The sequence below is a fragment of the Spirillospora sp. NPDC127506 genome, assembly GCF_040302145.1.
Classification (GTDB): domain Bacteria; phylum Actinomycetota; class Actinomycetes; order Streptosporangiales; family Streptosporangiaceae; genus Spirillospora.
Window position 1 is genome coordinate 1 of record NZ_JBEORG010000022.1, and the last position, 112,695, is coordinate 112,695.

The following is a 112,695-nucleotide window of genomic DNA, read 5'->3' on the forward strand; positions in this document are numbered from 1 at the left end:
CACTGGGGTTCCGCAACCTGACCAACTACATCGCCAGATCACTACTCGAGACCGGCGGCTTCAAACCGCAACTACACCCTCGATCGTGAAGAGCCGGTTATGGACCGGGCTGGCGAGCAGGATGTGGTGCGCAGGTCTGCGTGACGTGCGGCGATCTGTGCGTCGCGCAGGTCGATCCCCGACGCAACCCGAGCGCCCGCCCACGCTGGGTGAGGTAGTTGCGCGTCGGGGGCGGCGTCTAGAGTCTGCGTCGTGAGTGAGACTGGAGCCGATGTCGACGAGCGCGTTGCCGAGGCGTGGGGGCGGGTCGAGGCGGGCCTTGGCCGCATCCTGCCGGATTCCCTGCGGCAGCTCAACGCGCAGGCCACGGCACAGGAAATCAATGCAGTGGAGGCTGCCTTGGCGATCCCGCTGCCCCGGGATTTCCGCGCTAGTCTCCGCATTCACAACGGAACCGACCCCGGCTCGAGTTTGCCACTCCCTGCGCCCAGCCCGGTACCACTGACTTATCTCTGCGACACCAACGCGATCATCGAGATGACCCGGATGTGGCGCGACAACCATCATCCGGAGCCGGAGTGGGACGATCCTCAGGTCTGGGCATACCTGGTCGAAAGAAAGATGCTCTGGCTGAACGGGCCGGTACGGCCGATCATCGGTTCGCCCGACGCAGTGGTCGTGGGCGACATGAACGGTGATGTGCAGTGGCTGCTCGACTTTGATCCGGCCCCGGGAGGAACGCCCGGACAAGTGGTTCGGGTTGACGTCGAATGCGCCTCATGGGACGTATTGGCTCCGTCTTGGACACAGCTGCTCGTTCGCTACGCCGAAGATCTGGAACTGTACGCGGCTGATCCTGATAGCTCGAAGCTGAAGATCGATCACCTCGGACCGGCCTGCGAATGGGGCAGCACACCGGCGGACTCATGGGGAATGCGTCCCGCATGGCTCCAGGACGTCCAACCTCGAAGTCCGTACGCGACGTGATTGCCCTCGTGCAACCGTCCTCACGCACCCGACGCCGCCCGCCGGTGTGTCCGACGAGCAGTCGGCGCGGGGTTGCATGGCCTCGGCGGCTGCCATGCGTTGTCGGCTCTAATGGGATTACGTCCTGACGGAGTACCACGTCGCTGCGGCGCGGAGGAAACGGAGAACCCTTTCCGCCGGCACCTCGCACGGGCGGAGGACGGGCCCGTCGGACGTGATCCAGACGTTAGCGCCGAGCTGCTCGCCGTCGCCGAGGCGCTCCGCGTTGAGGGAGATCACTTTGCCTTCCGCGCGAGTGACGCGGGTGACGCCCCACGACTCGCCGTCCACTTCCGCGCGAGTCCATCCCTCCGGGATGGCCCCGATCAGCGCACCGAGCTCCTGGTCCATTTGCCTCCCTCTCGCCGGGCCGGTAGTTCGCGGACTATTCGTCGGGGACGATGTGAATCGCCGCCTCTTCCGCGGAGGCGCCCGCGGCGTCGATGCCGACGTCATCGGCTTGAAAGTCCGACGACGGGTCACCGGCATCCTGGGGAGCCCAGACGAGCCGTCCCGCCCTCAAGTCGCCGACCTGGTCGTCGATCGGCTCGCCGTCGGTATCGGATGTGTCGCCGATCCCGTCGCCGGCCTCGTCGGCTGTGAGGTCGGGAACCTCACGGGCAAGTCTCTGGCCGAGTGGTTCCTTCGTACCGGCCTCGTAGGCGGTGAGCCCCCAAGCCCGGCTTCCGATCGGGTGGTCCGGGGGCGAGTAACCCGGACCCTCGACGTCTTCGCCGAGCTCATCGGCATCGAGACTTTCCTCTGCCGGGAGCAGGTTTTCGTCGTCGTCCATGACGCTCCTCTGTTGCCGCCGCGGCGGCGTCTGATGCAGCCGATCGAATGCCCGGGGCCGACCGCCTCGGCATGGGCCGACCCGCGGACCGCGGGTCCGCGGGTCGGTGGTGTCAGGCCGTCGACCGCTTCGGGAGCTTCCACCCGGGACGGGGGAAGTGGCAGGTGTAGCCGTTGGGGTACTTCTGCAGGTAGTCCTGGTGCTCGGGCTCGGCCTCCCAGAAGTCGCCCGCCGGGGTGACCTCGGTGACGACCTTGCCGGGCCACAGGCCCGAGGCGTCCACGTCGGCGATCGTCTCCTCGGCGACGCGCTTCTGCTCGTCGCCGATGTAGAAGATCGCTGAGCGGTAGCTGGTGCCGATGTCGTTGCCCTGGCGGTTCTTCGTCGTCGGGTCGTGGATCTGGAAGAAGAACTCCAGCAGCGCCCGGAAGTCGGTCTTGTCGGTGTCGTAGACGACCTCGATGGACTCCGCGTGGGTGCCGTGGTTGCGGTAGGTGGCGTTGGGGACGTCGCCGCCGCTGTACCCGACGCGCGTGGACACGACGCCGGGCTGGCGGCGGAACAGCTCCTCCATCCCCCAGAAGCAGCCGCCGGCGAGGATTGCCTTCTCGGTGGTCATGTCGTCTCCTTACTCGTGAACAGGGTCCGGTACCCGCCATACCCTGCTTCCGCCAGGTCGTCGAGGTGGATGAACCGCAACGACGCGGAGTTGATGCAGTAGCGCAGGCCGCCCTTGTCTGCGGGGCCGTCAGGGAAGACGTGGCCCAGGTGGCTGTCGGCGTGCAGCGACCGGGCCTCCACCCGGATCATCCCGTGGCTGGAGTCGTCGCGCTCGACGACGTTGGTCTTGTCGATCGGCTTGGTGAAGCTCGGCCAACCGGTCCGGCTGTCGAACTTGTCGACCGACGCGAACAGCGGCTCGCCGGAGACGACGTCGACGTAGATGCCGGGCTCGTGGTTGTCCCAGTAGGCGTTGGCGAACGGGCGCTCGGTGCCGTCCTGCTGGGTCACGCGGTACTGCTCCGGATCGAGCTGCGAGACGGCTTCCGGGTTCTTGTGGTACTGGGTCTGCCGTGGCACGGCTCTCCCTTCCCGACCTTGCGGTGTGGAGCTTGGGAACCAGGCGAAGCGCACCTGGACGCACATGTACAGACGCTCCACAGTCCCGCCATATTCCCGTACGACTGGACTTTACAGTCCATTGATCGTATCTGGGGCGTGTCCGACCGGGGCGCCCGGACGTCTCCTGACGCCGCGAGGCGCGACCTCACTGGGAGAGCACGGGAGGTCAAGCAAACAGCCGCCCCCGTCGAGTGCCCACAGGTGGCGGGCGTGGCCGAGCTGTCATGGACGTTCGAGTCCAGATCAACTAGGAGATCGGGCCGGTCGCTGATCAAGGCTTCCGGGCCGGCCGGTGCCCGGTCTCCGCACCCCGGCAAGCCGGTCGCTCGCGTGCCACTACGGGCGGGTCCGCTACTCCGGCCGCGACGTGAATCCGGGGGTGGCGCCCTCGGCCAGCTTGAGCCGGGTCCAGACGTTCATGTTGATGACGATCCCGATGATCTCGAGGATCTCCTCCGGCGAGAAGTGCTCGGCGAGCGCGTCGTGCCGGGCACCGAAACCGTCGGCGACGGTCGCGTCCGCGACGCGGGTGAGCGCCTCGGTGTAGGCGAGGGCGGCGCGGGCCGCGTCATCGTGGAAGTCCGTCTCCCACCAGGCGGTCAGAGTGTCGATCACCGGCCGGGGGACGCCGGCGTCGCGTGCCGCCTCGTAGTGAAGGTTGAGGCAGTAGGTGCAGTTGTTGATCTGGGATACCCGCAAGCGCAGGAGCTGGGCGAGCCGGCGCTCGATGCGCAAGTGGGCCTTGTAGCCGAAGGTGTCGGCGCCGTGGCGGGCGAGTTCGGCCAAATCCTCGTTGGCGGAGCTGTCGACCCGCCGGTTGGTGGTGGTCACGTCGCTCATCTCGGTACTCCTTCCGGCATCGGTGAGCTCCCAGCGAAGGTACCCAGACACGTTGTTGGACTCTGTAGTCCGGATCAAGGTGCGGTACAGGCTGAGGTAAACCGGAGTTATTCGGCGGCCCGCGCCAATATCCGGAGGCCAGCCTGCCGCGTCCGCCATCGGAGCCGTACGGCATCACGGTGTGCCCATCGACCGCATTCGTGCGGCGAGTTCAGGTCCGTTCAGATCAAGCTCGCGTACGTGGCAAGCAAAGTGGACTTGACCGACCAGTTCTTCTGTGGCCAGGTTCGGGCGCCTGGTGAGGGCGATCGTGATGACGGACGAGGCCGCGGGAACGGCCGGGATGCGCGCTGGGCAATGACACTCGGGGCTGTCGGCGGTCCAGCGGGTGTCGGCCTCACCGACTGGACCCGCGACGGCACCTTGGCTGAGGCGATCGCGGTCGGGGCACCGTCCCACCGCCGAATGATCCGATCTAGATGACCGAGGGGCATCGTCAACGCCGAAGGAAGCCGCACCTAGGCCGGTAGCCTTGCCTGCGTGACCGGGCCAGAGAGTGCCGAAAAGGGGCGGAGGCTGACCCGCCGCGGCGCGGCGACAAGGCGGCGCATCGTCGCCGCCGCAGCCGAGCTCATGTACATGAAAGGGGTCAGCGCGACCACTCTGGACGAGGTCCGCGCCGCGAGCGGCACGAGCAAATCTCAGCTCTACAACCATTTCGCCGACAAGGAAGAACTGGTCCGCGCCGTAGTCCTGCTCCGCGCGCAAGAGATTATGGAGCGCGAGCACGCGGCGCTGCAGCGCCTCAGGTCGTTCAATGGCCTGGTCCGGTGGAGGGACGCACTCGTCCAGCGCAATTCGCTGCAGAAAGGCGCATACGGCTGCATCCTCGGTTCTCTCGCCGCGGAGGTCTCCGACCAGGACGAAGTCGCCCGCTCAACGCTGGCGGAGACTTTCGACCAGTGGGAAAAGCTCATCGAGACCGGGCTGCGTCGCATGCAGGACGCCGGGACACTCGCCTCCGAAGCCGACCCCCGGAAGCTCGCGGTCGGGCTGATGGCGGCGCTGCAAGGGGGCTACCTGCTGGCCCAGACCGCCCACGACGTCACGCCCATGGAGATCGCGCTCGACATGGCGCTCGACCATGTCCGGATGTTTCTTTCGACTTGATGCGTCTGCACCTGGGTCGCCAGACCGACCGCCCTACGCCGTAAGCCCTGAACTCGACGACGCCGCCCTGTCACCTCGCCACATGCCTCAGGCGGGCGGACGCGAGCTCCGGAATGGTGGATGGTGTCGGATCGGGGCGGGGGTGCGTTCGTACCAGGAGTGAGACGCCGACCGCGCTGCTGATCACGGCGCACTGCCATGCGTCGACCAGACCCGACTACCGACTTGGACAGGACGATGACCGATTCGACGGCGACCAGCGGAACCAGGCCCTTCCGATTCGGGGTCGTCGCCCCGATCACGGCGGACCTGCGGACGTGGCGAGACCAGGTGCACCGTATCGCCGACAGCGGCTACTCCACGCTGCTGATGCCCGACGTTCCACGATGGCAGCCGGCGCCGGCCCCTACGCTGGCCGTCGCGGCCAGCCTCACCGACCTGCGGGTCGGCTCCTGGGTGTATGCCTCACCGCTGCGTCCGGCGTGGAGCACCGCGTGGGAGGCGCACTCGCTGTCGGTGCTCACCGAGGGTCGCTTCGAGCTGGGCATCGGCACCGGCAGGCCCGGTATCGAGGACGAACTCCGCGAGCGGGGACTGCCCGTCCCACCACCGGCCGAGCGGTTGGCCCAGGTGCGCGACACCGTGGCGGAGCTGCGGGAACTCGACGGTCCCGACGTGCACACGCCGGTCGTGGTGGCCGTGCGCGGGCCGAAGGCCCGGGCTCTGGCCGCAGAAGTCGCGGACACGGTCGCGTTCGCGCTGATGCCGGGAGACGATCGGGCCGCGATCACCCGCGTGGTGCGCGGCTTCCGCGCCCTCGCCGCCCGGGACGTCGAACTGGCGCAGCACGTGGCGGTGGTCGGCGACGCCGTCGCGCCGTTCATGGCGTCGCCCGACACCGACCCTGCGGCGCTTCGCGCGGTGGACTCGCTGGCAGTGCTGCCGGACGACCCCGCGGCGGCCGCCGAGGAGGTCCAGCGCCGACGGGACGAACTCGGGATCTCCTACTTCGTCTTCGGCGCCGGCGCCGCCGAAACGCTCGCACCCGTCGTGGCCGGGCTCGCCGGACGCTAGGCGGGTCGACTGACACCGGCAAGTGGACAACCATCACGGAACAGCCTGATGAAATCACTCCCCCGACGACCGCAGGTAGGCCATCAGGGCCTTCCCGCGCGGCGACAGGCGGTAGCCGGTCTCCAGGCTTTCGGTGAGGCCCAGGGCCTTAAGGCGGCGGACGTCGGACTTGAACGGGAGCTTGTCCCGGTCAAGGCGTTCGGCCAGGTCCATGGCGCGCAGGCCGGGGTGTTCCTCGATGAGCCGGAGGACCTCGCGGGTCCAGGGGGCGCGGCGGCTGCGGGCGTCGACGGCGTCCAGCTCGGCCTTGAGGCCGGCCAGTTCCCGGTCGGTCAGGTCGGCGTCCGCGGCCAGTTCCGAGCGGGGGTCGGGGCCGCCCAGGTGGAGCATGACGCGGTGGTAGCCGCCCTCCTTGCGGCTCTTGGACAGGGCGGTGAGCAGCGCCTCGCGGTCCTGGAACCCCGAGCGCAGCGCGTCCTCCTCGGTGATCTCCTCGGGGGTGACGGGCGTGACCGAGTCGATCACGACGATCCCCGCCCAGGTGCGCTGGGTGCTGCCCGCGCGCACCCGGGGTTGTGCCCACACCCGGAACACCCGGTCGATCCGCCCGCCCGCGATCCCCTCAAGGACCTCCCGCCTGAACAGCATCGTTCCTCCCGCTGGTACGCCCGCCTCATGGAGATGCCCGGTTTCGGCATGCCGCCACCCACCGGTGCCCAGCCTCGGGTATCCGCGCAGCATTACCGGCTCACACCCCATGGAGGGCGGGTCCCGCAGCGCCTACGCTGACACCATGACGGACGACGCGGACCGTCCCGCCCGGGTCGAGGACGTGCACGAACTCGCGCTCGCCATGCCGCATGTCACCATCTACCCCGGCACCGAGGACAAGCCCGTCTACCAGGTCGGCGGGAAGTCGTTCGTCTTCTTCCGGAACCCGCGGCCGGACGCCGTCGATCCCGTGAGCGGCGAACGGTACCAGGACGTGATCGTTTTCTGGGTTCCGTCCGAAGAGGACAAGCAGGCCCTCGTGCAGGACCAGTCGTCGCCGTTCTTCACCACCCCGCATTTCAACGGCCACCGGTCCGTGCTGCTGCGGGGAAGCCGCGTCGGCGAGCTCAGCCGCGGCGAACTGGCGGAAGTCGTCCAGGACGCGTGGCTCTCGCGCGCGTCGAAACGCCGTGCGGCGGAATGGCTCAAGGCCCATCCGCCGGCGTGACCGCCGTCACCGGCGGTGCCGAGCCGGGACGCGACGTCCCGGTACGGGCACCGGCGCCGGGGCAGAATGCCAGGCATGACTCAGACTGTGGATCTCGCCGGGGGCACCGCACTGCCGTTGATCGGCTTCGGGACGTGGCAGCTGCGGCCCAAGGCGGCGTACGAGTCGGTGCGTGCGGCGCTGGAGATCGGTTACCGGCATGTCGACACGGCGACGCTGTACAAGAACGAGGCGGACGTCGGCCGGGCGGTGAAGGACAGCGGCCTCGACCGGGAGCAGGTCTTCATCACCACCAAGCTGCGCCCGCAGGACGCGCGCCACGCCCGCCGCACCCTGGAGTCGAGCCTCCGGCTGCTGGACACCGACTACGTGGACCTCTGGCTGATCCACTGGCCGACCGGCCGGGACGAGTTCATCTCGACATGGCAGGAGTTGCTGGCCGCCAAGGATGCCGGTCTGGCCCGCAATGTCGGGGTCAGCAACTACAGCCCGGCACAGATCGACATGCTGACCGACGCCACCGGGCGGCAGCCGTCCGTCAACCAGATCCCGTGGAGCCCGGCCCAGCACGACCCGGCCTTGCTGGACGAGCACCGCCGCCGCGGGATCGTCGTCGAGGGCTACAGCGGGCTGAAGAACACCGATCTGCGCGATCCGGTCATCACCGAGATCGCTCAGCGGTACGGGGCCACGCCCGCCCAGGTCGTCCTCCGCTGGCATCTGGAGCACGGCATCGTGATCCTGCCCAGGTCTTCGCGCCGCGAGCACATCGCCGCCAACTTCGACCTGGACGGCATCGCCCTCACCAAGGAGGAGGTCGCCGCGATCGACTCGCTCGCATGATCCGGCGGCCGGCCGGAGCCGAGTAGGCCCCGCCTTCTCCGCACGGCATCACTTCTGCGCCGCTTCGTCGTGCTCGGGGTCGAGGAGGGCCCAGATCTCGGCGAGGGCGCGGAGGTGGTCGTCGGTCAGGCGGCTGAAGAACAGTTCGCGCAGATCTTCGTGATGCCGGCGCCGTGCCCGGCGCGTCAGCGCCCGTCCCTCGCTCGTCAGGGTCGCGTCGAAACCGCGGCCGTCGACGGCCGACCGGCGCCGTTCGATCAGCCCCCGGCTCTGCAGGCGGTCGGCGAGGCGCGTGAACCCGCCGCTGGACATCAGGCGGCGCTGGGCGAGCTCCGTCATGCGCATGCCGCCCGGCCCCGCCTCGTAGAGCAGGGACAGGACGCTGTACTCGGCCATGCTCACGTTCAACGTCGCGAGGCCCGCCTCCAGCGCGCGCCAGAGCCGGTCGTGAGTCAGCAGGAACCCCCGCCAGGCCTCCTGCTCAAGGTCTCGCAGACCCTCGGTCGCCATAGGCCGCACCGTATCCGGATGCCATCGCCCCGACCAACCGGAAATATTTGCCTGCGCAGACAAGTTGTTGCGGAGGCGCCGGGGCACGACCGCTCCGGACCGGCCGCACCGCCGAGGCCGGCGGCGGGCCGGCGACAGAGAGGACCGGACATGGCATTCGAGATCGGCATCATGACGTTCGGCGAGATCACGGAGGACCCCGTCACCGGCGCCGTGCCGTCCCCGCGGCAGCGCGCCCGCGAGACCATCGAGCAGGCGGAGGTCGCCGACCAGGCCGGGCTGGACGTGTTCGGCGTCGGCGAGCACCACCGCGGCGACTTCGTCGGGTCCGCCCCGTCCATCCTGCTGGCGGCCGCGGCGGAGCGGACGGAGAACATCCGGCTGACGAGCTCGGTCACCGTGCTCGGCTCGGAGGACCCGGTCCGCGTCTGGGAGCAGTTCGCGACGATCGACCTGCTGTCGGCCGGGCGCGCCGAGATCATCGCGGGGCGCGGCTCCTACACCGAGTCCTTCCCGCTCTTCGGCTACGACCTCCGCGACTACGGGGACCTCTTCCGCGAGAAGCTCGACCTCCTGCTCAAGATCCGCGAGCAGAACCCGCTCACCTGGCAGGGGCGGTTCCGCCCCGCGCTGGTCGACGCCGACATCGCGCCCCGCGCCGACGGCGAGACCATCCCGATCTGGGTGGGCGTCGGCGGGTCGCCGGCGTCCGCGATCAGCACCGGACGGCTCGGCCTGCCCATGGCGCTCGCGCTGCTGCTGGGGCCGCTGACCTTCCACGAGCAGACCGTCGACCTCTACCGGCGGTCGGCCGCGGAGGCGGGGCACGACCCGGACGCGCTCCCGATCAGCATCAACGTGCACGGGTACGTCGGGCGCACCAGCCGGCAGGCGAGGGACGTCATGTACCCCTACTTCGCGAAGGGCATGGCGGAGAACAACCACCAGCGGGGCAAGGGGCTCCTCATTCCCCGGGCCGCCTTCGACGCGCAGGCGTCGCCGAGGGCCGGCCTGCTGGTCGGGAGCCCGCAGGAGATCATCGACAAGCTGCTCACCTACCACGAGCTGTACGGCGTGACCCGCGCCATCATCCAGATGGGCTTCGGCGGGATGCCGCAGAAGGAGCACCTGGAGGCGATCGAGCGGCTCGGCACCGAAGTGGCGCCGGTCGTGCGCCGCGAAATCGCTTCGCGCGAAAGGAGCGCGGCATGACCACGGCAGCGGCGATCGAAAGGGACGCGCACATGGACGCGCACATGGACGGGGCGGTGCTACGGGTCGTCGTCGTCAACGGCAGCCCGAGCCGCCCGTCCAAGACAATGGGGCTCGTGGACGTCGTCCTCGACACGCTGGAAAAGATGCTCCCGATCGAGACGTCCCGGATCGACGTGTACGGCCTCGGGCCGGGATTCACCGGGGCGACCGAGCGCGACGGCGTCCCGCCCGAGATCGAAGCCGCGCTCCGGCTCGCCGAGGAGGCCGATTTCCTGATCGCGGCGGCACCGGTGTTCCGCGGCTCCTACCCCGGCATGTTCAAGCACTTCTTCGACCTCATCGACCAGTACGCGCTCGCCAACAAGCCCGTCCTGCTCGCCGCGACGGGCGGCGGCGACCACCACGCGCTCGTCCTGGAGCACGCCATGCGCCCGCTCTTCGGCTTCTTCCAGGCCCTGACCGTCCCGGTCGCGGTCTTCGCCTCCGCGGGCGACTTCGACGGGACGACGCTGCTCAACCCGCGTGTCTACGGCCGCATCCAGACGGGCCTGACGGACGTGGCGGACCTCCTCCGGAGCCGCGCGACCGGCGTACGCACAACCCCCGGCGGCGGGTGACGGCGGGAAGTAGCCTTGGCCGGTGTTCTCGGCTCAAGGTCCTTCCCTGCGCGAACTGGCGATCCAGGCGTTGTCGTCGGTCGAGCGCGGCTACGACCTGCTCGCGCCGAAGTTCGACCACACGCCGTTCCGCACGCCCGACGGCGTTCTCGACGCGACCGCCGAGGCGTTGCGTCCGCTCGGGCCGTTCGGTGACGGGCTGGACGTGTGCTGCGGCACCGGCGCCGGCATGCAGGTGCTCGCCTCCGCCTGCCGGGGACGGATCACCGGCGTCGACTTCAGCGCCGGCATGCTGGCCCGGGCGCGCACCGCGCACCCGGAGGCCGAATTGGTGCGGGCGGACGTCCGGGCCCTTCCTTTCGCCGGGGCTTTCGACCTCGCGGTCACGTTCGGCGCGCTCGGGCACCTGCTGCCCTCCGAACGGCCCGCGCTCTTCTCCGGCGTGCACCGCGCGCTGCGGCCCGGCGGCGTCTTCGCGTTCCCGATCGGCGCGCCTCCGCCCATCGGCTCGTTCTGGTACTGGGCCCTGCTCGGATTCGACGTGACCATGCGCATCCGGAACGCCGTGTGGCGTCCGCCGTTCGTCATGTACTACCGCACCTGCCCGCTGAGCGCGGTGCGCGACGACCTGGCGGCGGCCGGATTCACCGTGACGACGCGCCCTCTGGCAGCCCTCGGCCGACGTGAGGACGGCAGCCCGCGCTACCGGCTCGTCCTCGCCCGCAAATCCAAACGCAGGCTCTGGTTAGGGTTCGAGGATGGTCAGTTTCCGGGTTGACGACGTAACTCCGGCCGAGGAGAAATTGCCTGTGCTGGCGGTCGGGGATTTGTTCCCGGACGCGCTGGTGTTCGGCGGAGATCCGGCAATGCCCGTACTGGAGAACGACGGAGTGCAGCCGCTCCTCAGCGCCGTGGGGCGGGCGTTCGCCGGGCACCGGCCGCTGGTGCTGTCGCCCGATGCGGTTTGGCTGACCATCATGCAGGGGCTGGCCCAGCACGTGCGGTTGAACTCCGAGGAACTGCGGCCGCGGCTGGTCGGCCACGCCGGGAAGAAACGGCTTTCCGTCGTCGTCGACGGGGCCATGCCCGCGGACGCCGATTCCTGGCAGGTCCTCGCGGAGGAGTTCGAGAAACTGCTCCTGGACGAGATCGGCCCTGCCGCGCCGTTCGAGTGCGACTTCTCCACCAGTACCCAGGTCGAGCGGATGGCCGGGCGGGTCGCGCTCCTGGACGTCTACTCGCCGTACTTCGCACTGTGGGTGACGTTCGTCTGCGGCATCCCGTCCATCACGCTGACCGGCACGGTCGAGGACTGGCGGAAGATCCGGGAGCGGGTGGACGCGGTCGCCGCGTTCGGGCTGGAGGCGTGGTGCCGGTCGCTGGCGCCCATCGCCGACCAGTTCGTCCGGGCCGCGCAGGGCGATGTCGACGTCGAGTTCTGGCGGCGCATCTACAGCCCGATCGACGCCTACGGCGGTGAGGTGATCACCGGGTGGGCGGCGCGCTTCTACCCGTACCTGGAGTCCGACGGCGAGGTCGGCATGCCGAACCCGCTGCTGGAGCTGCCGATCGACGAGCCGCGGGACGCGATGACCGAGCGCGGCTTCTACCACGGTCCGGGCATCCGCAGCGACGCCGTGCCGGCCGCCCTGTCGCGGGTGGTCGTCAACGTCAACGACCGGGCCGGCGGCGAGAACCGGGCCGTGGCCCTGCACGCGGGCCTGGTGGGCGTGGCGCAGGACGGCGGCGGCGCGCTGCGGCCGGCCGCCGGCTGGTACCTGGCCCCGGCGGCGGTCGAGATCGACGACGTCGCCGACCGGATCGTCCGCGAGCACGACGCCGCCCCGGCCGAGGACTGGCGGTCGTTCCGCATGCCGGCCGACCTCGTGGCGCTCTACCGGCGCATCGGGCGGGCGACGCTGTTCGGCGGCGCGTGGCGGCTGCGTCCCGCGGACGGCCACCGGTACGTCTGGCGCGGGGAGGACCGCCGCTCGCTCGCGACGGTCATCGATCTCGCCGACGGCAGGAGCATCGCCGCCGCCGTGGACGAGGCCACGGGCACGACCCACTGGATCGCCTGCCGCGTCGAGGCGGACCCGTCGTCCTCGAAGCTCCGGCTGGTGGACGACCCGGCCGACGTCCCGGTGTACGGCACGTCGCTCGCCCTGCTGCTGGACGCCGCCCTCGACTCCGGCGGCGACATCTCGCACCTGGAGACCGGCCGCCTCGACCAGCTGGACGCCCGAGGGCGATGACGGGTCGGTCGGTGACCGGCTGACCGGGCACGGCTATACAGTCAGGTGCGTGCAAGAGGTCGAAGTCGATTTCGGAGCCGGGCCAAGGCGAATCGTGAAGTCGACTCGCGTGCTCGACCTCACTCCAGGCGACGGCGGGCTCACCCCCTCCGAGGGGCCGATCGACTGGTCTCAGTTGGACAAGCTTCCGGAATGTCTCACCGTTCAGTGGTCCGGCCCCGAGCGCGGCATCATCGACGCGCTCGCCGCGCGTCCTGATATCCGATTCCTGTACTGGAGCGATGCCTCCGGCGACATCGACCTCACTGCGACCCACGTCGGGACGGTCCGGCTGGACGGCGCCCGGCTGCGCAGCATCCGCCTTCCAGAGTCGGTGACCTCGCTGCTCCTGCAGAAACCGCCGGCGACGCTGCGGGTCGACGCGCCCGATTCGGGCCGCGGGCTCGACCTGCGGTTCTTTCCGTACGGGCCGGACGTTGTCATACCGGACGGTCTGCGAGGCGTGTCCAAGCTGTGGCTCTGGGTCGGAGGGGCCGTCTCCGCCAGGACCCTGGCAGAGCTGACCGGCCTGGAAGAGCTGACGATCACGTTCGGTGATCCACCCGGTGTCGCCACCGACCTCGACGTACTGCGCACATTCGAGCGCCTCCGCTCGCTGCAGCTCGATGACGCCTACGGCCTCGCCCCGGAAGAGCTGCCGGACCAGCCGTCGCTGCGGCACATCGAACTCCAGGGAACCAGCCGGACGATCGCCGTCGCCGTCGAGGCGCGGTTCGGGGGCCGCGGAGTCGACGTGACGATCATCGGCGCCAAGTCGGAGGCGTGGCTGTCGGCCCACATGGACAACCCGTTCCGGGACTGGGTGAAGGACTCCGAAGCATTCGCTACGGCGGCATGCGAAGCCTTCGACCGCGCACGGCGAGCGATCGGGCCATCCGAAGATCGGGACGCCGCCGAACGGGCCCTGCATCGCTTCGTCGCCGACCTGAACGCGATCCAGTCCGAGTACGGCATGATCGAGACGGATTATCGCGAGCAGGCCTGGGATGCATACCGTGGCCTGGCCGAACGGGCCCACGTTCCCGTCCGGCAGGCCGGCCGGTGGTTCGACGAGGCCCGCCGTTTCTGACCTCTGCCGTGGCCGGTGAGGCCGGGCCGGATACGGGTTTCAGGCGCACGCTTCGAGGATCGCGGTGGTCACCGCGTCCGGTTCGGAGACGGCCAGGGCGTGGGAGGCGCCGGGGATCTCCTGGGTGCCACGGGACGAGGCACGGCCGGCCATGAAGTGCATCAGGGCGGCCGGGATGTTGCGGTCCTCGGAGCCGAACACGAACCAGGACGGGATGGTGCGCCACGCCGGCTCGTCCACGGAGAGTCCTCCGGTCAGCGCGCGTTCCGTCACCGGGCGCTGGGTGGCGGCCATCAGGGCGGCCTCGTCCGCGTCCAGGTCGGCGCAGAACTGGGCGTGGAACTTGTCCGAAGCGATCCGGAGCTCGTTGCCGCCATCTGTGAGCGGGTAGCCGTCCAGTGCCGCACCGAGCGTGCTGCCCTCGAACTTCTCCGACAGCATGAACGCGGTCTCGTCCGTGTCGGGTGCGAAGCCCGCGACGTAGACGAGGGCCTGGACGGCCGGGAGCCCGGCGGCCGCCTCGGTGATGACCATGCCCCCGTAGGAGTGCGCGGCCAGGACGACGGGACGGTTCAGGCCCGCGACCACGTCGCGGACGTAGGTGCCGTCGCCGGGGACGCTGCGCAGCGGGTTGCCGGCCGCGACGGCGTCGTATCCGCGATCGTTCAGGCGCTCGATGACGCCGTTCCAGCTCGCCGATTCCGCGAAGGCTCCGTGTACGAGGACGATGGTGGGACGGTCGGTGCTCATGGGTTCGCCTTTCCGAGGGCGGTCTTGAGGACGTCGATGGCCTGGGCGGTGGCGGCCCGCGCGGCATGGGTGTCGCGGACGGTGTTGAGCATCATGAAGTCGTGCAGGATGCCGTTGTAGCGGACGCTGGTGGTCGGGACGCCGGCCTCGGTGAGCCGGCGGGCGTACGCCTCGCCCTCGTCGCGCAGCACGTCGTTCTCGTCCACGATGATGAAGGCGGGCGGGAGTCCGCGCAGGTCGTCCAGTGTGGCGCGCAGCGGTGAGGCGGTGACCTCGGTCCGCTGGACGGGGTCCGGGGCGTAGGCGTCCCAGAACCACGCCATCGCATTGGCGGTCAGGTACGGGCCGCCGGCGAACTCGCGGTAGCTGCCGGTGTCCCGCCCGGCATCGGTCACCGGGTAGTACATCGACTGGTGGACGAACCGGACGTCGCCGCGCCGCTTGGCCATGATCGCCAGCGCGGCGGTCATGTCGCCGCCGACCGAGTCGCCCGCGACGGCCAGCCGGGACGCGTCCAGGCCCTCGTCCGCCCCGGACCGGGTGATCCACTGCGCGGCGGCGTACGCCTGCTCGATCGCGACCGGGTAGCGGGCCTCGGGCGAACGGTCGTACTCCACGAACACGACCGCCGCGTTCGCCCCGGCCGCCAGTTCGCGGACGAGCCGGTCGTGGGTGCCCGCGTTGCCCAGCACCCAGCCGCCGCCGTGCACGTACAGCACCACCGGCAGCGGGCCGGACGTCCCGGTGGGTTTGACGACGCGCACCCGGACGTCCCCCACGTCCGCCGGCACGGTGATCCACTTTTCGTCCACCTCGGGCAGCGGCACCGGTGCGGCCTGCAGGTCGTCCAGGACCTTGCGGGCCTCGTCCACGGGCAGCTCGTAGATGAACGGCGGCTTGGACGTCGCGTCGGCGAAGTCCCTCGCAGCCGGTTCCAGAATGTGGTTGCTCATGCCGACAACTGTCGTCGGGCGAAAGCCCCTGGGGACCAGGGTGGGGCACGGGCCTTGTCCCTAGCGGACGGGGCCTGGGATCAGGCCCGGCCCGTGGCGGAGGTGCGCTGGAGTTGCCTCCGCGAGGTGATCCCGAGCTTGCCGAACGTCTTGCGCAGGTGCCATTCGACGGTGCGCGGGCTGATGAAGAGCCGTGCCCCGATCTCGGGGTTGGTCAGCCCTTCCCGGACGAGCCGGACGATCTGGGCTTCCTGCGGGGTCAGCTCACCGGCGGTCTCGACGGCACGTTTGCGGACGTGCTCACCGGTGGCCCGCAGTTCGGTCGCGGCCCGTCCAGCGAAGGCCTCCATGCCCATCGCGGTGAACGACTCGTAGGCGGCGCGCAACTGCTCGCGGGCGGACCGCTGGCGGCGCCGCCGCCGCAGCCACTCCCCGTACAGCAGGTGGGCCCGGCCGAGTTCACCGGGGACGCCGGCGCGCCCGAGCCGGTCGATCGCCTCCCGGTAGTGATCCTCGGCGGTGGCGCCGTCGCTCATGAGCGCCCGGCACCGGGCGTGGACGCCCAGTGCCCAGTCCGTACCGGCCGGGACGGTCGCCTCGCCGAGGTGCCGGAGGGCGACGGCGGCGTCCCCGGGCCTCCCGGCGCGCGTCGCCGCCTCGACGTACTCGACCAGCGCCCACGGCCCGGTGCCGATGGCCGCCGGGCGGTCCTCACCGGCCTCCGGGACGGCGGCGAGCGCGTCCCGGTAGCGGCCGAGGCCGTTGCACAGCACGGCCTTCGCCCACGCGCCGACGGTGAGCGCGTTGCCCTCGCCCCGGCGCCGCGCCTCCGCCGCGACGGTCTTCATCAGCCCGGCGAACTCGGCGCCGCGGCCCTGCCACGCGGCGACGAGCAGGCCGCCGTAGGGCGGGACGGGGATCCCGATCGCCTCCGACACCGTCGCGACCTCCTCGACCAGCGAGGCGGCGGCGGCCAGCTCGCCGGCGAACACGGCCACGGCGACGTGCTGGGTGAGGGCGAAGGGCAGCGCGGCGGTCTGGCCGGACTCCCGGGCCAGCCGGACGTGCCTGGCCGCGAGCACCGACCAGGTCTCGTGGTCCCACAGCGTCGAGGCGGTCACGCCGGCCAGCCAGAGCCAGCGCAGGCCGTCCTCCTCCGGCAGGTCCGGGCGGCGGAAGACGCGCAGCGCGGGCTCCAGCATCGGCATCCCCGCGGCGAGGCCCTCGCTGATCCGCAGCGCCATGCCGTCGAGGAGGAGGTCGGCCGGCCGCGGGGCGCCCGGAGGCGGCGGCGCGGACCGGGCGGCCGCGGCCGTCTCCGCTTGACCTACGCCGTCGGCCAGCGGGCCCGCGAACAGCGCCGCGCTGATCGCTTCGAGGTAGGTGTCCCGGGCCGTCGGCACGTCGTGCGGTTCGAGCCGGCCGGCCGCCCTGAGCAGCAGGCGGGGCGCGTCGCGGCCCCGGTCGACGGCGAAGGCGATCTCGGCGCGCAGCAGGTCGACCTCGCCGCGCAGCCGCCGGTCGAGCGGCCTGACCTCGGCGACCGACAGCAGCCGCAGGGCGGCGTCGGGCGTGCCCGCCTGGTGCGCCGCCCACGCGGCGGACAGGGCTCGCTCCTGCCGCCGGACGGGATCGGGCGTCAGCTCCACCGCCCGCGTCAGGAACGCCGCCGCCGCGGCGAGCCCGCCGCGCGCCCGCGCCCGCCCGGCCGAGCGTTCGAGTTCGGCCGCGACGTCCTCGTCCGCGGCCGGCGCGCCCTGCGCCGCGTGCCAGGCGCGGCGGTCGGGGTCGGCGCGCTCATCGGTCACCTCCGCCAGGACGCGGTGGACGCCGCGGCGGTCCTCCGGTGACGCGGCCCAGTACACGGCGGAGCGGACCAGCGGGTGGCGGAACCGCACCCGGTCGCCGATCTCGACCAGCCCGGCGGCGATCGCGGGGGTCGCGGCCTGGATGCCGATCCCGAGCCGGTCGGCCGCCCGCCACAGCAGCACCGGCTCGCCGCCCGGTTCCGCGGCCGCGGCCAGCAGCAGCCGCCGCGCGGCCGGCGGCAGCCCCGCGACGCGCCGCTCGTAGATCTCCTGGATGCGGCCCGCGAGGGCGCCCGCGCCCGGCACCCCGAACCCGCCCGCGAGCTCGGCGCGCGTCGCCTCCTTCGGCAGCTCCAGCAGCGCGAGGGGGTTGCCGCGCGCCTCCGCGACGACCCGTTCGAGGACCCGCTCGTCCCACGGGCCGGGGACGACGGAGCGCAGCAGCGCCCGCGCCTCGTCGTCGTCCAGGCCGGCGACCGCCAGCTCCGGCAGCCCGGTCAGCTCGTCCGGCTCGTCCGGCTCCCGGACCGCGAAGACGATCGCGACCGACTCGGCCTCCAGCCGGCGGGCGGCGAACGCCAGCGCCTGCACCGAGGCGCGGTCGAGCCAGTGCGCGTCGTCCACCACGCAGGCCAGCGGCTGCTCGCGGGCGGCGTCGGCGAGCAGCCCGAGGACGGCGAGACCGACGAGGAACCGGTCGGGGGCGCGCCCGGCGCTCAGCCCCAGCGCGGCGCGCAGCGCCTCGCACTGCGGGTCGGGGAGGCGCTGGAACCGGTCCGACATCGGCGCGCACAGCTGGTGGAGGCCCGCGAAGGCCAGCTCCATCTCCGACTGCACCCCGGTGATGCGGACGACCCGGAACCCCGGCGCCCGGTCGACCAGGTACTCCAGCAGCGCCGTCTTCCCCACGCCCGCCTCGCCGCGGAGCGCCAGGGCCCGGCTCTCCCCGCTCCGGACGGCCTCCAGCAGCTCGTCCATCTCGGCGCACTCGCCGCGCCGGCCACGCAACACGGTCACCACCGCCACTCGATCAGCCGGCCCCCGGGCACCGCCGGACCGGCGCCCGCGTCGCGGCCCATGACGGCCGTGTACCGCCCCCTCACCGAATCACTCAGCCGGACCGCCTGCAATACCCGCCCATGACGACTTTGTGGGGATACGGCGACCTTTCCGTCCGCGATCCCGTGGCACAGGCATCCGGACTACGGCACCGTGCCCTCGCCGCTGAGGCGCCCACCCTCCCGGGCAGTCGGATCGGCACTTAGCCCTGTCGGCGCCGTCCGGGCGGGGCGGGGGCGGGCAGGCCATGCCGGACGGGCGGGTGCCCGAGCCCGGCGGGTGGAACCGCATCTCGCTGACGGTGGACGACATCGAGGCCGAGGTCGCGCGGCTCACCGAGGCCGGGGCCGTGTTCCGGAACACGATCGTCGACGGGGTCGGCGGCAGGCAGGTGCTGGTGGACGACCCGTCCGGCAACCCCGTGGAGTTGTTCCAGTACAAGTAAGGCACGACATACCTGGTCGGCGTACGGGCACTAGTGGTTGGTGACATCCACCCCACGGCCGTGGACACGGGTGACCAGTGCCCTCACGGACCGGTTCGGCGGGAGGCGGCGTCCCCGCATCGTGCTGCTGCTGGCGTGCGTGCTCGCCCTCAACACCGCCGACACGGGGGTCGTCGGGGCGATCGTCCAGGAGCTGCGCCACTCGCTGGACATCGGGAACACGCAGGTCGGGGTGCTCACCGCGGCGCCGGCGGCGATCGGCGCGGTGGCGACGGTGCCGGTGGGGCATCTGACGGACCGGGTGGCGCGGGTGCCGCTGCTGGCGGGCAGCATCGTGCTGTGGAGCCTCGCCATGATCGTCGGGGGGATGGCCGGCTCGTACGAGTGGCTGCTGGTGTCGCGGGTGGCGCTGGGGGCGGTGACGGCGACGGCGGGGCCCACGGTCGCGTCGCTGATCGGCGACCTGTTCCCGCCCGAGGAGCGTGCCGCGACGTGGGGGCGGATCCTGGCCGGCGAGCTGGTCGGGGTCGGGTTCGGGCTGATCGCGGGCGGCAACATCGCCGCGTTCCTGAGCTGGCGGTTCGCGTTCTGGTTCGTGGCGGTGCTCGGGTTCGTGCTGGCCGTGCTGCTGTGGCGGATGCTGCCGGAGCCGGCGCGGGGCGCGCAGGCCGCCGCCGGGCGGGGGGAGGAGCCCGCGCAGCGGCAGGTGGACAGGTCGGGCGTGGAGGCGGATCCGCGGAACGTCCTGGACACCGATCCGGAGCGGATGCCGCTGCTGGAGGCCGCCCGGTACGTGCTCCGCATCCGCACCAACGTGATCATCATCGTGGCGTCGGCGATCGGCTACTTCTTCTTCGCGGGCCTGCGCACCTTCGCGATGGTGTTCGTCATGGAGCGCTACTCGATCAGCCGCGCCGAGCTGTCGGCGTTCATCCCGGTCATCGGGCTGGCCGCGCTCGCGGGGGTGCTCACCGGCGGGCGGCTCGCCGACCGGCTGGTGGCGAAGGGCGTGGTCACCGCGCGGGTCGGCGTGCCGGGGGCCGCGTTCGCGGTGTCCGCGCTGCTGTTCGTCCCCGGCCTGCTGACGGGCGAGGCGGTCATCGCGCTGCCGCTGTTCACGCTCGCCGCGGCAGCGCTCGCCGCCGCGAACCCGCCGCTGGACGCGGTGCGGCTGGACGTCGTCCACTTCCGGCTGTGGGGGCGCGCGGAGGCCATCCGGACGATCGTGCGCATGGGTGCGGAGGCGGTGGCGCCCGTCCTGTTCGGCTGGCTGTCGGGCGCGCTGGACGGCGGCCGGGAGTCCGCGACCGGCCTGGACCGGGCGTTCCTGCTGGCGCTGCTGCCGCTGCTGCTCAACGGGCTGCTGCTGGTCCGGGCCCGGCACGGCTACCCGAAGGACGTCGCGTCGGCGCTGGAGTCCGAGCGCCGCTTCGCCGACGGGCGGCGGTGACTCTTATGCGGTTCTCATGATTTGCGGGTAAACAGAGCCGCATGAGCGTGTCACGTCGTGCATTCCTGGTCTCCGGTCTGGTCGGAGGGGCGGCCCTCCTCAGCGGAGCCCGGTCCGTCCCCCCGCCCCCCGCCGAACCGGAGGCGCCCGGCGGCTACGCCACCATGCCGGGCGTGCGGCCGCCTGCCCTGCAGGCGCGGCGGCTCGGCCCGACGGAGGACGGCCTGCTGTTCCTCGCCCCGTTCCGCGGGACGGGCTCCGCCGACGCGCTCATCGTCGACGACACCGGCGAGCCGGTCTGGATCCACCCGTCGGAGCAGCTGATCACCGACCTGCGGGTGCAGACGTTCGAGGGCGAGCCCGTCCTCACCTACTGGGAGGGCGAGCGCAGGGCGGGCGGGCACGGGGCGGGCACCGGCGTGCTCCTCGGCCGCGACTACCGGCGCGTCGCCGAGGTCCGGACCGGGAACGGGGTGCGCGGCGACTTCCACGAGTTCACGCTGACCGACCGCGGGACGGCCCTGATCATCGCCTACCCGCAGGTCACCGCGGACCTGCGGCCGATCGGCGGCCCGCGCGCGGGGCACGTCCTCGACAACCGGGTCCAGGAGATCGACGTGCGGACGGGCAAGGTGCTGCTCGACTGGAGCGCCCTCGACCACATCGACATCACCGAGACCCGCGCGGCCCTCACGAAGGACGCCGACGGCACGAAGGGCAAGGCGTTCGACCCCGTCCACGTCAACTCGGTGCAGGACGACGGGGACAGGCTGCTGCTGTCCGCCCGCAACACCTGCGCCCTCTACTCGCTCGACCGGCGGACGGGCGCGATCCGCTGGCGGCTCGGCGGCCGGCGCGGCGACTTCGCGCTCGGCGGCGACGCCGCGTTCGCCTGGCAGCACGACGCCCGCAGGCGGCCGGACGGGACGATCACGCTGTTCGACAACCACATCGCCGAGGCGGGCGACGGGCCGTCCCGGGGGCTCGTCCTGCGGGTCGACGAGGAGCGCCGCACCGCGGACCTCGTCCGCGAGTTCGCCGACGGCCGGACCTACGGGCAGTACATGGGCAACATGCAGATGCTGCCGGGCGGGAACGTGCTCGTCGGATGGGGTTCGACGCCGGCGATGACGGAGTTCGCCGCGGACGGGAGGGCCGTCCTGGAGATCACGGGGATCGGCGACGGCTCCTACCGCGCCTACCGCGCCGCCTGGTCCGGGCGGCCCGCCGCGCCGCCCGAGGTGGCGGTGACGCCGCTGCCGGGCGACCGGATGCGGGTCCAGGTGAGCTGGAACGGCGCGACCGGCGTCGCCCGGTGGCGTTTCATCACCGGCTCCGCGCGCCGCCCGGTGGTCGCGAAGACCGTGCGGCGCACGGGCTTCGAGACGGCGGTGATCCTCGCCCGCTCCCCGGACGTCACCGCCGAGGCACTGGCCGCGGACGGCGCCGTCCTCGGCCGTGCGCGGTCGCGGGGCGTGTGATCAGTCGTCCTTCGGCGGATTGTTCAGGATGCGGTAGCGGTCGAGGATGCGTTCCAGCTCGCGGCGCTCGCGCTTGGTGGGGCGGCCCGCGCCGCGCTCGCGGCGGCCGACCGGGATGAGCGCCTCGCGCGGCGGCGGGGGCGGGCTCTTGTCGATCAGGCATTCCTGCGCGGCGGGCGCGCCGACCCGCTTGCGGACGATCTTCTGCACGACGACGACGCGTTCGCGCCCGTCATGGCGGAGCCGCACCGTGTCGCCCGGCTTCACCGCGGTGGACGGCTTGGCGCGCTCGTCGTTCACGCGGACATGGCCCGCCCGGCACGCGGTCGTCGCCATCGAACGGGTCTTCAGCAGCCGCACGGACCAGATCCACAGGTCGACCCGCACGGACCCCTCGTCGCCCATGCGTCCATGATGTCACCCGGACACCGGCGCCCGGTTCGCACTGATCCAGGCGTCGGCGCGCTCCCACTGCCGGTAGAGCCAGTCGACGCGGGCGTCCCGCCCGTCCGGGACGTCCTCGGCGGGGATCCGCCACCACTGGGCCTGGACGGGGCTCGTGAGCGGGATCCGCCGCCAGATGTCCCCGGCCGTGGCCATGTGGTCGAGGCCGCAGTGCGCGACGAACACCACGTCGGCGGACGGCGCGGCGTCGAGCGCGGCGAGCACGCCGCCGGGGCGCGGCGGCATCAGGTTGCGCATCGCGGCGGCGCGGGCCGCCTCGGCGTCGCGCCGCAGCCGCGTCAGCCGCCGGATGGCGCGGCGGCGGCGCTCCGGGGAGAAGTTGCCGCCCTCCGGGAAGATCAGCAGCGCGTCGCGGGGGCCGAGGCCGGCGGCGAGCCGGCCGATGTCGTCGGCCGCGCCGCCGCCGGGCGCGACGAACGCGTTCGGCAGCCGGTTCGCGGCGATGTCGATGCAGGGGTCGAGCTGGAGCTGCGCCTTCATCACGACGCGGGGCCGCCGCCGGTAGCCGGTCAGCAGGTGGTGGACGAGGATGAGCGCGTCGCCGGGCCCGGCGTGCCGGCTGAGGACGATCAGCGGCCGGTCGCCGGGCGCCGCCTCCCCGCCCCCGGTGACCTCCACGCGCAGCCCGAGCCGCCGCTGCGCGGAACCGTACAGGCCGGCGACGTAGCGGCGGATCACGTCGTAGTGCCGGTCGTCGCGGGCGCGGCGGAGAATCCACAGCCGGCCGCACTCCAGCACCGCGGCGGACTCGAGCGTCCCCCAGGTGAGCGCGAACCACAGCAGCCGGCGGGCGCGCCGGCGGTCGCGTCCGATCGCGGACGTCACCGCGAACGCGACCGGGAACACCACGACGACCAGCAGTGTGAGGGCGAACAGCAGCGGCGTGAACAACAGGCGGCGGACGACGGGGGGAGGCAGCATTTCACGCTCGCTCTTTGAGGTACTCCAAGGATGCCCTGTGGGCGCGTTCTATGTGAGCCTGGATTCCGGACATGTTCCTGTAGCGCATCTGGGCGAGGTCGACGCCGGCCTTCTGCGGCTTCGCGCCCGCCGGCAGGACGTGGACGGTGAGGCCGTCCGGGAGGGCCGCCATCTCCTCGAAGAACCGGTGCCGGCGCGCGATCTCGAACGCGACCATGCCGACCTCCCAGGGGCGGCGCGGCGGCGGCAGGTCGCGCTCGATGCGGCCGACGTGCAGGACGTAGACGGTGGTCGCGCCGAGCATCACCGCGCGCCCGACCGGGATGCTGTGCACGAGCCCGCCGTCGAAGTAGTGCCGGTCCCCGACCCGCACGGGCGGCAGCAGCCCCGGCACGGCGGACGAGGCCAGCACCGCCGGCACCAGCGGCCCGGACGTGAACCAGTGCGCCATCGCAGTCTCGATGCCGGCGGCGACGCACTGGAACGGGACGGCCATCTCCTCGAACGTCCGGACGGGGAGCAGCTCGTCCAGCAGGCGGCGCAGCGGCTCGTTCGAGTGCAGGTGGGTGCCGGACCGGGCGAGCGTCCACAGCCGCGCCCACATCCGCGCGCCGAACACCTCGCGGGTGGCGTCGTCCGACCACAGGCTGGTCAGGCGCTCGACGGCGGTGTCCGGGTCCGCCGCGACGAACGCGCCGTTCAGCGCCCCGATGGACGTGCCGACGACGAGGTCGGGCCGGACACCGGTCTCCGCGAGCGCCCGCAGCATGCCGACCTCGTGCGCGCCGAGCACGCCCCCGCCGCCGAGCACGAACGCGGTCCTCGGCTCCCGGTCCACACCGTCCACGGGGGCAGCCTCTCCCGAACAGACCGCCATAAACGGGGCGGCATGAACACGGCGGCAAGGAGAGGGCCGGCCGCCCCAAGGGGTGGGAGGCGGCCGGCCCGCGGCGGGAACGCCGATCAGTGGTGGTGGCGGCCCTTCGTGCTGAGGCCGTAGCCGTACGGGAACAGCGGCTTGTAGCCGCGGTCGCCGATGTTGATCGGCTCCTGGCCCTCGCTGCGCGGCCACGTCACCGGAAGGCGGCCGGTGAAGGGGCGCTTGCCGAACAGGACGTCCGCGACGCCCGCGCCCTCGCTGCCCGGCAGCCAGGACATGACGAACGCGTCCATCTCCGGCAGCTGGTCGGTGACGATCTGCGGGCGCCCCGCGACGTCGAGGACGACGCAGGTCCGGATCGCACCGCACACCTTGTCGATGTTGGCCTTGTCCTCGTCCGACAGGTTCAGCGTGTGCCCGTTGCCCACGTCGCCGACGCCCTCCGCGTACGGGGTCTCGCCGACGACGACGATGCCGACGTCACTGCCGGACATCGGCGCCGACGCGTCCGCGCTGTAGGTGACGTGGGACGAGTTCTGCTTGATGCCGTCCAGGATCGTCGTGCCCGGGATGATGTCGCCGGACGACCCCTGCCACGTGACCGTCCAGCCGCCCGCCTGGTTGCCGATGTCGTCGGCGTTGACGCCCGCCACGTAGATCCGCTCGTTCTTGCGCAGCGGCAGCGCGTTCCGCGAGTTCTTCAGCAGCACCTGCGACTTCGCGACGGCCTCCCGCGCCACCGCGCGGTGCTGCGGCGAGCCGATCGTCTTGGCGAGGCTGCGGTCGGTGTAGGGGTGCTCGAACAGGCCGAGCTCGAACTTCGCCGTCAGGATGCGGCGGACGGCGTCGTCGATGCGCGACATCTTCACGCGCCCCGCCTTCACCTCGGCGATCAGCGTCTGCACGAACTGCGGAGCGCTGTAGGGCTCCATGAACATGTCCATGCCGGCGTTGACCGACGTGCGCACCTGCGTGGCGTAGTCGCCGGGGATCTGCTGGATGGCGGCCCAGTCGCTGATGAGGAACCCGTCGAACCCGATCTTCTTCTTGAGGACGTCGGTGAGCAGCTCCTTGTGCGCGCTCATCTTGACCGGGTTGCCGACGCCGTCCTCCTTCCAGTCGACGCTGGAGAACGACGGCATGATGCTGCCGACGCCGTACTTGCGCACCGCGGTGACGTAGGGCGGCAGGTCGATCTTCTCGAACGTCCTGCGGTCGGTGACGGTGACGCCCTGGTCGATCGTGTACGTGCCGCTGGTGGACGAGCCGAACACCGTGTCGCCGTCGCCGGCGAAGTGCTTCGCCGTCGCGAGGACGTGCCGGTTCGTCGCCATGTCCCGCTTGTGCCGGCCCTGGAAGCCCTCGATGCCGACGGCCATCTCGCTCACGAGCCGCGGGTCCTCGCCGTAGCTCTCGTACGTCCGGCCCCAGCGCACGTCGCGGCTGACGCAGACGCACGGCGCGAACACCCACTGCGGGCCGGTCGCCTTCGTCTCGATCGCGGTGATCTCCTCTTCCCGCTTGACGAGGCCGGGGTCGCGGGTCGCGCCCATCCCGATGTTGTGCGGGAAGATCGTCGCGCCGACGAGGTTGTTGTGGCCGTGCACCGAGTCGATCCCGTAGAGCAGCGGGATCTTCAGCCGGGTGGCGAGCGCCTTGGACTGGTAGGCGTCCACCATGTCCGCCCAGCCGCCGGGGGTGTTGTCGGCGGGCACCGAACCGCCGCCCGAGAGCACCGAGCCCAGGGCCAGCGTGGTGATCTGGTCCCGGTCGCCGTCGACGGCGCCGCGCTCGGCCTGGGTCATCTGGCCGACCTTCTCCTCCAGCGTCATCCTGCCGAGCAGGTCGCCGACCCGCTTGGCGACGGGGAGCCGGGCGTTGAGATAGGCCGGCGGCCCGCCGGCCACCGCGGGCTGCACCGCGATGGCGGACGGGACGGCGGCGATGGTCGCGAGCGCGACCAGTGATCGCCCGATCCGGGTGGCGATGACACGTCTTTGGGGGTGTCGCAAAGTCGTCCCTCCTGGGTCGCTCCGAGGACGCCCGCGCGGCCCGGGTCCGGACCGCGCGCGGCCGGGCGCGGAGGTCGTGGCTCGCCCGGACGGCCACGACCTCCGCGCTCGGCGGCGTCGTCACCCAGGAACCTCCCCCGGCCCCGCACCGGGTGTCAACGAGCCCGCCCGACCCGCACCGGAGGCTTGTGAAAAGTGGGAAAGAGGGCTTGACGGGTACTAAATTCACACGTTGAATCATGCATCGAATAAAGCCGGTGAGACGGGTGGGGCCAGTGTCGCCGCCGCCCTCCCGGTGCTGCCTGCCCGGCGCCCGCGGCGCCGCCCCGCCCGCCGCCGTGGCCACGTCCGGCCACGCGAGCGCCCGGGCGGCCGGCGGGTGAAACGGCCGTCCCGGGCGCTCGCCATCCGGTGTGGCGTGTTCTCAGGACCGAAGTCGTCGTCCCTGCGGCGGGACGGGGGCTCACGTGGACGGGCGGCCGGGCTCGCCGCGGCCGTCCCCCCGCACGTCGCCGTCGCGCGTCACCTCGATGCGCTCCTTGCGCAGCTCGCCGCGCACCGTCTGCTCGTCCTGCACCTGCTCGGTGCGCACGTGGATCCGCTCGACGGGGACGGTCTCCTTGGCGATGACCGGGCGCTCCTCGTAGAGGATGATCTCGTGCTCGTCCTCGGAGATGTGGACCTTCGGGTCCGGCTCGCCGCCGGTGATCGGCTCGCGGTCGATCCTGATCTCCTCGTGCGAGACGGGGATCGTGCGCTCCACCATCTCCGTGTCGACGTACTTGTGCACCCGGACGCGGCCGGCCTCGTGCCGCTCGGTGCCGATCCGCATCTGCTCCTCGGAGCGGGTGATCTCGGTCATCGGGGCCTCGGCGCCCTCGCGCGCCGACTGCGGCGGCATCGTCGGCCCGCCGCGCGCCGCCCGGTCCGGGCGGACGGCCATACCGGGGGCGCTGCCCGCGGCCCCGGCGGTCCCCGCGGTGCCGGCGGTCCCCGCGGCGGCCGGGCCGGTCCCGGTGCCGCCGGCCGTGCCCGCGGCCTCGCCCTCAGCGGTCCTGCCCTCGCCGGTCCTGTCCTCGCCGGCCTTGCCCTCGCCGCGCTCCCCGGCCGTCCGGGCCGCGTCCCGTTTCGCGTCCTGCTCCCCGCCCCGCTTCTCGGTCTGCTCGTCGCCCTGGCGGCGGCCGCCCGGAGGGCGCACGCCGTAGTGGCGGTACAGCCCGACGATCTGGGCGTGCGACAGGTGCTCGTCCGCGTCGACGTTCGGAGCGCCCTTGATGGTCTCCTTGTCGTACGGGACCTGCAGCACGTCCTGGTTCTTCCGCGAACCGGACAGCGGGACGAAGCTCTCCCGCATCCCGAACCATCCGGTGTGCACGGTCACCCATTCCGGCTCACCGGAGTCGTCGTTGAGGTAGACCTGCTTGATCGTGCCGACCTTGGTGCCGTGGGTGTCGGTCACGCTCATGCCCATGAGCTCCCGCACCTGTGTCTGCGTCTGCACGTTGAACACCTCTGCTTCCGTGAACGCTGCCGGACGGGGGGCGGGGAGAGATGGGTCCTGTGCCCGCCTCGCGGCGCGGCAACGGTGTTCTGATTGATCCCGAGTTGCCGGATTACCCGCTGTTTTTCCGTATCGAGACGCAATAAACGCGTTTGCTCGATTATGGGGGATGATTTACCCGATACTTACGGCGTTCTCCGGGCGCCTCGCCAGCCATTTCACGACAAATGCTCACCGGCACGTTCACCCGCGCATTTCCGGGAAGCGGAGATGGTGATCATTTTAGAAAGCGCCGGTTTCCCTTTCCCGGGCCCGCGAAAGACTGCCAAAGGACGTTCCCGCACATCGGAGAAACTGCAATGGGCGACTTTCCACGGGCGGCCGTGCGAGCGGGGGCCGCGGCGGCCGCCGCGGCGCTCGCGGGCGCCGCGTTCACCGGCACGGCGGCGGCCTCGGTACGGCGCGCGCCCGCGTGGTGCGGGCCCGGCGGGACGCTCTCCGCCCGCGCGATGCCGCAGCGGGTGAAGATCGCCGACTGCGACCTGCGCGGCCGGACGGTGCGCGGCGCGAACGGGCTCGCGGCGGTCGTCCCGTCCGACGGGACCTCGGTGGTCGCGCACGCGCTGCGCACCGACGGCGGCGCCGAGCTGAGCATCCGGGTGGACGAGCGGGCCGGCGTGGTCACGATCGACGGGCGCGGCGGGCGGGTGCCGCAGGGCCGGCCGCGCGGCTTCCGGGCGCCGGCCGCGGCCTGCGCGGACGGCGCGTACCGCGCCGAGCCGAGCAGATGGCCGAAGGGGACCGCCGTCCGATGGCGCTACTATGCGGGGAACGCCGGGCTGCCCCAGGCCCCCGTCACCGCGGGAATCGCCAACATGGCCGGCGCCCGCACCGACTGCGCCGACGGCGGCCGCTTCACCCCGCCGCCGGACATCGCCGAAGAGTACGCCGGGCGGGCGAGCCGGCCCCCGAACGTGACCGGCGCCGCCGGCTGCGGGATCAGGGACGGCGTCAACACGTTCGGCTGGCACGCGATGCCGGACGCCGACACCGACGTCCTCGCCGCGACCTGCACCTGGTTCGACGGCCCGGCGACGGTCGAGACGGACATGGCGCTGCAGGCGCAGGGCAGGCGATGGTGGACGGGCGGGTCGTGCCCGGCCGGCGGCTACTCCGCCGAAGGCGTCGCGACGCACGAGGCGGGCCACGTCCTCGGCCTGGGGCACGTCGAGGGCATCGAGCACGAGAACCTCACGATGGCGCCGACCATCGCGTCCTGCGACAGCGGCCCCGCCACCCTCGGCAAGGGCGACTACGACGGGCTGGTCGCCCTCTACGGCGGACGCTGAAACGGCGCGGAGCCGCACCGCGCCGTTCCAGCGTCCCGGGGTCAGCGCCTCGGCTGGAGCTTGCCGACGACGACGAGGCGGCGCCGGTCGGAGCCCTTCGGGGTGCAGGTGACGAGCGTGATGTACCGGCCGTCCGGCGCGCTGCGGCGCTTGAACGGCACCGGCTCCAGGGCCCGCCGGTCGCGCGGCTTGATGACGCGCTTGGTCCGCACCTTGTACACGTAGGTCCTGCGGCCCCAGCGCAGGACGATCCGGTCGCCGCGGCGCATCAGGTCCAGCTTGTTGAACGGGTGCAGCCACGTCGTCCGGTGGCCGAGCAGCACCGTGTTGCCGTCCCGGGTCGGCACGCCCGTGCCGGGGTAGTGGCCGACGGCCCGCCGCAGGACCGCCTGGCCGACCCCCTCCCGGACGTCCGCCTTCAGGTGCATCCGCTTGATCCGGATCTGCCCGATCAGCGCGCCGTGCTCCGCGCGCGCCGGAGCCGCCGCCCCGGCCGCCGGGGCCGCCGCCGGCACCGCGGGCGCGGCCGTCGCCCGCGGCACGCCGAGCACGGGCACGGCGCAGAACGCGGCGGCGGCCGCCGCGAGGGCCTTTCGGTCGAGCATGCTGGTCTCCCCCTGGAGTTCGCACGGCGTGGGAAGGCGTGGGAAGGGGCGGCACGTCTACCGCCCCCTCTCCTCGGTCTCGCCGGCCGCGGATCGTCACCCGGGCCGGCGCGCGATCAGCTCAGGACCGGCGAGCCGATCCGGACGGGCGCCCCGCCGCTGTTCGGCAGCTGCGGGCCGAGCCGGCCGGTCTGCGCGTCCACCCCGGGCACCTTGACGGCCTGCTGCACCCTCTTCAGCAGGTCCCCGACGATGGGCAGCCCGTCGGCGCTGCGGTAGTTCACGCCCGTGCCCGCCACGCGGCGGCCGTCGGCCCGCAGGGTCGAGGGCAGCTTCTTGTGCTTGGCGGCCGGGCGGTGCTTGGACGGCTTGTACGGCTTCTTGTGCTTGACCGGCGGGGTCCGCAGCGTGGGCGGCATCTCGTGGTCCTCGCCGTCCCCGACGGACGCACCGCCCTTGCACTGCGCCTGCGCGAGGCCGAGCACCGCGACGGCGTTGCCGCACACCTCGACCGGGACGCTGATCGGGATGTACAGCTGGTTGCCGTTGGCGATGCCGAAGTTGCCCGACGACCGCATGTGCACCTTGCGGTCGGCGGAGGACCGCTTCACCGACGCGCCGCCCTTGCACTGCGCCTGCGCGAGGCCGAGCGCCCCGACGGCGTTGCCGCACACGTCGATCGGGACGCTGATCGGCGCGTACACCTGGTTGCCGTTGGCGATGCCGAAGTTGCCGGACGTCTGCATGTCGACGCCCTTGCCGTCGTCCCAGCCGCCGCCGTCCCAGGCGCCGGCCGTCCGGTAGCCCGGGTCGGCCGCGTAGCCGCCGTGCGAGCGGTGCGACGAGACGCTCGCGCCGCCCTCGCACTGCGCCCCGGCGAGCCCGGCGACGGCGATCGCGTTGCCGCAGACGTCGATCGGGATGCTGATCGGCGCGTAGACCTGGTTGCCGTTCAGCAGCCCGAAGTTGCCGGACGATTCCATGGTCACCTTGCCGTCGTGGCCGCCGCCGAAGGCGGCCGCGCCGGCGGTCCCGGGGCCGAAGGCGGCTCCGATGGCGAGGGCGCCCGCCGCCACCAGGGCGGCGCGGGACGTGCTCTTCACCCACGTACGCATGATGTTGCTCCTGTCTGTTGCATCGGTGGTGATCACTGCGCGGCACCGTCGGGTGGGCGCAGCACTGGCAGCGGCCGGACTTCGGCCGTTGCGCGCGGAGAGGTTCAGCGGGGGCGGCGGCGTGCCTCGGGCACGCGGCCGCGGGAGAGACCGGCCGCTCGAAGGGGCCGGACGGGGACGGTCGGTCCGGGACTAGTCCGGGACGACGGACGGGCCGCCGGGCGCGGCCACGTCGGTCAGCGCGGTGCGCTGGAAGGTGCCCGCGTCCACGGCGGGCGGGGCCGCGGCGGCACGGCCGCCCGGCAGGTCGCCGACCGGCGGGAACGGGTGCCCGCCCGCCGAACCGCCGTGCGGGCCGTCCTGCACGGGCGGCAGCACGGGGGCGTGCGCGGGAGCGCGGTGGTCTCCGGCGCAGCGCGCGCAGCCCGCGGGCTTCCGCTCCGCGGCCGCCTTGGCGGCAGCGGCCGAGGGGCGGGGCGCGGGGACCGCGTCGTCGCGGTCGTGCGCGGCGGAGGCCTTCCCGTCCGGCGCCTCCGCCGGCTCAGCGGCGGCCGGGCGCCCTTCGGACGGCGCCTCGGTCACCCGCTGGACGAGGCCGCGCAGGATAGGCCGCTCGGACCGGACGTCCGGAACCCGGACGTGCGGGACCCGGACGTGCGGGACCCCGGCGGCGTCCGCGAGCTCGCGCACACGGCTGACGGCCCGGTCCTTGTCGCCGAACAGGTCGTGCTGCCGCGACCGGACGTACCGCATCGGGTCGCCGCCGATCTCGCGCACGTCGTCGGCCATCGTGCGCCGGGCGGGCCGGGACGTGAGGTGCCGCAGCGTGGCCGGGCCCCGGTCGCCGGCCTGCACCGCCTGCGGCGGGCGCTCCGCGGCGAACGCGGAGTCGGCCAGCGCGGACAGCGCGACCCACCCCGCGAAGGCGAAGCCGGCGACGGCGAGGAGCCGCAGGAGAACGGGGACGAGGGCACGCCGCGGCCGACCCTGGGGGCGGTTCGCCCCGCGCCGGATCGGTGCGCACTCCACTGCCGGTTCTCCTTGTCGCCGAATTCGTGGTCCGCTAGAACGTAACACCTGAAGGGCCGCCCGCAAGGAGCATCGATTTCTTCACCGGCGTGTCCCCCGATCGTTTACCGCGCCATTAATACGCCTTTTACCGCGCCCGGCTTTCCATTCCGCGGACGTCCGCTTTGCCGTCCTTGAACCATGTGCCGGTACTCGCGGGCGTTCCGGGGAGAAGCATGGCGACCGGTATCGGATGCGCTACAGTCGGTAAGCGGGCGGTCACCGGATCGCCCCATCGAGGAGCTGCCATGCCCGACCCCTCGTCCGCGATCGCCCGCCTCCACCCGCTGCGCCGCCACCGCGCCCCCCGCCGCGAGGCCCACCGCTTCCTCACCCGAGCCGACCTCATGCTGATCGCGCTCTCCAACGTCCCCGCTGCTCAGCGCACCAAGACCCGCCGCGGCCTCTCCGGCGTGTGGACGCTCTACTCGCGCTGGCACTGGTTCCGGGAGACGGCGCGGACCGAACGGGTCCGCCGGCGCGCCCTGCCGCCGGGGTACTAGCGCCGCCCGGGCGTGCTCCGTGCCGTGAGCCGCCCGTCCAGTGGACGATCCTCAACCCCGGAACCGGCGAATTCTCCCGCCATACCGCATTCAGCGGAGGGCACGCCGTCCCAGCGCGACCAGAACCGCCGTGAAATGGGTCCGGGGTGAAATGCACCCGCCTCCAGGAGGGGGCGGTCTCCTGAAGGCGAGTGCGGTGCGGCCTACCGGTGGGACGCGTCCGTTTCCAGGACGCCGGCCAGGTGCGCCGCGGTCGGCCGCGGCCGCGGGATGCGGCGGATGATGTGGTGGGCGATGCGGCCCGCGGCGAAGTCCGCGCCGTGGACGAAGCGCATCACCGGGCCGAAGGTCGGGGCCGCGGCCAGGCCGGCGAAGTAGAGGCCGGGCGTGGACGCCTCGAAGTCGCGGCTGAGGACCGGGGCGCCGAACCGGGTGGCGATGCGGCCGCGCAGGTCCGGGGCGAGCAGGCCGAGCCGGGTCACGTCCGGGACGTACCCGGTGGCCGCGATGACGTGCTCGAACTCGGTGACGAGGCGGCGGCCGCCGCGGTCCACGGTGGTGAGCGCGAGGCCGTCCTCCTGCTCCACGGCCTTCGCCAGCCGGCGGCCCGTCGACACGCGGACCCGCTCGTCCAGCCGGTCGCGCAGCCACCAGGAGCCGGCCGGCGGGAGCGTCTCGCGGACGATCCGGCGGCGGGTCCCCTCCGGCAGGTACCGGACGAGCCCCGGGCGCTCCGCCCACAGCCAGGTGCGGTAGCCGGTGCCGAGGCCGGAGCGGGGGCCGCCGAGCAGCCGGTCGCGCAGGGAGCGGCGCTCCGCGGGGACGGTGTTCCAGTCGATCTCCGGCCGCCGGGCGATGACGTGCGGCCGCGCGCCCGCGTCGGCCAGCAGGACCGCCGTCTCCAGCGCGGACTGCCCGGCGCCGATCACGCCGACCTCCTTGCCCGCGAAGAGGGCGAGGTCGCGGTGGGCGCTGCTGTGCGAGACGAGCCAGGACGGCATGCCGGCCAGCTCGTCCGGGATGTGGGCGAACGGGCCGGCGCCGACCGCGACGACCACGGTCCGCGCCGCGATCGTCTCGCCGGTGGACAGCGTGACCGCGTAGCCGGCGGGGCGGCCCCGCTCGATGTTGACGACCTGCGCGTCCCGGTCGTCCGGGCGCTGCGGGACGGCCTCGGCGGCGAACCAGCGGCCGTACCCGACGAACGTGTCCAGCGGGATCGGCTGCCCGATGCGCCAGCCGGGGTGCAGGTCGGTGAACCTCATCCCCGGCTGCGGCGAGCCCAGGCTGGACGCGAACGGCTCGGACTTGAGGAACATGCCCTCGGGCATGCCGGTCTCCCAGAACCGCATCGGCTCGCCGATGGTGCGGACGTCGAGCCCGACGTTCTGCAGGTGGGCCGCGGTCGACAGGCCGTAGGGCCCGGCGCCGGCGATCACGACGTCGCTGGCCGAGTCGCTCATGTCTCATTCCCCCGTGTGATTGTGGTGTTTACCTGGTGCGCAGCCGCTCGACGGCGCGGAGCGCGCTCCGCCGGCCCATCGCGAGGAAGGGCGGCAGGTCGTCCCCGGCGAACCAGGCGAACTCGTCGGCCTCGCGGAGCGGCCGGAGGGTGTCGCGCAGCGGGCGGAGGGTCCCGCCGCGCAGCAGCCGCCGCCCGGCCGCCTGCTGGACGTAGTGGTTCTCCACCAGCAGGCGGCGGCCGGGCGCCGGGCTCGCGTCCGGGACGCGGCGGCCGGACTGGTGGAGGTGCAGGACGCGGGCGAGGTCGAGCCCGTTCCGGTCGGTGAACAGCCGGAACTGCGCCCCGATCCGCGGGTTGAAGTCGAGCAGGTGGTAGCCGCCGTCCCGGTCGAGGCGGAAGTCGAGGTCGACGAGGCCGCGGCAGCCGAGCAGCCGGACGATCCGGACGGCGAGCCGGTGGAGCTCGTCGTTGCCGACCCACTCCCCGGCGACGGTGTGCCCGGCCTGCGGCGGGTGCGCGAGGTGCTTGCGGCCGGTCCCGCCGAACAGGCAGTCGAGGTTCTCGTCGAAGTAGCCCTGGAAGAACCAGTCGCCGCGGCCCGCCGGGATGCGGCGCTGCAGGATCAGCGGGCCGGCGTCGCCGTCCGGGTCGCGGTGGCGGGTGGCGGCGAACAGCCGGTGCAGTTCGCCGAGGGTGCGGACGACCGTGGTGCTGCGCATCCCGGTGCCGAGCCGCCAGGGCCGCGCCCACTTGGCGATCACCGGCAGGCCGAGGTCCCGCGCGGCCTCGTCGACGTCGGCGGCGGACTCGGGGGTCCGGCTCTCCGGGGAGGTGATGCCGTGCTCCTCGCACGCGTCCCGCAGCCGGCGCTTGTCGGCGACGCCGCGCGGGACGTCCGGCTCCTGGTGCGGGAAGACGAAGCGGGGCCGCAGCGAGTCCGCGTGCTCGGCGACGAAGATCGCGCCGGCGTCGTCCATCGGGACGAGCAGCGTCTCGCGGCCGATGCGCTCGGCGATCGCGCGCAGGTGGCTCAGCAGTTCGGACGGGTAGGCGGTGGGCGGCGCCCACGGATGGCGGCGGTGCAGGTAGCGGGACCGGGCCGCGGGGTTGGCGGGGCCCTCCATGATGGCGTGGACGGGCACGCCGGCGCGGCCGAGGCTGCGGATCGCCGCGAGCGTCCCGTGGTGGAAGTGGTTGCGGTCGGTGCGCAGCAGCAGGACGGGGAGGCCGGCATCCAGGCGCGTCCGGGGCGGGGTGCGGGTGTCGAAGAACATGTGTTCAGGCGTATTCCCAAGGATTGCGGCGCACGACGACCTTCCTCACGTAAATTCTGGGCCTGTTCCGTCCGGACGCCTTTTTCGCGATGGGCGCCCAAGGGCATACGATACGCATGCGAGCTGCGGATATCCATTCAGCGGGACGGCCATTCGGCGGACGGCGGAAAAGGCCCATTCCGTTCTGTCCGCTCCCTCCGCTTCTGGCCGCGTTCGCCATGGTCGTGATGCTCGTCGCGTCGACGATGGCGGCCTGGCCGCGGCCCCAGGCGGCGCACAGGGGGCCGTCATATGTGCCGTTGGGGGCGTTCCTGGGGTCGGGGGCGGAGGGGGTCGCCCGGGTCGCCCGGTTCCAGCGCTGGCTCGGCTCGACGGTGACGGTCGGGCGCACCTACCTGCCGGGCGACGGCTGGCGCGAGATCGAGGGGCCGTGGGGGATGCTCACGCCGTGGGCGCGCTGGAAGGCCGCCGATCCGCGCAGGCTGCTGGTGGTGAACGTGCCGATGATGGCGCCGAACGAGGCGTGGATCCCGGTGCCGGTGCTGCGCTCGCTGCTGCGCGGCGGCGCGTCGGGCGCGTTCGACGTCCACTACCGGATCCTGTCCCGGCGCCTGGTCCGGCTCGGCGCCGGCGACGCGGTGATCGTGCTCGGCTGGGAGATGAACGGGGAGTCCTACGGCGGCCGGTGCGCGCCGGACCCCGCCGCGTGGAAGGCGTACTGGCGGCGCATCGTCGCGACCATGCGCGCGGTGCGCGGCGCGCGTTTCCGTTTTGATTTCGCGCCGACCCGGGGCAGCGACGCGATCCCGTGGACGGAGTGCTATCCGGGTGACGACGCCGTCGACATCATCGGGTCCGACACTTACGACCAACCGCCGGGCAAGACTTTTGACGATTACGTGAACCAGCCGTACGGGCTGCGCGCGCAGGCCGCGTTCGCCGCCGCGCACGGCAAGCCGATCTCGTTCCCGGAATGGGGTTTGTTCCGCAATTCCGACAACCCCGAATATGTCAAGGGAATGCACGACTGGATCATGTCGCACGATGTGGTGTACCAGTCGATCACCGACTACTGCCCGCACGGCGTGTGGTCGTGCGGCGCGCACCCCAGGTCGTCCGCCGCCTACCGGGAGCTGTTCGGCGGCGTGACGGCCCCGCCGCCGACGCCGCCGAACGCGCCGTTCGAGCCGGGCGCCCCGGCGACCGCGGCCACGCCGTCCCGGGCTCCGGCGAGGCCCGCGTGGACGAGCCCGCCCGCCACCGCCCGCGGGTCGGCCGGGTCCTCGGCGGGCGCGCCGCCGCGCCCGGCCGCGTCGCGGGTGACGGCGGCGAGCAGGTCCAGCGTCCCGGACAGGTCGTAGGCGGCGGAGGCGGCGGCGGCCGCGCGCCCCTCCCGCTCGGCGGTCTCCGGGCACCGCAGCCGGGCGGTGATCTCCGCGGCGAGCGCGGCGGGGTCCTCCACGGGCACGAGCGCGCCGGTCCCCGGCCCGACGAGCTCCCTGATGCCGGGGATGTCCGTCCCGACGATGGGGCGCCCCACGGCGAGGGCCTCCAGCGCGGTCAGCGGCAGCCCCTCCCACCGGGACGGCAGGACGACGACGTTCGCGGCGGCCAGCCAGTCGCGGGTGTCCGCGACCGCCGGGACGAACCGGGCCCCGGCCGTCCGCAGGCGCCGCAGCCGCTCCAGGTCCTCGCCGTCCCCGACGAGCGCGAGCAGCGCCGGCGGGCACTCCGCGGTGACCGCCGGCCAGGCCGCGAGCAGGACGTCCTGCGCTTTCTGCCTGGTCAGCCGCCCGACGCAGACGGCGAGCGGCACCGAGCCGGCGAGCCCGAGCCGGGTGCGGGCGGCGAGCCGGTCCGCGCCGCCCGCCGGGGCGAACCTGCTCAGGTCGACCCCGTTGCGGACGAGCCGGTACGCGCCGCGCACGCCCGCGTCCACGCCCTGGCTCCGCTCGCCCGCGCCGACGCAGACGAGCGCGTCGCTCCAGCGGGCCGCGAGCCGCTCCCAGCGGCGGCTGAGCGCGGCCTGCCGCCCGGTGGCGGCGAGCCACGACCAGCCGTGCGGCTGGAACAGCGTGGGCGTCCCGCGCGGGCGCAGCAGCAGCCGCCCGGCAAGGCCCGCCTTGGCCGAGTGCAGGTGGACGACGTCGGGCGCGAACGTCCGGACGAGGCGCCGCAGCCGCAGCGACTCCCGCAGCACGCCGGGCCCGGGGGTGCGCGCGGCGCCCCAGTTGAGCCACGGCACGCCGGCCGCCATGCACCGCTCCGGCAGGTCGCCGCCCGGCGGGCACGCCACCGCGACGGCCCAGCCGCGCCTGCGCTGGTCCATCGCCGCCTGCCCGACGTAGACCGCGACGCCGCCCGCGTTGGGCTGGCTGACGTGCAGCACCCGGAGCGGCTCAGCCATGCCCGTCCCGCCCGCGGCGCCGGTCCGACAGCCGCCCGCGCGCCCGGGCGAGCCCGGCGAACGCGGCGGCCGAACCGGACCGCCCGAGGATGATCCGTTCGTTGCGGACGGGCGTCGGCCGCCACTTCAGCTTGTACGGCTCGTCGCCGCGCAGCAGGCTGACGCCCTGCCGGTGCCGGTCCCGGGCGAGGGCTAGGTCCTGGCGCAGCATCATCAGCGAGACGTCCACGCAGGCCCGCAGGTCCGGGATCGCGCCGTACAGGTAGGCGCCGACGTACCGGTGGCCGATGAGGACGAGGTCGCTGGCGACGAGCCGGTCGTCCCACCTGTACTGCAGGACGGCGGCGCGGCCGTCCCGCACCATCCCGCTCGCGGCCTCGGCCAGGTGCCGGCGGAACCGCTCGCGGGTGTGCTCGGGGTTGATGGGGCGGCCCTTCCACTGCAGGGCGTGCAGGTCCAGAAGCGCGTGGACCGCCTCCGCCGCGCGCTCCGGCGGGACGCTCTCCGCCGTGATGCCGCGCACGTCGACCTTGCGGAGCTTCGCCCGCATCTTCCCGGCGGTGCGGCGCGGCAGCCGGTCGAGGACGTCGTCGATGCCGGCGGCCGGGAGCTCCAGGCACACCGACGACGGCGTCCGCCACGTCCCGCGCGGCCACTCCCGGGCGACCTGGTGCGCCACGGACCCGGGGCGCACCTCGCGCAGGTCGATCGCGCACCAGCCGCGCTCGTCCAGCAGCGCCCGCGCGAGGTGCCGGACGGCGCCGTCCGCGTACACCGGGTCGAGGAGGAAGTCGGTGAAGTCGCTCTGCTCCCCGGCCAGCGGGAGCAGCACCGGGAACCCGTACCGGACGCCCGCCATCAGCGGCGCCGCCGCGACGAGCCGCCCCCGGCGGCGGACGAGCACGAGCCGCAGCCGCCCGCGCGTGCCGTACCAGCCCCACCATGCCTTGATCCACTCGTAGGTCTGGAACGGGGTCGCGGCCGGGCTGCGGTCGTACAGGTCGCGCAGCTCGCCGGCGAGGCCGACGAGGGCCTGCTCGTCCCGGTGCACCTCCACCGACCATTCGACGGCCGGGGTCGCGAGCCGGACGGGCGCGACGGCGGTCACGGCGCCACCTCGATCCGGTCGGCGGCGGCCGGGGCGGGGACGGCGGCGCGCCGCCGCGCGTCGCGCCGGGCTCCGCGCCGCCCGCTCATGATCGCGGCGCTGAGCCCGGCGAGCAGCACGCCCGCGGCGGTCCCCGCGGCGATGTCCAGCGCCGGGTTCGGCGACGACGGGACGGCGGGCGGCTCGGCGAGCGTCATCAGCGCGACCCGCACCCCGGTGTCCGCGCGGTGCTGCGCCCCGTACCGGACGAGCGCGTCGGCGGCGGCGTTGGCGAACGCGGCGGCGTCGCGGGCCGTCCGGGCGCTGCCGGCCAGCCGGATCAGCGGCGTGTCCGGCGACGTGGACGCCTGGACGTGCCGGCGGGTGTCGCCCGCCGCGTGCGCCGGCAGCGGTATCGAGGAGTGCTGCAGTGTCTCCGGCAGCGGCGCGAGCCGCCCGTACGCCTGCGCGAAACTGACCGCCGCCGGCCCGGACTGGCCGTCGGCGGAGTCCACGACGAGGACGAACGCGGTCGCGGTGTAGGTGGTGGGCGCGAACAGGGCGTATCCGAGCCCGCCGAGGAACCCGGCGAGCACGAACGCGGCGGCCCAGCCGAACCGCCGCAGGTACGCGGCGGCCGGCGCCCGCAGGCGCCCGGCGGCGCCGAGACCCCTGGCCTTCGCTCTCGCTTCACGTTGCGGCATCGTGTGCCCTTTCTCGTATCGGAACGGCCCCGCGGTCGGGCGGCCCGGGCGTGTACAGCCGGGCGAGCGCGGCGGCCTGCTCGGCGATGGCGTAGCGGGCGACGACGGGCGGCACGCGCGTCCGGTCGCGCGGCGCGCGCAGCGCGCCGGCGAGCTCCGCGCTCCAGACCGCGGCGTCGGTGGGGAGGCGGCGCGCGCCGGGGGCCTCGCCGGGCGGGACGTCGTCGAGGGCGGGGCAGGCCGTGTAGCGGACGGGCAGCCCGGCGGCGAGGGCCTCCACGACGCCGAGCCCGAACGTCTCCTGGACGGACGGCGCGGCGAGCACGTCCATCGCGGCGAGCGCGCCCGCGACGTCCGACGTCCCCCCGGTGAAGATGACCGGGACGCGGAGCCGGTGCGCCAGCCGCTCCAGCGCGCCGCGCATCGGCCCGGCCCCGACGAGCAGCAGCCGGACGCCGTCCAGCCGCGCGACCGCCTCGATCAGCAGGTCGAACCGCTTGGTCGGGACGAGCCGCCCGACGGCGCCGACGACCGGCTCGTCCGGGCCGATGCCGAGGCGGCGGCGGGTCGCGGCGCGGCGGGCCGCGTCGAACGCGAACGCGGCGGCGTCGACGCCGTTCGGGATCACGACGATCCGGCCGGGTCTCACCCCCCAGCCGCGCAGCCGGGCCGCGACGGTCGGCGACACCGCGACGGTCGCGGACCCGAGCCGCTCGGTCGCCCGGTACAGCGCCCGGACGCCGCGGGTGGTCGCCCGCCCCTCGATGTGGCCGTCGCCGAGCGAGTGCTCGGTCGCGATGACGCGCGCCGCGCCGGCGAGGCGCGCGGCGATCCGCCCGTAGACGCACGCCCGGTACAGGTGGGTGTGGACGACGTCGAACCGCCCGCGCCGGATCAGCCGGGCGAGCCGGGGCAGCGCCGCGAGGTCGCGGTTGCCGCGCATCCCGATCTCGTGGACGGGCACGCCGGTCCGGCGGATCTCGGCGCCCAGCGTCCCGGTGCGGGTGAGCGTCGCGACCTCGCAGGCGACCGGCAGGTGGCGCAGCAGCAGCGCGAGCTGGCGTTCGGCGCCGCCGTGCTCCAGCCCGGTGATGACGTGCAGGACCCGGGTCACACGCGGCTCCTGCGGCGCAGCTCGTGCCGGACGAGCTTGGCCCGCAGCCGCAGCGGCCCGTCCCGGTCGCCGATGTAGGTGCGGGGCAGCGCGTGCCGGGACGGCTCCGCGGGGCGGATGTCGCAGGCGTGGTCGTACCCGGCGGCGCGCGCCGCCTCGACCTCGCGGGCGCCGGCGTGCCCGTAGGGGTAGGCGAAGCCGGTGACCGGCGCCTGGACGACGTCCTCCAGCGCGGCGCGGCTCTCCTCCAGCTCCTCGCGCAGCTCGGTGTCGTCGGTGCCGGGGAGGGAGACGTGGTGGCGGCCGTGCGAGGCGACCTCCATGCCGGCGTCGGCCACCGTCCGGATCTGGTCCGCCGTCATGAGGGGCTTGCGGGGGCCGCCGTCGTCCCACGCGTTGTAGGCGCCGATCCGCCCGGTGACCACGTACACGGTCGCGCCGAACCCGTACCGCAGCAGCGCCGGGACGGCCCTGGTCGCGAAGTCGGCGTACCCGTCGTCGAACGTCAGCCCGACGAGGCCGCGCGCCCGGCCGGCGGCGTGCGCGTCCAGCAGCTCGGCCATGGCGACGCCGCGCAGGCCGCGCGCCCGCAGCCAGGCGAGCTGGCGCTCGAACCGCGCCGGCGACACCGTCACCAGGTGCGGGTCCTCATCGAAGTGGTCGACCGAGTGGTACATCAGCACCAGCGGGACCGGCCGGATCTCCTCCGCCGGCCGGTCCGGTTCGGTCGTTCTCGCCGGTCGCGTCGTTCCCGCCGGCTCGGTCGGCTGGGTCACTGGTCTCCCCCGATTCGGTCCGGCCGCGCACGCTGCGGCGCGACCGCAAGGCGATCCATGGAGCAAGGAGGTCGGGTCCCGCCAGGGCGGCGAGGACCGCGAAGGCCGCGGCGGTCACGAGCCCGCCGGCGGCGAGCCGGGCGAGCACCGGCGCCCCGGCGGCGGCGTGCGCGAAGAGCATCCCCGCCGCGCAGGCGCCGGCGGCGGCGAGCGCCAGCCGGGACACGTCGGCGGCGACGCGGCGCGGCGGGACGGGCGCGATGCCGCGCCGCAGCCCGGCGAGCAGCAGCACGGCGGCGACCGTGATCCCGGCGGCGTTGGCGGCGGCGAGCGCGATCGTCCCGGCGGACGCGGCGAACGCGCCGCCGATCGCGGCGGTGACCGCCAGGCCGAGCGCGAGCACCCGGGCGGGGCGCCACGTCGGCCGCCGCTGCGCGAAGAACGCGCGGGCGGCGAGGCCGACCGCCGACTGCCCCCACAGCCCGAGCGCGTAGACGCGCATGATCGACGCGGTGCGCCCGGTGTCCCGGGCGGTGAACTCGCCGTGCTCGAACAGCACCTTGATGACGGCCGGCGCGAACGCGATGAGGAACGCGCTCGCGGCCAGCACCAGCGCGCTCGCGACGACGAGGTCCTGCCGGATGCGGCGGGCGACCTGCCAGGTGTCGCCGTCCGCCGAGGCCCGCGCGAGCCTCGGGAACGTCACCGTCACGATCAGCAGCGACAGCACCATCGGCACCTGCGCGACCTTCTGCGCGTAGTTCAGGTGCGAGATGGAACCCGGCGCCAGCTCCGACCCGAGGAACCGCTCGACGAACACCTGGGCCTGCCGCGTCACGGTGTAGACGACGACGGGCGCGACGGCCGCGGCCCCGATCCGCCATTCGACCCCGCCGCCCTTCGGCGCCGCCCCGCGCGGGAGGGACGCGGCCGGGCCCTGCCGGATGCAGCGGGCGAAGGCCGGGGCCTGGACGGCGACCATCAGCAGGCCGCCGCAGGCGACGCCGAGCGCGGCGCTGGTGATGCCCATGACGGGCGCGAGGCCCCCGATCAGCGCGAGGATGCCGGCGTTGTAGGCGAGGTAGATCGCGGCGGGCGGGCCGAAGCGGTGGTGGGCGCGCAGGGTCGCGCTCATGAAGCCCGCGACGCCGAACGACACGACGGTGACCGCCGTCAGCCGGACGCACCGGACGGCCGGGCCGCGGTCGGCGAGCCCCGGCGCCAGGACGTCCACCACGATGGGCGCGGCGGCAACGAGCGTGAGCGCGACCAGCGACAGGCCGAGCACCATGCGGGGCAGCGCCGAGGCGGCGAGCGGGCGCAGGCCGTCGCCGCGCGCGAGCAGCCGGGTGACGACGGGGACCATGAGCAGCGCCATCGCGTCCTCGATGAGCAGCGGGGACACCGTCTCCGGGATCGTCCAGGCGACGAGGAACGCGTCGGTGCTCTCGCCGGCGCCGAACAGGTGCGCCATCACGAGGTCGCGGGCGAACCCGAGCCCGGTGCCCGCCGCGATGAGCACCCCCGACAGCGCGGCGGCGCGCCCGACGGAGCCCGTGCCGCCGGTCATTCGCGCACCGTCCCGAACGCGCACGCGGCGATCGCGCCGAGGACGACGGCGACGAGCGCGCAGGTCGGCCCGCCGAGGTCCGCGTACAGGAAGTTCACCAGCAGGAACGCGGTGAGGCCGGCGCCCGCGAGCCAGCACGGGTCGCGGAACCGGCGGCGCGTCCACAGCCCGGCGAGCAGCACCGCGAGCAGCGCGCCGAACCCGGCGACGCCCACCACGCCCTGCTCGCACAGGAACAGCAGGTACTCGTTGTGCGGCGAGAGCAGCGGCTGCCGCGCGTACCCGTTGACCGGGTCGGCGGTCTCGCTGCCGGACGACAGCTCGATCGTGGCGTAGGTGTCGCGGTAGGCGGGGAAGTTCTTCACGCCGACGCCGGTGAGGGGATGGTCCTCCCAGATCCGCACGGCGGCGGCCCACAGGTTGTACCGGTCGTCCACCGACCGGTCGGGATGGCTGATCGAGGCCGCCATCGACTTGGACCGCTCGACGACGGCCTGCCCGCCGCCGCCCGTGCCCGCGGCCGCGACCACCAGCAGCGCGCCGCAGCACACCAGGACCTTCACGGCCGTCCACCGGTCGAACAGCACCAGGATGAGGACGGCGGCGGCGCCGAGCGCGAGCCACGTCCCGCGGCTGAGCGCGAGCGCGAGCGCCGCGGCCAGCACGACGAGCCCGCCCAGCGCGGCGGCCACGGCGGCGGGGCCGCGGCGCGGCGCGGCCAGCGCGAACGCGGTCAGGATGAGGAACGCGAACCCGGCGACGATCGACATCGCCATCACGTCGAGGGCGCCGAACGTGCCGACGGCGCGGATGCTCCGCCCGTCCAGCGACGCGCCGTTGCCGGTGACCGACTGCCAGATCCCGTACCCGGCCTCCGCCAGCCCGAGCCCGAGCAGCGACGCGAACACGACGGCGAGGTCGCGGCGGTCCCGGACGAGCAGCACGACCGCCAGCGGCACCAGCACGAAGACCTGCAGGTCGCGGACGAACCCGGCCAGGCTGGTCCCGATGTCCGGGGAGTGCACGGTGCTGACGCCGAGCGCCGCCACCAGCGGCGCGAACGCCCAGAACGCCGTGCGCGGCATCTCGGCCCGCCCGGTGACCAGCAGGAACGCGGCGGCCGCCACGAGCACGCAGCCGGCGACGTCCCCGGCGGTGACCTGCACGCCGGGCCCGAACGCCTGCGAGCCGGGCGGGACCCCGACGCTCGCCACCGCCGCCGCGATCAGCAGGCTCGGGCGCCGCGGGATCCTCGCGGCGGCGGCCGGCGCGGCGAGGACGGTCATCCGGCGTCCTTGCAGAGCATCGCCCGTGCCGTCAGCAGCAGGATCCGCAGGTCGCCGCCGAACGTCCAGTGGTCGATGTAGTGGTTGTCGAGCCGGGCCCGCAGCTCGATCGACGTGTCGCCCCGGAACCCGTGGATCTGCGCCCAGCCCGTCATCCCGACCGGGACGCGGTGGCGCAGCATGTAGCCGGGGCAGGTGCGGGCGAACTGCTCCACGAAGTGGGGGCGCTCCGGGCGCGGCCCGACGAGGCTCATGTCGCCGCGCACCACGTTCCACAGCTGCGGGAGCTCGTCCAGCGACGTATTGCGCAGGAACCTGCCGACCCGTCCCATCCGCGCGTCGTCCTTGACGGTCCAGCGGGTGTCGGACTCCCGCTCGTCCGCCGGCTTCAGCGTCCGGAACTTCAGCAGCACGAACTCCTCGCCGCCGAGCCCGATCCGCCGCTGCCGGAACAGCACGCCGGGGCCGCCCTCGATCCGCACGGCGAGCGCGCAGGCGGCGAGCAGCGGCGCGAACGCGACCAGCAGCAGGGACGCCACGACGAGGTCGAGCGCCCGTTTCGCGCGGCGGGCGGCGGGGTCGCGGAGCCCCCAGTCGACCCGCGCGCACGGCAGCCCGGCGAGGTACTCGCGCCGCGCCGGCGGCACCGGCACCACGTCCGACGGCGGCTGGACCAGCAGCGTCTCGCACGGCAGCCCGAACGACATGCGCAGCACGGCGCCGAGCTGCTCGGGGTGGACGTCCTCGGCGACGACGACGAGCGTGTCGACCGAATGCTCCTCCACCAGCGCCGGCAGGTCGGCCGTCTCGCCGAGCACCGGCGCCGGCGCGGGACGCCCCGCCGCCACCTGCCCGACCGCCGACAGGCCGAACTCGCCCCGGTTCCGCAGGATGTCGACCATGTGCGCGGCCATCCCGCCCGTCCCGACGACGAGCGCGTTGCGCGGCCGGGTCCTCCGGCACCGGTACGTCCGGACGGCGGCGTTCATGAACACGCGGAACCCCAGCGACATCGACGCCGGGACCGCCACCGCCCACACCAGCGCCGCCGCCGGGTGCGGCAGCAGCACCGCGACGATCGCGGCGACCACGAGCATCCGCAGAAGCAGGGGCGGGGCGTCGGCCAGCAGCGACGGGTTGCGGCGCGTCCGGTAGAGCCCGCCCGACGCGTTGGCCAGGACGACGCCCAGCGCCGCGAGGGCCGCGATCACCCCGCTCCGCGACATGGAGACGCCGACGGCCATCGCCCACCCGTCCACCACCGCGAGGCACGCCGGGCACAGCCCGGCCAGGGTGCGCGCGCCGCGCCCGGCCGGGGCGAGGACGCCGGCGGGAGCGAGATCCGCGGGGCCGCCCCCCGAGTCGAGGGAGGGACTCAGCCCCTGGGCTCTCATCGCGCGCGTCCCTTCACAGACAAGAACTCACCTAGCAGGGCCGTCGCGGGCCGGCCACGGTCCAGCATCGCAACTGGTCAGCACGCGGATCGCCGCTTTTAACCGCGCCCAGCACAGTCTTGAAGAGAAGATCGACCGAGGGCCCGGAGCGTCAGCGGACCACGAAAGATCCGCCGAATCGGCCCCGGCGCGCGAACCTTCGGGGGACCATGGACGTCTTAAGTGATCGGACGCCGCCACCCTGCCGCCCCGCCTCCGGCCGGCTCGGGAATAAGGGCCGTTCCGTAAGCGATCTCTTTGCCGTCCCGCGGTACGCGGGTCCGGCCGGCTGTTGAAGGAGAACGGTGCGAGGAAAGGCGTTGGTGCTGACGCTCGTCCTGGGGCTGGCGGCCGCCTGCGGCGGCGGCGACGGGGAATCCGGCGGAGCGACCGCGAAGGGCGGCGACGACGGCACGCCGCAGGTGACGATCACCCCGGCGAACGGCAACGGCAGGGCCCGCCCCGACCGGGGCGTGACGGTCACCGCCTCCGGCGGCACCCTCGGGGCCGTCTCCGTGAAGCTGAAGGGCGCCGACGTCCCCGGCGAGTTCTCCGCCGACAAGACCAAGTGGCACTCCAAGTGGACGCTGCAGCCCGGCGGCCGCTACCAGGTCTCGGCCACGGCCACGTCCCCGAAGGGCAAGTCCACCACCGCGACGAGCGCGTTCCGCACCAGCAGCGCCACCGCCGCCACCCGCGTCAACAACGTCGTGCCCAGCCAGAACGAGACCGTCGGCACCGGCATGCCGGTCTTCGTCCAGTTCAACAAGGCCGTCCCGGAGAAGGCCAAGCCGCTCATCGAGCGCGCCACCGAGATCTCCTCGACCACCCCCACCGAGGGCGCCTGGCGCTGGCTGAGCGCGGGCGAGTCCTTCAACGGCCTCCCCTCGATGGTGTTCCGCCCGAAGCGCCCGTGGAAGCCGCACCAGCGCGTCACGGTCAAGATCCACTACGCGGGTCTGCGGATCGGCGACGACGTCTTCGGCGACCGCGACGTCGTCCGCACCTTCAAGGTCGGCGACTCCCACGTCGTCAGCATCAACGCCAAGACGCACCGGCTCGTCGTCAAGAAGAACGGCCGCACCGTCCGCACCTGGGGCGTCAGCCTCGGCTCCGGCGGCGACGTCCAGCGCGACGGCGTCGACCACCTGCTCACCACCAGCGGCGTCCACCTCACCATGGACCACGTCCGCCTGGAGCGCATGCGCCCGCCGGGCAAGAAGAAGGGCGACCCGGGCTGGTACGACGAGAAGGTCCCGTGGGCGACCCGCATCTCCAACAGCGGCGAGTACATCCACCAGAACATGGACGACCCGTCCTGCCTCGGCAACCGCAACTGCAGCCACGGCTGCGTCCGCTCCCCCGCCGCCGACGCCCAGTGGTTCTTCCACTGGTCCTACCGCGGCGACATCGTCACCATCACCGGCACCAAGCGCTCCCTCCAGTGGACGAACGGCTGGGGCTACTGGCAGCTGCCTTTCGCCAAGTGGACCAAGGGCAGCGCCCTGGGCAAGCCCATAACCACCGCCAAGTCCTGACAAGGCCGGCCCGCGTCACCGGGTCCCAGTGCGTACGCACCATCATTTCTGCGCTCTCGTGGATGGCGAGAGCGTTGGGGTGGGCTTGGTTGCGGACGTGCTTGTTTCATGGGGTTAGCGGGCCTCGACTACACTTTTGTCATTCGTTGTCGGAATCTTTTGCGTCTTGGGGTGGGACATGGCCGCGTCGCAGGGCATCGCCGAGGAGTTGCGCGGTGTCGGGCTGCGGGTGACGGCCGCCCGCGTCGCTCTGCTGGAGACCGTCCGGACCGGGGACCACCTCGATGTCGAGGCCATCGCCGGCGGGGTGCGGGAGCGGGTGGGGCACATCTCGCTCCAGGCCGTCTACGAGGCGCTGCACGCGCTGACGGCGGCGGGGCTCGTGCGCCGCATCCAGCCGGGCGACAGCCCGGCGCGGTTCGAGGGGCGCGTCGGCGACAACCACCATCATCTGGTCTGCCGCAACTGCGGGGCCATGAGGGACGTCGACTGCGTGGTGGGGCACGCGCCCTGCCTGGAGCCGGTCGACGAGGCCGGATACCTCGTCGACGAGGCCGAGGTGACGTTCTGGGGGCTCTGCCCGGACTGCCGTGCGTGACGGCGTCTGCCGTGCGTGACGGCGTCCAGGCCGGCCAGGGAGGAGGGCCGGCCTGGACGTGACGGTCACGCGAGGTCGAAGCGGTCCAGGTTCATCACCTTGTTCCACGCGGCGACGAAGTCCTGAACGAACTTCTCCTTCGCGTCGTCTGCCCCGTAGACCTCGGAGATCGCGCGGAGCTCGGAGTTCGCGCCGAACACGAGGTCGACGCGGCTGCCGGTCCACTTGACGTCGCCGGAGGCGTCCCGGCCCTCGAAGGTCTCGGAGTCCTCCGACGTCGGCTCCCACGTGATGCCCATGTCGAGCATGTTCACGAAGAAGTCGTTCGTCAGGGCGCCGGGACGGTCGGTGAGGACGCCCAGCTTGCTCCCCTTGTAGTTCGCGCCGAGGACCCGCAGGCCGCCGACCAGCACCGTCATCTCGGGCGCGGTGAGGTTCAGCAGCTGCGCCCGGTCGACCAGGAGGAACTCGGCCGGCAGCGGGTTGCCCTTGCCGACGTAGTTGCGGAACCCGTCGTGCGTGGGCTCCATCGCCGCGAACGACTCCACGTCGGTCTGCTCCTGCGAGGCGTCGGTGCGGCCCGGGGTGAACGGCACCTCGATGTCGTGGCCCGCGTCCCTGGCCGCCTTCTCGACGGCCGCGCAGCCGCCGAGGACGATCAGGTCGGCGAGCGAGACCTTCTTGCCGCCGGTCTGCGCGGAGTTGAACGCCCGCTGGACGCCCTCCAGCGCGCTCAGCACCTGCGCCAGCTCGTCGGGCTCGTTGACCTCCCAGCCGCGCTGCGGCTCCAGGCGGATGCGGGCGCCGTTGGCGCCGCCGCGCTTGTCGCTGCCGCGGAACGACGCGGCCGACGCCCACGCGGTGGAGACCAGCTGCCGGACCGACAGCCCGGTGGCCAGGATCCGCTGCTTGAGGTCGGCGATGTCCGCCGCGTCGACGAGCTCGTGGTCGACGGCCGGGACCGGGTCCTGCCAGATGAGCTCCTCGTCCGGGACCTCCGGGCCGAGGAGGCGGACGACCGGGCCCATGTCGCGGTGGGTGAGCTTGTACCAGGCGCGGGCGAACGCGTCCGCGAACTCGTCCGGGTTGTCCTTGAACCGCCGCGAGATCGGCTCGTAGATCGGGTCGAACCGCAGCGCCAGGTCCGTGGTGAGCATCGTCGGGTGCGTCCGGCCGTCGGAGTGGGCCAGCGGGATGGTGCCCTCGCCGGCGCCGTCCTTGGGCCGCCACTGCCAGGCGCCCGCGGGGCTCTTGTACAGCTCCCACTCGTACCCGAAGAGGATCTCCCAGAAGCTGTTGTCCCACTTGGTGGGCGTGTCGGTCCAGGTGACCTCCAGGCCGCTGCCCATCGCGTCGGCGCCCTTGCCGGTGCCGTAGGTGCCCTTCCAGCCGATGCCCATCTGCTCCAGCGGCGCGGCCTCCGGCTCCGGCCCGACGTTGGCGTGCGGGTCGGCGCCGTGGGTCTTGCCGAAGGTGTGGCCGCCGGCGATCAGCGCGACGGTCTCCTCGTCGTTCATCGCCATCCGGCGGAACGTCTCGCGGATGTCGCGGGCCGCGGCGAGCGGGTCCGGGTTGCCGTTCGGGCCCTCCGGGTTGACGTAGATGAGGCCCATCTGCACCGCGGCGAGCGGGTTCTCCAGCTCGCGGTCGCCGGTGTAGCGCTCGTCGCCGAGCCAGGTCTGCTCGGGGCCCCAGTAGACGTTCTCGTCCGGGACGTAGACGTCCTCGCGGCCGCCGCCGAACCCGAACGTCTTGAAGCCCATCGACTCCAGGGCGACGTTGCCGGCGAGGATGTACAGGTCGGCCCAGGAGAGGCTCTTGCCGTACTTCTTCTTGACCGGCCACAGCAGCCGGCGGGCGCGGTCGAGGAGGACGTTGTCCGGCCAGCTGTTCAGCGGCGCGAAGCGCTGCTGGCCGCTCCCGCCGCCGCCGCGGCCGTCGTGGATCCGGTAGGTGCCGGCGCTGTGCCACGCCATCCGGATCATGAGCGGCCCGTAGTTGCCGAAGTCCGCGGGCCACCAGTCCTGCGAGTCGGTGAGCAGCGCGGCGATGTCGGCCTTGACGGCGGGCAGGTCGAGGCTCTTGAACGCCTCGGCGTAGTCGAAGTCCGGACCGTACGGGTTGGTCTCGGCGGGCTGCGAGGCGAGCCCCCGCAGGTTGAGCCGTTCCGGCCACCAGTTGCGGTTGCCCCCGCCCTGGGTGGGGTGCGGTGCGCGCGTGCCGTGCACGACCGGGCAGCCGCCGGCGCTCTCGGTGTTCTCAGCCATGTGCTTCCTTCCAGGACGAAGCAGTGGATGGATCGGGTGGGCAGTCGGGGCACAGGCCCCAGTAGACGACCTCGGCCTCGTCGATCGAGAAGCCCCGGTCGTCGGAGGCGGTGAGGCATGGGGCCTCGCCGACGGCGCAGTCGACGTCGGCGATGGCGCCGCAGGACCTGCAGACGACGTGGTGGTGGTTGTCGCCGGTCCGCGACTCGTAGCGCGCCACCGAGCCGGAGGGCTGGATGCGCCGCACCAGCCCCGCCGTCGTCAGCACGCGCAGCGAGTCGTACACGGCCTGGTGGGACGTCTTCGGCAGCTCCCGGCGCACCGCGCCGATGATCGTGTCGGTGTCCGCGTGCGGGTGCGCATGCACCGCGCGCAGCACAGCGACCCGCGGCCTGGTCACTCGCAGAGCGGCCCCGCGCAGCAACTCCGGAAACTCCGAGGTCGTCACCACGCGACACAGGGTGTCCGATTTTCTTGAACGAGTCAAGATAAGGAGTCGTCCAAGTTTGGACGCGCCGCCGGGCCGGGACGCCGCCGCGGGCCACGATGCCGGAGTGAAGACAGAGGCGCGAGAGGGAGGTGCAAAACGGGACGTTTCACTAGGATGCTCGCGTGCGCGAAGATCAAGAGGTCCCGGACGACGGCGTGCTGACCGCGCCGCTCCCGCTGCCGGACCGCGCCTCCGGCGAGGACCGACCCGCGGAGGTGGTCGTGGAGCGCGAGACTGCTGCGGGCACCGGGGTCGATCCGGCACCGGTGCGCGCGTTCGGGCAGGACGTCGAGCGGCTCTCCGGGCTGGTGGCGCAGCTCGGCACCCTCGCCGCGGCGCTGGGCGACCGGCTCGACGGCGAGGTCAAGAGCGTGCTGGGCGAGGCCGAGCGGGCGCTCGCGGAGGCGGGCGACGCGCGGCGGCTGGCCGCGGAGGCGGAGGCCCGCGCCAAGGAGGCCGACGCCCGCGCGGACGCGGCGCGGCAGGAGGTCGCCGAGGCGCGCGAGGAGCTGGAGAAGGGCCTCGCCGCCGCGAAGGCGAGCGTCACCGCCGCGCAGGAGAGCGAGGCCAACGCGTGGAAGGAGGCGGGCGCGCACCAGCAGGCCCGCGCCACGTCCGCCAACGAGGCCGCGCACGCCGAGGGGCTCCGCAAGCGCGCCGAGGCGGCGTGGAGCACCGAGCACGAGGCCCGGGCCGAGGCCGAGCGCGAGCGCGACGACCTCGCCACCCGGCTGTCCGCCGAGCAGAACGCGCTGGCCACCGCCCGCAGCGACCTGGCGGACGCGCGGGCCGAGCTGGCGGAGGCCCGCGCCAAGCTGGAGGCCGCCGCCGAGACCGAGCGCCGGCTGCGCGCCGAGCTGAGCGTCGTCCAGGGCGAGGTCGCCGGGCTGACCGTGGAGAAGAACGCAGCGGCGAGCCGGGCGGAGGAGCAGGCCGCCCGCGCCAAGCGCGCCGAGCAGCTCGCCGACTCCGCGGAGGACCGCATCCTCGCCGCGATGGCCCGCGCGGACCGGGCCGAGCGGCGCGCGGACGCCGCGGAGGAGCGCGCCGACGCCGCCGAGGTGCGCATCGACCGCGACGCGGCGACCGTCCGCGCGCTGCAGGACACCCTGCGGGCGGCGCTGGACCTCCCGGCCGTCGAGGACCTCGGCGACGGCCGCGGCGTGCGGGTCGACGAGTCCGCCGCGGTCGTCGCCCGGCCGGGCGGGCTGATCGGCGTCGACCAGATCCCGGACGAGATGGACGGCGAGCTGGCCGGCCGGTTCGCCCGCGCGATCCTGGCCGTCCGCGTCCATCAGGCCACCCAGCGGCCGGCCCCGGAAGAACCCGCCGACCTGCCCGGGGAGTAGCCGCTCGGCACGGCCGGTGCGGTACGGCCGGTGCGGCGCGGTCAGCGGAGCGCGGCGGGCGCGGTCGCCGGGACGACGGGCTTGTCGGGCATGACGCGGTCGATGCGCCGGTAGGCGCTGCCGGGCTCGGGGCGCGGGTCCTTCTCGCCGCGGTTCGGCCAGAACGCCATGGCGCGTTCGGCCTGGGCCGTGATGGTCAGGGACGGGTTGACGCCGAGGTTCGCGGTGACCGCCGAGCCGTCCACGATGTGCAGCCCCGGATACCCGTGGACGCGGTGGTACGGGTCGATGACGCCGGTCTCCGGGGTCTCCCCGATGACGCAGCCGCCGATGAAGTGCGCCGTCGTCGGGATGTTGAACAGGTCGAACCACGTCCCGCCGGGGGTGGCGTCGAGCTCCTCGGCGAGCATCCGGACGGCGTCGTGGGCGACGGGGATCCAGGTCGGGTTCGGCTCGCCGTCGCCCTGCCGCGCGACCAGCCTGCGGCGGCCGAGGCGGCCCCGCTTCTCGCTGAGGGTGATCGAGTTGTCGGCGGTCTGCATCACGAGGGCGATGACCGTCCGCTTGGCCCAGTCCTTGAGGGAGAGGCCGCGCAGGATGATGGTCGGGTGCCGCGCGGCCTGGCCGAGGAACTTCAGCCAGCGGGGCGCGCCGCCGCCGTCCACGAGCAGCGTCCGGATGACGCCCATCGCGTTGTTGCCCGCCCCGTACCGGGTGGGTTCGATGTGGGTCTTGTCATCCGGGTGGAAGGACGAGGTGATCGCGAGGCCGGTGCTGTGGTCGACGTCCTTCTTGCGGTGCCACACGGTCATGCGCTCGACGCCGAGCAGCGCCTCGGAGTTGGTGCGGGTGAGCTCGCCGAGCCGGGGCGACAGGTTCGGCAGGCGGCCGGACGCGCGCATGCGGTGCAGGAGGCGCTGCGTCCCGTACGTCCCGGCGGCGAGGACGACGTGCTCGGCGGTCAGCGTCCGGCGGCGCCGGCGCAGCGGCCCGGTGTGCTCGGCGACCACCTCGTAGCCGCCGCCCGCCCGCGGCGACAGCGCGGTGACGGTGGTGTCCGGGATGACCTGGACGCCCGCCTTCTCCGCCAGGTACAGGTAGTTCTTGGTGAGCATGTTCTTCGCGCCGACCTTGCAGCCGATCATGCAGGAGCCGCAGGCGGTGCAGGTCGTCCGGCGCGGCCCGGCGCCGCCGAAGTACGGGTCGTCGGCGTCCTCGCCGGGCCGGTCGCCGAAGAACACGCCGACCGGCGTCGGATGGTAGGTGTCGCCGGCGCCCATCCGGTCGGCGACCCGCTTCATCGCCTCGTCGGCGGGCGTGACGAGCGGGTTCGTCGTGACGCCGAGCATGCGCCGGGCCTGGTCGTAGAACGGCTTCAGCTCGTCCTGCCAGTCGGTGATGCCGCCCCACTGGCGGTCCTTGAAGAACGGCTCCGGCGGGACGTAGAGGGTGTTGGCGTAGACGAGCGAGCCGCCGCCGACGCCGGCCCCCGCCAGCACCAGCACCCCGGCCTTGCCGCCGACCAGGTGGACGCGCTGGATTCCGCGCATGCCGAGGCGCGGCGCCCACACGTACTTGCGCAGCCGCCAGGACGTCTTGGGGAGCGTCCGCTCGTCGAACCGGCGGCCGGCCTCGATCACGGCGACCCGGTAGCCCTTCTCGACCAGCCGGAGCGCCGACACGCTTCCGCCGAACCCGGAGCCCACCACGATGACGTCGAAGTCGTAGGCGTCATCGGACATCGCACACCACCTTCGTCGCGGGGAAGGCCACCGAGTGTGGGCCCTCGCCCGCGCCGTCCGCCATGGGAATGGGACAACGATTCGATGACGCGTTTGTCACCCGAGTGATAAACGCAGGCCGGCGGACGCTCGCAGCGCGTCTCCGGAAAGGCCCGGCAAATGGCGCGGAGCCTGTGGACGCTCTCCGGGCGGTCCCCACGGCCGACCGCTCGCGCCGTACGGGACCGGCACGAGGAGCGGGACGCTCGCGAGGGACGAACGCTCGGCGCGCCAACGGAACCGGAACGCCCGCCCGGCCGACGTACCGAGCGCGGCCGCCATGCTCTTCCCTCTTTTCCCAGTTCGCGGCGTTCAACATAACTACTGGCCGGTAAATTCGAGGCACCGGTGGTCGCCGCTGCAGAAACCCGGTCACGGCTTTCTCTGTTAGCGGAGGGCAGGTTCCGCAATTGTCGTGTGCCGGGAAGATGCCTGGCCGGGCGGACGCGAGACCACTCCACCGGCTATTGTCGAGGCCCCATCCGGCTGGAAGGACCACCAGTGAACCGACGTCATCTGGCGGCTCTGCTGCTCGTCCCGGCACTGGCGCTGACCGCTGCCTGCGGTGGAGGCGACGACGGCGACGACCCGGCGCCGACCCCGTCCGCGCAGGCCCCCACGGGCGGCGGGGCGTCCGCGCCGGCCGGGGCGGACTCGGGCGGCGCGTCCACGGGCGGCACGTCCCGGGCACCCGGCGGGGCGCCGTCGGCCGCCCCGTCCAAGGTCGTCAGCGCGTTCGTCGACTGCATGCGCCGGCACGGCGTGAAGGTGCCGCAGGACACCAGCACCTGGCGGCCCGACGCGCAGGACGGCCGCACCCAGAAGGCCCTCCTGGCGTGCATGAAGTCGGCCGGGGCGCCGGGGTCCTGAGGCACCGCCCCCGGGGCGCGGCGCCTCTGCCATGATCTCCGGGGTGACCTCGATCCAGCGGATCCCGCTCCTGCCGCTCGCCGCGGCGGCGCTGCTCGGCCTGACCGCCTGCGGCGCCGAGCGGGCGCCCGCCGCCGTCCCGTCCGAGCCCCGCCCGGCGCGGCCGACCTCCATCGCCATTCCGTCCACGTCGCCGGCGCCGCCGGTGTGCACGCGGGAGGGCATCAGCGTCGGGATGGAGCGGCCCGAGGCCGCGATGGGCCTCCGTGCCGCGGCCATCAGGCTGCGCAACTGCGGCGACCGCCCGTACCGGCTGGACGGCTATGCGTCCCTGCGCGTCCTCGACGAGGACCGGCAGCCGTTCGACGTGAAGGTGGTGCGGGGCACCACGCGGATCGAGGACGCGGGGCCGGAGCCGCTGACGATCCGTCCCGGCGAGTCGGCGATCTTCGGGATCGTCTGGCGGAACCTGGTCACCGACCCGACCACCACGGCCGTGACCGGACGGTACCTGGAGGTGCGGCCGGCGCCGGGGCGGCCGGTCGTCATCGTCGAGGCCGGCGGCCCCATCGACCTCGGCAACACCGGCCGGCTGGAGGAGACCGCCTGGCGCCTCCCCCGCCGCCGCTGACTCAGCGGGGCGGTGCCTGCCCGGCGGCCGCCGGCTCAGCGGGGCGGCGCCTGCACCTTGCCGATGCCGAGCGTGTTCTGCGCGGGCATCAGCCCGGTCTCCAGCACCTTGACCAGGATCGGCATCGTCAGCTGCGCGAGCCGGTCGGCCTTGTCGGCGCCGAGCGTCCGCCAGGGCGCGTAGGCGAGGTCGTCGGTCATCCGCTCGACGGAGTCGCGCAGCTCGCGGCCCTTGTCGGTCGCCTTCCCCTCCGCGTCCACCAGGCCCCGGGAGGCGAGGCGGTCGCGGGCGGCGGCCCATTCCCCGTCCGTCCAGCCCCGGCTCGCGAACGTCTCCACGGACGCGGCGCCGATCGCGGCGAACGACACCAGCGCCTCGGCCGGGTCGAGCCCGTGGGTGAGGAGCGCGGCGACGTGGCCGTCCCCGCGCTGCTCGCGCAGGATGCCGATCGCGTGCCACAGGACGAGATGCGGCTCGTCCGGCCAGGGCAGGCCGGCGTTGGCGGCGGCGAGCGGGCGGCCGGCGGTGTCCGCCTCCTCGGCGGCGGCGCGGGCGAGCCCCGCGGCCTCCGCGAGGTCCGCGTCGCCGATCCCGTCGCCGAGCAGCGCCCGGTACATGCGGTCGACGGCGCGCCACCGCCCTTCGAGGACGCGCTCGGGCGGCGCGACCGCCCAGGCGGCGGGGATGTGCTCGGCCACCATGCGCGGGCTGAAGCTGTAGAACGCGGACGCCACCCGCTCGGGGCCTGCGGTGCCGAGCGGCGCGGCGCGCCAGGCGAAGTAGCTCGGCCAGCGGGTGCCGACGTCGTAGCCGAGCGCCGCCGCCTCGGCGAAGACGTCGGGCGAGTACCAGAACAGGGCGTGCACGGGTTCGAGCTGATGCCACATCCGCCGCGCCAGGGCGGGGTTCTCCGTCATCGCGTCGGCTCCTTCTCCTCGGGATCGCCGCCCACCCTATCTTGACAATGACAAGATTGCATCAGCCCAGGCGGGAGGGGTAGATGCGCGGCTGCGCCGGCGGGACGGCGGGCACGGGCTGGCGGAGCCGGCGCGTGCGGCGCTCGTGCCGCGGGAACGCCGTCAGGGCCAGGACGGCCAGGCCGACGCCCGCGGCCCGCAGCAGGAGCGGGGCCGGCTCGCCCGGCCACGGCTCCGCGTACAGCAGCGTGGCCGACAGCAGCAGGTGCGTCTTCGCCGTGACCGTGACGACGGTGACGATGATCGTGAGGCGGCAGCGCTGCAGCCCGATCGACAGCTGCACGAGGCCGAGGACGCCGGCGAGCAGGAACAGGTAGGGGTGCGGCGACGCGAGCACGTCCGTCCTCCGGCCCGCCGCGAGCATCATCGCCATGCCCTGCCCGAACACCTCGGTGGCGCCGAGCAGGACGCCCGCGCCGAGCCCGTAGGCGATGCCGGTCAGCGGGCGCGCGTGCCGGCCGCCGGCCGCGCGGTCGCGCGCGCCGAGCATCCAGAGCGGCAGGGCCAGCGACGGCACGAAGACCAGCGCCGCCTTCCACAGCGGGAGGGCGGCGGCCGCGCCGGCGCCGCCGGTGCGGTGCAGCGCGTCGCGCAGCGGCTCACCGTGGTCCGGCAGCACCGACAGCACGGCGGTGGCCATCGCGGCGACGGTGATGAGGACCGCGAGCCACTCCCGCGACGTGGGCCGCTCGCCGAAGCCGCTCATGCCCACGACCAGCAGCGGGACGAGCCCGAGCGCGTAGGCGGGCAGGGTCGCGGCCACCGGGATCGTGACGAGCGCGGCGGCCGAGAGCGCGAAGCCCGCCAGCAGCACCGCGACCCCGGCGAGCCAGCGCGGGCTGCGCACCAGCCGTCCCGCGGCGTGCAGCGGATGCCGGCCGCCGATCGGGCTCATCCGCCCGGTGGCCGTCTTGAACAGGACATAGGCGGCGATGTACACGGCCTGCGCGGCACAGGCGAGGACGACCGCTTGCATGGCGCACCTCCGGGACGACCGCCGTCATTCGCCCGCCGGGCGAAGAACGCTGCCGAATCGGATGGTTACACGGGGAGGGCGTCCGCTGATTCTCGCCGCGGGACGGAGAAAACACCCGATTTGTGCACCTCGGTGAGTATCTTCCGGCCCGGCTGTCCCGGAAAGGCCAAGATCGATGCACCGGTCGCGTTGCCCATCACTCAGCGCAGGTGAATGATTGCGTTGCGCTTCCGGAATCCAGGTGTGGTGATCGAGTGACGGCAGGGATGGAGCGGCTCGGGGAGCCGTTCGGCTTCGGCGGCGGCGGTGAGGGCGGCCGCCGGGCCCGCCGCGTCGTCCGCGAGCTCGCCGCGAAGGTCGTCGCGGACGGCGACCTGCTCGACGACGTCGAGCTGATGACGTCCGAGGCCGTCGCCAACGCCGTGCTGCACGGCTCCGGGCTGGTCACCGTGACGGTCTCGACCGACGGCCGCGTCCTGCGCGTCGAGGTCGCCGACGACGGCCCCGCCCGCCCCGACCCGGCCGGCGCCGACCCGCACGGCCGCCGCCGCCTCGACCACGGCCGCGGCCTCACCGTCATCGACGCGCTCGCCCGCGAGTGGGGCCTCGACCAGTCCCCCGGCCGCACCCGCCTCTGGTTCACCGTCGAGACGGCGCGCCCGCCCGCCACGACCTGACGGCGGCGCGACCCGGCGCGGTCAGCGGGCGGGCAGGGCGCGGCGGAGGATCTTGCCGGTGGCGTTGCGGGGCAGGGCGTCCAGGAAGTGGACGTCGCGCGGCACGGCGAACCGCGCCAGATGCTCGCGGACGTGGGCGCGGACGGCGTCGGCGTCGAGCGTCTCGCCGTCCCGCAGGACGATGTACGCGGCGGCGCGCTGCCCGAAGTCGTCGTCCGGGACGCCGACGACGGCGACCTCGCGGACCTGCGGGAGCTTCTCCAGGACCTCCTCGATCGCGGCCGGGAACACGTTCTCCCCGCCCGAGACGATCATGTCGTCGTCGCGGCCCCGCACGAACAGCCGGCCGTCCGCGTCGAGGTGGCCGACGTCGCCGAGGCTCATCAGGCCGTCCCGCATCTCCCTGGTCTCGCCGCTGGTGTAGCCGGCGAACAGCAGCTCGTTGGCGGCGAAGATGCGGCCGGTCGTGCCGGGCGGGACGGGCCGCCCGGCCTCGTCCAGGATCGCGACCTTCGTCCCGGGCGGCGGCGTCCCGGCGGTGTCGGGGTGGGCGCGCAGGTCGGCGGGGGTGGCGATGGTGACCCAGGACGCCTCCGTCGACCCGTACAGGTTGTAGAGGATGTCGCCGAACTCGTCCATGAACGCGGTCGCGAGCGTGGCGGGGAGGGCCGAGCCGCTGAGGGCGGCGATCCGCAGGGAGGACGTGTCGTACCCGCGCCGCACGGTCTCCGGGAGGTCCAGGATGCGCTGCAGCATGACCGGGACGGCGACGAGCGCCGTCGCGCGGGTGGCCTCGATCGTGCGCAGCGTCTGCTCGGGGTCGAACCGGGACCGCAGGATGATCGTGGCGCGCAGCGGGATCGCCGCCTGCAGCATCGCGTAGCCCCAGGTATGGAACAGCGGCGCCTCGATGAGCATCCGCTCGTGCACCCGGTACGGGATGCGGGACAGGATCGAGGTGAGCGGCGACAGCCCGGGCCGCGAGTGCCGGTCGGCGCCCTTCGGGCGGCCGGTCGTGCCGGAGCTGAGGACGATCGTCCGGCCCGCCCTCGCCGGCGGGTCGACCGGCCCGGCGGGCGCGGTGGCGATGGTGTTCTCCAGCTCCGACCCCGCCCCGCCGGCCGTGATGACGTGGACGGTCCGCGGCACGGCCGCGATGAACTCGGCGAACTCCGCGTCGGCGATGACGACGTCGATCTGCTGCTGCCGCAGCACGGTGCGGAGCTGCTCGGTGCTCATCCCCGTGTTGAGCAGGACGAGGTCGGAGCCGCGCTTGCTGCACGCGACGAGGGTCTCGACCATGCCGCGGTGGTTGCGGCAGAGCACGGCGACGCGCGGGGCGCCGTTGAACCGGCCGAGCGCGGCGGCGAGCCGGTCGGTGCGGGCGTCGAGCTCGCCGTAGGTCAGCTCCCCGGCGTCGTCGACGATCGCGACGCCGCCGGGGTCGCGGGCGGCGGCGGACACGACCGTCCCGCCGAGCAGCGTGCCCCAGCGGCGCAGCGCGTTGAGCTGGCGGGCGACCTTCAGCGGCGGTCCGGGACGCCACAGCCCGCTCCGGGCGAACATGCCTCCCGCCCGCACGACCGACGCCGCGCGGCGCCCGAACTCCGATCGTCCGCTCATCTACCGCCTCCGGTACGAGATCTTGGCAGTGACCGTATAGAGCGGTGTCTCCGCGCTCTTCTGCCTCAACTCAGCTCTTCGGGCCGTTCGTTGTCATGATCCTGACAACGAACCGCCCTCCGCGGCGGGCACCGGGTCGCCGGTCTCGGCGCTCTCCACCAGTTCGAGGCTGTCGCGGAGCGTGACCGGCTTGAGCAGCGCCGCCGCGGCGATCCCGACCACCGCGATACCCGCGGACACCAGGAAGATGTGGCCGGCGGCGTCCCCGTACGCGGCCCGCACGACCTCCTTCCCATTGGGCAAGTTTTCTCACATGGCAGCGTTTGCGGATGGGTAGGCTGGGCTGACCATGGAGACCACCGGCGGATTGCGCGACGGCACCGGGCCGCACGACGGGAGCGGGCCGCACGACGGGAGCGGGCCGCGGGACGGCGCGCCGCGCGGCGGCAAGGGCGGGCTGCGCGAGCGCAAGAAGGAGGCGACGCGCCGCGCCCTGCACGAGGCCGCGATGCGCCTCGCCGTCGAGCACGGCCTGGACGCGGTCACCGTCGAGGCCATCGCGGACGCCGCCGGCGTGTCCCGCCGCACCTTCTCCAACTATTTCGGCGGCAAGGAGGAGGCCCTCCTCTACGGCGGCGAGCAGCGGATGCGCTCCCTGCTGGAGACGTTCGAGGCCCGCCCCCCGGAGGAGTCGTCCTGGACGGCGCTGCGCGCGGCGTTCGAGGCCGTCCACGAGCAGTTCGGCCCCATGGACCCGCACTGGGCCGCGCAGGTCCGCCTCGCCCGCAACCATCCGTCCGTGCTGGCCCGGCAGCTCGCCCAGTACGCCGGGATGGAGCGATCCCTCGCCGGGCTGATCGCCGCCCGCGACGGCCTCCCGCCCGGCGGGCTGCGCTGCCGCACGATGGCCGGCGCCTTCATGACCGCCCTCCGCATCGCGTCCCTCACCTGGATCGAGGAGCAGCCGGCCCGCACGATGGCCGAGGTGGTCGACGAGGCCCTCACCGAGATCGCCCGCGAATTCCGCTGAGCCCGTCCGCCGGGTTAAATGGTCAAACCATGAATCGGATTGGTGGCGAGGACATGAGCGCGGACGGCGAGCGGGACGATCCCGACTTCTGGACGTTCGTCGACCTCGCGGGACGCCGCCTCGCGGACGAGTTCGGGTTCCCCGACCGGCTCGCGACCCGGCTGCTGCTCACCCTCAACCGCGCCTCGGCGATCGTCACCTACGACCTGGAGTCCACGGTGCACCGGCCGCGCGGGCACTCCTGGGCCGGCTTCCGGCTGCTGTTCGTGACCTGGCTGGCCGGGCCGCTGGAGCCCGGACGCGCCGCCACGCTGGCCGGGATGAGCCGGGCCGCCGTGTCCAACCTGGCCAAGACGCTCATCGCGGACGGGATGATGGCCCGCACGCCCGGCGAGCGGGACGGCCGGTCGGTGATCCTGTCGCTGACCGAGCGGGGCCGCGAGGCGATGCTGGAGATCTTCGCCGGGCAGCACGCGCGCGAGCGGCAGTGGGCGAGCACGCTGAGCGAGACCGAGCAGCGGATGCTGATCATGCTGCTGGACAAGCTGATCGCCGGCCGCACCTCCTTCGACGTGCGGGAACGCAGTTAACCCTTCCCCGGGCGGGAGAAGAGTCGTAGTGTCGGCACAAAGTAGTTAATGCATTAACCATCGGAGGCGACGGACATGGCCCACTACCGCCGGGTCGGCCACGTGCCGCCGAAACGCCACACCCAGCACAGGGACGGCGAGGAGCGGCTCTACTTCGAGGAACTGATGGGCGAGGAGGGGTTCTCCTCCGATTCGTCCCTCCTGTACCACCGGGACATCCCGTCCGCGATCACGGACTCCCGGACCTGGGACGTCCCGGACACGGCGACGACGCCCAACCACCCCCTCAAGCCGCGGCACCTGAAGCTGCACGACCTGTTCCCCAAGGAGACCTGGGCCGAGACCGACGTCGTCACCGGGCGGCGGGTGATCCTCGCCAACGGCGATGTCCGCCTCTCCTACGTCGTCTCCGCCGCCGACTCGCCGCTGTACCGCAACGCGACCGGCGACGAGATCGTTTACGTCGAGTCGGGCGCCGCCACGGTCGAGACGGTCTTCGGCGTGCTGAATGCCGAGCAGGGCGACTACGTCGTCATCCCGACGTCCACCACCCACCGCTGGCTGCCCACCGGCGACGAGCCTCTGCGCGCCTACGCGATCGAGGCGACCGGGCACGTCGCGCCGCCCAAGCGCTACCTCTCCCGCTACGGCCAGTTCCTGGAGAACGCGCCGTACTGCGAGCGCGACCTGCACGGCCCCGGCGAGCCGCTCCTCTCCGACGAGACCGACGTCGAGGTCTACGTCAAGCACCGCACCTCGCGCGGCATCGTGGGCACCCGCATGACCTACGCGCGGCACCCGTTCGACGTCGTCGGCTGGGACGGCTGCCTGTACCCGTTCACGTTCAACATCCACGACTTCGAGCCCATCACCGGCCGCGTCCACCAGCCGCCGCCCGTCCACCAGGTGTTCGAGGGCCACAACTTCGTGGTGTGCAACTTCGTGCCGCGGAAGGTCGACTACCACCCGCTGTCGATCCCGGTGCCCTACTACCACTCGAACGTCGACTCCGACGAGATCATGTTCTACTGCGGCGGGGACTACGAGGCGCGCAAGGGCTCCGGCATCGGCCAGGGCTCGGTCTCCGTCCACCCGGGCGGCCTCGCGCACGGCCCGCAGCCCGGGGCCTACGAGCGCAGCATCGGCGTCGACTTCTTCGACGAACTCGCCGTCATGGTCGACACCTTCCACCCGCTCGAACTCGGCGAGGGCGGGCTGGCGTGCGAGGACACCGGCTACGCCTGGACGTGGGCGAGGCGGCGATGATCCCGACGTTCGCCCACGCCCTCTGCGACGACGCGGCCGTCTTCCCGCCCGGCCTCGCACCGCTGGCCGAGGCCGTCCCGGCCCACCGCGCGCACCGCGCCGCCCCGTACGCCGACCTCGTCGGCCCCCTCGTCGTGCCGGCGACCGCGCTGGACGAGCTGGACCGGCTGCTCGGCGACGAGCCCCTCGACGTGTCGATCACCGCGCCCGGCGGACCGTGCCAGGCGGCCAAGGCCCTGGCCAGGGCCGCCGAACTGCCGGTCACCGTGCGCGGCCTGGAGATCGCGGTGCCGCCCGGCATGCAGCCGGACGAGTTCTTCCGCGTGCTCGGCCGCACCACCGCGCCGGTCTACGTGGAGATCCCGCGCGACGACCGCCGGCCCGCGATGATCGCCGCGGTGGCGGCCCGCCGGCACCGCGCGAAGTTCCGCACCGGCGGCGTGAAGGCGCACCTCTACCCGAGCCCGGACGAGCTGGCCGCGGGGATCAAGGCCGCGGTGGACGCCCGCCTGCCGTTCAAGGCGACGGCGGGGCTGCACCATCCCGTCCGCAACACCGACCCGGAGACCGGCTTCCACCAGCACGGCTTCCTGAACCTCCTGCTCGCGACCGACGCCGCGCTGCGCGGCCGCCCGGTGGCGGAGCTGGCCGCGATCCTCGCCGACCGCGACGCCCCGTCCGTCGCGTCCCGCGTGTCGTCGCTGGGCGAGGCCCGGACGATCGCCGCCCGCGGCCGCTTCCTGTCCTTCGGGACGTGCAGCATCACCGACCCCCTGAACGAACTCGCGGACCTGGGCCTCCTCGCGTCCGCGCTCCAGGAGTGCACTCGATGACCCGCATCGCGATCCCCGAAGGCTCCCTCTTCGGGCTCGCCAACCTCCCCTACGGCGTCTTCTCGACCCCCGGCACCGCACCCCGCGTGGGCGTCCGCGTCGCCGACTCGGTGGTGGACCTCGCCCTGGCGCTGGGCGACGACGTGTTCGCGGCTCCGTCCCTGAACCCGTTCATGGCGCAGGGCCACGCGCACTGGGTAGAGGTCCGCGAGCAGATCCTCGACCTGGTCACGGACGACGTCCTGGACGAGGCGGTGCATCCGGTGGACGCGGTCGCCATGCACATGCCGTTCGAGGTGGCCGACTACGTCGACTTCTACGCCTCCGAGTACCACGCGTCGAACCTGGGCCGCCTGTTCCGCCCCGGCGCCGAGCCGCTGATGCCGAACTGGAGGCATCTGCCGGTCGGCTACCACGGCCGGGCCGGCACGGTGGTCCCGTCCGGGATGGACATCGTCCGCCCGACCGGCCAGCGCAAGGGGGAGGACGCCCCCACCTTCGGTGAGAGCCGCCGCCTGGACATCGAGGCGGAAGTCGGCTTCGTCGTGGGCACGGGCTCCCCGCTGGGCACGCCGGTGACCACGGAGGACTTCTCCGAGCGGGTGTTCGGGGTCGTCCTGGTCAACGACTGGTCGGCCCGCGACATCCAGGCGTGGGAGTACGTCCCCCTTGGGCCGTTCCTCGGGAAGAGCTTCGCTACGTCCGTCTCCCATTGGGTCGTCCCTCTCCTGGCCTTGGAGGCCGCCCGCGTAGCGACCCCGCCCCAAGACCCGGAGCCCCTCCCCTACCTTCAGGAGAAGAACCCGTGGGGGCTGGACCTGGAGCTTGAGGTCTCCTGGAACGGCCAGGTGGTCTCCCGCCCGCCCTACCGCGAGATGTACTGGTCGCCCGCGCAGATGCTCGCGCACATGACGGTGAACGGCGCCTCGTCCCGGACGGGCGACCTCTTCGCCTCCGGCACGATCTCAGGCCCCGCCAAGGAGCAGCGCGGCGCCTTCATCGAGCTGACCTGGGGCGGCAAGGAGCCCGTCGAGGTCAACGGCGAACCCCGCACGTTCCTGGAGGACGGCGACGAGGTCTCGATAACGGCCACCGCCCCAGGCCCGTCCGGCGCCCGCATCGGCTTCGGCGAGGTGAAGGGCCGGATCCTCCCCGCCCGCTAGGACGGAATCTCGCCCGGGACGCGCGCCTCCCGGGCGGGAGCGTCAGAGCATGGCGAGGCGGTCCACCAGGAGCCGCACCCTCGACTCGGTGTGCTCCGGCGGCAGCCGCCCGGCCCGGGTCAGGGTGGCCAGGCCGTGCAGGCCCGCCCAGAACACCTCGGTGAACAGTCCCGGGTCGACGCCGTCCGCCCTACTGGCCGCCGCCCTCGTCTGACCCCGCGGGCGCCAGGTCGCGCCGGTACCGCGTGCCCGGCTTGCCGCCCAGGTCGGCCGGATCGGCCGGGCCGACCGGAACGAAACCGGCCTTGATCAGCACTCTCCGGGATGCGGCGTTCTCGCGGGCGGTGGCGGCGCGCACCGCCCGCAGCCCGTGCCGCGCCGCCGCCAGCCGGCACAGCTCCCGGACGGCCGCGGTCGCCACGCCGCGGCCGGCGGCGTGCCGCGCGACCCGGTAGCCGAGGTCGGCGGCGCCGTCCTCGATGCGGTAGAGGTTGAACCGGCCGAGGATGGAGCCGTCGTCGGCGACGAGCACGTAGTAGGCGCCGGCGCCGGCCTCCTGCTCGGCCAGCATGGCGCGGTGCCGGTCGGCGAACCGGTCGAAGTACTCGTCGCCGCGGTCGGAGATCGAGGCGGCGAAGTAGGCGCGGTTCGCCAGTTCGAAGGCCAGGACCGCCGGGGCGTGGCCGGCGTCCAGCCGCTGCAGCTCGGGCACCGCTCGACCCTAGCCGGATCGTGCGCTCAGCCCATCTGATTTTTCGTCGGGCGCCGCCGGCGGCGGTCAGGGCGTCCGGGGTTCGGGGCGGATCATCAGCGGGACGGAGTCCGTGCCCCGGATGACCAGGGTCGCGCCCAGCCGGCGGGCTTCGGCGTCCGGCGGCTCGGCCCGGCCCAGGACGCCGACTTGGCCGCCGGCTTCGATGACGCCCTCGTACAGGCGGATCCGGCAGGTCGTCGGGGAACCGTTGCGGTAGCCGCCCGCGCGCAGCAGCTCGTCCACCCAGGGGACCTTGTCGAGCGTCGTCACCGGCGCCTCGTAGTCGCGCGCCACCGCGACGCGCCCGCCCGCTCCCCTGACCAGCGCGACGCCGGTGCCGTCGTCCAGCAGGAAGTCGACCGCCTGCCCGAACCGGTGCGTCCCGTCCGACCCGTCCGAGCTCGGGACGATCGCCAGCTCGCGGGCCAGATAGGAACGTCCGCTGGCCTCGCTCACCGGGGCGGTGCCCACCGCCACGGCGCGCCCGGACAACCGGCACGTCCCCGGGGAGGCGGCGTCCGCGACCGTTGAAGGGGGCGTCTTCTTGAACGCACGCTTGACCGAGCCGCCGCGCTGGTAGACCAGGACGAGCCCGCCCAGCGACACGGCGACCAGCAGCAGGACGATGACCACGTCCATGAGTTCTCCCGGGTCCGTAGCAGGCGGGGGTGATCCGCATCTTGCCGGAGAACCCCGGCGGCCACCAGAGCACCGCGAACCCCGGATGCGTCGGAACCGGCGCGATGCCGCGCGCCTCCCGGATCCGGGACAGCCACGGGAATGGAGATATTCGGCGCCGCGGACTCACCGGGCGCCGACGTCCTTATGCGCGGGAGCGGTTTCCAGGAAAAGCCACTAACTGGCCGTTGGGACAGTTTGAATGGCCGGGCGGCCACGGGAGGATTGTCTGCTCCCGCGGCCGCGCCGAAGGCTTCGGGTCAGGCGCTCTGGCGTTCGCCGAACATCGCCTTCACGAACCGGAAGAGCATGAGCACCGGCAGAATGAAGGCGTAGAAGAACATGAAGTACTCACCGCCCTCGAAGATGAACCCCAGGTACACGGCGTAGCCGAGGAAGCCCACGCCGAACGCGAGGTTGAGCAGCCTTTCGCCCGCGCTCTGGCCGCCGCCGATGGCCGCCATGACGAGCATGGCGATGCCGGACACCAGCAGGAACACGACGTACCACGAGAATGTGGCGTCGGCACTGAAGTCGATATTCATAACATCCCTCTGAAGTTTTGCGACAAAGCTGGATGATCATAGCGACGCCCACCGGTTCTCGCCAGCCGAATTAGACCACATTCGGTCATCACACTGGACGCGGCCGCATTCGTCGCATCCCGCGCGCGGATGGACACGATCCGCTTCCAAGTGGCCTTTCATATTCGAGCAATGCCGACCGGGCGAATGGACCATGCCGGCAGAGAGAGGCATCTCCGCGCGGCGCTTCAAGCGGCTGCCGCGCGCCCCGCCTGACCGGCCGGGTCCCGCGCGGTCACGGCCGGCCCGCGGCGCCGGGCCGGCCGCGCCGGGACAGGACGGCCTCCCGTCCGATGAGGCCGACCGCGAACACGCCGGCCCCGGCCAGCACGGACTGCCAGGGCAGCGTGGCCACGAGCACCAGGCAGCCGGCGGCGCCGAGCAGGTTCAGAGCGCGCGGCCAGCGCCGGTCGCGGGCGGGCTGGGTGAAGGCCGAGGCGTTCGCGATGGCGTAGTAGACCAGCACACCGAAGGAGGAGAAGCCGATCACGCCGCGCAGGTCGACGGTGGCGGCCAGCACGCCGACGGCGGCGGCGACGGCGATCTCGGCGCGGTGCGGCACCCGGTGGCGAGGGTGGACGGCGGCCAGCCGGCCCGGCAGATCGCGGTTGCGGGCCATCGCCAGCGTGGTGCGGCCGACGCCGGCGATCAGGGACAGCAGCGCGCCGAGCGCGGCGAGCGCCGCGCCGATCCGCACCACGGGGGCCAGGCCCCCCGCACCGGCGGTCTCGACCGCGGTGGCCAGCGGCGCGGCGGCGGTGGCGAGGCGGTCCGGGCCGGCGGCCAGCAGGGCGGCCGCACCCACGGCCAGGTAGACGGCAACCGCGATGAACAGGGCGATCGGTATGGCGCGCGGGATGACGCGCCGCGGATCGCGAACCTCCTCCCCCAGTGTCGCGATGCGCGCATAACCGGCGAACGCGAAGAACAGCAGCCCGGCGGACTGGAGGATGCCGTAGGCGCCGCCGATACCCGAACCGGTCAGGTTCGCCGTGCTCGCGCCGCCGCCCGCCGCGATCCCGGCCACCACGGCGGCGAGGGCGGTCAGGCTGGTCGCGACCAGCACGCGGGTCGCCAGCGCGGTCTTGGTCACGCCGCGGTAGTTGAGCGCGGTCAGGCCCGCGACCGCGGCCACCGCGACGGCCCGCCGCGCCCACCACGGGCCGGGAACCGCGTAGGACGCGAAGGTCAGCGCCATCGCCGCGCACGACGCGGTCTTGCCGACCACGAACCCCCATCCGGCCGCGAACCCCCACCGGGGGCCGAGCCGCTCCCGCCCGTACACGTAGGTGCCGCCCGAGGTCGGGTAGACGGCCGCGAGCTGCGCGGACGCCACCGCGTTGCAGTACGCGATGACCGCCGCCACGGCCAGGCCGACGAGCAGGCCCGTGCCGGCCGCGCGGGCGGCGGGGCCGAACGCGGCGAACACCCCGGCCCCGATCATCGAGCCCAGCCCGATGATCACCGCGTCCCCGGTGCCCAGCCGGCGCGCCAGCCGGTCGGACCCGCCGTCCGGCCGGGACGGGAGCTCCATCGATCCTCCACGGGCCATATGCATCAAACTGCTTTGATGTATTCTGACCCCGTGGGAGTCTCCGAGCAAGCCGCCCCGGCGTTCGTCCGGCTGGCCGCCCACCCGCTGCGGTGGCGGCTGCTGAGCGAGCTGGCCGCGAGCGACTACCGGGTCCGCGAACTGGTGGACCTGACCGGAGAGCCGCAGAACCTGGTCTCCTACCACCTGCGGCAGTTGCGCGGAGGCGGGCTCGTCACGGCGCGGCGCAGCAGTTTCGACGGGCGCGACAGCTACTACCACCTCGACCTGGAGCGCTGCGCGCACGCGCTCGCCGCGGCCGGGGCCGCCCTGCACCCCGCACTCGGCGACGACCGACCCGCGCCGGCGGCCGCCTCGGCTCCCCGGACGTCCGTACTGTTCGCCTGCACCGGCAACAGCGCCCGTTCCCCGATCGCCGAGGCCCTGCTGGCCCGGCGCGGCGGCGGCCGCATCGAGGTGGCCAGCGCCGGAAGCCTTCCGAAGCAGCGGATGCACCCCGAAGCGGTGCGGGTGCTGAAGGACGGCTACGGCATCGACATCTCCCACCGGCGGCCGCGGCACCTGGACACGCTGGACGGCCGCCGGTTCGACTACGTGATCACCCTGTGCGACAAGGTCCGCGAGGTCTGCCCGGACTTCGGCGGCCATTCCCGGCGCGTCCACTGGAGCATCCCCGACCCGGCCGCGGCCGGAGGCGCCGCCTTCGCCCGGACGGCGGCGGAGATCGACACCCGCGTCCGGTACCTGCTCCCGCGGCTCACCCGCCCATCACGAGAGGCTCGGCGATGACGACGAACGACCGGCTCGCAAGCGTCCGCTACCTCGTCGACGACGTCCCGGCGGCCGTCGACTTCTACACCGCCCATCTCGGTTTCACGCTGCGGACCGACCCGGCGCCCGCCTTCGCGGACGTGGTGCGCGGCCCCCTGCGGCTGCTGCTGTCCGGCCCGGCCAGCTCGGGCGCCCGCGCCACCCCCGAGCCCGCCACGGCCGGACGCAACCGCATCCACCTCATCGTCGACGACCTCGACGCCGAGATCGCCCGCCTGCGCACCGAGGGCGTGGCCTTCCAGGGCGACGTGGTCTCCGGCCCCGGCGGGCGGCAGATCCTGCTCACCGACCCGGCCGGCAACCTCGTAGAACTCTTCGAGCCCGCCGCTCGCTGAGATCAGACCGCCGGCGGGCTCAGCCGTTCTGTTCTTGGACGGAGCGGCCCAGCAGGGCGACCAGCCGGGTGAGGGGCGGCGCGTCGTCGGGGGCCGGTTGCGGCGGGCCGAATGGGGTGCGGTCCGGCGGGATGTCGGCGAGCTTGGCGCGGGTGAAGTCCAGCACCTGCTGGACGAGGTCGTCCGGGAAGCGGGGTTCCTGACCGGTGGCCTGGGCGAGGTCCCAGCCGTGGACGACCGCTTCGGTGGCGCGTATGTACGCCGCCCCGGCGCCCGGTACCGGGCCGATCGGGATCTGGTGGATCTGCTCCAGCACGCCCGGTCCGGAGAGCGCCGCGAGGAGGTCCTGCGCGGCCGTGCGCTGGGCCTTCACCGGGTCGTCGCCGAGAACGTCGGTGGCCTTCGGGTCGAGAGCGCTCGGCGGCGGGGGCGCCTCCCCGCGGAGGATGGTCGCGAACAGGCGGTCGCCGATGACGAAGTGGTCGACCAGCTGCCGCACGTTCCAGTCGGTGCAAGGGGTCGGGCCGTCCCACTGGCCGGGGCGGACGCCGGCCACCAGGCCGCCGGTCACCGCCAGCAGCGCGGCGAGGTCTTCCACGGGGGAAGAGGTCATGCGACACCTCCAAGACGCCGGTCAGGTCAACGCTACGTCCCGCCGCTGACGGAAGGCGGCTCTACCGCGCCAACATACTTCAAGGTATGGTTTCCGTACTATGGAGTATGGAAGCGAGATCGTGCGGCGCGTCCGGGAGCTGGCGCCGGTGCTGGGCGAGCGCGCCGCGGCGGCGGAGGCGGCGCGGCGGCTGCCCGACGAGACCATCGAGGACCTCGCCGCGGCCGGGCTGTTCGGCATGCTGGTCCCGGCGAAGTTCGGCGGGCCCGAACTGGGCTTCGAGGCGATGGCGGCGGCGTGCCGGGAGGCGGGCGCGGCCTGCGCGTCGACCGGGTGGCTGTCGGTGATCTACACGCTGCACAACTGGATGGTCGGGCTGTTCCCGGAGCAGGCGCAGGCCGAGGTGTGGGCGGAGCGGCCGTACGCGCTGATCCCGTGCGTCCTGTCGCCGTCCGGCACCGCGGAGCCCGCGGACGGCGGCCACACCGTCACCGGGCGCTGGTCGTGGGGAAGCGGGATCATGCACGCCGACCACGTGATGGTCATGGCGCTGGTCACCGTGGGCGACGCGATCGAGCCGAGGCTGTTCCTGCTGCCGCGGGAGGACGTCACCGTCCACGACGTGTGGCACACCAGCGGCATGCGAGGCACCGGCAGCAACGACATCGAGGTGCCGGGCGTGTTCGTCCCCGCGCACCGGTCGGTGCCGATGCCGGCGCTGACCGAGGGGCGGTCGCCCGGTGCGGGCGTCCACCCGGGGCCGCTCTACCGGACGCCGCTGGTGCCGGTGTTCGCGCTGACCGGCGCGGCGCCCGTGCTCGGCGCGGCGGAGGGGGTGCTGGCGCGGTTCACCGAGCGGATGGCGACCCGCGTGATGGCCTACAGCGGTCAGCGGCAGCGCGACCTGATGAGCGGGCAGATCCGGTTCGCGGAGGCGACCGCGGATCTGGCCGCCGCCCGCCTCCTGCTGGAGGACGCGCTGCGGGACGTGGCGTCGGGCCGGTCCCTCGGCATGACGGACCGGGCGCGGGCCCGGCTCGTCGCGGCGCACGTGGTCGCGACCGCCCGGCGGGTCGTGAACGAGCTGTGCTCCGCCGCCGGCGCGAGCGCCCAGTTCACCTCCTCCCCCTTCCAGCGGGCGCAGCGCGACGTGAATACGATCTCCGGGCATGTGGTGTTCGATCCGGACGCGGCCTATGCCCTCTACGGCAGGATCGGGCTGGGCCTCGACCCCGGCCCGGTCGTCCTCGTCTGACGGACGGCGGCCGGGGGCATGACGGCCAGGGCGAGGCCGGCGAAGGCGAGGGTGTCGCGGCGCGACTGGATCGAGGCCGCCTACCAGGAGCTGGCGCGGGCCGGCGAGCGCGGTGTGACGATCAACGCGCTCGCCGCCCGGCTCGGCGTCACGAAGGGCAGCTTCTACTGGCATTTCACGGACCGTCCGGAGCTGATGCGGGCGCTGCTCGACCGGTGGGCGCACGAGCGGACGGACGAGGTGTGGGGCCTGTCCCTCGGCAGCACCGCCGACCCGCGCGAGCGGCTGCACCGCATCCAGGCGCTGGGCCGCGAGGTCGCGCCGATCGACCGGGCGATGCGGCTGTGGGCGCAGCACGAGCCCGCGGCGGAGGAGGCGGTGCGGCACGCGGACCGGGCGCTGCTCGGGCACATCGCCGGCTGCCTGGAGGATCTCGGGTTCGGCGCCGAGGACGCGCGGCTGCGGGCGCTGCTGATGCTGCGCTCGTGGGTCGGCGGCTACCTGATCCCGGGCGAGAGCGACTCCGGCCTGTACGAACGCACCCTGGAGATCCTGCTGGCGCGTCCTACGTGAGCCCGGCGAGGAACGCGAGCATCGCCTCGTTGACCTCGCCGGCCGCCTCCATCTGCACGAAATGCCCCGCCCGTTGGACGATGTGGACTTCGCGTAGGCCGGGCACGAGTTCCTCCATCTGCTTCAGCGCGTCCGGCCCCATCATCTGGAGGACGGGGTCGCGCTCGCCCACGAGGAACATCGTCGGGACGGTTACGGGCTCGTCCGGTCGGCTCTGCTTCTCGTTCCAGACGTAGTCGTAGGCGCGGTACCAGTTGAGGCCGCCGGTGAAGCCCGTCCTGCGGAATTCGTCGACGTAGTAGGCGAACTCGTCCTGCGTCAGCCACGGCCAGGGGAGGGGCGGGGCCTCCGGCAGCACATCGAGGTATCCGTTGCCTTCGCTGGGGTGCCGCCAGATGTCGAGGTACCGGTATCCGCCGCTGAGCGCCCAGAACACGTTCGCCAGGAAGCGCTCCGGCGCCGCTCCCAGTTCCTCGTCGGCCGGCCCCTGCTCCTGGAAGTAGTGCACATGGACGAAGTGCTGCTCGGCCATCCGCGCGTAGATCTCGGTGGGCGGACGCCTAGAGACGGGCATGCGCGGCACGCTCAGCTGCATCAGCGCCTTGACCCGTCCAGGGGCCCATTGGGGCAGGTCCCAGACGAGAGCGGCCCCGAAGTCGTGTCCGGCGAAGACGGCCTCCTCGATGCCGAGAGCGTCCAGGAGACCGACCATGTCGGCGACCGTGCGGCTCCGGTCGTACTCGCCCGGCGAGGACGGACGACCGCTTCGCCCGTAGCCGCGCATGTCGACCGCGATCGCCCGGTACCCGGCCGCCGCCAGCACCGGCAGCTGATGCCGCCAGCTGTACCAGAGCCCCGGGAACCCGTGGCACATCACCACCGGAAGCCCGTCGCCCTGCTCGGCCGCATGAAGGGCGATGCCGCCGACGTCCACCATGCGATGCCGGACGTTCCCTTCGCCAAGGCTCATACCGACGATCCTGGGCGTCCGCCCCGCCGCGATCCTCCTCGCTCCCGGTCACCGGGACACCGCTGGACGGCGCGCCCGCCGCGGACGAGAGTCGGCGACCATGGCGAGCCCCGACATCGCCGCGCGCATCGCCCGGCTGGAGGCCATCGAGGACATCAAGGCCCTCAAGCACCGCTACCTGCGCGCGTGCGACGCCAAGGACCCCGAGGAGTTCCGGGCCTGCTTCATCGCCTCCGGCGCCTCGATCGACTACGGCCGGCTCGGCGCCTTCGACGACGCCGACGGCATAGCCGAGGTCTTCGCACGGATCGCACTCCAGAAGATCGACGGCGGGTACGCCGTTCTCGACATGCACCACGCGATGCACCCGGACATCACCGTCCACGGCGAGACGGCCGCGTCCGGTCGCTGGACGCTGAAGTTCCGGCAGGTCAACCTGGTCGACCGCACCGAGACCGTGACCGCCGGCGAGTACGACGACGAGTACGTCATCGAGGACGGCCGCTGGAAGATGTCGAAGTGCCACTTCCACCGCCACTGGTCGATCACGCGCCCGATCGGCCCGGACTGCCGCGTCGACCAGTAGCCCTCGCGGACGGCGGTCAGGAGGAGGAGGCGGCGGGGTTGCGGACGGTGACGTTGATGCGGTTCCACGCGTTGATCGCCGCGATCGCCATGACCAGGCCGGCGAGGGTCTTCTCGTCGTAGTGGCCGGCGGCGTCGTTCCAGACGTCGTCCGGGACGCCGGCCGGGTCGTCGGCGATCCGCGTGGCCGCCTCGGCCAGCGCGAGCGCCGCCCGCTCCTCGTCGGTGTAGAAGGGGGCCTCGCGCCAGGCCGCCACCGACCAGAGCCGCTCGTCGGTCTCGCCCGCCTTCTTGGCGTCGCCGGCGTGCATGTTCACGCAGAACGCGCAGCCGTTGATCTGGCTGACGCGGAGCCTGACCAGCTCAAGGGTGCTCTGGGGGACGCCGCTGCCGTTGATGTACGACTCCAGCGCGAGCATGGCCTTGTACCCGTCCGCGGCGGGCTTCACGACGTTCATTCGTGCCTGCATGGATGTTCCCCTTCTCGGACATCTCATGTCCAGAATTAGTCGCCGACCGAACGCCTTACCGGGGCCGGTCCTGATCAGGTGCGCAGGTTCGCGAACCAGGCGCGGGTTTCGCCGGGCACGGACGGCCGGCGGCGCTCCACGGTGTCCCGGAGGTCGGCGATGGTCTGCCCGGCCAGCTCCCTGCGCCAGGCGAGCTCCGCCCGCCGCATGGCCTGCGAGACGTAGCACCCCCGGCGGTAGTCGACCCCCTCGTGCTCACCGGGGCCGTGCCGCAGGATCTCCTCGCAGCGGAACGCCTCCTCCGGCCCTTCGATCGCGGTCACCACGTCCATCAGCGTGATGTCCTCCGGGGCGCGCGCGAGCCGGAACCCGCCGCGCGGGCCGGGGGTGGACGTGAGGATCCCGGCGCGGGCGAGCGCCTGCAGCTGCTTGTTCATGTACGCCGCGGGCAGGGAGTAGTACGCCGCCATCCTGGCCGCCGTCACGGCCTCGCCCGGCTCCAGCCAGGTCAGGTTCAGGCAGCTGTGGATCGCCCACTCGACCCCCTCGCTCATCCGCACAATCCTGGATACTAGACATCCAGGATTATCCCCGCAAGCCGGAGCACCGCCGGCCCGGCGCTAAAGTCCGGTTCGTGAGCGATGCGAACCCCACCTTCCGCGCCGCGACGCCCGCCGACGTCCCGGCGCTGGTCGAGCTCGTCCAGGCGTCCTACCGCGGCGACTCCAGCCGCGCCGGATGGACGACCGAGGCCGACATCCTCGACGGGCAGCGCACCGACCCGGACATGGTCGCGGAGGCGGTGAGCGGCCCCGGAAGCCGCATGCTGATCGCCGAGGACGGCGGCGCCCTGGTCGCCTGCTGCCAGCTGGAGGACCGCGGCGGCCACGCCTACTTCGGCATGTTCGCCGTGGACCCGCGCCGCCAGGGCGGCGGCCTCGGCAAGAAGGTCCTCGCCGAGGCGGAACGGGTGGCGCGCGACGAATGGGGCGCCAAGGAGATGCACATGACGGTGATCAGCGTCCGCGAGGACCTGATCGCCTGGTACGTCCGCCGCGGCTACGCCCGCACCGGCCAGAAGTCCCCGTTCCCCTACGGCGACGAGCGCTTCGGCCTCCCCAAGCGGGACGACCTGGAGTTCGAACTCCTGGTGAAGAAGCTCGCCTGAGGGCGGCCCGGCTACTCGCCGGCGGCGCCGTCGGCCAGTTCCCGGACGATGTCGAGCCGGCGGCCACTCGATTGCCGTCATCGGGTGAAGAGCGTTTGATGGTCGGCCAAGCCGGCAAGGCGGTCTTCCTGCAGTGATCGCGACCGAACCTTCACTAGCAAGTTCAATGAAACACTTGATGGTGGAGGTGGGAGCGTGAAGTTCGTGCTTGAGGTCGAGATGAGCGAGGGCGCCGTCGCCGAAGACCCCGCGAAGGAGCTGGGGCGGATTCTGCGGTACTGGGCCGGCAACGTCCGGCATTACGAGCTGAAGGACGGCGACGAGTCGGTCATCTACGACTCCGACTACCGCGACGTGGGCCGGTGGCGGATCGTCGAGGCGTCCTGATCGCCTGGCGGAGATGAAGCGCCTTGTACCGGCTGCCGCTGGACAGGCCGTACGTGCGGGTGCGGTGGTTGACCGGCCCTACCGCGCCGGGGCGGGCACCAGCCGGAAGGCGATGAACGCGGGGAGCGCCTCCAGCGCGGCGTGGTCCTCGGGGTAGCGGTCGGCCATCTCGGGGACGGGACGCGGCTCCAGCAGCTCCTCGATGAGGAAGCCGGCCGCGCGGAACTCGGCGCAGATCGACGTCAGCGGGCGGCGCCAGGCCCGGATCGGCCAGTCCCGGTCGGGGCTCAGGGACTCCTCGACGGGTTCCTGCGTGAAGTAGGAGCCGCCCAGGCGCACCCAGTCCATGGTCGGGTGCTCTGTGGACAGGACGATCGCGCCGCCGGGAGTCAGGATCCGCCGGAATTCTGACAGCAGCGCCACGCGGTCGTCGATGTAGTGCAGCGCCAGGGCGAGGAGGACCAGGTCGCACGAGCCGTCCGGAACCCAGGCCAGCGGCTCCGACAGGTCGTGGACGCGCAGGTCGGCGCGGCCCCCGGTGCGCGCCCGCGCCATCTCGACGAAGGTGGGGCTCGCATCGCAGCCCATCACGCGCGCCTCGCGTTCGAGCAGCTCAGCGGCGTAGAGGCCGGGACCGCAGGCGGCGTCGAAGACCGACAGCCCGGCCACGTCGCCGGCGAGGCCGAGCACGGCGGGACGGTCGTAGAGGGCGTTGTAGGCGCTCTGCTCGGCGTGGACCGCATACTCGTGGGCGAAACGCTCATACATGTCGTTGATCGTGCCAGAAACGATCAACTCGTCCTGTCAGGGGGTCGGCCGGTCTCGGTCAGGTCCTCCGGGACGGCGGGCAGCACGGAGGCGAAGTAGTCCTGCGCGGCGACCGACGTTCCGACGTCGCGGCCGGACTTCTCCGACAGGAACCAGCGGTGTTCGAGCACCTCGTGGAACAGCTCGACGTCGTCCAGCCGGCCCCGGAGGTCGGGCGGGATGGAGTTGATGACGGGTTCGTACACCTCGGCCAGCCACTGGTTCGCCGCGACGACCTCGGGGACGGGCCCGCCGCGGACGCGTTCGAGATACCCCCGGAAGGCGGCGATGTCGTTGAGCAGGCGGCGGGCCTGGTTCTCCTGGGCGTCCAGCCCGGTGCGGGCCATGAGGAGGCGGCGGTGGTGGCCGGGCTCGGCCACCCGGGTGCGGACGCGGAGCCGCGCACCGGACGGCCCGGCGTCCACCAGCTCGACCTCGTCGACGTCGAAGCCGAGGGAGTTGATGCGGCGGAGCCGTTCGCCGATGCGGTGGCGCTGGTCGGCGGGGGAAAGGATCTCCTCGCGGGTGAGTTCGTCCCACAGCGCCCGGTACCGGCGGACGGTGTCGTCGGCGACCGCGATCGGGTCGACCGTCGCCGGGAGGGTGCCCGCGGCGGCCAGGTCGAACAGCTCCCCCGCGATCCGCTCGCGGGCCAGGGAGATGTCGTAGTCCCGCTGCCCCTCGGTGAGGGACGGGTGCAGTTCGGCGGTCTCGGCGTCCACCAGGTACGCGGCGAACGCTCCCGCGTCCATCCGGAACAGGACGTTCGACAGCGAGCAGTCGCCCCACATGAACCCCGCCAGATGCAGCCGGACCAGCAGTTCCACGAGCGCGTCCAGCAGCCGGTCGGTCGGATGCCCGTAGCGGGCGTTGGCGAACAGCGAGCGGTAGGACGAGGAGTAGTCCAGGAACCGGGTGACGAGAACGGCGTCGAGATCGGGGCGGTCGACCACCACGCCGATGACCTCGACGGCGGGCAGGCCGAGCGAGCGGAGGCGCCGCAGCAGCCGGTACTCGCGGCGCGCCAGCCGCGCGTCCAGTTCCTTCAGCGCGTACACGACCCCGCCCTCGGCGACGAAGCGGACCGTGTGCCGGGAGAGGCCGCGCTGCCGGATCTCCACGAGCCGCTCGTCGTCCCAGTCCTCCAGCGGCACCGTCCACGGCAGGTCCAGCAGGCCCGCCGCCGACCCGCCGGGCGGGGTGAACACGAAGTGCATCAGCCCGCGGGCTCGCGCTGGGCCTCGCGCTGCGCCGCGCGCGACTCCTCGGCCATCCTGCTGAGCTGCTCGACGCGCTCCTCGTCGCGGGTGAGGTTCTCGCCGGACGCCGGGTCGAAGATGTGCACCCGCGAGGTGTCGATCCACAGCTCGGCCTCGCGGCCGGGCGAGATGAGGCTGGAGGCGTCCAGCGCGACGACGGCCTGCGTGCGGAGCTGGTCGCTGTCGAGTTCGCGGGACAGGTCCCGCAGCTGAGCGGCGAGCTCCTCCGGCGCCTCGTAGGGGACGTACGCGTACAGCTCGTTCCCCAGCCATTCGGTGACGTCCACCCGGACCCGGACGATGCTCCCCTTCGCCTTCTTCTCCTCACTGACCAGCGAGGCGTCCTCGAAGTGCTCGGGGCGGATGCCCACCAGCACCACCGAGCGGTCGCCGATCGCGGCGGCCTTGCGGGAGTCGCGCAGCTCGAAGCGCCCCAGCGGGGTGTCCAGGAACCCGCCGTCCACCGACGCCGGGAGGAAGTTCATCGACGGCGACCCGATGAAGCCCGCCACGAACAGGTTGACGGGCTCCTCGTACAGCTCGCGCGGGCTCCCGACCTGCTGCAGGACGCCCTTGCGCAGCACCGCGACGCGGTCGCCGAGCGTCATCGCCTCCGTCTGATCGTGCGTGACGTAGACGGTCGTGACGCCGAGGCGCCGCTGCAGCCGCGAGATCTCGGTGCGCATCTGCCCGCGCAGCTTCGCGTCCAGGTTCGACAGCGGCTCGTCGAACAGGAACGCGTCGGCCTGCCGGACGATCGCCCGCCCCATCGCGACGCGCTGCCGCTGGCCGCCGGACAGGTTCGCCGGCTTGCGGTCCAGGTGCTCGGTCAGCTCCAGCAGCTCGGCGGTCTCCTTGACGCGGCGCTGCACCTCGTCGTCCGGCACCTTCGCGAGGCGCAGCGGGAACGCGATGTTCTCGAACACCGTGAGGTGCGGGTACAGCGCGTAGTTCTGGAACACCATCGACAGGTTCCGCTCGCGCGGCGCGACCTTGTTGACGACCCTGTCGCCGATGCGGATCTCGCCGGACGTGATGTCCTCCAGCCCGACGATCATCCGCAGCAGCGTGGACTTCCCGCAGCCGGACGGCCCGACGAGGATCATGAACTCGCCGTCCCGGATGTCCAGCGACACGTCGTTCACGGCCGGGAACCCGTCGCCGTACCGCTTGACGATGTTCTTCATGGTGATGGCGGCCATCGATACCCCTCAGCCCTTGACGGCGCCGGACGTCAGCCCGGCCACGATGCGGCGCTGGAACGCCAGGACGATGATCACGACCGGGACCGTGACCACCACGGCGGCGGCACAGATCGCGGTGGTCGGCTGCTCGAAGAACGACTCGCCGGTGAAGAACGCCAGCGCCGCCGGAACCGGCCGGGCGTTGTCGGTGGACGTCAGCGAGATGCCGAAGACGAAGTCGTTCCAGCAGAAGAAGAACGTCAGGATCGCCGCGGTGAACACGCCGGGCGCCGCCAGTGGGACGATCACTTTGCGGAACGCCTGCCAGGTCGTGGCGCCGTCCACCTGCGCGGCCTGCTCCATCTCCCACGGAATCTCGCGGAAGAACGCCGACAGCGTCCAGATCGCGAGCGGCAGCGCGAACGAGATGTACGGGATGATCAGGCCCGGCCAGGTGTCGTACAGGCCGACGTTGCGCCACAGGTCGAACAGCGGCCCGACCAGCGACACCACCGGGAACATCGCGATGGCCAGCGCGAACGACAGGATGATCTTCTTGCCGGGGAACTCCAGCCGGGCGATCGCGTAGGCGACGAGCGTCGCGAACACCACCCCGATGAACGTGGCGATCAGCGAGATGCCGATCGAGTTGATCAGCGCCGAGGTGAACAGGTCGGTCTTGAAGACCGTCTCGTAGTTGTCCCACGTCCAGTCCTGCGGGAAGAACCCCTGGACGTTGCCGATCTCGCTGGGCGTCTTGAACGACAGCATCACGATCCACAGGATCGGGAACGCCGTCCACACCAGGATGAGCACCGAGGCGACGATCCACAGCGACTTCGAACGCGTCGACTCCATCAGCGGTCACCTCGCACTTGGGACAGGTCCACCCGGAACCCCTTGATGAACACGGCCGCGATCAGCACCACCGACAGGAACAGCAGCACCCCGACCGCGTTGCCGAGGCCGAGCTCCGTCCGGGTGATGATCTGCTGGTAGGTCAGGAACGACAGCACCTGCGTCTTCTCCTGGCCGGACGTCATGATGAAGACGTTGTCGAAGATCCGCCACGCGTCCAGCGTCCGGAAGAGCACCGCGACGAGGATGGCGGCCTTCATGTTCGGGATCGTGACCCGCTTCAGCCGCTGCCACGCCGTCGCGCCGTCCACCGTGGCGGCCTCGCCGAGGTCGCGCGGCACCTGCGCCAGCCCGGCGAGCAGCAGCAGCGACACGAACGGCGTCGTCTTCCAGATCTCCGACAGGACGATCACGAACAGCGCCGACCAGCGGTCGGAGAACCAGGAGTAGTCGCCGAGGCCGAACCACGAGTTCACGAACCCCGACTGCACGTCGAAGGCGTACTTCCACGCGAACGCCGAGATGACCGTGACGATGCCGTAGGGCAGCAGGATCGCGGTCCGCACCGTCCTCCTGCCGAACACCGCGCGGTGCATCACCATGGCCAGCGCGAAGCCGATGACCAGCTCCACGCCGACCGTCACCACCGTGATGATCAGGGTGGTGAGGACCGTCTGCCAGAACAGCGGGTCCGACAGCGCCGTCCCGTAGTTGGCGAGGCCGACGAAGCGCCGGTCGTCCGGCGCGGTGATCCGGTAGCTGAACAGCGACTGGTAGACCGCGTTGATCAGCGGGTAGGCGGTGACCAGCAGCATCACCACCACGGCGGGCGCCGACAGCAGCAGCCCCAGCCTGCGCTCGGCCCGGCTGCGGTCGGAGATCTCCGCCTGGGCGGGGGCACCGGCGGGACGCTTCAGCGCCGTGTCTGCGGACGTCATCCGAACACCTCCGTTAGAGCAGGGCCTTGCCTTGCAGGACCTCGCGGACGAATTCGGCGGACCTCCGCGGCGTGGTCGCCGGGTTCACCGACGCCGGCGGGTGCCACCGGTTCTGGATGGCGCCGGACACGTCCGCGTAGTACGGCGTGGCCGGGCGCGGCGCCGCGGCGGCGATGGAGTCCCGCATGAGCGGGGCCATCGGGAACTCCTTGAGGACGTCCGGGTCGTCGAAGATCGCCGGGCGGGCGGCGACGTTGCCCTCGTCGAGCATGTACCGCTTCATGTTCGCCGGCGAGGTGATGCAGCGGACGGCCTCCACCGCGAGGTCGTCGCGGTGCTTGCCGTACGCGCCGATCCCGATCTCGATGCCGCCGAACGGCGGCTTGCTCTCCTGCTGCGGGTTCACCCGCGGGTACCTGGCCCAGCCGAGGTCGCCGACGATGCTCTTGTCGATGGCGCCCGCCTCGGCGTCGCCCTTCTCGGCCCGCCACACATAGCCCCAGTTGAGCAGGAACCCGCCCCGCGGCCCGTTGATCGTCGCGCGGGACTGCTCCTCGATGTCGGTGGACAGCGTCGGGCTCGCCGCCGACGACCGGGCCAGCTTCGAGATGATCGCCGCGGCCTCCTTGCCGGCCGGCGAGTCGATGTCGATGGTGGCCTCGTCGCCCTTCTCGGCGTCGCTGATGATCCGGCCGCCGGCGGACGCGATCAGCGAGTTGATCCACACCATGTAGCCCTCGTACCGGTTGCCCTGGACGCCGATCGTGGTGTTGGTGCGGATGGCCGCGTCGATCAGCTGGTCCCAGGTGAAGTCGGGCGCGGTGGGGTCGATCCCCGCCTTCTGCGCCACCGACTTGCGGTACCAGAGCAGCTGGGTGTTGGCCCAGAACGGCGCCGCGTAGAGCTTGCCCTCCCACGTCGAGCTCTGCACCGCCGTCTGGAACACGCCATCCGTCAGGGGCGCGGCCTCACTCGGGGTGAACGGGCGCAGGAACCCGGCGTTGGCGGCCTCCGGCACGAACACCGGGTCGAGGCTCATCAGGTCGAGCCCGGAGTCCTTGGCCGCGAGCCGCCTGATCAGCTGCTCGCGCTGCTGCGTCGCGTCGCTCGGCAGCAGGGCCGTCTCGATCCGGTACTTGCCGCCCGCGGCGTCGGTGCACGACTTCGCGATGGCCGCCTGGCCGCCGTTGTCGGGGTTGATGTACCAGGTGAGCTTGGGCGTCCCGCCGCCGCCCCCGCACCCGGCGAGCCCGCCGGCGAGCACCGCCGCCGCGACCGCCGCCCCGGCGCGCCTCGGCGGCCCGTGCCGCCCGGTCGCCCTGCCCCGCCGCCGAGCACGTCCCGGCGCGTCCGCCTCCACTCGTCCGAGTCGCTCGACCATGCGGGCCTCCCGAAGCCTCCCACCAGGCTGCGAGCACTTCCGCGGGCCGCACCCCCGGCGGGAACGGACCTCCATTCGAACACCGCACCCGAAAGCTGTCGAGATACGAAAAAGCAAAGGTACGGACAACATCAGCCCCAGAGGCCGCCCATTTCACGGCGGCCCCATTCGATCCCGGAATCGGGCGGCGAACTCTCCGGACGGCTGCTTCTCCGTTGTCTCCGCGGCGCTCGTGGAGCGCATGAAGAAGGCGCGGAGGGTTCGCGGACCCCGACCGACCCGCGATGCCTCCGCGCCTTCGCCTGTGCGGGGGCGGCTAGTAGCCGCCGCCCGTGCCGTAGCCGCCACCGGTGCCGGTGCCGGTTCCCGTGCCGGTGCCGGTGTTCGCGCCGGCGGCCTTCTTGCCGGTCGGGGTGGTCGCCCACCAGACCCCGCCGACGCCCTGGCCGTTCGTGTCACCGGGCTGCCGGTCCTCGGCGTAGTAGTACATGGGCCAGCCGTTGACGGTGAGCTGGCACTTGCCGTCGTCCTTGCGCTCGATGAAGTTGACGACTTTTCGGCTGACGCCTTCGAGCTTGAGTTTCTTCCAGCCCTTGAAGACGGCCGGCGGCCACGCCTTCTTGCACTTGCCGAAGCAATTGGTCGTCGGCGGCTTGTCGGTGTCCTTGTCGAAGCGGTAGAGGGTCCGGCCATTGCCGTCGGTCAAGATCAGGCCGAGTTCCGGGTCGTTCTTCGCCTTGATGACCGTCCAGCCCTTCCAGCGCTTGTCGGTCGCCTGCTTGACCGGGACGGCCTTCTTGCCCGTCGGGGCCGCGGCGTACCAGGTGCCGCCCACGCCCTGGCCCTTCACGTCGCCGGGGCTCTGGTCCTTGGCGAAGCGGTACAGCGGCCAGCCGCCGAGCGTGACCTGCCACGTCCCGTCCGGCCGCTTCACCTTGCCGACCAGCGACTGCCGCACCCCCTCGACCTTGGTCTCCCCCGTGCCGGCGACCGCGGGCGGCCACGCCTTGGCGCACGCGTCGACGCAGGTGGACGCGGGCGGGCGCGCGGTGTCGTTGTCGAACCGGTACAGCGTCATGCCGTTCCCGTCCGTGACGACCCGGCCCAGCTTCGAGACGCTGGCGACCTCCAGCGCGGTCGGTGCGGCGGCGGGCACGTCGGCGGCCGGCGCGGCCGGCGGCTTCGCGCCCGCGGCGGTGTTCTGCTTCGCCCCGGGCCGCTCCTGCCCGCAGGCGCTCAGCACGAGTCCCGTCGCGGCGAAGGCGGCCACGACGGGGATCGCCCAGCGTGGGAATTTCATCTGTCCTCCAGGTCGTCAGGGCCCGGTCTCCGGTTCCGGTCCCGTACGTCGATCCAGGTCGAGCTGCCGCACCGCTCTGCCGGATCGACGAGGAGTACGGTGAGCCGCGCGGAAGGGTTCAAGCCCGGGAACCGGACGCCGGTGCGGCGGGTCCAAGCGGGGCGAGGACCGGCGAGGAAGGCAGCGGTGACCGGGGACGAGCCTGCGGGCGGCACGATCGACCTGAGCAAGCAGCCGGTTCCGGAGCGGCCCGGCCCGGCCTGGATCGTGGTCCCGGCCCGGGTCATCGCGCTGATCGTGGTGCTGCCGCTGCGCCTCGTCCACGACCTGCTGGTGGCGATCGGGCGGGGCGTGCGGGCGGGCTGGCTGCGGCTGATGCGCGCGCAGGGGCGGCTCGCCCGGTTCATCGGGCGGATGCTGCGCGCCGCCGGGCTCGCGGTCCACCGATGGCTGCTCGCACCGCTCGGCCGGCTGATCGCGGCGGTCGGGCGCGGAATCGGCGCGCTGCTGAACCTGCTCGTCCTGCGGCCGCTGCGCTGGCTCGCCGTCGTAGTGATCCTGGGGCTCCTGCGCCTGTTCGGACGCGGCGCGAGATGGGTCGGCCGATGGCTCTACCGTGCGCTGCTGGTTCCCATCGGCCGGATGCTGGAGTTCGTCCTGCTCCGTCCCCTGCGGGCGCTGGGGCGGGGGCTGGCGTGGCTGCTGTCCGCCTCCTGGCGCGGGATCGTGCTCCTGATCGGCGTTCTCGTGGTCGTCCCGGCCGTGCTGGTGTGGCGGTACGTCCTGCGCCCGCCGCTGCTCGCGCTCGCCTGGCTGGGACGCGGCGGCCTGACCGTCCTCGCCGCGTTCATCGGCGCCCTCGCGGCCGGGCTGGTCTGGTCATGGCGGCTGCTCGGGCGGGTCTTCGGATGGCTGGGACGCGTGCTGTTCGTCATCCCGGCACGGGCTTTGTGGCGGTACGTCCTGGCCCCGGTGGCCGCGGGCGTCGCCGGTGCGTGGCGGCTCGCGTCCCGCGTCCTGCGGTGGCTCTGGCGGACGCTCGTCGTCGTCCCCGTCCGGGTCGTGATCGTCGCCCCGGCCCGCTGGGTGCGGGCGAGCGTGCTGCGTCCGCTGCGGGACCTGTGGCGGGTGTCGGTGCGCGAACCGCTCGCCGCCGCCCGCCGGACGATGCGGCAGGCGAGCCGGGACGTGCGCCTCACCCTCCGCCGCGCCTTCCGCGGACGGTGAAAGGCCGCGCCCGCCCCGAGGGGGCCGGCGCGGCCTCGGCGCTATTCGCCGCGTTCGGTGCCGGCGCGCTGCTCGGCGCGTTCGCGCATCCTCCTGAGCAGCTCCTTCTTCTGGGCGGCCGGGTCGCCGGCGGCGCCGCGGGACTGCGCCCGCCCGCCGCGCAGCTCGCCGCGCGACAGCTTCCTGCGCTGACCGCCCACGCTGGACACTTCCCGTCGGCCGCGGCCCTTGGACATGGTGTTCTCCCGTTCGGCTGGGTGTGCTCGGTCGCCTGCACCCAGGTCCGGCCGCACGGGAGCGTGCAGCTCAGGCGCGCATCGCGTCCCGGCCGGACCCGGCCGGGAAACGCTCGCGGTACACGCGCTTCGGGGTGGGCCGCCACATGGTGGCGGCGAGATCGATCAGCATGCGGGCCAGGCTAGGCACCGCCTCGGGGGTCCTCAACGGGTTTTCGCCGGGGGCGGCCTGAGATACTCGCGGTGATGTATCGACTCCTGTTCTCACTGGTCATCTCCCGCGTCCCGGCGGAGACCGCGCACCACCTGACGTTGCGGGCGCTGCGCGGGATCCAGTCCGTGCCGGGGCTGGCGCCGCTGCTGCGCCGGCTGCTCGCGCCCCGCGACCCGGGGCTCGCCGTGCACGCGCTCGGGCTGGACTTCCCGAGCCCGCTCGGGCTCGCCGCCGGGTTCGACAAGGACGCCGTCGCCTACGAGGCGCTCGGCGCGTTCGGGTTCGGCCACGTCGAGGTCGGGACGGTGACCGGGCGTCCGCAGCCCGGCAACCCGCGCCCCCGGCTGTTCCGGCTCCCGCTCGACCGGGCGCTCATCAACCGGATGGGCTTCAACAACGAGGGCTCCGCGGCCGCCGCCCGCCGGCTGCGCGGCCGCCGCGCCGGGACCATCGTCGGCGTGAACATCGGCAAGACGAAGGTCGTCCCGGAGGCGTCGGCCGCCGCCGACTACGTGTCGAGCACCGAGCGGCTCGCCCCCTACGCCGACTACCTGGTCGTCAACGTCAGCTCGCCGAACACGCCCGGCCTGCGCGACCTCCAGGCCGTCGAGCATCTCCGGCCGCTGCTGACGGCCGTCCGTGAGGCCGCCGACCGGGTGTCGCCGCGCCGCGTCCCGCTGCTGGTCAAGATCGCGCCGGACCTGGCGGACGACGACGTCGACGCGGTCGCCGACCTCGCCCTCGACCTCGGCCTGGACGGCATCATCGCGACCAACACCACCGTCGGCCGGGACGCGCTGCTCAGCCCGCCCGCCCTCGTCAAGGAGACCGGCGGGCTGTCCGGCGCGCCGCTGAAGGAGCGGTCCCTGGAGGTCCTGCGGCGGCTGCGCGCCCGCACCGGCGGGCGGCTCACGCTGGTCTCGGTCGGCGGCGTCGAGACCGCCGACGACGTGTGGGAGCGCATCCGCGCCGGGGCCTCCCTCGTCCAGGGCTACACCGGCATGATCTACGGCGGCCCGCTCTGGGCGCACCGCGTCAACCGCGCGCTCTCCCGGCGCCTCCGCGAGAGCACCTTCCGCACCCTGGACGAGGCCCGCCGCTGACGCGGCGGCTTTGCCGGTTGGTTGCCCTCCCCGGCCGCATCGGGCCGGGCGTGCGGGGCACGGTGCACGTATGGCCGGCGAGTCGATCCCCCGCAGGACGCTGCTCGTCCGGATCGCGCTGGCGCTGCTGCTCGCGCTCCCCGCGATCGTGACGCGGGCCGGCGGGTTCGAGCCGCCCGCGGTCGCCGCCATGGCCGTCTTCGGCTTCGGCGTCCTGGCGGCGGCGATCCTGCTCATGTGGGCGGTGGAGACCGCGCGCGCCGACATGTCGGGGGCGCTCGCGCTCGCGCTGCTCGCGCTCATCGCGGTGCTGCCCGAGTACGCCGTCGACCTCTACTACGCCTACGCCGCCGGGACCAGACCCCAATACGCCGGCTACGCGGCCGCGAACATGACGGGCGCGAACCGGCTGCTCGTCGGGGTCGGCTGGGCGCTGGTGGCGCTGGCGTTCGCGCTCGGCGTCCGCCGCGTCTCCGGGCGCGCCGGCGGCGGGCGGGGCAGGCACGCGGCGCGCCGGACCGGCCGGCGGGAGGTGCGGCTGACCCCGCTGCACCGCATCGAGCTGGGCTTCCTCGCGCTCGCCGCCGTCCTCGGCTTCATCCCCGCGCTGGCCGCCGAGATCGGGTGGTACATCTCCGTCGTCCTGATCGCGCTCTACGCCCTCTACATCGTGCGGATCTCCCGGGACCGCCAGGAGGACGTCGAGGAGTTCGCCGGCGTCCCCGCCCGCCTGGTGAGGCTGCCGAAACGGCGGCGGCGCCTCATGACGGCGCTCGGGTTCGCGCTCGGCGCGGTCATCGTGCTGGCGTCGGCGAGCCCGTTCGCGGACGCCCTGGTGGAGGCGGGCCAGGCCATCGGCATCGACGAGTTCCTCCTCGTGCAGTGGCTGGCGCCGCTCGCGTCGGAGGCGCCGGAGCTGCTCGTCGCCGCGATGTTCGCGTGGCGGCTCCGGGACGCCGACGCGATCGGGACGCTGCTGTCCAGCAAGGTCAACCAGTGGACGCTGCTGATCGGCACGCTGCCGCTCGCCTACCGGGTCGGCGGCGGCGACTGGGCCCTGCCGCTGGACTCCCGGCAGACCGAGGAGGTGCTGCTGACCGCCGCGCAGACCGTCCTCGGCCTGGCGTTCCTCATCGACCTGGTCTTCAAGCGGTGGGAGGCGGCGGTGCTGTTCGCGCTGTTCGCGGTGCAGTTCGTCCTGCCGAGCGAGACCGCCCGCCTCGTCCTGTCGGGCGTCTACCTGGCGATCGGCTTCTCCGTGCTGATCGCGCGCCACCGCGACCTGGGCGCGTCGATGGCGACGGTCGTCCGCACTAGATGAAGAAGCCGTCCGCGATCAGCTCCGGCAGGACGGCGTCCGCGTGCGCCCGCACCTGCTCGGCGTCCGCACCCGTCAGCCGGGCGATCGCGTCGAGCAGCGGATCGAGCGGCAGGGTGCCGTCGCAGACCCCGGCGAGGCCCGCCTCCACCGTCCCGACCCCGGCCGCGCGGCGCAGCCGCCCCGTCTGCCGCAGGACGATCCGCTCCGGGTCCTCGGCGCCGGGCGGACCGATCTGCTCCTGCACGAGCCCGGGCGCCGCCGCAAGCACTTTTCCACAGCTTGTGGAAAACTCTGCCCCCTTCTTCAACCCGTCCATGACGTCCTCGACGTAGGCGCCGACGGGCTCCTCGACGGCGTGCCGCAACTCCTCGACCCGGACCACGGGCCGCTCGCTCCGCCGCAAGGTGATCCACCCGAACCCGACGCCCACGGCGCCCCGCCGCTCGAAGTAGTCGAGCCACGCGTCGTACCGCGCCCGGTACTCGGGCGTCCCGGCTTCGCACGAATCCCGCAGCCACAACTCGGCGTACTCCGCCGGATCCTGGACGTCCCGCTGCACGATCCACGCGTCGCACCCGTCCACCCAGCCGCCGACGCGCTCCTCCCAGGGAACCCCGTCGATATGCAGCCAATTGGCCAGGAGCTGGCAATATCCGCCCTCACGCAGATACTGCGACGCCTGCCCGACGAGCCTCCGGCAGAAGTCGTCTCCCGCCATCCCGGACTCCCGGTAGGTGAACCGAGGCCCTTCCTCCGGCGCCACCACGAACGGCGGATTCGACACGATCAGATCGAACCGCCGTCCCCGAACCGGCTCCAGCAACGACCCCCGCAACAGCTCCGCGCCCTCCACACCGGAGAGCGCGAAACTCATCGCGGCCAACTCCAGTGCCCGCGGATTGACGTCCGTAGCCGTGACGCTCGCCCCGGGATTCCGGCCGGCTGCATGGATCGCCTGCACCCCGCACCCGGTCCCGAGATCGAGCAAGTTATCCACACCCCTGTGGACAACCAGCCGCGCAAGATTCCCGGACGCCCCGCCCGCCCCCACCACATGATCTTCACCGGGAAGCCGCCCCATCCCGGGCCGCACCTTGAGATCGGACACGACGTATCCGGCATGCCCCTGCCCACCGACGTCCTCCAACGGCTCAACCCGCAGAAGCGCCCGCATCTCCCCACCGGACACCTCGACGAGCCCGGCCGCCACCAACTCGTCCGCCATGCCATCGACCGGCACGGGCACCTGCAACCAGAACAACCGAGTCAGCACCTCAAGCGGCGACCCGCCCCGAGTGGCCCGCAACGCCGGCACGACCTCATCCCGAGCCAACGCCCCACCGGCAACGTCCCCCAACAACTCCCGCACCCCGGCAACGGTGTACCCGCCCGCAACCAACAACTCCCGCACCCGCCGCATCCGACTCACCCCTCAATCCTCCCGCAACCGACCCGACCGCCTCTCAGACGAGCCCATTTCACACACCCTCGACCCAGACCCGAGCCACAGCACCACCCGAAGCAACCACCACGGCCAGACCCGCCGAAAGCACTCAACACCCGCAGCGGGCATGCCCGGCGACCCAGACGACCGCAGCGACACACACCGGCACAGGCACCACAGACCGCAACAAAGGAGCGAGGATCGCCTACGCCGCCAACGGGGGGTCGCCCCCCTGGGCTAACACAGCCCCCTGGGCAAACACAGCTAGTCCAAATACTGCTGGAAGCCCTTGGCGAGCGACTCGGCTATGCGTTGGCGGAAGGGGGCGCTGGAGAGTTTGGCCGCGTCGGACTTGTTCTGCATGTTGCCGCACTCGATGAAGACCTTGGGGACCGTCGACATGTTGAGGCCGCCCAGGTCGTCGCGGCGGTCGATGGCGTTCTTGCCGAGGTAGTTGGAGTACGGGATGCCGGTGCCCTTGTGGTAGGCGTCGCGGAGGGCCTTGCCGAGTTCGGTGGAGCCGGAGACCATGTCGGCGTTCCGGCCGATGGAGATCGGCTCGATGATGTGGAAGCCGTGGCCGGACGCGGAGGCGCCGTCGGCGTGGATGGAGATGGCGGCGTCGGCGTGGAGTTTGTTGCCGATGGCGGCGCGTTCGGTGATGCAGGGGCCGACGCTCTTGTCGTCCTTGCGGGTCAGGGTGACCTTGGCGCCGCGGGCGCGCAGGAGTTTGGCGAGCCGGTTCGAGACGTCCCAGGTGAAGGCGTGCTCGGGGTAGCCGGCCTTGGTCTCGGTGCCGGTCGTGTCGCACGCCTTGCTGCCGTTGCCGATCTTGACCTTCTTGTTGATCTCGGACGGGTGGTCGGCGTTGCCGCCGTTGTGCCCGGGGTCGATGACGATGACCTTGCCGTCGAGGGGCGAGGCGTCGTCCTCGGCGGCCGCGGGGCTCTTCCCGGCCGGGGTCGTCGGCGCGCCCGCCGCGGGCGGGGTCGCCGGTTCGCCGGTGGAGGCGCCGGAGGAGTCGTTGCACGCGGTGAGCGCGCCGAGGCACAGCGCGAGACCGGCGGCCAGGGGGCCGCCTCGATGGATTCGCACAGGCCGCTTCCTCCGTGATGACTTCGTTACCGGGGACCCTGACAGTTTGCACGGCCTCACGGGTTCGTCAAACGAAGTCCCGGAAATCAGCGCAGCGGGTCTTCCCTGCCGAGGAGGGCGGCGAGGGCCCGCGCCTCGTCCGCGTCCAAGCCGAGGACGACGCGGGGACGGCCCCACGGATGGTCGATGGAGTGGGCCACGTAGCTGGCGACGGACTCCGACACCTGCTCGGCCAGGCCGCGGGCGTGCCGCCACTCCGACCACGCCCGTTCCAATTCGCTCGCCGCGCGCTGCGCGCACGACACCAGTTCCGGATCACGCACGAGCTGAACCCCCAGAGGACTCTTGCCGGGACTCGTCCGGGCGGCCTCCCCCGAGGCCGCCCGGGTCCACCCGTCGGACGGTCAGTCCATTAACCACCCGGTGCCGGGCGCTGGGCTGGCGAATGCGGCAGGCTTGGCCAGCCCCTTACCCGGTCAACACCGGTTCTGGGGACGATGGGCCGTGGCCCTACCCCGGCCATAACCGGCCAGGGGGACGGCCGCACCGGGGTCACGATCGCGCGGGAGCTGGATGTGGCGGGGGGACGAGCCTCTTACCGAGGGGTCACGGGGCGGGAACGGGCCCCGTGGTGGAGCGCACCACCAGGTGCGGGACGACCAGGTTCTGCCTGGCGTGCCGGGACGGGTCGCCGATGCGCGCGGTGAGCAGCTCGGCGGCCACCCGCCCCATGTCGCGGCGCGGCTGGTCCACGCTGGTCAGCGAGATGTGGCGGATCGCGGCGAGGTGGGTGTTGTCGTAGCCGACGATCGACAGGTCGGCGGGGACCCGCATACCGAGCTCGTCGGCGGCGGAGAGGGCGCCGGTCGCGACCAGGTCGTTGGGAGCGAAGACCGCGGTCGGCCGGGGGTCGCGGCGCAGCAGCGAGCGGGCGGCGCGGTACCCGCCGTCCTCGGTGAAGTCGCCGGGCTCGACGACGATCTCGGGGGCGAGCCCGTGCCGGTGCATCGCCTTCTCGTAGCCGGCGCGGCGGTAGTGGGCGGTGGTCGAGCGCGCGCCCTCGATGTGGGCGATGCGGCGGTGCCCGAGTTCGACGAGGTGGTCGACGGCCAGGCTCGCGCCGAGCTCGTCGTCGTCCACGACGATGTCGACGCCGTGCACGTCGCGCTCGCCGACGACGACGACCGGGACGCTCGCCGCCGCCTCCTTGAGCGATTCGGGGACGACGCTGAGCAGCACCAGGCCGTCCACCCGCATCTCCAGGAACGCCTCGACGGCCTCGGCCTCGAACAGCGGGTCCCAGCGGCCGCTGCCGACCAGCATCCGCAGGCCGGCGCCGTGCAGGCTCTCCTGCAGCCCGTCGAGGAACTCGGCGAAGAACGGGTTGTGCAGATCGGCGACGATGGCGCCGATCAGCCGGGTGCGGCCCTCGACGAGGCTGCGGGCGACGGCGTTCGGGCGGTAGCCGAGTTCGCGGGCGGCCTGCAGGACGGCCTGCCTGCGGCGTTCGCTCACGTGCGGCGACCCCCGCATCACCAGTGAGACGAGCGACTTGGAGACTCCGGCGCGTTCGGCGACGTTGCGGATCGTCGGTTTCGGCGCGGGCACCGCCCTCCCCTCGTCGCGCGCGGCGGGAGAAGATCCGCTGCGCGGCCGGGGTACCGCGCCCTCTCCTCGCCTGTCGTACGGGGGGTTCGGTTCATCAGCTGACATGGCACTCCGTCCGGGGGGACCTGCAGGACCTGCCGCGACGACACGCCGCCGGGGGAGCCGGCGCGCCGTCCTCCGCTCGGGAGGAGATGCCATGATGCCGCGCCTTCCCCACATATCGTCGCAACAGGGAGTAACGGGCATCCGTGAATGGTGGTTCAGGGCTGTGGTGTCCCGGATCACAGCGGTGTCCGTGGATGATCACGGCCCGGTGAAGAGCGGGCGTCCGCGCCGGTCGCCGGGAGATGCCGCGGGCCCGCCTCGGATACCCTTCTCACGTGGCAGATCGTGCGGTGGCCGGCGACAAGACCCAGGGCCGGCAGAGCGGCGGACGGGGCCGTCGCAGGCTCAGCGTGGACGAACGGCGCGAGGAACTGATCGACGCTGCGCTGCAGCTGTTCAGCGCACGCTCGCCCGAGGACATCTCGATCGACGACGTCGCGGCCGCGGCGGGCGCCTCGCGGGCGCTCGTCTACCACTACTTCGGCGGCAAGTACGAGCTGTACATCGCGGCCCTCGGCAGCGCGGCGAAGAAGCTGTCGGTGCTGCTCGAACCGCCCACGGAGGGCAAGCCGCTCGACCGCCTGCGCATCTCGCTGAAGCGGTACTTCGACTTCGTGGAGAGCCACGCGGCGGGCTACACGGCGCTGCTGCGCGGCGGCCCGGCCGACCGCTCCGGCGAGGCGGGCGAGATCGTCGACGGCATCCGCCGGCTGCTGCTGGACCGCATCCTGCACTCGCTGGACGTGGGCGACCCGCCGCCCGTGCTGCGCATCACGCTGCGCAGCTGGATGGCCGTGGTGGAGACCGCCGGCCTGGACTGGCTGGAGAACCGCGACATCCCCCGCGCCGACCTGGAGCGCCTGCTGGTCGACCAGCTCGTGGCCATCATGCAGACGGCCGGGCGGCACGACTCCGGGACGGGAGCCCTGTTCGACCGCCTCGCCCAGGAGGAGTTGGGCAAGTAACCCCTGTGACTCCCGAGCCAAGTGTCCGATTGTGGACGATTGCGCCTAGGGTGTCCGAAATTCCACGCAGGCCGACTCCCGCCCGCGGGGTTCGCGGGCGGGACGCCGGCCGAACGGTGACCGGCCCGGGACGCACGGTTCTCGGAGGACCGTGGTCCCCGCCGCTCGTCCGGGAGACCCCTGGCCGGCCCTCGTGCGAGAGCGCCCAGCGGCCCCCCGGCCGTCCCCCCCTCGGTTGTGCGCGCTATTCCGAGCGCTGCTGCGGGATCCCCGCGAGCAGTGCCCGCACCTCCGCCTCGCGGTAGCGGCGGTGCCCCCCGAGCGTCCGGATGGAGGTGAGCTTCCCCGCCTTCGCCCAGCGCGTGACGGTCTTGGGGTCGACGCGGAACATGGTCGCCACCTCCGCCGGCGTCAGCAGGGGCTCGGCCTCTGGCGTACGTGCTGACATGTTTGCGGCCTCTCCTTCGTGGACCGATGACAGCGATCCTGCGATTGATCCTCGCGTGGTCACTGATGTCCCCTATGGCCCGAAAGAGCCACTATGACATCACAACGTGTAACCTTGCCACCACTCAGCGCAACAAGCAAGTTCCTGGCGGTAGTTGCGTGCAAACATCCCCGCGGTGGCAGGGTGCGGCACTCGAGCGAAGGCGACTGGGTCACGCTGCGTGATTCTAGCGACACGTATAGTCGTATCGCGCGCGGATTCGGGAAATTTGTTTTAGTTCGCCGCCTCGAGCGCCCGGACGGGCCGCCAGCGGGCCAGCAGCCGCTTGTACATCGCCACGGTCAGCTCGACCTCGCCGCGCTCCATCCCGGTGAGGGCCACGGTCATCTCGGCGACCGACTCGTCCGTGCTCAGGGCCCGGTCGTCCATCAGGTGGACGAGCCCTCCGTAGTCGAGCTCCACCAGGGAGCCCGGGTGGAACTCGCCGAGCCACCGGCCGAGCGTCTCCAGCCGTCCGGCCGACAGGAGGTAGACCTCCTCCGTCCCGTCGCCGAGATTCTCGCGCACCACCGGGAGCGCCGCCGCCACCCGGCGGCGCGCCTCGCCCATCGAGGTGACGTAGATGAGCGTCCGGGCGGGGGCGGCCGTGGCCGGGCCGTGCGCCGCGAGGTCGTCGGACGCGTCCTCGGACATGCGGTACCCGGTCCCCGGCGTGCCGAGCATCAGGCACCGCTCGCCGCGCGCGAAGGGCACGAACCAGTCCAGCGGGACGTGCCAGGTGCTCGTCAGGATGTGCGGGCGCAGCGGCCGGCCCGCCAGCTTCCACCGCTCGAACTCGCTCATCGTCCGCTCCGCCACGGGCGGCGGGACGAACGCGGCCGCGACGCCGGCGGCGTGCTGGTTCCTGAACCGCTCGAAGGCCAGCCATGAGCGCAGCCGGGTCCCCCACGGGCAGATGTAGATCATGTCGTCGAGGCGCCGCACGTAGGCGTCCCTGCTCTCCCGCTCCGGGGCGACCTCCGGCGGTGAGGCGGTCAGCCTGAGCGCGGCCTGCCGGTGCTCGACGCTCAGCGCGTGGATCCGCCGCGGGCGCCGCCTGGAGTCGGCATAGACCGTCCACAGGGTCCGCGCAGGCTCCGGGAAGGCGGTCACCGGTTCATAAACCCGTAGGTACGCGGCGTACGGAAGCACCATCGAATCGTGACACGAGACGGGGGCGGACGGGGGGCCATCGCGCGCCCTAGTCTGATCTAGAGACAGAGAGGAGGGCACTACCGTGCCTAATGTCTTCGGGGCGCCTCACAAGGGCACCGAACCCCGACACGAGCAGGTCGTCTTCTGCCAGGACGAGGCCAGCGGCCTGCGCGCCATCATCGCCATCTACTCGACCGCGCTGGGCCCGTCCCTGGGAGGCACCCGCTTCTTCCCGTACGACTCCGAGGAGGAGGCGCTCGCCGATGTGCTGAACCTGTCCCGGGGGATGGCCTACAAGAACGCCCTCGCCGGGCTCGACCTGGGCGGCGGCAAGGCCGTCATCATCGGCGACCCCGCCATCGACAAGTCCGAGGCGATGCTGAGGGCGTACGGACGGTTCGTCCAGTCGCTGAACGGCCGCTACTACACGGCGTGCGACGTCGGCACGTACAGCGAGGACATGGACGTCGTGGCGCGGGAGTGCCGCTTCGTCACCGGGCGGACGGTCGCGCACGGCGGTGCGGGCGACTCGTCGATCCTCACGGCGTTCGGCGTGTTCCAGGGCATGCGCGCCGCCGCCGAGACCGTGTGGGGCGCGCCCAACCTGCGCGGCAAGCGGGTCGGGGTGGAGGGTGTCGGGAAGGTCGGCCACCGGCTGGTGGAGCACCTGCGCGAGGACGGCGCGGACGTCGTGATCTGCGACGTGAACGAGGCCGCGGTAGACCGGGTCCGGTCACTGCATCCCGAGGTGGAGGTCGTCGCGGACGCCGACGCCCTGGTCCGCGCGGATCTGGACGTGTACGCACCGTGCGCGCTGGGCGGCTCCCTGAACGACGAGACCGTGCCCGTGCTGCGGGCCAAGGTCGTGTGCGGCGCGGCGAACAACCAGCTCGCCCATACGGGCGTGGAGAAGAGCCTCGCCGACCGCGGCGTCCTGTACGCGCCCGACTACGTGGTGAACTCCGGCGGCGTGATCCAGGTCGCGGACGAGATCGAGGGCTTCAACTTCGACCGCGCCAAGGCGCGGGCCGCCGGAATCTACGACACGACCCGGAAGATCTTCGCGCTGGCCGCCGACGACGGCGTCCCGCCGGCGGTGGCGGCCGACCGGCTCGCGGAGCGCCGGATGTCCGAGATCGGCAGGCTGCGGGGAATCCTCCTCTGAACCACGCCGCACCGGTCTGTGCGGCGGGTCCGGACAGTGGGCGTCCAAGACCCGTTTAGACCGTTGCAAGACCGTTGCAAGGGCCGCCGCGGGGCACCGTACGACCGTCCCGCGGCGGCTTTGGCACGTACTCGTGACCACCGGATACACTGTTGTTATCAGCAACAGGAGCGCCGCCACGTACCGTCGATGTACCGAGCCAGGCGCAAAACGGGTACGGTTGTACCCGTGACTGACGCATGGCTCATCAGGCACCGGTTCGTGTGGTACACGCGCGCGTTGATGGGCCCACGAAAGCCCTGACCATCGAGGGGGTCGAGCCAATGGGTCGCGGCCGAGCCAAGGCCAAGCAGGTAAAGGTTGCCCGGCAGCTCAAGTACAACACCGGCAACACGGACCTCGACCGCCTGAAGGACGAACTGGGAGTCACGGACTCCGGCGACGACTCCTACGACGAGCTCGCCGAGAAGTACGCCGACTACGCCGAGGACTACGGCACGGAGCCCCGCAAGGACGGCACCTCCGGCTGACCGGCTGACAGCACGCCACTGCTCGCGACGGGTAGTGGCGTTTGTCGTGACTTCTGCATGTTCGCCGCGGTTCTTCCTCATGGGGGTGTGTGAGCCATGGTTTCCACCGGCCGCCGAGAGCGCCTCTCCGCGCTTCTACGGCGGCTCGCGCTCCCGCGCTCATCCGTGTGACGGGTGAGGGCTGAGAGGCGCTCACCGCCCCTCTCAGCCCGTCACACGGGCATCGTGTTCTTCCCGCTCCCGCGCCGCTAGGCGAGGACGGCGCCGCCGGCGCCCTCGACGATCTCACCGAGGGCCCACGCGGGGACGCCGCGGGAGGCCAGCAGGCGGAGCGCCGCGTCGGCGGCGTCCGGGCTCACGATCGCGGCCATCCCGACGCCCAGGTTGAACGTCTTGTCCATCTCGGGCTGCGGGACGCCGCCGTGCGCCTGCAGGACGCGGAAAACCGGCGGCACCTCCCACGACGAGCGGTCCAGGACGGCGTCCTTGGTCGCCGGGAGCGAGCGTGCCAGGTTCGCGGCCAGCCCTCCGCCCGTGATGTGCGCGAAGGCGCGCACCCCGCCGGCCCGGGTCAGCGCCAGGCAGTCCTTGGCGTAGATGCGCGTCGGGGTGAGAAGTTCCTCACCGAGAGGACGGTCAAGTTCGTCCGGCGTGGATTCCAGGGTCAGGTCGGTCGTGGCCAGGATGTGCCGGACGAGCGAGTACCCGTTCGAGTGGATGCCGGACGACGCCATGGCGAGCACCGCGTCCCCCGCCCGGACGCGGTCCGGGCCGAGGATCTCGTCGGCTTCGACGACGCCGGTCCCCGCGCCCGCGAGGTCGAACTCGTCCGCCTCTAGGAGGCCCGGGTGCTCGGCGGTCTCGCCGCCGACGAGGGCGCACCCGGCCAGGGCGCAGGCGTCCGCGATGCCGCCGACGATGTCGGCGATCCGTTCCGGGACGACCTTCCCGCACGCGATGTAGTCGGTCATGAACAGCGGCTCGGCCCCGCACACGGCGAGGTCGTCGATGACCATGCCGACCAGGTCGTGCCCGACCGTGTCGTAGACGCCGAGACGCCGCGCCAGGTCGACTTTGGTGCCGACGCCGTCCGTGGACGTCGCCAGCAAGGGCCGCGTGTACTTCAGCAGGGCGGACGCGTCGAACAGGCCCGCGAACCCGCTGACGTCGTCCACGACCTCGGGGCGCCGGGACCGGGCCACCCGGGACTTCATCAGTTCTACGGCGCGCTCACCCGCCGCGATGTCGACACCGGCTGCCTCGTAGGACGTCACCGGCCGACCTCCAGCAGATGCTTGCCGCGGGCGTTCTGATCCACCGGGATGGGGTAGATGCCGTCGAAGCACGCCCGGCACAGCCTGTCCTTGGCGATGTGCGTGGCGGAGATGAGCTCGTCCAGGGAGATGAAGCCGAGCGTGTCGGCGCCGATGGAGTCGCGGATCTCCTCCACCGAGAGGTTCCCCGCGATCAGCTCGGCGCGGGTCGCGAAGTCGATGCCGTAGAAGCAGGGCCACGCCACGGGCGGGCTGGAGATGCGGACGTGCACCTCGGCGGCGCCCGCGTCCCGCAGCATCGACACGATCGCGCGCTGGGTGTTGCCCCGCACGATCGAGTCGTCCACCACGACGAGCCGCTTGCCCTCGATCGCCTCGCGCAGCGGGTTGAGCTTGAGCCGGATGCCGAGCTGGCGGATCGTCTGGGACGGCTGGATGAACGTCCGCCCGACGTAGGAGTTCTTCACCAGCCCCTGGCCGTAGGGGATGCCGGACGCCTCCGCGTAGCCGATCGCCGCCGGCGTGCCCGACTCGGGCGTCGGGATGACCATGTCGGCCTCGACGGGGTGCTCGCGGGCGAGCCTGCGCCCCACCTCGACGCGGGTGGCCTGGACGCTGCGCCCCGCGATCGCCGTGTCGGGGCGGGCGAGGTAGACGTACTCGAACAGGCAGCCTTTGGGCCGCGCCTCGGCGAACCGCTCGGACCGCACGCCCGCGCCGTCGATCGCGACCAGCTCGCCGGGCTCGATCTCCCGGACGAAGCGGGCGCCGACGATGTCGAGCCCGGCGCTCTCGGACGCCACGACCCAGCCGCCCGCGGCCTCCAGGGAGCCGAGGACCAGCGGCCGGACGCCCTCCGGGTCGCGGGCCGCGTACAGGGTGCCCTCGTCCATGAAGACCAGGGAGTACGCGCCGCGCGTGGCCGGGAGGATCTCCCGTGCGGCCGCCATGGGGCCGCCCTCGCCGTGGTGCGCGAACAGCGCGGTCAGGACCTCGGTGTCGGTCGTGGCGGTCAGCATGCCCGGCTCGAGCCGCGCGGCCAGCTCCGGCGTGTTGATGAGGTTGCCGTTGTGGGTGAGCGCGAGCCCGCCCGCGTCCGTCGACCGGAACGTGGGCTGCGCGTTCTCCCACGTGGGGGAGCCGGTCGTGGAGTAGCGGCAGTGGCCGACGGCGATGTGGCCGCGCAGCGTGTTCAGCACCGACTCGTCGAAGACCTGGGCGACGAGCCCCATGTCCTTGAACACCACGATGCGGGAGCCGTCGCTGACGGCGATGCCCGCCGACTCCTGCCCGCGGTGCTGGAGCGCGTAGAGACCGTAGTAGGTGAGCTTGCTCACCTCGGCCCGCGACGCCTGGTCGGCGGGGACCCAGACGCCGAAGACCCCGCAGGCGTCCTGCGGAGCGCGGTCGGAAGGATCGATGTCGTGGCTCAGACGTCCGTCACGGAGAGGCACGCGAATCAGTCTAGATGCCCGGTTCACCTGCTCCGATCGGTGGCATGTCTTAACGGAGCTTTACTCCTCCGAACCACAGGCATCACATGGTGCCGGGGAATCTGAGGGACGACACGTGGAGGGACACATGACGCTGCCCGGGTACCAGACCTACGCGCCGCCCGCGCCGCCCCGGCGGAGCGGTCTGGCGAGGGCCTCGCAGGTGCTCGGAATCACCGGCCTGGCGGGGCTCGTGCTCTGCCTGCTCGGCGTGATCCCCGCCCTCGCGGGGCTCGTCCTCGGGACGGTCGCCCTCGTGCGGCGCGACCCTGACCGGCGGCCGGCGGTCGTGGGCGTCGCCTGTTCCGCGCTCGCTCTCGTCATAGGCGCGGGGGCGCTTTTCTGGCTGCTGAGCAAGGCCGCCCAGTGCGGGGACGAGACGCGCTACCCGGACGAGGCGTCCCGCAGGAGCTGCGTGGAGCGGGAGTTCCCGTTCGCCAAGGCGAGCCCTCGATCGGACAGCGCCGCTCAGGCGCCCATCGCGCCTCACTCGCAGAGCGCGCGTACGGCTTCCTCGTTCAGCGATGAGGCGTACACACGGAAGTCGTCCATGAGGCCGCCGAATCCTGGCTTGGTGGGTTCGCTGCCCAGGTAGATGGGTCCGGCCGGTGTGACGACGGGATGCTCCAGCGACACGGCCACATCCAGCTTGCCGTTGATGTAGAGGAACATGCCCTGGGTGTTCACCGTGAAGGCGAGATGGGCCCATTCCCCGAGGGCCAGTCTTGTGTGGCTGTCGACGTAGTCCGGCCCCTTGACGGTGAACAGCTGGACCCGCACCCTCATCGCGTCCGGATACAGCCACAGGCCGAGGCCCCGCGCGTCGTTCTCGGCCACCGGCTTGTAGACGAGGCTGCGCCACTCCCCGGTCGGCGGCTCGGTGACCTGGACGAAGAACGCCAGGCTGAACCCGAACACCTGGCTCAGGACGAGCTGCGGCGCGGCGGGTATCACGGCGCGGTCGTTCCCGTTGAGGGACAGCGCCTCGCCGTCCCGGCCGGGGACGATCCCGGCGGTCTCGTCCAGCTCGGCGGCCGGTCCGGCGCCGGTCGCCTCCGCGACCCTGCGGCCGTCCACGGTGGCGACGTCGAACGTCCAATGCGCGATGAGCACGGGGATCACCTCCAGCAAGGCGGATACTCCCGCACCGCGGGGCCTCAGTCGATGGGCAGAGGAAGATACCCCGAAAGGTCGGCGCGCGCGCCGCTGGCCCTTACCCGTCCGTCCGCGACCGCGTCCGCCCAGGCCAGCCGTCCCGTGGCCAGCGCGATCCACGCCGCGGCGTCCATCTCCACCACATTCGGTGGCGTACCACGGGTATGGTGCGGGCCGTCGATGCACTGAACGGCGGCGTGCGGAGGGACCCGGACCTCCACCGAACGACCGGGGGCCAGCTCGGCGAGCCGGTCGAGCAGGAACCGCACCGCCCCTCTGACCACCGGACGGGACGGTTCCGGCCCTCCCGCCCCGGCGGCGGCGAGAACGGTCTCCAGGGCCGCGCGACGGAGCGCGGCGGGCTCGTCGGGGCCGGTGTGGGCCGGCAGGCCCAGCAGGGCGCGCTGCTCGTTCAGTACAGCGAGTGAAAGCGGAGTTCGCGGCATCGCGGACGACGCTACCCGGTCGGCCGGGCGGACGGACGAGCAGGAGCGGACAGGGGGCGCGGGGGACGCCGCCCACGAGGAGCGTGCGCAGGCGGTAAAAAGGACCCCGGTGCCAGGCATGGGGGAGTGAGTTGGCGGGGAGCCGGGGGCGCGTCCCCGGAGGACACGGAGGTTCGTCAGATGCCCGAGGCGCTGCCCCTGCAGCCGGGTGACCCGCTGAGACTCGGCGCGTTCGAGATCACGGGCCGGCTCGGCGTCGGTGAGCAGGGCGCCGTCTTCCTCGGCAGGGACCCGGCCGGCGGCCACGTCGCCGTGAAGGTCCTGCACGTGCGGCTCAGCGGCGAGCCCGTGGCGAGGTCCCGGTTCGCCGGCGCGCTCTCCCCAGCCCGGAAGGTCTCCGGGTTCTGCACGGCGGCGATCCTGGCCGCCGACGTGGACGGCGACCGCCCCTACGTGGTGAGCGAGTGGGTGGACGGCCCGTCCCTCCAGCGGCTCGTCGACGAGGAGGGCAGGCGCGGCGGCGCCGTCGTCGAGCGGGTGGCCGTCGGCATGGCGGTCGCGCTCGCGGCCGTCCACCGGGCGGGTGCCCTCCACCACAACCTGAAGCCCGGGAACGTCCTCCTGGGGCGGGACGGGCCGCGGATGGCCGACTTCGGCATCGCGCGCGCTCTGGAAGCCGTGAACGTCGCCTTCACGGGGCACATCACCGACGACCCGTCCTACAAGGCCCCGGAGCAGCTGCGGGGCACGGGCATCGGCCCTGCCGCGGACGTGTTCGCGTGGGCATCGACCCTTCTGTTCGCCGCCACGGGCCGGCCCCCGTTCGGGGAGGGCTCGCCCCACGAGGTGATGCAGCGCATCCTCTACGGCCAGACGGAACTGTCGGTCGTCCCCGATTCCCTGCGCGATGTGCTGGCGAGTGCTCTCGCGAAGGATCCGGCAGACCGCCCTACGGCACCGCAGATTCTCGACCGGCTCCTTGGGGCGGGCAGCCCGCTGCCCAGCCGGATGCCGCCTTCGATGGTGGAGGAGGGGCGCGCCTTGGCCGCCGGTGGGCCGGCCCAACCGAACGTGCCGCCGACGGTACCGCCGCCGCGTCCTCCCATGGGGACGCCGCCCGCACCTCACGTACCCCAGGCGCCGCCCATTCCGCCGCCCATGCCGCCAGGGCCGCCGGAGCCGACGCGGGAGGCCGCGTCGCCGTCCATCCCCCTGCTCGGCAAGCTCTCGCGCACCCGCAAGCCCCGCCAGGAGCCCGCGCCCGAGCCGGAGCCGCTCGCGGCCGATCTCGACCCCGCGGCCTTCGAGGCGACCGCCATCTTCGGCGCGGTGAGCCACGACCGTCCGGGCGCGGACCGGCGGGACGAGCACGTGCCGACGGACCAGACCGCGAAGTTCGACGCAGTCGGCCACGACGCGACCGCGACGTTCGACCCGGTGGGCCCCGACCCGACGGCCACCTTCGACGCCGTCGGCCCGCACGACCACCTGAACGTCTCCGAGCCGCACCTCATCCCGGGCCTCGGCCATGGGCGGGACGGCGGCCGGCGGCGTTCTTCACCGCTGTCGTCCATCGCGCGTATGCGGCGCCCCAGCAACCACGTGCTCGGCCTCGCCCTCTCGCTGTTCATCGGCGTCGGCGTGGGCATCGCCATCATCGCGCTGGTGCTGTGGCCTCAGCTCAAGGCCGACAACGGGGCGCCCCCGGACAGCGCGAACGCGTCCAACAACCGCCCGGTGACCACGATCCCCGCCTCTTTCGGGGGGACCTGGAAGGGCGACATGGTCAACACCAACCGCAACGTGTCCTTCCCGCTGGAGGTCACGTTCGAGGCGGGCGGCACCACGGCGCGCGCGGTGTATCCGCGTGAGGGGTGCACCGGCACCCTGACGCTGACCAGGGGCACGGAGAGCGCGCTGAAGATGAACCTGGCCATCGGCAAACCGTGCACGAGCGGGGTCGTCGAGATCACGCGGCAGCCGGACGGGACGCTCCAGTACACGTGGAGCAGGCCGGGCACGAACCTCGGCTACGGAGGCAAGCTCAGCCGCGCCTGACCCGCTCGGGCGGCCGTCCCGGTCCGGACGCGGGCCCGTTCTGGCAACGGAAAAGCCACATCTGGCATCGCGTCCAATTTGTCGCATCAAATCAGGACAGTTCCGCTAAAGTTTCCCTTCGATCGAGATCATCGATCATGTAACGGGGCCCGACGCGCGTGGTCCCCCTGCAGAAGGAGAGGCCTTGCGGGCTGTCCACCGAAGGCTGCTGCTGGCCGGCGCGGTCGCGACGAGCCTGGGCGCCGCCGCGGCGCTCCCCGTGCTCGCCGACGACTCCTCGTCCCTCGTGAAGGTGACCGCGGCGCAGGGCACCCCCGTGCCCGGCCAGTACATCGTCACGCTGAAGCCCGGAGCGTCCGCCGACGCCGCCGCCAAGAACGTCAGGGCCGCGGGCGTCAAGCGCTTCGACGGCGTGCTGAACGGCTTCGCCGCCAAGCTGAGCGGCGACCAGCTGAACAAGCTGCGCAACGACCGCCGCGTCGCCGCGATCGAGCAGGACCAGGTCGTCCGGGCGAACACGACGCAGAAGTACCCCCTGCCGTGGGGCCTGGACCGCATCGACCAGCGCTCCCGGAAGCTCTCGAAGACCTACACCTACAAGTCGACCGGCAGCGGCGTCAGCGCCTACGTCATCGACAGCGGCATCGACGTCACCCACCCCGACTTCGGCGGCCGCGCCTCCGTCGCCTGGGCGGCCAGCAGGTTCGGCGGCAACGGCGGCGACTGCAACGGCCACGGCACCCACGTCGCGGGCATCCTCGGCTCCAAGACCTACGGCGCCGCCAAGGGCGTGAAGCTGCGCGCGGTGCGCGTCCTCGACTGCGACGGCGCCGGCTCGGTGTCGGACGTCATCGCCGCCGTCAACTGGGTGCGCACGCACGCCGCCAAGCCGGCCGTGGCGAACCTCTCGCTCGGCGGGCCGAAGTCCTCGGCGCTGAACACCGCCGTGACGAACCTGTCGAAGTCCGGCGTGTTCGTGTCCGTCGCCGCCGGCAACGACAACAAGGACGCCTGCAAGTTCTCCCCGTCCAGCGCGGGCTGGGTCATGGCGGTCGGCGCGACCACCACGTACGACAACCGCGCGACGTGGTCCAACTGGGGCAAGTGCGTCGACATCAACGCGCCCGGCTACGGCGTCTGGTCCACCTGGCCCGGCGGCAACGCCCAGAAGCTCAGCGGGACGTCCATGGCGACCCCCTACGTGAGCGGCGTCGCGGCGCTGTACCTGTCCACGCACAAGACGGCGAACTTCCCGACGGTGCAGAAGTGGCTGAACGACAACTCCACCCACAGCCTCAAGCGGCTGCGCTCGCAGGCCAACAGGCTGCTCTACAAGGGCACGCTGTGAGACCCGTCACGTAAGATGGCCCGGCTCCCAGCAGGGGAGCCGGGCTTCTCGCGTACCGCGCCGTCTCACCAGGCCCATGGGTCTACCCTTGGCGACGCCGGACGTTCTTCAGCGCCCATTGACCTTCCGGCCTCCGGACTTCCGTACCAACGAAAGACGTACCTACGGCCATGACGAGAGGAGAACACGTGGAGACCCCCGCCTCCACCTGTCGGGCGACCGCGCGCCGGCGAGGTGGACTACGCACCGCCACGGCTCTCGTGGCCATCGCCACCGCGCTGCCGCTGCTCGGCACCGCCACCCCCGCCGCGAACGCGTCCCCGCCCGCGTACGCCCCCATGGACCCGGGCGACAGCGCCAAGTTCAACAAGCTGAACCGCCAGATCCAGAAGCTCGACAAGGAGTACGGCGGCGACCTCGCGAAGCTGAAGGACGCCCAGTACGCCGCCCAGAAGGCCCTGATCAAGTCGAACGGCCTGAAGAAGGACCTCGTCGAGGCGCGCAACCTCGTCGCGCAGCTCGCCGCGACCCAGTACATGACCGGCGGGGAGGACCCCACCGTCACCTTCCTGGCCGACGCCGACCCCACCGACCTGCTCAGCAACGCCACGCTGGTGAGCCACCTCGCGCAGAACAAGGCGGCGAAGGTGGCGCAGATCCAGAAGCTCGTCGACGACCAGGCGGCCGCGCGCAAGAAGGCCCAGGAGAAGATGACGGAGCTCAAAAAGGAGATCAAGGACCTGCAGAGCCGCAAGGCCCAGATCCAGAAGCTCGTCAAGAAGTACAAGCCGGAGTCGCCGAGCATCGGCATGGGCGGCGTCACGCCCCGCATGCTCAAGGTGAAGAACACCATCGACCTGGAAATGGGCCCGTTCCCCACGATCGGCTGCGTCCGGCTCACCGGCGACCCGCAGGACCACGGCACCGGCCACGCCTGCGACTTCATGGTGACGACCGGCGGCGTGATGGCGAGCGGCTCCGCGAAGGCCCTGGGCGACCGCACCGCCGAATACGCCATCGCCCACGCGAGCGCCCTCGGCATCAAGTACGTCATCTGGCGCCAGCGCATCTACGACATGCGCAGCCCCGGCTGGCGCATGATGGAGAACCGCGGCGGCGTCACCGCCAACCACTACGACCACGTCCACATCTCCGTCTTCTAGACGGACGCGGATAGACGCGGACGTAGGACGACGCGGACGTAGGACGACGCGGACGTAGGACGACGCGGACGTAGGACGCGTAAGGGGCGCCCCCCGGGTTCGCGGGGGCGCCCCTTTCGGCTGCGCGCCGGTCAGTCGGCGTAGCTGGGGAGCATGCGCTCGTGGGCCTCGCGGAGCTCCGACAGGCTGATGCTGAACAGCTCCTGCTGGTCGCCGTCCTGGCCGCGTCCCGTCACGTGGAGGGCGTCGCCGCCCGCCACGCCGAGCTGGGCCACGGGGACGCCCGCGGACTCGCAGAGGGCCGCCAGGCGGCTCTCCGCGCCCGGGGTGACCACGACCATGGCGCGGGCCACCGACTCGCTGAACAGCGTCACGAACGGGTCGCCCGGCAGCGTGATGCGGGCGCCGAGGCCGCCGCGCAGGCACGACTCCACCAGCGTCTGCGACAGGCCGCCGTCCGACAGGTCGTGCACGGCCGTGACCAGCCCGTCCCGGATGGCGCTGACCATGACGGACGCCAGCGCCGCCTCCGCCTTCAGGTCGACCAGCGGCGGCAGGCCGCCCAGGTGCCCGTAGACGACGTGCGCCCACTCCGAGCCGCCGAACTCCTCGCGCGTCTCGCCGAGCAGCGCGATCGTGGCGCCGTCGGTGGTCAGCGACATGTTCACCCGACGGCGGACGTCGTCGTGGACGCCCAGGACGCCGATCACCGGCGTCGGGTTGATCGGGACGTCGCCCGTCTGGTTGTAGAAGCTGACGTTGCCGCCCGTGACCGGGATGCCCAGGTACTGGCAGCCGTCCGCCAGGCCCTCGACCGCCCGCGCGAACTGCCACATGACGCCCGGGTCCTCCGGGGAGCCGAAGTTGAGGCAGTTGGTGACGGCCAGGGGACGCGCCCCGGTCGCCGCGACGTTGCGGTACGCCTCGCTCAGGGCGAGCTGGGCGCCGGAGTACGGGTCGAGGCGCGTGTAGCGGCCATTGCCGTCCAGGGAGAGCGCGATGCCCAGCCCGGACTCGTCGTCGACGCGCACCACGCCCGCGTTCTCCGGCATCGCCGAGACGGTGTTGCCGAGCACGTACCGGTCGTACTGCGACGTCACCCACGTCTTGCTGGCCAGGTTCGGGGACCCGGCCAGCCACAGGACCGTCCGGCGCAGCTCCTCGCCGTTGGACGGGCGCGTGAGCCGCCCCGGCGTGTCGGCCTGCAGGGCGCCGAGGTCCTGCGGGGGCTGGAGCGGGCGGTTGTAGACCGGGCCCTCGTCGACGGCCGTGACCGGCGGGATGTCGACGATCGTCTCGCCCCGCCACGTCATCACCAGGCGGCGCGTGTCGGTGACCTGGCCGATGACCGTCGCCGGGATCTCCCAGCGCTCGCAGATCTCCATGAAGCGGTCGACCTTGCCGGGCTCGACCACCGCCATCATGCGCTCCTGCGACTCGCTCATGAGGATCTCCTCGGGGAGGAGCGTCTCGTCGCGGAGCGGGACGGCGTCCAGGTCGACGTGCATGCCGCCGGTGCCGGCCGCGGCCAGCTCCGTCGTCGCGCACGACACGCCGGCGGCGCCGAGGTCCTGGATGCCGACCACGAGGTCCTCGTTGAACAGCTCCAGGCAGCACTCGATGAGGAGCTTCTCCATGAACGGGTCGCCCACCTGGACCGACGGCCGCTTCTGGTGCGACTCGTCGTCGAACGTGGCCGACGCGAGGACGGACGCGCCGCCGATGCCGTCCGGCCCGGTGAGGGCGCCGAACAGGATCACCTTGTTGCCGGGGCCGGGGGCCGCGGCGCGCTTGATGTCCTCGTGCTTCATCACGCCGACGCACAGGGCGTTCACGAGCGGGTTCTGCTCGTAGCAGGCGTCGAAGACGGTCTCACCGCCGATGTTGGGCAGGCCCAGGGAGTTCCCGTAGCCGCCCACGCCCGCCACCACACCGGGCAGGACGCGCTGGGTGTCGGGGGCGTCCGCCGGGCCGAAACGGAGCGAGTCCATGACGGCGATGGGACGGGCCCCCATCGACATGATGTCGCGCACGATCCCGCCGACGCCCGTCGCGGCGCCCTGGTACGGCTCCACGTAGGACGGGTGGTTGTGCGACTCCACCTTGAAGGTGACCGCCCAGCCGTGGCCGATGTCCACGACACCGGCGTTCTCCCCCATGCCGACGAGGAGCTTGTCGGTCTTCGGGGCCTTGTCGCCGAACTGGCGGAGGTGCACCTTGGAGCTCTTGTAGGAGCAGTGCTCGCTCCACATGACGGAGTAGATCGCCAGCTCCGCCGACGTTGGACGGCGCCCGAGGATGTGCCGGACGCGCCGGTACTCCTCGTCGTTCATCCCCAGCTCGGCGTACGGCTGCGCACGCTCGGGGGTGGCGGCGGCGATGGCGACGGTGTCGGTGCCGTGGCCGACCGGGCCGGACCCCTCGATCGCGGGCATTGGACCGGTCCCCCGCGCCAAGGGCTGCGGGCCGGCGGCGGTCTCGACCGTCGGGATCGGGCCGGTGCCGGGACCGAGCGCGGGCTGGGGGCCGGTGCCCGGGCCGACGGCAGGCTGCGGGCCGGTGCCGTGGCCCACGCGGGGCTGCGGGCCCGTCCCGCGGCCTTCGGCGCGCACGGGCAGCAGCGGGCCGGTGTTGACGACGGGTTGCGGGCCGGTGCCGGAGCCGATGACGGGTTGCGGGCCCGTGCGGGGGCCGACGACGGGTTGCGGGCCGGTACCAGGCCCGACGGCGGGCTGAGGCCCGGTGCCGGCGCCGACGGCCGGCTGCGGGCCGGTGCCGGAACCGACGGCCGGCTGCGGGCCGGTGCCGGAGCCGATCGCGGGCTGCGGGCCGGTGCCGGGGCCTTCCGGACGCGCCAGGGGGCCGCTGTTCAGGTCGACGAGCGGCTGAGGCCCGGTGCCGGGCCGGACCACCTGCTGCGGCCCGGTGCCCGACCCCACGGTCGGCTGCGGCCCCGTCCCCGATCCCACGACCGGCTGCGGGCCGGTGCCCGAGCCGACGGCAGGCCGCGGACCGGCGCCGGGGCCGACATGCCGGGAGAGAGGGCCGCTGTCGAGATCGACGATGGGCTGCGGGCCAGTGCCGGGGCCGGTCACGGGCTGCGGACCCGTCCCGGAACCCACAGTCGGCTGCGGACCTGTGCCGGGGCCTTCGGGACGCGCCAGCGGCCCGCTGTCGAGGTCGACGAGCGGCTGAGGCCCAGTACCGGGGCCTACGGCGGGCTGAGGCCCGGTGCCCGTCCCCACGGCGGGCTGAGGCCCGGTGCCGGAGCCGACGGCGGGCTGAGGCCCCGTCCCCGAGCCGACGGCGGGCTGAGGGCCTGTGCTGGAGCCGACGGCGGGCTGCGGGCCGGTGCCGGAGCCGCCCGGCTGGGACGGCGGCCGGGGACCGGCGAGCCCGTTCATGTCGGGCAACGTGAGAGACGGGTCGGCCGCGGTGGACGAGGGGTCGGCGGCGGCGCGCTCCTCCTCCAGGGCACGGGCGAACTCCTGCTCGGGGCCCGCGAGGGCGCCCGGGGTGGGCGCGGGCCGCTCGCCGTCCAGCACCGGCATCGGGCCCGTGAACGGCCCGGGAGCCGCCGGAGCGGCGGGGTCCTGCGGCGCCGGCCGGGCGGCCGGGCCCGCGTTCCGGTCCTCCTCGATGATGGCCTTGAAGCCCTGGGTCACCGCGGGGTTGACGGGCTGGAGCTCGGGGTCGTCCGCGTCGGACTTGAGCTCCCCGAGCCACTCCATCGACGGTTCGTCGGAGGCGTCCCGGGTGGCGCGTCCGGAAGCGTGGGGCCGTTGCTCACTCATGCGTTGACCAGTCTCTTGACAATGGAGGTGAAGAAACCGAGCCCGTCTGTGGACGGACCGGTCAGCGACTCCACGGCATGCTCGGGGTGGGGCATGAGCCCGACCACGTTGCCGGCCTCGTTGCAGATGCCGGCGATGTCGTCGAGGGAGCCGTTCGGGTTCAGGTCGACGTAGCGGGCGACGATCCGGCCGGTGTCGGCCAGCTCGATCAGGGTCTCCCGGTCGGCGGTGTAGCGGCCGTCCCGGTTCTTGATCGGGATCACGACCTCCTGGCCCTCGCTGTACTCGCTCGTCCAGGCGGTGCCGGCGTTCTCGATGCGCAGCCGCTGGTCGCGGCAGACGAAGTGCAGGCCCGCGTTCGGGAGCAGCGCCCCCGGCAGGAGGTGCGACTCGCACAGCACCTGGAAGCCGTTGCAGATGCCGAGGACGGGCAGCCCCGCGCCGGCGGCGGCGACCAGTTCGGTCATCAGCGGCGCGAACCGGGCGATCGCCCCGGCGCGCAGGTAGTCCCCGTAGGAGAACCCGCCGGGCAGCACGACGGCGTCGACGCCCTGCAGGTCGTGGTCCCCGTGCCAGAGCGCGACCGGCTCGGCGCCGGACAGCCGGACCGCGCGTGCGGCGTCCTTGTCGTCCAGCGAACCGGGAAAGGTGATGATGCCTACCCGGGCAGCGTCCATCTGTTCTGTTCCTCCGAAATGAGGTGCGGCCGGGACGGTCGGAATCTCCTCCGCCGCTCAACCCCGCTGCGCGTCGCATACCCCCCGCGCGCGTCCTAATCTACCCGGCGTTGTGCATGAGGCGGGCGTCGAGTCGCCGTACCAGTGCCTCGTCGCTCCAGGTCAGCCGCTTCCGCAGGTGAACGACGGTGCCCCGGTCGGGGGACGAGTCGATGTCCAGGTCGTCCACCAGCGCCCGCATGATCTTAATCCCGCGTCCGGACTCGGCCAACGCGTCCCGCTCCTCGGCGGGGGCCGCGCGGAGGCCGCGCCCCCAGTCCGTGATGGTGAGAAGGCACACACCGTCGTCGACGTGCCCGGTCACCTCGTACTCCCCCGACGCGCGCGCGTGCTGGACGACGTTCGTGCACGCCTCGGAGGCGGCGACCAGCACGTCGTCGACGCAGTCCTCGGAGACGCCGAGCCCCCGCAGGGCGTCCCCCACCAGACGCCGTATCACCGGGACGCTCAGCGCCGCGCGCGGCAGCGCGAGCGAGAACCTCATATCCACCCGGACACCTCGTGTCATGGCCCCGGGCTACCCGACCGTGTCCCCCGGCCCCGGAGCGCGCTCGACGACTCGACGGAGCTAACACTTCCCCGGCGGAATACTCCGTAATCGCTATACTCGCGGGTCTTTCCGGGAAATCTCACGGCGCGGCACAACGGTTTGGAACGGACCAACTCCGAAGTGATACCGAACAGTATTCTGCGCCATTTCCGGACGATGCCGGTCAGAGAACGCGAACCTCGTAGTTCTCGATGACCGGATTGGCGAGCAGCGTCTCGGCGATCTTGCCGACCCGCTCCAGGGCCTCCTCGTCCGCGTCGCCCTCCAGCTCGACCTCGAACCGCTTGCCCTGCCGGACCGCGACCACACCGTCGAACCCCATCTGCGGCAGCTTCCTGGCGATCGCCTGGCCCTGCGGGTCGAGGATCTCCGGCTTGAGCATGACGTCCACGACGACACGCGCCACGACCGCCCCCTCCACTGATCTGCGCTTTTCCTTACGATCTGAAGGGTACGGCACCATGGCTCTTCACGAGCCGTCCCACCCCCGGAGCCACCCGATGAACATCGAGGACCTGACCCCCTCGGAGCGCCGCCTGTGGAAGGCGTTCCCGAAGGGCGAATCCATCGACCTGTCGACCGGCGACCCGGCGCTCGACGACATCGGGCAGGCCGACCGCTGGGGTCCCGACCGGGTGGTCAGGGCCGAGGTCCTCGTCGCGCTCCTGGTCGGCGCGGTGGAGCCCGAGCCGGGGCAGGTCGCCGCCGTCCGGCTCGCCGGCGCGCGCATCACCGGCTCGCTGAACCTCGGGCACGCGGAGGTCGCCGTCCCGCTGGCCCTGACCGGCTGCGCGTTCGACGAGGCGCCGCACCTGTACTGGGCGAGCATGAACAGCGTCCACCTGATGCGCTGCCGGCTGCCGGGCCTGGTCGCGTCCGGCACCCGCGTCGACGGCCACCTCTGGCTGGAGGGCAGCCGGATCAACGGCGGCCTGTGGCTGGACGGGGCGAACATCACCGGCATCCTGAACATGTCGGGCGTCCAGCTGACCAACCCGGGCGGGGACGCGCTGCTCGCCGACCGCCTCTCCGTCGAGGCGAACGTCTACTGCGACCAGGGCTTCATCGCCAACGGCGAGGTCCGGCTGCCCGGCGCCCGCATCGGCGGCCAGCTGATCTTCCGGGGCGCGCGGCTGTACAACCCGTCCGGCGTCGCCCTGTACGCCAGCCGCCTGGACGTGGCCGCGAACGTGTTCTGCGACGGCGGTTTCGCCGCCGAGGGCGAGGTCAGGCTCCGCGGCGCCAGCGTCGGCGGCTACCTCTCCTTCGTCGGCGCGAAGCTGTCCGCGCCCCAGCGCACCGCCCTGAACGCCGACGACCTCGCCGTCGAGACCGACGTCTACTGCTCGGACGGCTTCACCGCCGCCGGCGCCGTCAGCTTCTCCGGCGCCCGCGTCACCGGCCAGCTCAGCCTGCGCGACGCCCGCCTGCGCCACGAGACCGGGACGGCCCTCAGCCTGCAGCGCGTCCAGGCCGAGGAGCTCCTCCTGCGCACCGCCGAGCCGATCAAGGGCACCGCCGACCTCTCCTACGCCCGCATCAACCTGCTCCGCGACGACGCCGCCTCCTGGCCGGAGCGCCTCCAGCTCGACGGCCTGCAGTACGAGACGCTCGAACCGCCCCTCACCGCCCGCGAGCGCCTGGCCTGGCTGCGCCGCGACACCGACGGCTACGCCCCGCAGCCCTACGAGCGCCTCGCGCAGACCTACCGCTCCCTCGGCCTGGACGCCGACGGCCGCTCCGTCCTGCTCGCCAAGGCCCGCGACCGCCGCAAGACCCAGGGCCTCCCCCGCAAGATCGTCGGCTGGCTGCAGGACGTCCTGGTGGGCTACGGCTACCGCCCCTTCCGCGCCGCGAGCTGGCTGGTCGGCCTCCTCGCCTTCGGCACGATCGTCTTCTCCATCCACCAGCCGGACGTCCTGGACGAAGGCCACAAACCACACTTCAACGCCTTCTTCTACACCCTCGACCTGCTCCTCCCCATCGGCAGCCTCGGCCAGGAGATCGAGTTCGCCCCCAAGGGCATCTACCAGTGGATCGCGAACTTCATCGTCGCCGCGGGCCTGATCCTCGGCCTCACCGTCGCCGCCGGCGCGACCCGGGCCCTCTCCCGCGAATAAACCCGGGATACACCCCGCCCGAAACACCGCTTCCGCTCCTGCCGCCTCACCTTTCACTACCGTCCACAGGGCGAAAGGAGGCGGGTCATGACCCTGAAGATCGACGCCCGCGCCGTGGACGCCGAACTCCAGGCGATTTCCAGCGCGATGTCCGAGGTGACCCGCCTCATGGGACCGCAGACCTGGCAGGGCGGCTCCGCCGCCGCGTTCACCACCGACCTTCAGGGCCACAACCGGGCGCTCAACCGCATGATGCTGGAGGTGCAGCGCACGGTCGTCCGCTTCAACCAGGTCCCGCTCGTCCTGACCCCGCCGGAGATCCCCCGGGTCACCCCTCCCGCCGGCAAGCCCGGCGTCGCCTCGGTCTCCCCGTCCGCCTTAGAACGCCTGGAAACGGCGCTGACCCGCGCCGCGGCAGACCTCCCCCACCGCGCCAAGATGATCCGCGGCCACCTGGCCCTCGCCCACCCGGACATCCCGAGCACCACGTCCTGCGACAACGCCGCCGCCTGGTGCCGCACCCAGGCCGCCCGCATGCGCACCCGCATCATGTACGCCCTGGCCGAGACAGAGGTGACCGCGACCCCGCTGATCCAAGGCCCGGTGATCGAGATCCCCGACCTGGAACGCTTCGGCTCCAAGGAGATGACCGACCTGGCCCGCCTCCAGGCCCGCACATGGCTGAAGCACACGACCCACCCGGGCTCGGGCACCCCGGCGATCATGTCGGAGATAGCCCGCACCCTCCGCGAGAACAGCAAGAACACCGCCTACCTGGCGACGTTCTTCGCCAACATCCCACCGGGCTCCGCAGGCAAACTCCCCTACCGCCTCCACCAACTGAGCAAAACCAGCGGCCTGACACCCGAAGACAAAAAGACGGTAGGCGACCTGGGCACAGCCCTAGCAGCCCTCTCCCGCAAGAAGGAGACGGAAGGCATAGCCGCGAAGGCCCTGGGCCCCGCCGGCGCAGACATGCCCGGCCAAGCCCTCCTGGTCAAGCTGAGCGCCCCGAACATCAAATGGAGCAGCGCCATCCTGGCAGACCTGGGCAAAGCCGCCCTCCGCTGGCGCCAAAAGCACCCCTCGTATGAGCTGGAAGAGACTGTCTTCTCACAGCACGGTCAATCCCGAATCAATGTCCTCAACCAGCCGGAGGGGGCTTGGTGGACGACGTGGGGTATCGGCGACCCTTACACGCGAGAGGCAGAGCTCAAAACCCTGAAGGAGTACGACCCCAGTCTCAACATCCTCGGCCGTATCTCCCAGCAGAAGGACCTCACTGCGGCCAGAACCCTTGCAGCTGGCCATCTCGATGACGCGTTCACGGTCAAGGACGCGGACAAGGCGAACCCCATGATATGGCTCAGTCGCGGCAACGGAGAAACCTACGCCTCGTTGCTGGTGGCACCGGACTGGCCGGACGGAGGCGCCGTCGCCGGGTCGGTGATCAGGCTCGCCACCACG

Annotated in this window: 109 protein-coding genes and 1 pseudogene (1 of these 110 only partly in view); 45 read left to right on the forward strand and 65 right to left on the reverse strand. The window is 72.7% G+C overall.

Annotated elements, in window-relative coordinates; translation table 11 throughout:
* The first annotated feature begins 252 nt into the window (after positions 1-252).
* Entirely contained in the window at positions 253-987 is a 735-nt protein-coding gene (locus ABTW95_RS21020; RefSeq protein ID WP_500227143.1) for an SMI1/KNR4 family protein, read from the forward strand.
* 117 nt (positions 988-1,104) lie between these two features.
* Here the strand turns inward: ABTW95_RS21020 and ABTW95_RS21025 are convergent, their stop codons facing one another.
* The 5 genes from ABTW95_RS21025 to ABTW95_RS21045 form a co-directional block, all read right to left on the reverse strand.
* Positions 1,105-1,377, reverse strand: a complete 273-nt coding sequence (locus tag ABTW95_RS21025) for a hypothetical protein (RefSeq protein ID WP_396445562.1) — start codon at positions 1,375-1,377, stop codon at positions 1,105-1,107.
* A 34-nt stretch (positions 1,378-1,411) separates the two neighbouring features.
* On the reverse strand, positions 1,412-1,819 hold the full coding sequence (locus tag ABTW95_RS21030) for a DUF5709 domain-containing protein (protein ID WP_396445561.1): 408 nt from the start codon (positions 1,817-1,819) through the stop codon (positions 1,412-1,414).
* A 112-nt stretch (positions 1,820-1,931) separates the two neighbouring features.
* Entirely contained in the window at positions 1,932-2,438 is a 507-nt protein-coding gene (gene msrA, locus ABTW95_RS21035; RefSeq protein ID WP_396445560.1) for a peptide-methionine (S)-S-oxide reductase MsrA, read from the reverse strand.
* The gene (msrB, locus tag ABTW95_RS21040) at positions 2,435-2,899 is read right to left on the reverse strand and encodes a peptide-methionine (R)-S-oxide reductase MsrB (protein WP_500227144.1); all 465 of its coding nucleotides are present in this window, start codon (positions 2,897-2,899) and stop codon (positions 2,435-2,437) included. The genes msrA and msrB overlap by 4 nt, the downstream gene beginning before the upstream one ends.
* 393 nt (positions 2,900-3,292) lie before the next feature.
* On the reverse strand, positions 3,293-3,781 hold the full coding sequence (locus tag ABTW95_RS21045; RefSeq protein WP_396445558.1) for a carboxymuconolactone decarboxylase family protein: 489 nt from the start codon (positions 3,779-3,781) through the stop codon (positions 3,293-3,295).
* Positions 3,782-4,321: 540 nt separating this feature from the next.
* Between ABTW95_RS21045 and ABTW95_RS21050 the strand changes: the two genes are divergently transcribed.
* The gene (locus tag ABTW95_RS21050; protein WP_396445557.1) at positions 4,322-4,951 is read left to right on the forward strand and encodes a TetR/AcrR family transcriptional regulator; all 630 of its coding nucleotides are present in this window, start codon (positions 4,322-4,324) and stop codon (positions 4,949-4,951) included.
* 237 nt (positions 4,952-5,188) lie between these two features.
* Positions 5,189-6,025 (forward strand): LLM class flavin-dependent oxidoreductase, encoded by an 837-nt coding sequence (locus ABTW95_RS21055; RefSeq protein WP_500227145.1) that lies wholly within the window; start codon positions 5,189-5,191, stop codon positions 6,023-6,025.
* Between the two features lie 54 nt (positions 6,026-6,079).
* Here ABTW95_RS21055 and ABTW95_RS21060 read toward each other — a convergent pair whose 3' ends face one another.
* Complete coding sequence (locus ABTW95_RS21060; RefSeq protein ID WP_396445555.1) at positions 6,080-6,673, reverse strand: ASCH domain-containing protein; 594 nt, start codon at positions 6,671-6,673, stop codon at positions 6,080-6,082.
* A gap of 145 nt (positions 6,674-6,818) precedes the next feature.
* Between ABTW95_RS21060 and ABTW95_RS21065 the strand changes: the two genes are divergently transcribed.
* Both ABTW95_RS21065 and ABTW95_RS21070 read left to right on the forward strand, forming a co-directional pair.
* The gene (locus ABTW95_RS21065; protein ID WP_396445554.1) at positions 6,819-7,244 is read left to right on the forward strand and encodes an MmcQ/YjbR family DNA-binding protein; all 426 of its coding nucleotides are present in this window, start codon (positions 6,819-6,821) and stop codon (positions 7,242-7,244) included.
* A 75-nt stretch (positions 7,245-7,319) separates the two neighbouring features.
* Positions 7,320-8,087, forward strand: a complete 768-nt coding sequence (locus ABTW95_RS21070) for an aldo/keto reductase (RefSeq protein WP_500227146.1) — start codon at positions 7,320-7,322, stop codon at positions 8,085-8,087.
* 48 nt (positions 8,088-8,135) lie between these two features.
* On the opposite strand, the gene ABTW95_RS21075 is transcribed toward ABTW95_RS21070, so the two are convergent.
* On the reverse strand, positions 8,136-8,597 hold the full coding sequence (locus ABTW95_RS21075; protein ID WP_500227147.1) for a MarR family winged helix-turn-helix transcriptional regulator: 462 nt from the start codon (positions 8,595-8,597) through the stop codon (positions 8,136-8,138).
* 150 nt (positions 8,598-8,747) lie between these two features.
* Here ABTW95_RS21075 and ABTW95_RS21080 point away from each other — a divergent pair, with 150 nt between their 5' ends.
* The 5 genes from ABTW95_RS21080 (at position 8,748) to ABTW95_RS21100 (ending at position 13,813) form a co-directional block, all read left to right on the forward strand.
* Positions 8,748-9,809, forward strand: a complete 1,062-nt coding sequence (locus tag ABTW95_RS21080) for an LLM class flavin-dependent oxidoreductase (RefSeq protein WP_500227148.1) — start codon at positions 8,748-8,750, stop codon at positions 9,807-9,809.
* Positions 9,806-10,429 (forward strand): NAD(P)H-dependent oxidoreductase, encoded by a 624-nt coding sequence (locus tag ABTW95_RS21085; RefSeq protein ID WP_500227149.1) that lies wholly within the window; start codon positions 9,806-9,808, stop codon positions 10,427-10,429. Before ABTW95_RS21080 ends, ABTW95_RS21085 begins: the two co-directional genes overlap by 4 nt.
* 22 nt (positions 10,430-10,451) lie before the next feature.
* Complete coding sequence (locus tag ABTW95_RS21090; protein ID WP_500227150.1) at positions 10,452-11,207, forward strand: class I SAM-dependent methyltransferase; 756 nt, start codon at positions 10,452-10,454, stop codon at positions 11,205-11,207.
* Between the two features lie 88 nt (positions 11,208-11,295).
* Positions 11,296-12,684 (forward strand): DUF4419 domain-containing protein, encoded by a 1,389-nt coding sequence (locus ABTW95_RS21095; RefSeq protein ID WP_500227151.1) that lies wholly within the window; start codon positions 11,296-11,298, stop codon positions 12,682-12,684.
* Positions 12,685-12,733: 49 nt separating this feature from the next.
* Positions 12,734-13,813 (forward strand): hypothetical protein, encoded by a 1,080-nt coding sequence (locus tag ABTW95_RS21100; protein WP_500227152.1) that lies wholly within the window; start codon positions 12,734-12,736, stop codon positions 13,811-13,813.
* Positions 13,814-13,852: 39 nt separating this feature from the next.
* On the opposite strand, the gene ABTW95_RS21105 is transcribed toward ABTW95_RS21100, so the two are convergent.
* From ABTW95_RS21105 to ABTW95_RS21115, 3 genes are all read right to left on the reverse strand, one after another.
* Positions 13,853-14,563, reverse strand: coding sequence for an alpha/beta fold hydrolase (locus ABTW95_RS21105; protein ID WP_500227153.1), 711 nt, complete (start codon positions 14,561-14,563; stop codon positions 13,853-13,855).
* Complete coding sequence (locus tag ABTW95_RS21110) at positions 14,560-15,516, reverse strand: alpha/beta hydrolase (protein WP_500227154.1); 957 nt, start codon at positions 15,514-15,516, stop codon at positions 14,560-14,562. The genes ABTW95_RS21105 and ABTW95_RS21110 overlap by 4 nt, the downstream gene beginning before the upstream one ends.
* A gap of 80 nt (positions 15,517-15,596) precedes the next feature.
* Positions 15,597-18,341, reverse strand: coding sequence for an AAA family ATPase (locus tag ABTW95_RS21115; protein WP_500227155.1), 2,745 nt, complete (start codon positions 18,339-18,341; stop codon positions 15,597-15,599).
* Between the two features lie 289 nt (positions 18,342-18,630).
* Here ABTW95_RS21115 and ABTW95_RS21120 point away from each other — a divergent pair, with 289 nt between their 5' ends.
* From ABTW95_RS21120 to ABTW95_RS21130, 3 genes are all read left to right on the forward strand, one after another.
* Positions 18,631-18,828, forward strand: a complete 198-nt coding sequence (locus ABTW95_RS21120; RefSeq protein WP_396445543.1) for a VOC family protein — start codon at positions 18,631-18,633, stop codon at positions 18,826-18,828.
* Positions 18,829-18,898: 70 nt separating this feature from the next.
* Entirely contained in the window at positions 18,899-20,278 is a 1,380-nt protein-coding gene (locus tag ABTW95_RS21125; RefSeq protein WP_500227156.1) for an MFS transporter, read from the forward strand.
* A gap of 41 nt (positions 20,279-20,319) precedes the next feature.
* Positions 20,320-21,759 (forward strand): arylsulfotransferase family protein, encoded by a 1,440-nt coding sequence (locus ABTW95_RS21130; RefSeq protein ID WP_500227157.1) that lies wholly within the window; start codon positions 20,320-20,322, stop codon positions 21,757-21,759.
* Here ABTW95_RS21130 and ABTW95_RS21135 read toward each other — a convergent pair whose 3' ends face one another.
* The 5 genes from ABTW95_RS21135 to ABTW95_RS21155 form a co-directional block, all read right to left on the reverse strand.
* Positions 21,760-22,164 (reverse strand): RNA-binding S4 domain-containing protein, encoded by a 405-nt coding sequence (locus ABTW95_RS21135; RefSeq protein WP_500227158.1) that lies wholly within the window; start codon positions 22,162-22,164, stop codon positions 21,760-21,762.
* 12 nt (positions 22,165-22,176) lie between these two features.
* Entirely contained in the window at positions 22,177-23,145 is a 969-nt protein-coding gene (locus ABTW95_RS21140; RefSeq protein WP_500227159.1) for a 1-acyl-sn-glycerol-3-phosphate acyltransferase, read from the reverse strand.
* 1 nt (position 23,146) lies between these two features.
* Positions 23,147-23,992 (reverse strand): patatin-like phospholipase family protein, encoded by an 846-nt coding sequence (locus tag ABTW95_RS21145; RefSeq protein ID WP_500227160.1) that lies wholly within the window; start codon positions 23,990-23,992, stop codon positions 23,147-23,149.
* Positions 23,993-24,108: 116 nt separating this feature from the next.
* Positions 24,109-26,037 carry a glycoside hydrolase family 3 protein gene (locus ABTW95_RS21150; RefSeq protein ID WP_500227161.1) on the reverse strand — a complete coding sequence of 643 codons (1,929 nt, stop codon included), beginning with the start codon at positions 26,035-26,037 and terminating at the stop codon, positions 24,109-24,111.
* 463 nt (positions 26,038-26,500) lie between these two features.
* Complete coding sequence (locus tag ABTW95_RS21155) at positions 26,501-27,538, reverse strand: DUF2382 domain-containing protein (RefSeq protein ID WP_500227162.1); 1,038 nt, start codon at positions 27,536-27,538, stop codon at positions 26,501-26,503.
* 359 nt (positions 27,539-27,897) lie between these two features.
* Here ABTW95_RS21155 and ABTW95_RS21160 point away from each other — a divergent pair, with 359 nt between their 5' ends.
* Entirely contained in the window at positions 27,898-28,887 is a 990-nt protein-coding gene (locus ABTW95_RS21160) for a matrixin family metalloprotease (protein ID WP_500227163.1), read from the forward strand.
* Between the two features lie 41 nt (positions 28,888-28,928).
* On the opposite strand, the gene ABTW95_RS21165 is transcribed toward ABTW95_RS21160, so the two are convergent.
* The 3 genes from ABTW95_RS21165 to ABTW95_RS21175 all read right to left on the reverse strand — a co-directional run bounded on the left by ABTW95_RS21165 (position 28,929) and on the right by ABTW95_RS21175 (position 31,636).
* Entirely contained in the window at positions 28,929-29,492 is a 564-nt protein-coding gene (locus tag ABTW95_RS21165) for a class E sortase (RefSeq protein WP_396445533.1), read from the reverse strand.
* 116 nt (positions 29,493-29,608) lie between these two features.
* Positions 29,609-30,607, reverse strand: coding sequence for a chaplin family protein (locus ABTW95_RS21170; RefSeq protein WP_500227164.1), 999 nt, complete (start codon positions 30,605-30,607; stop codon positions 29,609-29,611).
* A 192-nt stretch (positions 30,608-30,799) separates the two neighbouring features.
* Positions 30,800-31,636, reverse strand: a complete 837-nt coding sequence (locus tag ABTW95_RS21175; RefSeq protein ID WP_500227165.1) for a hypothetical protein — start codon at positions 31,634-31,636, stop codon at positions 30,800-30,802.
* A gap of 287 nt (positions 31,637-31,923) precedes the next feature.
* Here ABTW95_RS21175 and ABTW95_RS21180 point away from each other — a divergent pair, with 287 nt between their 5' ends.
* Positions 31,924-32,178: a hypothetical protein gene (locus ABTW95_RS21180; RefSeq protein ID WP_396445530.1), complete on the forward strand. Its 255-nt coding sequence runs from the start codon at positions 31,924-31,926 to the stop codon at positions 32,176-32,178.
* Between the two features lie 203 nt (positions 32,179-32,381).
* Here the strand turns inward: ABTW95_RS21180 and ABTW95_RS21185 are convergent, their stop codons facing one another.
* Complete coding sequence (locus ABTW95_RS21185) at positions 32,382-33,641, reverse strand: FAD-dependent oxidoreductase (protein ID WP_500227166.1); 1,260 nt, start codon at positions 33,639-33,641, stop codon at positions 32,382-32,384.
* Between the two features lie 28 nt (positions 33,642-33,669).
* On the reverse strand, positions 33,670-34,917 hold the full coding sequence (locus tag ABTW95_RS21190; RefSeq protein ID WP_396445528.1) for a carboxylate--amine ligase: 1,248 nt from the start codon (positions 34,915-34,917) through the stop codon (positions 33,670-33,672).
* Positions 34,918-35,576: 659 nt separating this feature from the next.
* On the opposite strand from ABTW95_RS21190, the pseudogene ABTW95_RS21195 reads away from it, so the two are divergent.
* Positions 35,577-35,783: pseudogene (locus tag ABTW95_RS21195) on the forward strand (glycosyl hydrolase); the annotation flags it as partial.
* Positions 35,784-36,040: 257 nt separating this feature from the next.
* Here ABTW95_RS21195 and ABTW95_RS21200 read toward each other — a convergent pair.
* Genes ABTW95_RS21200 through ABTW95_RS21235 form a run of 8 tightly spaced genes read right to left on the reverse strand, consistent with a single transcriptional unit; the run spans position 36,041 to position 45,255 of the window.
* Positions 36,041-37,324: a glycosyltransferase family 4 protein gene (locus tag ABTW95_RS21200; protein ID WP_396445527.1), complete on the reverse strand. Its 1,284-nt coding sequence runs from the start codon at positions 37,322-37,324 to the stop codon at positions 36,041-36,043.
* Entirely contained in the window at positions 37,317-38,432 is a 1,116-nt protein-coding gene (locus ABTW95_RS21205) for a GNAT family N-acetyltransferase (RefSeq protein ID WP_396445526.1), read from the reverse strand. Before ABTW95_RS21205 ends, ABTW95_RS21200 begins: the two co-directional genes overlap by 8 nt.
* Positions 38,429-39,115 (reverse strand): Wzz/FepE/Etk N-terminal domain-containing protein, encoded by a 687-nt coding sequence (locus ABTW95_RS21210; RefSeq protein ID WP_396445525.1) that lies wholly within the window; start codon positions 39,113-39,115, stop codon positions 38,429-38,431. Before ABTW95_RS21210 ends, ABTW95_RS21205 begins: the two co-directional genes overlap by 4 nt.
* Positions 39,102-40,229: a glycosyltransferase gene (locus ABTW95_RS21215; RefSeq protein WP_396445524.1), complete on the reverse strand. Its 1,128-nt coding sequence runs from the start codon at positions 40,227-40,229 to the stop codon at positions 39,102-39,104. The genes ABTW95_RS21210 and ABTW95_RS21215 overlap by 14 nt, the downstream gene beginning before the upstream one ends.
* Positions 40,226-40,906, reverse strand: coding sequence for a polysaccharide deacetylase family protein (locus ABTW95_RS21220; RefSeq protein ID WP_396445523.1), 681 nt, complete (start codon positions 40,904-40,906; stop codon positions 40,226-40,228). The genes ABTW95_RS21215 and ABTW95_RS21220 overlap by 4 nt, the downstream gene beginning before the upstream one ends.
* Positions 40,878-42,575, reverse strand: coding sequence for a murein biosynthesis integral membrane protein MurJ (murJ, locus tag ABTW95_RS21225; RefSeq protein WP_500227167.1), 1,698 nt, complete (start codon positions 42,573-42,575; stop codon positions 40,878-40,880). Before murJ ends, ABTW95_RS21220 begins: the two co-directional genes overlap by 29 nt.
* Positions 42,572-43,861, reverse strand: coding sequence for an O-antigen ligase family protein (locus ABTW95_RS21230; RefSeq protein WP_396445521.1), 1,290 nt, complete (start codon positions 43,859-43,861; stop codon positions 42,572-42,574). Before ABTW95_RS21230 ends, murJ begins: the two co-directional genes overlap by 4 nt.
* Positions 43,858-45,255, reverse strand: a complete 1,398-nt coding sequence (locus ABTW95_RS21235) for an exopolysaccharide biosynthesis polyprenyl glycosylphosphotransferase (protein ID WP_500227168.1) — start codon at positions 45,253-45,255, stop codon at positions 43,858-43,860. The genes ABTW95_RS21230 and ABTW95_RS21235 overlap by 4 nt, the downstream gene beginning before the upstream one ends.
* A gap of 344 nt (positions 45,256-45,599) precedes the next feature.
* Here ABTW95_RS21235 and ABTW95_RS21240 point away from each other — a divergent pair, with 344 nt between their 5' ends.
* Positions 45,600-46,832 (forward strand): L,D-transpeptidase, encoded by a 1,233-nt coding sequence (locus ABTW95_RS21240; protein WP_396445519.1) that lies wholly within the window; start codon positions 45,600-45,602, stop codon positions 46,830-46,832.
* A 178-nt stretch (positions 46,833-47,010) separates the two neighbouring features.
* Positions 47,011-47,430, forward strand: coding sequence for a Fur family transcriptional regulator (locus ABTW95_RS21245; RefSeq protein ID WP_396445518.1), 420 nt, complete (start codon positions 47,011-47,013; stop codon positions 47,428-47,430).
* A gap of 65 nt (positions 47,431-47,495) precedes the next feature.
* Here ABTW95_RS21245 and katG read toward each other — a convergent pair whose 3' ends face one another.
* Together katG and ABTW95_RS21255 are read right to left on the reverse strand one after the other, a co-directional pair.
* On the reverse strand, positions 47,496-49,697 hold the full coding sequence (gene katG, locus ABTW95_RS21250; protein WP_396445517.1) for a catalase/peroxidase HPI: 2,202 nt from the start codon (positions 49,695-49,697) through the stop codon (positions 47,496-47,498).
* Complete coding sequence (locus ABTW95_RS21255) at positions 49,690-50,121, reverse strand: Fur family transcriptional regulator (protein ID WP_500227200.1); 432 nt, start codon at positions 50,119-50,121, stop codon at positions 49,690-49,692. Before ABTW95_RS21255 ends, katG begins: the two co-directional genes overlap by 8 nt.
* Positions 50,122-50,309: 188 nt before the next feature.
* On the opposite strand from ABTW95_RS21255, the gene ABTW95_RS21260 reads away from it, so the two are divergent.
* Positions 50,310-51,536: a hypothetical protein gene (locus tag ABTW95_RS21260; protein ID WP_500227169.1), complete on the forward strand. Its 1,227-nt coding sequence runs from the start codon at positions 50,310-50,312 to the stop codon at positions 51,534-51,536.
* A gap of 41 nt (positions 51,537-51,577) precedes the next feature.
* On the opposite strand, the gene ABTW95_RS21265 is transcribed toward ABTW95_RS21260, so the two are convergent.
* The gene (locus tag ABTW95_RS21265; protein ID WP_396445514.1) at positions 51,578-53,278 is read right to left on the reverse strand and encodes an FAD-dependent oxidoreductase; all 1,701 of its coding nucleotides are present in this window, start codon (positions 53,276-53,278) and stop codon (positions 51,578-51,580) included.
* A gap of 540 nt (positions 53,279-53,818) precedes the next feature.
* Between ABTW95_RS21265 and ABTW95_RS21270 the strand changes: the two genes are divergently transcribed.
* The gene (locus tag ABTW95_RS21270; RefSeq protein ID WP_396445513.1) at positions 53,819-54,187 is read left to right on the forward strand and encodes a hypothetical protein; all 369 of its coding nucleotides are present in this window, start codon (positions 53,819-53,821) and stop codon (positions 54,185-54,187) included.
* A gap of 43 nt (positions 54,188-54,230) precedes the next feature.
* Positions 54,231-54,818: a DUF4232 domain-containing protein gene (locus tag ABTW95_RS21275; RefSeq protein ID WP_396445512.1), complete on the forward strand. Its 588-nt coding sequence runs from the start codon at positions 54,231-54,233 to the stop codon at positions 54,816-54,818.
* A 35-nt stretch (positions 54,819-54,853) separates the two neighbouring features.
* Here the strand turns inward: ABTW95_RS21275 and ABTW95_RS21280 are convergent, their stop codons facing one another.
* Together ABTW95_RS21280 and ABTW95_RS21285 are read right to left on the reverse strand one after the other, a co-directional pair.
* Positions 54,854-55,735 carry an SCO6745 family protein gene (locus ABTW95_RS21280; protein ID WP_500227170.1) on the reverse strand — a complete coding sequence of 294 codons (882 nt, stop codon included), beginning with the start codon at positions 55,733-55,735 and terminating at the stop codon, positions 54,854-54,856.
* Positions 55,736-55,796: 61 nt separating this feature from the next.
* Positions 55,797-56,771: a hypothetical protein gene (locus ABTW95_RS21285; protein WP_396445510.1), complete on the reverse strand. Its 975-nt coding sequence runs from the start codon at positions 56,769-56,771 to the stop codon at positions 55,797-55,799.
* A 254-nt stretch (positions 56,772-57,025) separates the two neighbouring features.
* Here ABTW95_RS21285 and ABTW95_RS21290 point away from each other — a divergent pair, with 254 nt between their 5' ends.
* Positions 57,026-57,448: an ATP-binding protein gene (locus ABTW95_RS21290; RefSeq protein WP_396445509.1), complete on the forward strand. Its 423-nt coding sequence runs from the start codon at positions 57,026-57,028 to the stop codon at positions 57,446-57,448.
* Positions 57,449-57,469: 21 nt separating this feature from the next.
* Here the strand turns inward: ABTW95_RS21290 and ABTW95_RS21295 are convergent, their stop codons facing one another.
* Both ABTW95_RS21295 and ABTW95_RS21300 read right to left on the reverse strand, forming a co-directional pair.
* Positions 57,470-59,071: an AMP-binding protein gene (locus ABTW95_RS21295; RefSeq protein ID WP_396445508.1), complete on the reverse strand. Its 1,602-nt coding sequence runs from the start codon at positions 59,069-59,071 to the stop codon at positions 57,470-57,472.
* A gap of 93 nt (positions 59,072-59,164) precedes the next feature.
* Entirely contained in the window at positions 59,165-59,374 is a 210-nt protein-coding gene (locus tag ABTW95_RS21300) for a hypothetical protein (RefSeq protein ID WP_396445507.1), read from the reverse strand.
* A gap of 46 nt (positions 59,375-59,420) precedes the next feature.
* Here ABTW95_RS21300 and ABTW95_RS21305 point away from each other — a divergent pair, with 46 nt between their 5' ends.
* The 5 genes from ABTW95_RS21305 to fahA all read left to right on the forward strand — a co-directional run bounded on the left by ABTW95_RS21305 (position 59,421) and on the right by fahA (position 63,953).
* Complete coding sequence (locus ABTW95_RS21305; RefSeq protein WP_396445506.1) at positions 59,421-60,101, forward strand: TetR/AcrR family transcriptional regulator; 681 nt, start codon at positions 59,421-59,423, stop codon at positions 60,099-60,101.
* 29 nt (positions 60,102-60,130) lie between these two features.
* Complete coding sequence (locus ABTW95_RS21310; protein WP_500227171.1) at positions 60,131-60,691, forward strand: MarR family winged helix-turn-helix transcriptional regulator; 561 nt, start codon at positions 60,131-60,133, stop codon at positions 60,689-60,691.
* A gap of 75 nt (positions 60,692-60,766) precedes the next feature.
* On the forward strand, positions 60,767-61,957 hold the full coding sequence (locus tag ABTW95_RS21315; protein WP_500227172.1) for a homogentisate 1,2-dioxygenase: 1,191 nt from the start codon (positions 60,767-60,769) through the stop codon (positions 61,955-61,957).
* Positions 61,912-62,790, forward strand: a complete 879-nt coding sequence (locus tag ABTW95_RS21320; RefSeq protein WP_396445503.1) for a hypothetical protein — start codon at positions 61,912-61,914, stop codon at positions 62,788-62,790. Before ABTW95_RS21315 ends, ABTW95_RS21320 begins: the two co-directional genes overlap by 46 nt.
* Complete coding sequence (fahA, locus tag ABTW95_RS21325; RefSeq protein ID WP_396445502.1) at positions 62,787-63,953, forward strand: fumarylacetoacetase; 1,167 nt, start codon at positions 62,787-62,789, stop codon at positions 63,951-63,953. Before ABTW95_RS21320 ends, fahA begins: the two co-directional genes overlap by 4 nt.
* 190 nt (positions 63,954-64,143) lie before the next feature.
* Here the strand turns inward: fahA and ABTW95_RS21330 are convergent, their stop codons facing one another.
* The 4 genes from ABTW95_RS21330 to ABTW95_RS21345 form a co-directional block, all read right to left on the reverse strand.
* Positions 64,144-64,665 (reverse strand): GNAT family N-acetyltransferase, encoded by a 522-nt coding sequence (locus tag ABTW95_RS21330; RefSeq protein WP_500227173.1) that lies wholly within the window; start codon positions 64,663-64,665, stop codon positions 64,144-64,146.
* A 66-nt stretch (positions 64,666-64,731) separates the two neighbouring features.
* On the reverse strand, positions 64,732-65,346 hold the full coding sequence (locus tag ABTW95_RS21335; RefSeq protein ID WP_396445500.1) for a hypothetical protein: 615 nt from the start codon (positions 65,344-65,346) through the stop codon (positions 64,732-64,734).
* Between the two features lie 299 nt (positions 65,347-65,645).
* Positions 65,646-65,930, reverse strand: a complete 285-nt coding sequence (locus ABTW95_RS21340; RefSeq protein ID WP_396445499.1) for a hypothetical protein — start codon at positions 65,928-65,930, stop codon at positions 65,646-65,648.
* A gap of 274 nt (positions 65,931-66,204) precedes the next feature.
* Positions 66,205-67,503 carry an APC family permease gene (locus tag ABTW95_RS21345; RefSeq protein WP_500227174.1) on the reverse strand — a complete coding sequence of 433 codons (1,299 nt, stop codon included), beginning with the start codon at positions 67,501-67,503 and terminating at the stop codon, positions 66,205-66,207.
* A 51-nt stretch (positions 67,504-67,554) separates the two neighbouring features.
* On the opposite strand from ABTW95_RS21345, the gene ABTW95_RS21350 reads away from it, so the two are divergent.
* Positions 67,555-68,310, forward strand: coding sequence for an arsenate reductase/protein-tyrosine-phosphatase family protein (locus ABTW95_RS21350; protein WP_500227175.1), 756 nt, complete (start codon positions 67,555-67,557; stop codon positions 68,308-68,310).
* Positions 68,307-68,687, forward strand: a complete 381-nt coding sequence (locus tag ABTW95_RS21355; RefSeq protein WP_396445496.1) for a VOC family protein — start codon at positions 68,307-68,309, stop codon at positions 68,685-68,687. Before ABTW95_RS21350 ends, ABTW95_RS21355 begins: the two co-directional genes overlap by 4 nt.
* A 19-nt stretch (positions 68,688-68,706) precedes the next feature.
* Here ABTW95_RS21355 and ABTW95_RS21360 read toward each other — a convergent pair whose 3' ends face one another.
* Positions 68,707-69,300, reverse strand: coding sequence for a TIGR03086 family metal-binding protein (locus ABTW95_RS21360; protein ID WP_500227176.1), 594 nt, complete (start codon positions 69,298-69,300; stop codon positions 68,707-68,709).
* 100 nt (positions 69,301-69,400) lie between these two features.
* On the opposite strand from ABTW95_RS21360, the gene ABTW95_RS21365 reads away from it, so the two are divergent.
* Both ABTW95_RS21365 and ABTW95_RS21370 read left to right on the forward strand, forming a co-directional pair.
* A complete protein-coding gene (locus ABTW95_RS21365; protein ID WP_396445494.1) occupies positions 69,401-70,555 on the forward strand; it encodes an acyl-CoA dehydrogenase family protein in 1,155 nt (384 codons plus the stop codon).
* Positions 70,556-70,573: 18 nt separating this feature from the next.
* Positions 70,574-71,128, forward strand: coding sequence for a TetR/AcrR family transcriptional regulator (locus ABTW95_RS21370; RefSeq protein WP_500227177.1), 555 nt, complete (start codon positions 70,574-70,576; stop codon positions 71,126-71,128).
* Here the strand turns inward: ABTW95_RS21370 and ABTW95_RS21375 are convergent.
* Complete coding sequence (locus tag ABTW95_RS21375; protein ID WP_500227178.1) at positions 71,121-72,098, reverse strand: alpha/beta fold hydrolase; 978 nt, start codon at positions 72,096-72,098, stop codon at positions 71,121-71,123. The two genes, ABTW95_RS21370 and ABTW95_RS21375, sit on opposite strands and share 8 nt — an antisense overlap.
* Before the next feature lie 100 nt (positions 72,099-72,198).
* Between ABTW95_RS21375 and ABTW95_RS21380 the strand changes: the two genes are divergently transcribed.
* Positions 72,199-72,684, forward strand: coding sequence for a nuclear transport factor 2 family protein (locus ABTW95_RS21380; RefSeq protein WP_500227179.1), 486 nt, complete (start codon positions 72,199-72,201; stop codon positions 72,682-72,684).
* Between the two features lie 16 nt (positions 72,685-72,700).
* On the opposite strand, the gene ABTW95_RS21385 is transcribed toward ABTW95_RS21380, so the two are convergent.
* Positions 72,701-73,153 carry a carboxymuconolactone decarboxylase family protein gene (locus ABTW95_RS21385; RefSeq protein ID WP_500227180.1) on the reverse strand — a complete coding sequence of 151 codons (453 nt, stop codon included), beginning with the start codon at positions 73,151-73,153 and terminating at the stop codon, positions 72,701-72,703.
* A 74-nt stretch (positions 73,154-73,227) separates the two neighbouring features.
* On the reverse strand, positions 73,228-73,707 hold the full coding sequence (locus ABTW95_RS21390; protein ID WP_396445489.1) for an RrF2 family transcriptional regulator: 480 nt from the start codon (positions 73,705-73,707) through the stop codon (positions 73,228-73,230).
* Positions 73,708-73,787: 80 nt separating this feature from the next.
* On the opposite strand from ABTW95_RS21390, the gene ABTW95_RS21395 reads away from it, so the two are divergent.
* Both ABTW95_RS21395 and ABTW95_RS21400 read left to right on the forward strand, forming a co-directional pair.
* A complete protein-coding gene (locus ABTW95_RS21395; RefSeq protein WP_396445488.1) occupies positions 73,788-74,321 on the forward strand; it encodes a GNAT family N-acetyltransferase in 534 nt (177 codons plus the stop codon).
* A 195-nt stretch (positions 74,322-74,516) separates the two neighbouring features.
* Entirely contained in the window at positions 74,517-74,708 is a 192-nt protein-coding gene (locus ABTW95_RS21400) for a hypothetical protein (protein WP_396445487.1), read from the forward strand.
* Positions 74,709-74,786: 78 nt separating this feature from the next.
* Here the strand turns inward: ABTW95_RS21400 and ABTW95_RS21405 are convergent, their stop codons facing one another.
* From ABTW95_RS21405 to ABTW95_RS21435, 7 genes are all read right to left on the reverse strand, one after another.
* A complete protein-coding gene (locus tag ABTW95_RS21405; RefSeq protein WP_500227181.1) occupies positions 74,787-75,476 on the reverse strand; it encodes a class I SAM-dependent methyltransferase in 690 nt (229 codons plus the stop codon).
* 23 nt (positions 75,477-75,499) lie between these two features.
* Positions 75,500-76,732 carry a DUF4032 domain-containing protein gene (locus ABTW95_RS21410; protein ID WP_396445485.1) on the reverse strand — a complete coding sequence of 411 codons (1,233 nt, stop codon included), beginning with the start codon at positions 76,730-76,732 and terminating at the stop codon, positions 75,500-75,502.
* Positions 76,732-77,976, reverse strand: coding sequence for an ABC transporter ATP-binding protein (locus ABTW95_RS21415; protein WP_396445484.1), 1,245 nt, complete (start codon positions 77,974-77,976; stop codon positions 76,732-76,734). The genes ABTW95_RS21410 and ABTW95_RS21415 overlap by 1 nt, the downstream gene beginning before the upstream one ends.
* Positions 77,977-77,985: 9 nt before the next feature.
* Entirely contained in the window at positions 77,986-78,816 is an 831-nt protein-coding gene (locus ABTW95_RS21420) for a carbohydrate ABC transporter permease (RefSeq protein ID WP_396445483.1), read from the reverse strand.
* A complete protein-coding gene (locus tag ABTW95_RS21425) occupies positions 78,816-79,754 on the reverse strand; it encodes a carbohydrate ABC transporter permease (protein ID WP_396445482.1) in 939 nt (312 codons plus the stop codon). The genes ABTW95_RS21420 and ABTW95_RS21425 overlap by 1 nt, the downstream gene beginning before the upstream one ends.
* 13 nt (positions 79,755-79,767) lie before the next feature.
* Positions 79,768-81,135: an extracellular solute-binding protein gene (locus tag ABTW95_RS21430; protein ID WP_396445481.1), complete on the reverse strand. Its 1,368-nt coding sequence runs from the start codon at positions 81,133-81,135 to the stop codon at positions 79,768-79,770.
* Between the two features lie 316 nt (positions 81,136-81,451).
* Complete coding sequence (locus tag ABTW95_RS21435) at positions 81,452-82,435, reverse strand: hypothetical protein (RefSeq protein ID WP_500227182.1); 984 nt, start codon at positions 82,433-82,435, stop codon at positions 81,452-81,454.
* Positions 82,436-82,621: 186 nt separating this feature from the next.
* On the opposite strand from ABTW95_RS21435, the gene ABTW95_RS21440 reads away from it, so the two are divergent.
* Positions 82,622-83,662, forward strand: a complete 1,041-nt coding sequence (locus tag ABTW95_RS21440) for a hypothetical protein (RefSeq protein ID WP_500227183.1) — start codon at positions 82,622-82,624, stop codon at positions 83,660-83,662.
* A gap of 41 nt (positions 83,663-83,703) precedes the next feature.
* On the opposite strand, the gene ABTW95_RS21445 is transcribed toward ABTW95_RS21440, so the two are convergent.
* Positions 83,704-83,862, reverse strand: a complete 159-nt coding sequence (locus ABTW95_RS21445; protein WP_396445478.1) for a DUF6243 family protein — start codon at positions 83,860-83,862, stop codon at positions 83,704-83,706.
* 282 nt (positions 83,863-84,144) lie between these two features.
* On the opposite strand from ABTW95_RS21445, the gene ABTW95_RS21450 reads away from it, so the two are divergent.
* A complete protein-coding gene (locus ABTW95_RS21450; RefSeq protein ID WP_396445477.1) occupies positions 84,145-85,215 on the forward strand; it encodes a quinone-dependent dihydroorotate dehydrogenase in 1,071 nt (356 codons plus the stop codon).
* A 70-nt stretch (positions 85,216-85,285) separates the two neighbouring features.
* The gene (locus tag ABTW95_RS21455; RefSeq protein WP_500227184.1) at positions 85,286-86,536 is read left to right on the forward strand and encodes a calcium:cation antiporter family protein; all 1,251 of its coding nucleotides are present in this window, start codon (positions 85,286-85,288) and stop codon (positions 86,534-86,536) included.
* Here ABTW95_RS21455 and ABTW95_RS21460 read toward each other — a convergent pair.
* From ABTW95_RS21460 to ABTW95_RS21475, 4 genes are all read right to left on the reverse strand, one after another.
* Positions 86,529-87,956, reverse strand: a complete 1,428-nt coding sequence (locus ABTW95_RS21460; RefSeq protein WP_500227185.1) for a DUF7059 domain-containing protein — start codon at positions 87,954-87,956, stop codon at positions 86,529-86,531. The genes ABTW95_RS21455 and ABTW95_RS21460 overlap by 8 nt on opposite strands.
* Positions 87,957-88,244: 288 nt before the next feature.
* A complete protein-coding gene (locus tag ABTW95_RS21465) occupies positions 88,245-89,075 on the reverse strand; it encodes an N-acetylmuramoyl-L-alanine amidase (RefSeq protein WP_500227186.1) in 831 nt (276 codons plus the stop codon).
* Between the two features lie 86 nt (positions 89,076-89,161).
* Positions 89,162-89,398, reverse strand: coding sequence for a hypothetical protein (locus ABTW95_RS21470; RefSeq protein WP_396445473.1), 237 nt, complete (start codon positions 89,396-89,398; stop codon positions 89,162-89,164).
* 283 nt (positions 89,399-89,681) lie between these two features.
* Positions 89,682-90,683 carry a LacI family DNA-binding transcriptional regulator gene (locus tag ABTW95_RS21475; protein WP_396445472.1) on the reverse strand — a complete coding sequence of 334 codons (1,002 nt, stop codon included), beginning with the start codon at positions 90,681-90,683 and terminating at the stop codon, positions 89,682-89,684.
* Between the two features lie 380 nt (positions 90,684-91,063).
* On the opposite strand from ABTW95_RS21475, the gene ABTW95_RS21480 reads away from it, so the two are divergent.
* A complete protein-coding gene (locus ABTW95_RS21480) occupies positions 91,064-91,753 on the forward strand; it encodes a TetR/AcrR family transcriptional regulator (protein WP_396445471.1) in 690 nt (229 codons plus the stop codon).
* 244 nt (positions 91,754-91,997) lie between these two features.
* Here ABTW95_RS21480 and bldC read toward each other — a convergent pair whose 3' ends face one another.
* Positions 91,998-92,201, reverse strand: a complete 204-nt coding sequence (gene bldC, locus ABTW95_RS21485) for a developmental transcriptional regulator BldC (protein WP_012850682.1) — start codon at positions 92,199-92,201, stop codon at positions 91,998-92,000.
* A gap of 273 nt (positions 92,202-92,474) precedes the next feature.
* Complete coding sequence (locus ABTW95_RS21490) at positions 92,475-93,395, reverse strand: DUF8083 family protein (RefSeq protein WP_500227187.1); 921 nt, start codon at positions 93,393-93,395, stop codon at positions 92,475-92,477.
* Between the two features lie 82 nt (positions 93,396-93,477).
* Between ABTW95_RS21490 and ABTW95_RS21495 the strand changes: the two genes are divergently transcribed.
* Positions 93,478-94,560: a Leu/Phe/Val dehydrogenase gene (locus ABTW95_RS21495; protein ID WP_396454759.1), complete on the forward strand. Its 1,083-nt coding sequence runs from the start codon at positions 93,478-93,480 to the stop codon at positions 94,558-94,560.
* Positions 94,561-94,883: 323 nt separating this feature from the next.
* On the forward strand, positions 94,884-95,090 hold the full coding sequence (locus ABTW95_RS21500) for a DUF3073 domain-containing protein (protein ID WP_396445468.1): 207 nt from the start codon (positions 94,884-94,886) through the stop codon (positions 95,088-95,090).
* Between the two features lie 248 nt (positions 95,091-95,338).
* Here the strand turns inward: ABTW95_RS21500 and purM are convergent, their stop codons facing one another.
* The 4 genes from purM to ABTW95_RS21520 all read right to left on the reverse strand — a co-directional run bounded on the left by purM (position 95,339) and on the right by ABTW95_RS21520 (position 99,458).
* Positions 95,339-96,364, reverse strand: a complete 1,026-nt coding sequence (purM, locus tag ABTW95_RS21505; protein ID WP_396445467.1) for a phosphoribosylformylglycinamidine cyclo-ligase — start codon at positions 96,362-96,364, stop codon at positions 95,339-95,341.
* The gene (purF, locus tag ABTW95_RS21510; protein ID WP_500227188.1) at positions 96,361-97,818 is read right to left on the reverse strand and encodes an amidophosphoribosyltransferase; all 1,458 of its coding nucleotides are present in this window, start codon (positions 97,816-97,818) and stop codon (positions 96,361-96,363) included. The genes purM and purF overlap by 4 nt, the downstream gene beginning before the upstream one ends.
* 525 nt (positions 97,819-98,343) lie before the next feature.
* Complete coding sequence (locus tag ABTW95_RS21515) at positions 98,344-98,970, reverse strand: LamG domain-containing protein (RefSeq protein WP_500227189.1); 627 nt, start codon at positions 98,968-98,970, stop codon at positions 98,344-98,346.
* Positions 98,971-99,014: 44 nt separating this feature from the next.
* Complete coding sequence (locus ABTW95_RS21520) at positions 99,015-99,458, reverse strand: sterol carrier family protein (RefSeq protein WP_396445464.1); 444 nt, start codon at positions 99,456-99,458, stop codon at positions 99,015-99,017.
* 180 nt (positions 99,459-99,638) lie between these two features.
* Between ABTW95_RS21520 and ABTW95_RS21525 the strand changes: the two genes are divergently transcribed.
* The 3 genes from ABTW95_RS21525 to ABTW95_RS21535 all read left to right on the forward strand — a co-directional run bounded on the left by ABTW95_RS21525 (position 99,639) and on the right by ABTW95_RS21535 (position 104,027).
* Complete coding sequence (locus tag ABTW95_RS21525; RefSeq protein WP_500227190.1) at positions 99,639-101,516, forward strand: serine/threonine protein kinase; 1,878 nt, start codon at positions 99,639-99,641, stop codon at positions 101,514-101,516.
* A 184-nt stretch (positions 101,517-101,700) separates the two neighbouring features.
* Positions 101,701-102,864, forward strand: a complete 1,164-nt coding sequence (locus ABTW95_RS21530) for a S8 family peptidase (RefSeq protein WP_396445462.1) — start codon at positions 101,701-101,703, stop codon at positions 102,862-102,864.
* Positions 102,865-103,124: 260 nt separating this feature from the next.
* Positions 103,125-104,027 carry a coiled-coil domain-containing protein gene (locus tag ABTW95_RS21535; RefSeq protein ID WP_396445461.1) on the forward strand — a complete coding sequence of 301 codons (903 nt, stop codon included), beginning with the start codon at positions 103,125-103,127 and terminating at the stop codon, positions 104,025-104,027.
* A gap of 131 nt (positions 104,028-104,158) precedes the next feature.
* On the opposite strand, the gene purL is transcribed toward ABTW95_RS21535, so the two are convergent.
* The 4 genes from purL to purS all read right to left on the reverse strand — a co-directional run bounded on the left by purL (position 104,159) and on the right by purS (position 109,514).
* A complete protein-coding gene (gene purL / locus ABTW95_RS21540) occupies positions 104,159-106,462 on the reverse strand; it encodes a phosphoribosylformylglycinamidine synthase subunit PurL (RefSeq protein WP_500227201.1) in 2,304 nt (767 codons plus the stop codon).
* Between the two features lie 1,355 nt (positions 106,463-107,817).
* Positions 107,818-108,498 carry a phosphoribosylformylglycinamidine synthase subunit PurQ gene (gene purQ, locus ABTW95_RS21545; RefSeq protein WP_396445460.1) on the reverse strand — a complete coding sequence of 227 codons (681 nt, stop codon included), beginning with the start codon at positions 108,496-108,498 and terminating at the stop codon, positions 107,818-107,820.
* Positions 108,499-108,598: 100 nt separating this feature from the next.
* On the reverse strand, positions 108,599-109,042 hold the full coding sequence (locus ABTW95_RS21550; RefSeq protein ID WP_396445591.1) for an ATP-binding protein: 444 nt from the start codon (positions 109,040-109,042) through the stop codon (positions 108,599-108,601).
* Between the two features lie 229 nt (positions 109,043-109,271).
* On the reverse strand, positions 109,272-109,514 hold the full coding sequence (gene purS, locus ABTW95_RS21555) for a phosphoribosylformylglycinamidine synthase subunit PurS (protein ID WP_396445459.1): 243 nt from the start codon (positions 109,512-109,514) through the stop codon (positions 109,272-109,274).
* Positions 109,515-109,569: 55 nt separating this feature from the next.
* Between purS and ABTW95_RS21560 the strand changes: the two genes are divergently transcribed.
* A complete protein-coding gene (locus tag ABTW95_RS21560; protein ID WP_500227191.1) occupies positions 109,570-111,228 on the forward strand; it encodes a hypothetical protein in 1,659 nt (552 codons plus the stop codon).
* An 87-nt stretch (positions 111,229-111,315) separates the two neighbouring features.
* A protein-coding gene (locus ABTW95_RS21565) for a hypothetical protein (protein WP_500227192.1) crosses the window boundary here: on the forward strand, positions 111,316-112,695 show its 5' portion. 1,008 nt of this gene lie beyond the right edge of the window; the window shows 1,380 of its 2,388 coding nt (coding positions 1-1,380); it begins with the start codon at positions 111,316-111,318; its stop codon lies off the right edge, out of view.

Coding starts and splice junctions, on each gene's coding strand:
- ABTW95_RS21490 (WP_500227187.1), bottom strand. CDS start 93,395: ATGGTGCTTCCGTACGCCGCGTACCTACGGGTTTATGAACCGGTGACC.
- ABTW95_RS21165 (WP_396445533.1), bottom strand. CDS start 29,492: ATGCTCGACCGAAAGGCCCTCGCGGCGGCCGCCGCCGCGTTCTGCGCC.
- ABTW95_RS21110 (WP_500227154.1), bottom strand. CDS start 15,516: ATGAGCAACCACATTCTGGAACCGGCTGCGAGGGACTTCGCCGACGCG.
- ABTW95_RS21055 (WP_500227145.1), top strand. CDS start 5,189: ATGACCGATTCGACGGCGACCAGCGGAACCAGGCCCTTCCGATTCGGG.
- ABTW95_RS21245 (WP_396445518.1), top strand. CDS start 47,011: ATGGCCGCGTCGCAGGGCATCGCCGAGGAGTTGCGCGGTGTCGGGCTG.
- ABTW95_RS21210 (WP_396445525.1), bottom strand. CDS start 39,115: ATGCCGCAACGTGAAGCGAGAGCGAAGGCCAGGGGTCTCGGCGCCGCC.
- ABTW95_RS21265 (WP_396445514.1), bottom strand. CDS start 53,278: ATGTCCGATGACGCCTACGACTTCGACGTCATCGTGGTGGGCTCCGGG.
- ABTW95_RS21075 (WP_500227147.1), bottom strand. CDS start 8,597: ATGGCGACCGAGGGTCTGCGAGACCTTGAGCAGGAGGCCTGGCGGGGG.
- ABTW95_RS21550 (WP_396445591.1), bottom strand. CDS start 109,042: ATGAGGTTCTCGCTCGCGCTGCCGCGCGCGGCGCTGAGCGTCCCGGTG.
- ABTW95_RS21375 (WP_500227178.1), bottom strand. CDS start 72,098: ATGAGCCTTGGCGAAGGGAACGTCCGGCATCGCATGGTGGACGTCGGC.
- ABTW95_RS21180 (WP_396445530.1), top strand. CDS start 31,924: ATGCCCGACCCCTCGTCCGCGATCGCCCGCCTCCACCCGCTGCGCCGC.
- ABTW95_RS21295 (WP_396445508.1), bottom strand. CDS start 59,071: ATGAGCGGACGATCGGAGTTCGGGCGCCGCGCGGCGTCGGTCGTGCGG.
- murJ (WP_500227167.1), bottom strand. CDS start 42,575: ATGACCGGCGGCACGGGCTCCGTCGGGCGCGCCGCCGCGCTGTCGGGG.
- ABTW95_RS21370 (WP_500227177.1), top strand. CDS start 70,574: ATGACGGCCAGGGCGAGGCCGGCGAAGGCGAGGGTGTCGCGGCGCGAC.
- ABTW95_RS21060 (WP_396445555.1), bottom strand. CDS start 6,673: ATGCTGTTCAGGCGGGAGGTCCTTGAGGGGATCGCGGGCGGGCGGATC.
- ABTW95_RS21340 (WP_396445499.1), bottom strand. CDS start 65,930: ATGAATATCGACTTCAGTGCCGACGCCACATTCTCGTGGTACGTCGTG.
- ABTW95_RS21390 (WP_396445489.1), bottom strand. CDS start 73,707: ATGAGCGAGGGGGTCGAGTGGGCGATCCACAGCTGCCTGAACCTGACC.
- ABTW95_RS21160 (WP_500227163.1), top strand. CDS start 27,898: ATGGGCGACTTTCCACGGGCGGCCGTGCGAGCGGGGGCCGCGGCGGCC.
- ABTW95_RS21105 (WP_500227153.1), bottom strand. CDS start 14,563: ATGAGCACCGACCGTCCCACCATCGTCCTCGTACACGGAGCCTTCGCG.
- ABTW95_RS21230 (WP_396445521.1), bottom strand. CDS start 43,861: ATGACCGTCCTCGCCGCGCCGGCCGCCGCCGCGAGGATCCCGCGGCGC.
- ABTW95_RS21280 (WP_500227170.1), bottom strand. CDS start 55,735: ATGACGGAGAACCCCGCCCTGGCGCGGCGGATGTGGCATCAGCTCGAA.
- msrA (WP_396445560.1), bottom strand. CDS start 2,438: ATGACCACCGAGAAGGCAATCCTCGCCGGCGGCTGCTTCTGGGGGATG.
- ABTW95_RS21355 (WP_396445496.1), top strand. CDS start 68,307: ATGACGACGAACGACCGGCTCGCAAGCGTCCGCTACCTCGTCGACGAC.
- ABTW95_RS21140 (WP_500227159.1), bottom strand. CDS start 23,145: ATGCTGCCTCCCCCCGTCGTCCGCCGCCTGTTGTTCACGCCGCTGCTG.
- ABTW95_RS21455 (WP_500227184.1), top strand. CDS start 85,286: ATGGCCGGCGAGTCGATCCCCCGCAGGACGCTGCTCGTCCGGATCGCG.
- ABTW95_RS21200 (WP_396445527.1), bottom strand. CDS start 37,324: ATGGCTGAGCCGCTCCGGGTGCTGCACGTCAGCCAGCCCAACGCGGGC.
- ABTW95_RS21410 (WP_396445485.1), bottom strand. CDS start 76,732: ATGCACTTCGTGTTCACCCCGCCCGGCGGGTCGGCGGCGGGCCTGCTG.
- ABTW95_RS21420 (WP_396445483.1), bottom strand. CDS start 78,816: ATGGAGTCGACGCGTTCGAAGTCGCTGTGGATCGTCGCCTCGGTGCTC.
- ABTW95_RS21030 (WP_396445561.1), bottom strand. CDS start 1,819: ATGGACGACGACGAAAACCTGCTCCCGGCAGAGGAAAGTCTCGATGCC.
- ABTW95_RS21080 (WP_500227148.1), top strand. CDS start 8,748: ATGGCATTCGAGATCGGCATCATGACGTTCGGCGAGATCACGGAGGAC.
- ABTW95_RS21085 (WP_500227149.1), top strand. CDS start 9,806: ATGACCACGGCAGCGGCGATCGAAAGGGACGCGCACATGGACGCGCAC.
- ABTW95_RS21415 (WP_396445484.1), bottom strand. CDS start 77,976: ATGGCCGCCATCACCATGAAGAACATCGTCAAGCGGTACGGCGACGGG.
- ABTW95_RS21335 (WP_396445500.1), bottom strand. CDS start 65,346: ATGGACGTGGTCATCGTCCTGCTGCTGGTCGCCGTGTCGCTGGGCGGG.
- ABTW95_RS21460 (WP_500227185.1), bottom strand. CDS start 87,956: ATGCGGCGGGTGCGGGAGTTGTTGGTTGCGGGCGGGTACACCGTTGCC.
- ABTW95_RS21070 (WP_500227146.1), top strand. CDS start 7,320: ATGACTCAGACTGTGGATCTCGCCGGGGGCACCGCACTGCCGTTGATC.
- katG (WP_396445517.1), bottom strand. CDS start 49,697: ATGGCTGAGAACACCGAGAGCGCCGGCGGCTGCCCGGTCGTGCACGGC.
- ABTW95_RS21285 (WP_396445510.1), bottom strand. CDS start 56,771: ATGCAAGCGGTCGTCCTCGCCTGTGCCGCGCAGGCCGTGTACATCGCC.
- ABTW95_RS21170 (WP_500227164.1), bottom strand. CDS start 30,607: ATGCGTACGTGGGTGAAGAGCACGTCCCGCGCCGCCCTGGTGGCGGCG.
- ABTW95_RS21305 (WP_396445506.1), top strand. CDS start 59,421: ATGGAGACCACCGGCGGATTGCGCGACGGCACCGGGCCGCACGACGGG.
- ABTW95_RS21135 (WP_500227158.1), bottom strand. CDS start 22,164: ATGGGCGACGAGGGGTCCGTGCGGGTCGACCTGTGGATCTGGTCCGTG.
- ABTW95_RS21190 (WP_396445528.1), bottom strand. CDS start 34,917: ATGTTCTTCGACACCCGCACCCCGCCCCGGACGCGCCTGGATGCCGGC.
- ABTW95_RS21380 (WP_500227179.1), top strand. CDS start 72,199: ATGGCGAGCCCCGACATCGCCGCGCGCATCGCCCGGCTGGAGGCCATC.
- ABTW95_RS21235 (WP_500227168.1), bottom strand. CDS start 45,255: ATGAGAGCCCAGGGGCTGAGTCCCTCCCTCGACTCGGGGGGCGGCCCC.
- ABTW95_RS21095 (WP_500227151.1), top strand. CDS start 11,296: ATGCCCGTACTGGAGAACGACGGAGTGCAGCCGCTCCTCAGCGCCGTG.
- ABTW95_RS21365 (WP_396445494.1), top strand. CDS start 69,401: ATGGAGTATGGAAGCGAGATCGTGCGGCGCGTCCGGGAGCTGGCGCCG.
- ABTW95_RS21220 (WP_396445523.1), bottom strand. CDS start 40,906: ATGTACCACTCGGTCGACCACTTCGATGAGGACCCGCACCTGGTGACG.
- fahA (WP_396445502.1), top strand. CDS start 62,787: ATGACCCGCATCGCGATCCCCGAAGGCTCCCTCTTCGGGCTCGCCAAC.
- ABTW95_RS21045 (WP_396445558.1), bottom strand. CDS start 3,781: ATGAGCGACGTGACCACCACCAACCGGCGGGTCGACAGCTCCGCCAAC.
- ABTW95_RS21425 (WP_396445482.1), bottom strand. CDS start 79,754: ATGACGTCCGCAGACACGGCGCTGAAGCGTCCCGCCGGTGCCCCCGCC.
- ABTW95_RS21525 (WP_500227190.1), top strand. CDS start 99,639: ATGCCCGAGGCGCTGCCCCTGCAGCCGGGTGACCCGCTGAGACTCGGC.
- ABTW95_RS21450 (WP_396445477.1), top strand. CDS start 84,145: ATGTATCGACTCCTGTTCTCACTGGTCATCTCCCGCGTCCCGGCGGAG.
- ABTW95_RS21360 (WP_500227176.1), bottom strand. CDS start 69,300: ATGACCTCTTCCCCCGTGGAAGACCTCGCCGCGCTGCTGGCGGTGACC.
- ABTW95_RS21315 (WP_500227172.1), top strand. CDS start 60,767: ATGGCCCACTACCGCCGGGTCGGCCACGTGCCGCCGAAACGCCACACC.
- ABTW95_RS21025 (WP_396445562.1), bottom strand. CDS start 1,377: ATGGACCAGGAGCTCGGTGCGCTGATCGGGGCCATCCCGGAGGGATGG.
- ABTW95_RS21405 (WP_500227181.1), bottom strand. CDS start 75,476: ATGTATGAGCGTTTCGCCCACGAGTATGCGGTCCACGCCGAGCAGAGC.
- bldC (WP_012850682.1), bottom strand. CDS start 92,201: ATGTCAGCACGTACGCCAGAGGCCGAGCCCCTGCTGACGCCGGCGGAG.
- ABTW95_RS21385 (WP_500227180.1), bottom strand. CDS start 73,153: ATGCAGGCACGAATGAACGTCGTGAAGCCCGCCGCGGACGGGTACAAG.
- purL (WP_500227201.1), bottom strand. CDS start 106,462: ATGCCCGCGATCGAGGGGTCCGGCCCGGTCGGCCACGGCACCGACACC.
- ABTW95_RS21560 (WP_500227191.1), top strand. CDS start 109,570: ATGGCTCTTCACGAGCCGTCCCACCCCCGGAGCCACCCGATGAACATC.
- purQ (WP_396445460.1), bottom strand. CDS start 108,498: ATGGACGCTGCCCGGGTAGGCATCATCACCTTTCCCGGTTCGCTGGAC.
- ABTW95_RS21310 (WP_500227171.1), top strand. CDS start 60,131: ATGAATCGGATTGGTGGCGAGGACATGAGCGCGGACGGCGAGCGGGAC.
- ABTW95_RS21520 (WP_396445464.1), bottom strand. CDS start 99,458: ATGCCGCGAACTCCGCTTTCACTCGCTGTACTGAACGAGCAGCGCGCC.
- ABTW95_RS21065 (WP_396445554.1), top strand. CDS start 6,819: ATGACGGACGACGCGGACCGTCCCGCCCGGGTCGAGGACGTGCACGAA.
- ABTW95_RS21435 (WP_500227182.1), bottom strand. CDS start 82,435: ATGAAATTCCCACGCTGGGCGATCCCCGTCGTGGCCGCCTTCGCCGCG.
- ABTW95_RS21130 (WP_500227157.1), top strand. CDS start 20,320: ATGAGCGTGTCACGTCGTGCATTCCTGGTCTCCGGTCTGGTCGGAGGG.
- ABTW95_RS21345 (WP_500227174.1), bottom strand. CDS start 67,503: ATGGAGCTCCCGTCCCGGCCGGACGGCGGGTCCGACCGGCTGGCGCGC.
- ABTW95_RS21430 (WP_396445481.1), bottom strand. CDS start 81,135: ATGGTCGAGCGACTCGGACGAGTGGAGGCGGACGCGCCGGGACGTGCT.
- ABTW95_RS21500 (WP_396445468.1), top strand. CDS start 94,884: ATGGGTCGCGGCCGAGCCAAGGCCAAGCAGGTAAAGGTTGCCCGGCAG.
- ABTW95_RS21120 (WP_396445543.1), top strand. CDS start 18,631: ATGCCGGACGGGCGGGTGCCCGAGCCCGGCGGGTGGAACCGCATCTCG.
- ABTW95_RS21185 (WP_500227166.1), bottom strand. CDS start 33,641: ATGAGCGACTCGGCCAGCGACGTCGTGATCGCCGGCGCCGGGCCCTAC.